Below are 111,471 nucleotides of genomic sequence, written 5' to 3' on the forward strand. Positions count from 1 at the left end.
GAGCAGGAGAGCGCGCCTCACACTCATTTCTCGGGCAGTTGCGGCAGCGGCATGTCGCGCAGCTTCACCTGCTGCTCGTCGCTGCCCGGCCGCAGCCAGGCCAGGCCCTTGCGGCCGGCCTTGGGCTCGGCGGTGCCCAGCTGGGCGATGCCGTTGCGGACCTTCTTCAGGCCCTCGTTGAGCAGGGCATGCAGGTCCTTGCTGTAGGGCAGCTGGTAGGCGCGCGGCTGGGCGGCGGGCTTGCCGTCTTCCACGGCATTGACCCAGACATAGAGCGCCCCGTCGCGCTTGCCAGCGGGCTCCTCGATGACGGCGGCCAGCAGCACGAAGCGCTCGGGCAGCGGGTCGCCGCTGGGCCAGCCCCACAGCGTGTGGATGGCACCCTCGGCGTAGAAGTAGAAAGCACTCACGCCAACCACCAGCAGGCCGCGCAGCCACACCGGCCAGCGCGACTGCAGCAGGGAAAGCAGACACAGCAGCAGCAGCGCGGCAAAGCTGAGGATGATGGGCAGAGTCATGGTCTTTGCATCAGACTTTTTGGAAGCGTGTTGACGTTGACGACGCTGCCATCGGGCTGCAGCGTGAAGCGCACGGCGGTGGCTTCGTCGCCCTTGCGGGCCAGCTTGACCGTGCCGTAGAAGACGACGTCGGCGCGCGGGTTGACCTTGATGACCGTCACGGTCACCGGCACCGGCTGGCCGTCGTTGGACTGGTAGTACTGGACGTTGACGACATGCTCGCCGGGAACGAGGCCGCGCAGCGTCACCACCTCCTGGCGGAACGGGCTCTGGATGCGCTGGCCGTTGACGATGGTGGCGGCGTTGGCGTCACCGCGGTCGTCGCGGTCCAGGTACATCAGCCCGGCCTCGCGCTGGCGGAACCACACCAGGTTGCCGCCCGGGTCCTGCACCCAGGTGTCGATGTCGTTGGGGCTGTTGTCGGGCCAGGCCACGTTGATCAGGTACTCGGCCTTGGACGGCACGTCGCCGGCCTTGGTGGCACGCGGGTTCATGGCCAGCAGCGCCACGATGAAGCAGAAGACGAAGCCGATCAGCAGGTTGAACAGCATGTCGTAGAAGGGGTCAACCTCGGCCTCCCTTGAACCCCGGCGCAGGCGGCGCATCACGCACCGTCCTTTCGGAGCCCGGCACGCTGGATATCAGCCACCAATGCATCAGCGAAACGGTCCAACCGGGTCAGTTGCAAACCCAGCAGGATGTTGCCCACCAGGCCCACCATGGTCGTCAGCAGCGCCACGCCCAGGCCCGCCGTCAGGCTGCGCAGCAGCTCCTGCGACTGCGCCGGGTCGAAGCTCTGCAGCTTGCCGATGGTCAGCGCCAGCATCGAGAAGCCGATGACCTTGCCCAGCAACCCGAGCTTGAGCTGGATGCCGTTGACCCACCAGGCCGTGCCATGCGGGCCGTGGCTGTGCTCCAGCAGCAGCTCGGTCGCGATGTCGCCAGGCGCGCCCAGGTATTCGGCCGCCCAGCAGGCCTCTCCGGCGCGGGCGAGCCGCGGATCAGCCAGCAAGTCACGCTGGCGCTGCAGTTCGCGCGAGCGCTGGCCGCACCACAGCGTGGAGCACAGGAAGACGGCCATGATGACCAGCGTCAGCCCCGTGGGGTCGGCGCCCAGCAGCAGCGCCCAGACGCCGCGCACACCCAGCAGCCAGGTGCAAAAGGCCAGGCCGCCGACGAGGGTCAGCCATTCCAGCCACAGCGGCTCGGCCGGGTGCGCGGGCCGGGGGGCGGCGGTCGCTGTGCTCACAGTTCGATCTCCATGCCGTCATGCGCCACCTCGATGCCATGCGCCAGCAGCTCACGGCGCTGGGCGCCGCCGCGGTCGAGGATGGGGTTGCTGTGGTGGATGTGGGTGAGCACCTTGCGCGGCGCGCCGCTGGCCTGCAGCGCGTCGATCATCCCGGGCCGTTCGCCGTGGCGGCTCTGCGGCAGATGGCCTTTGTCGCTGGCGCTGACCGCCCCGACGCCGGCCTCCTGCAGGCCGTGCTCGGTCCAGAAGCTGCCGTCGACGACGACGCAGTCGGCCCGGCGCATCCAGGCCAGCTCGGCCTCGCCGACCTCGGCCAGCGCCGGCGACAGGAAGACGCGCCGGCCCGTGCGCAGGTCCTGCACCTCCAGCGCGATGCACTCGCCCGCCGCTTCGCTGCGCAGCCGCGCATGCCGCGGCGCCCGCGCCGGCACGGCCACGGCGGCAAAGCTCAGCGCCGGGAAGCCCGGGATCTCGAAGCTCGCGCTGCGCACGTCGCCGGCAATGGGCAGCATGCGCCAGCGCACGCGGCAGTAGCTCTCCAGCACGTGCAGCAGCGGCAGCTCGGCCGTCAGGTCCTCGAACACCAGCGGCGTGGCATAGACCTCCAGCTCACGGCTCTCGCGCAAGGAGAGCAGCCCGGCCACGTGATGCAGCCGCGAGTCAAGCAGCACGACGGCGCGGATGGGCACATCACCCGCGTGGGCAGGCTGCAGCGCGGGCGTGGCGCGGATCTGCTGCGGCAGGTCGGGGCTGGCGTTGATGAGCAGCCAGCCTTCGCCGGGCCGGCCGTCCTGCGAGATGGCGATGGCGCTTTGCGTGCGCGCGCTGGCGTCGAGCTCACCGCGGCGCCAGCTGCTGCACAGTCGGCAGTGGCAGTTCCACAGCGGGAAACCACCGCCCGCGCCGGAGCCGAGGACGAGGAGCTTCATGGGAAGCCGCGCAGAAGAAGACGGGACATGGGAGCAGGCAGTCAGCAGGTCGACGCACCCAGGGGTGCAAGACCCGTGCCTTGCCACAACGCCGTTGCAGCCGGCGTCAATGAGGGGTTTTGCTCCAGTTCGGCACAGCGCGGTGCAGCACTTCCCCCGGGAAAGTCCCGGGCCTGCATTGAGGCCCGGGAACAACGGTTAGGGCCTGTTAACGCTACGGCAGCAGGCCGCGTTGTAGCCAGAAAGCCCGCGAGCAAGGCGCGAAACGAAGCTTGGGTAGGCCCCAAGCGAGGCTTCGCAACGCCGCGCGCGGGCTTTCTGGCTACAACCCGAAGGGAAGGTCAGCCGCCAGGGGCCACTCAGCGTTGCACCGCTTGCCCGCATATCAATGCGGGCGGCGCACTGCGCCTTGATTGGCCCCTGGCGGCTGACCTTCGCGACCTACTGCCGTAGCGTTAACAGGCCCTGGGCGTGTTCCAGCGCAGCCGGCGGTAGATCGTGTTGCGGCTGATGCCCAGCTGCTTGGAGGCCAGCGAGATGTTGCCGCCCGCTGCGTCCAGCGTGGCGCGGATCATGTCGATCTCGGCCTGCTCCAGCGTGCGCGCGCTCGCGGGCTCCACGGCGGCTGCCGCAACTACAGCGGGTGCAGGGGCCGGCAGCGCGGCATGCGGCTCGAAGGGCGGCCAGGCCGGCGCCAGCGCGGGCGGCGGGGCCGGTGTCATGCCGCCCACAGCGCGCTGCATGTCTTCGAGGAAGTCATCCGACAGGTGATTCGTCGTCACCAGCCGCTCGCCCGCCGACATCACCGCCGCCGTGCGCAGCACATTGGCCAGCTGGCGGATGTTGCCCGGCCATTGGTAGCGGCGGAACATGCCCAGCACCTGGGGGCTGAGCTCGGGCGTGTCCTGCGGGCGCTCGGCCTGCAGGATGCGCCGCACGATGGCTTCCACGTCGGTACGTTCGCGCAGCGCCGGCAGGCGCAGGGCCAGGCCGTTGAGGCGGTAGTAGAGATCCTCGCGGAAGGTCTGCGCGGCGATCATCTCGCGMAGGTTGCGGTGGGTGGCACCGATGACGGCGATGTCCACCGCGATGGACTTGGTGCTGCCCAGCGGCGTCACGCTGCGCTCCTGCAGTGCGCGCAAGAGGCGCGCCTGCAGCGGCAGCGGCATGTCGCCGATCTCGTCCAGGAACAGCGTGCCGCCGTTGGCCTGCACCAGCCGCCCCGGCGCACCCTTGCGCCGCGCGCCGGTGAAAGCGCCTTCCTCGTAGCCGAACAGCTCGGCCTCGATGAGGCTCTCGGGGATGGACGCGCAGTTCACGGCCACGAAGGCCTGGCGGGCGCGCACCGAGTCGTGGTGCACCGCGCGGGCCAGCAATTCCTTGCCGGTGCCGGTCTCGCCCAGGATGAGCAGCGGGATGCCGCGGTCCAGCACGCGTTTGACCTTCTGGATGACGGTCTCCAGCTGCGGGTCGCCGGTGCGCAGGTATTGCAGGCCGGAGAAGCGCTGGGCGCCGTTGGCCGTGGCCGCCGTCGCCACCATGTCCGCCGGCTGGGCCGGCGCGTCCGGGCTGGGCACACCGCCAGTCCATTCGCCTTCGCGCAGCGAGCTGGTGCCCTGCGAGGGCTCGCGCGCATCGATGACGTCGGCCATCTCCGCATTGCGCATCCCCCCCACCACCGGGCGCGAGGGCCAGTCGAAGCGAGCGCTGACGAAGAAGCTCTGGCCCGTTGGCAGGCACAGCTGCATCGGCGGCGACATCGGCATGCGGAAATGGTCGTAGATTGCCGCCGGCGTCGTGCCCAGCAGGCTGCTCAGGCTGCGCATGCGCAGCTCCGCGCCGCTGACGCCGAGCTGGTCCAGCGCGGCGCGGTTGGCGCCCAGCAGCCGGCCTTCCGGCGACACGACCAGGATGCCTTCGAGCAGCGTGCCGATGAACTCGGGCCGGCTGTGGAAGTGCAGGCGCAGGCGGTTGTTGTAGTCGTCCGAGAGCCAGTGGTTCTCGATCATGCGGGCCGACATGCGCACCAGGCCCATGGTGTGCTGGTGGTAGCCGCGGTGGTCGCCCGTCACGTCCAGCACGCCGAGCATGTTGCCGCGCGGGTCGAAGATGGGTGAGGCCGAGCAGGTCAGGAAATTGTTGGCGTGGATGAAGTGCTCGCCGCCATGCACGAGCGTGGGCACCTCCTCGAACAGCGCCGTGCCGATGGCATTGGTGCCCTTGGCATGCTCGGCCCAGTTCTCACCCGGCGCCAGCGCCACGCGGTGGGCGCGGGCCAGGAAGCTGTCGTCGCCCACCGCGTGCAGGATGGTGCCCTGCGCGTCGGTCAGCACGATCATGCTTTCGGTGTTGACGATCTGCTCGTAGAGCAGCTGCATCACCGGCGCGGCGTGGGTGTACAGACGTTGGTTGCGTTCCCGCGCGAGGTTGAGGTCGCTGCGGATCATCGGGTCCAGCCCGCTTTTCTCGTGGCGCTTCAGGCCCAGCGCTTCGCTGCGCTGGTGGCTGCGCTCGATGAAGGCCTGTCGTGGGGGCCCCGGCGGCGCCGGGCTGGCCGGCGCTTCGGTCTCGATGGTGGGCATAGAGGCTCTCATGCGCCTGCCTGTTGCAGGCTTGTCTCGGCGGCGGCGCGGTCGGTGCCACGCCTGTCTGTGTCTGGCGGCCATCGTGTCCCAAAGCGGTTCGACTGTCCATGACACAGGTCAAGCGCCGACACGGTCGTTGTTCCAGGTTGGAACAGTTCCGTCCTGGCATGTCGCTTGCAGCGCAGGGACAGAGCCCGAACGGGCCTGCAAACCCAGACAACGACCGGAGACAACCCATGAAATTCCATCCCCGCTTCATCGCCGGCAGCCTGTGCGTCGCGGCCGTCGTGGCCTGGGCCCACGGCGACGTCACCCCCCAGGCCGTGGACACCAGCAGCCTGCCCCAGCTGGGCGAAGGCTGGCGACCCGAGAACCCCTTTCGCGGCGATGAGGCCGCCATCAAGATCGGCAGCTCGGCCTTCAACCAGAACTGCGCGCGCTGCCACGGCCTGGAGGCCATCTCGGGCGGCATCGCGCCCGACCTGCGCCGGCTGGACAACGACTGCAGCACGCTGAAGGACGCCGCCAAAAAGGCCGCCTGCGTGAAGGAGAACGACGACTACTTCCTGAACACCGTGCGCCACGGCCGCAGCCGCAACGGCGCCGTCTACATGCCGCCTTTCGAGGGCGTGTTCACGCAGGAAGCGATGTGGGCGATCAAGTCCTACCTGGAAGTGCGCCGGGAGAAGCCGCTGTGAACCGGCGCCACATCCTCGCCTGGGCCGCCGCCAGCGCCCTCACCGGCACGGGGGCGGGCGCCGCCACCCTCGCCCAGGTGCGCGAGCGCGGCCGGCTCATCGTCGGCCTGTACGAGGACATGCCGCCCTTCCACGTGAAGGGCAAGGGCATCGACATGGAGCTGGGCCAGGCGCTGGCCGAGGCCCTGGGCGTGAAGTTCGCGCCGCTGGCCTTCAATGCCGACGAGAACATGAACGACGACCTGCGCAACATGGTCTGGAAGGGCCACTACCTCGGCCACGGCCCGGCCGACGTGCTGATGCACGTGCCGGTGGACCGCCCGCTGATCGAGGCCACGCCGCAGGCCCGCATCTTCGGCCCCTACTACCGTGAGCGCGTCATGCTGGCGCGGCGTGTGGATGAGCTGCCACGGCTGGAGACGCTGTCCCAGCTCGGCACACGCCGCGTGGCCGTGCCCGGCCAGACGCTGGCCGGCTGGCTGATGATCGGTGCGGACGGAGGCGCCTACCGGGAGCAGCTGCTGACGCAGTTCAAGGACGGCTGCGAGGCCGCCCGCGCACTGCAGCGCGGCGAAGTGGCCGCCGCCGCCGGCCTGGCGTCGGAGCTGGAGACGGTGCTGGCTGGCGACGCGGCCTACCGCATCGAGCCGCTGCCGTCGCCGCGTGCGCCGCGCGACGGCTGGGCCGCAGGCATGGCCGTGAAGCGCGACGCCACCGACCTCGCCCAGGCCCTGCAGGACGCGTTGAACCAACTGGTCAGCCAAGGCCGCGTCGCCGAGATCTTCACCAAGTACAAAGTGGCCTGGCGTCCGGTCTGAAGAGGGTGAAAGGAAATCCCGCATGCCCGCTTTGACTCCCCAAAACACCCCGCTCGTCGTTGCAAATGCTCGCCGTAGCCTGAGCTACGGCTGTGCTTTGCGCCTAAATCGGGGCGCTTTGGGAAGCCCTCTCGGCCACGCCGGATTCCCTCTCACCCTCTGAGCTTCGAGCCGGCCCGACCGCATCTGGAGATACCCATGAAAAAGAGATTTGCGCCCGCGGCGCGAAGGACGGCACTCGCACTGGCAGCCGCCAGCGCGGCCGCCCACGCCGCACCCGCACCCGCACCGACCGTCCTCGAACCCGTCGTCATCACCGCCACGCGCACTGAAGCCACGCCTTTCGACGTGCCCGCTTCCATCAACCGCATCGACGGCGACGCGCTGCGCGCCGGCCGAGCCCAGGTCAACATCTCCGAGGGCCTAGGGCAAGTGCCGGGCCTGCTGGCCCGCGACCGCCAGAACTACGCCCAGGACGTGCAGATCTCGGTGCGCGGCTTTGGCGCGCGGGCCAGCTTCGGCATCCGCGGCGTGCGCGTCTACGTGGACGACATCCCCGCCACCCTGCCCGACGGCCAGGGCCAGATCACCAACGTCGAGATTGGCACCGTGGGCCGCGTCGAGGTGCTGCGCGGGCCGTTCTCGGCGCTGTACGGCAACTCCTCGGGCGGTGTCATCAGCATCTATTCCGAGAACCCCGCCGGCCCGCCGCGCCTGGACGCCGGCGTCAGCTTTGGCAGCGACGGCCTGCGTCGCGTGGCCGCGTCTGCCAGCGGCACCGCAGGCGCCATCGGCTACACGCTGGGCGCCAGCCGTTTCACAACCGACGGCTACCGCCAGCACAGCGCCACCGAGCGGCGCCTGGGCAACGCGCGGCTGAACTTCAAGCTCGGTGCCGACACCCAGCTCACGCTGATCGCCAACAGCGTCGAGTTGCCCGAGGCGCAGGACCCGCTGGGCCTGACCCGCGCGCAATGGCAGACCGACCCGCGCGGCGTTGATGCCGGCGCACTGAGCTTCAACACCCGCAAGACCATGAAGCAGCAGCAGGGCGGCCTGGTGCTGGAGCACGGCATCGACAGTGCCAACACCCTGCGCGTGATGGTCTACCAGGGCCACCGCACGACGATGCAGTTCCAGTCCATCCCGGTGGCCACGCAGGCCAATGCGCTGCATCCGGGTGGCGTCATCGATCTGGCGCGCGACTACCAGGGTGCCGATGTGCGCTGGCGCTGGAAAAGTGCCACCGCCAGCGTCATCGCCGGCGTGGCCGCCGACGAGCTGAGCGAGCACCGCGTCGGCACGCAGAACTTCATCGGCACGACGCTGGGCGTGCAAGGTGCCCTGCGCCGCGACGAGCGCAACCACGTCAGCAACGCCGACCCCTATCTGCAGGCCGAATGGCGGCCCACGCCGGCCTGGCTGCTCAACGCCGGCGTGCGCCGCGCCAAGGTCAGCTTCCGCTCGACCGACGCCTACATCACCAAGACCAACCCCGACGACAGCGGCGCCGCCAGCTACTCGGCCACGCTGCCGGTGCTGGGCGCAAGCTTCGCGGTCAGCGAGCGCCTGCGCGTCTACGCCACCGCCGGCCGCGGCTTCGAGACGCCCACGCTCAACGAGCTGGCCTACCGCCCCAGCGGCGCCACGGGCCTGAACTTCGGCCTGCAGGCGTCGCTGAGCCGCAGCATCGAGGCCGGCATCAAGGCCCGGCCGTGGGATGGCGCCGAGTTAGCGCTGGCGCTGTTCCAGACCGGCACGGAGCACGAGATCGTCACGCAGACCAACCTGGGCGGCCGCGCCACCTACCAGAACGCCGGCGCCACGCGCCGCCGCGGCCTGGAGGCGTCGGGCTCGTTCCAGCTCGCGAGCACGCTGCAGGCGCAAGTCGCCGCCACCTGGCTGGACGCGCGCTACCGCGACGGCTTCCTGACCTGCACCGCCACGCCCTGCGCCGCCGCCAACCAACAGGTCAACGCCGACAACCGCATCCCCGGCATTGCCCGCACCGCGGTCTATGGCGCGCTGACCTGGCAGCCCGCCAGCGGCTGGCGCTTCGGCGCCGAGGCGCGCGCGCTGAGCAAGGTCTACGTCAATGACCTCAACAACGACGCCGCCCCCGGCTACGCGACGCTGGCCGCACACGCGGGCTACCAGCTCAGCCTCGGGCCCTGGGATCTGGGCGGCCTGCTGCGCGTGGACAACCTCGCGGGCCGCCGCTACGCCGGCTCCGTCATCGTCAACGATGGCAACGGCCGCTTCTTCGAGCCCGCGCCAGGCCGCACCTTCCTCGCCAGCGCCAACGCGAGCTATCGCTTCTGAACCGGAGACCTTCATGGCCCGCCTGTTGCCCACCCTGACCCTGCTTGCCGCGGCAGTCACCCAGGCCCACGCCGGGCCGCTGGCCTATGTGTCCAACGAGGGCTCGGGCACGCTGAGCGTCATCGACACCGCCACCGACGCCGTGCTCTACGAACTGCCCGCCGGCGCCAAGCCGCGCGGCGCCGTCATCAGCCCCGACGGCCGCCGCGCCTACGTCAGCGATCAGCCTGGCAACCGCCTCGTCGTCATCGACCTGGCCGCGCGGCGCCAGGCCGGCGAGATCCCGCTCGGCGAGTCACCCGAAGGCCTGGGCCAGTCGCCCGACGGCCGCTGGGTGGTGGCCGCCGTCGAGGAGGCCAACGAGATCGTCTTCGTCGACACGCGCGCCATGGCCCGCAGCTTCGCCGTCAAGGTGAAGGGCAGGAACCCCGAGCACGCTGTCTTCAGCCCCGACGGGCGCTGGGTGCTGGTCAGCGCCGAGGAGGGCAGCGCGGTGGACGTCATCGACGTGGACAAGCGCGCCCAGGTCGCGCAGATCCCGGTCGGCACGCGGCCGCGCGGCATCGGCTTCTCGCCCGACGGGCGGCGGGCCTTTGTAGCGGCCGAGATGTCCAGCGAGATCTACGTCATCAACATGCAGACCTTCTCGGTGCAGGACAAGCTCATGGCCGGGCCCAAGAGCAATGGCATCAGCGTGCACCCCGACGGCAAGCGCGTTTTCATCTCCAACGGCGGCGATGCGACCGTCTCGGTGCTGGACGTGGAGCGCATGGCCCTGGTCGCCACCATCCCGGTCGGCCAGCGGCCGTGGAACATGGCGCTGACGCCCGACGGCCGCAAGCTCTATGTGGCCTGCGGGCGCTCAGGCGCGGTGTCGGTCATCGACACCGAGACGCTGCAGCGCGTGGCCGAGGTGGCGGTGGGCAAGCTGCCCTGGGGCGTGGTGATCCGTTGAGAGAGCGCCATCTCGGCGGCTGACATGAACAAAGCCACAGAGGCACAGAGACACAGAGAGTCCGGTGGCCTTCGAGCACCTCGACACCTCTGTGTCTCTGTGCCTCTGTGGCTGGTTTGCATCGTCACTGCGGCCCATGCCCAGGTGCAGCTCGAACGCGTCGAAGTCGTTGGCCTGTCGCCGGTGGCCGGTGTGAACATCCCGCGCGATTGGATCCCCGCCGCCGTGCAGACCGCCCGCGCCGCCGACATCGAGCGCAGCCAGGCCCTGGACCTCGCCAGCTTCATGAACCGGCGCCTGGGCAGCGTCCACCTCAACGAGATGCAGGGCAACCCGCTGCAGGCCGACGTCAACTTCCGCGGCTACACGGCATCGCCGCTGCTGGGCTCGCAGCAGGGGTTGTCGGTCTACCTCGACGGCGTGCGGTTGAACCAGCCGTTTGGCGACGTGGTGAGCTGGGACCTGATCCCCAAGGCGGCCATCGCTTCCATCGCGCTCAACCCGGGCTCCAACCCGCTGTTCGGCCTCAACACCCTGGGCGGTGCGCTGAGCGTGCAGACCAAGGACGGGTTGAAGCAACCGGGCACGTCGCTGCAGCTGACGGCCGGCTCACACGGCCGCCGCGCCGCCGAGTTCGAGGTGGGCGGCGGCAGCGCCGGCGGCACGCACTGGTACGTCACCGGCCACAAGTTCCGCGAGCGCGGCTGGCGGGTCGATTCAAAGTCCGACGTGAACCAGCTCTTCGCCAAGCTCGGCCACCGCAACGCTGACACCGACATTGCACTGACCGCGTCGCTCGCCGACACCGACCTCAACGGCAACGGCCTGCAGGAGCAACGCCTTCTCGAACGTGACCGCGCCAGCGTCTACACGCGCCCGGACAACACCCGCAACCGCGCGGCACTGCTCAACCTCGCGCTTTCTCATTCGCTCGGCGAGCAGTGGACGCTGGCCGGCAACGCCTACGTCCGCAGCATCCGCACGCGCACCTACAACGGCGACCTGAACGACGACGCGCTCGACCAGTCGCTCTACCAGCCCAGTGCCGCCGATCGCGCGGCGCTGGCGGCGGCCGGCTACACCGGCTTTCCCACCGCGGGCGAGAGCGCGGCCAACACGCCCTTCCCGAAGTGGCGCTGCATCGCCCAGGCGCTACTGAAGGACGAGCCTGGCGAGAAGTGCAACGGCGTCATCAACCAGACCCGCACGAACCAGCACAACGCCGGCTTCAACGCGCAGCTCGGCTACGACGGTCGGCTGCTTGGCTTGCCCAGTCAGTCCCTGATCGGCGCGGCAGCCGACTTCAGCCGCAGCCGTTTCGTGCAGGGCTCGGAGCTGGGCTACCTGAATGCCGACCGCAGCATCACCGGCGTCGGCGCCTTCGGTGATGGCGTGGGCGGCGGCAACGTGGACGGCGCGCCCTACGACACCCGCGTGGACCTGGCGGGCCGCACACGCACGCTCAGCCTGTTCGCCAGCACCGTGCTCACGGTGGCGAGTGGCACGCACCTGACCGTGTCCGCCCGCTACAACCACAGCACGGCGCGCAACCGCGATGCCATCACGCCAGGCGCCGGCCCGGGCTCACTGGACGGCGACCACGCTTTCAGCCGCCTCAACCCCGCGCTGGGCCTGACCTTCACGCCGGTGGCCGGCGTCAACGCCTGGGCCGGCGTGAGCCAGGGCAGCCGCGACCCGTCCTCCATCGAGCTGGGCTGCGCCGACCCGGCCAACCCCTGCAAGCTGCCCAACGCCATGGCCGGCGACCCGCCACTCAGGCAGGTCGTCACGACGACGGTGGAGGCCGGCATTCGCGGCGCCGCCGGCGGGCCACTGGCCTGGAGCGTCGGCGTGTTCCGCTCCGACAACCGCGACGACCTGCTCTTCGTCGCCGATGACGCGGCTGGCTTTGGCTACTTCAAGAACTTTGGCAAGACCCGCCGCCAGGGTCTGGAGCTGGGCCTGAGCGGGCAGCCCGCCAAGGGCCTGGCGGCGGGCATCAACCTCACGCTGCTGGACGCCACCTACCGCACGGCCGAGCGCGTCAACGGCGCGTCCAACAGCAGCAACGATGCGGCGCAGGCGGGCTTGCCCGGCGTGAACGGCAATATCGCCATCCGCCCCGGTGACCGCATGCCACTGGTGCCGCGGCGCCTGCTCAAGCTCTATGCCGATCTCGACCTCGGCGATGCGTGGTCGCTCGGCGCCGACGCCATCGCGATGAGCGGCGCAGCAGCGCGCGGCAACGAGAACGGCCTGCACCGGCCCGATGACACGTACTACCTCGGCGCGGGCCGCAGCGCCGGCTACGCGGTTGTCAACGTCAACGCGGCCTGGAAGCCGATGAAGGGGCTCAAGCTCTTCGCCCAGGTCAACAACCTGTTCGACCGCGCGTACGCCACGGCCGCGCAGCTCGGCCCCACGGGTTTCGACAGCGCGGGCAATTTTCAGAGCCGGCCCTTTGCGGCCAACGCGAACGGCGACCGGCCGTTGCGCCATGCGACGTTCTACGCGCCAGGCGCGCCGCGCAGCGTGGTGGTGAGCGTGAAGTACAGCTTCTAGCGAGAAGCCCTCGGGCACTGCTGCGCGCCGCCACACCCACGCTGCACGGCGGCACGGCGCGCGCCCGCGCCACGCAACAGCCCGCGTCGGGGCACACCCGCAGCAGCGTGCCAGCGCGGCACGCGTCATGGCTCCCACTGCGCCGCGCGGCAACGCCCGCGCGGGCACTTCGCTCCAGCCCGGTACTGGCACAGCGCTTGCGCAAAGCACGCTGCCCAAAACCACAACTGGAGACAACATGAACATCCACCACACCCGCACCTTCATCGCCGCCGCGCTCACCGCCGCGGGCACAGCCCACGCCGCCGACTTCAAGGCCGGCGAATGGGACCTGAGCCTGGGCGGCATCATCAACGCCTACTACACCCACACCAGCTGTTCCGGCTCGCAGGCCGTCGGCGGCGTGGCGCTGGCGACCAAGGGCCTGGGCTGCGGCGGCACCGATGGCCGCACCGTCATCGGCAACGGCCTGCTGCCCAATGCCCTCACCACCACGGCCAAGACGCGCCAGGACGGCTATGACATCCAAGCCACGCTGATGATCGGCGCGGCCGTCGCCTCGGGCGACGCCATCTCCAACAACAGCAACGTCGACGTGCGCCAGGGCTTCGTCACCTTCGGCAATGCCGACATGGGCAGCGTCAAGCTCGGCCGCGACTACGGCCTGTTCGGCCAGTCCGCCATCCTTGGCGACATGACCCTGCTCGGCGCCGGCGCGCCCGTCAGCGCCACCCAGCGCAACCGCGTCACGCTGGGCCACATCGGCTCCGGCTATACCTACCTCGGCACCTACGGCCAGATCGCCTACAGCCTGCCCAGCAGCGGCGGCTTCTCGGCCACCATCGCGCTGATGAGCCCCGTCGATGCCGGCGCCGCCATCGGCCGCAACGAGCCGCAGCTGCAAGCCCTGGCCACCGCCAAGTTCAATGGCGGCAAGGCCTGGGTGGGCGTCAAGCACCAGAAATTCGAAGGCACGGGCGGCGGCGCCAGCTTCACGATGAACGGCGCCGAGGTCGGCGCCAGCGTCAGCGCCGGCCCGCTGGGCTTTGCGGCCAATCTGCAATCGGGCAAGGGCCTGGGCGTGCTGTCCGACGGCGACAGCGGCAACCGCAAGCAGACCAACGTGCTGCTGCAAGCCACCTGGCAGGMCACGGCCAAGACCAAGTTCGGCCTGAACTGGGGCGAGAGCAAGCTGAAGGATGGAGTGGCCGCCGATCTGAGCAGCAACACCAATGTGACGGCGGGCCTGTACTACGGGCTGACCAAGAGCGTGACGCTGGTGGGGGAGGTGAGCCGGACGACGTCGAAGCCGGTGACCGGCAGCGACGCCAAGATGAGCGGCGTAGCACTGGGGGGGATCGTGTTCTTCTGACCTATCGCACGGCCCTCGCGGCGACGCGGCGAGGGCGTTAATCCTGGCAAATATCTGATTCGCGTTGCGCGGCTGCAAAAGCAGTCCGCGCCGCCGCCATGCGGGTCGCGCGGCGCAGACTCCTGGCAGGCCTGCCAGCGCCGAGGCAAACTGAGGCCCGATTGACCCGGAGCTGACTTGCAATCCAGGCGCCGCTCTTTTCATGCCGCGATGGCGGCACTCATCCAGGCGGCTTGCTGTGCCGGCGCCTGGTCGCAGCCCGTAGCCATGGCACCGGTCACTGCGGCCGGCACCGAAGGCAACAAGTTGGAGGCCGTGAGAGTTGAAGCGGCCAGGCAGCCCTATCGCAGCCTCTTCGTCACCGGTGCGATGAAGACCGACACGCCGATCCGCGACCTGGCGCAGAGCGTGCGCGTGCTGTCGGCCGACATGCTGGCGGACGCGGGTGTGACCCAGTTGGCCGACGCGCTGGAGCTCGGCAGTGGCATCGCCAGGCAGAGCAATTTCGGCGGGCTGTGGGACAGCTACGCGATGCGCGGCTTCACGGGCGACCCGAATTTCGGTTCCGACTACATGGTCAATGGCTTCAACTACAGCCGCGGCTACAACGGGCTGCGCGATACCGCCGCCACCGCCATGATCGAGCTGCTGAAGGGGCCGGCCTCGGCGCTCTACGGGCGCGGCGAGCCGGGCGGCACGGTCAACATCGTGACCAAGAAGCCGCTGTTCCAGCCCGGCCATGCGCTGGAGGTCTCGGGCGGCAGCTTTGGCCGCCTGCGCAGCACGGCTGACCTGACCGGCCCGGTCAGCGAGCGCCTGGCCTACCGGCTCAACGCCGCCAGCGAGAAGGGCGACAGCTACCGCGACCATGTGCGCTCCGAGCGCCATATGGTGGCGGCGTCCCTGCTGTGGCGGGCCAGCGATGCCACCACCGTGTCCTACGAGTTGGAGCACGCCAGGCAGCGCGCCAACTTCGACCGCGGCATCGTCGCGATCCACGGTGAACTGGGCCGCCTGCCCCGCTCGCGCTTCCTGGGCGAGCCCGCTGACGGCCCGCACGCCACCGAGACGACCGGCCACCAGATCTTCATCCAGCACGACTTCAACGACGACTGGGCGATCCAGACCGGCTTCAGCCACCGCGACAGCTCGATCAACGGGATCTCGACCGAGGCGCGCTTCCTGCTGGCCGACGACCGCAGCCTGGTGCGCCAACGCCGCAGCCGCGACTACTCGGCGCTGGACATGTCGGGCCGCTTCGAACTACTGGGCAGGCTGCGTGCCGGCGGCCTGGTGCACCAGTTGCTGGTCGGCGCAGATGCGTACAGGTTCATCGACCATCGCAAGCAGTACCGCGTTGCCGAAGCCTCCGTGATCGACATCTACGAGCCGGTCTATGGCCAGGTGGCGCCGCCCATGCCCCTGACCACCTGGACCCGCGAGGCACAGCGCTCAAGGTCGATCTACGGCCAGGATCAGATCGACCTGTCGCCGCAGTGGAAGATGCTGCTGGGCGTGCGCCACGACAGTTACGACCAATCGCTCTTGAACCGCCGCAACGGCATCACGACCGCCCAGTCCCTCAGCGCCACCACGCCGCGCGTCGGCCTGGTCTACCAGCCGAGCAAGACGCTGTCGCTGTACGCCTCGGCGTCGAGGAGCTTTCGCCCCAACAGCGGCGTCAGCCGCGCGTTCCAGTCCTTCCCCGCTGAAGCGGGCAGGGCCGGCGAGCTGGGGATCAAGTTCGACACCGCGGACGGCAAGGCCAGCAGCACGCTGGCGATCTACAGGATCGCGAAGAACAATGTGCTGACCCCCGACCCGCTGGACCCGAACAACTTCTCGGTGGCTGCCGGCGAGGTACGCAGCCGGGGCCTGGAGTTCGACATCTCGGGCGAAGTCCTGCCCGGGCTGCGTCTGTCGGCTGCCTACGCCTGGACCGATGCCCAGGTGACCCGCGACAGCAATGCCTTCCTGGTCGGCCGGCGCCTGGCCAACGTACCGCGCCAGAGCGCCAATCTGATGCTGGTGCAGGCCTTCCTGCTGGGAGCCAACAGCGCGACGTTGGGCGCGGGCATCAACCATGTGGGCGAACGCGAGGGGGCCGTGGCGCCGCTGGTGGCAGCCGACAACTTCAAGCTGCCGGGCTACACCACGCTCAAGCTGATCGGCTCGCTGCAACTGGGCAAGCAGTGGCGCGCGTCCCTCGATATCGACAACCTGCTCGACCGGCTGTACTACAGCAGTTCATATATGCAGGCCTGGGTCTTGCCCGGCGCGGGGCGAAGTTACATGCTCTCGGCGAGATATAAATTCTGAACACTCAACAAAGCCGGTTACTCACTATATTTTTTGAGTATGGCTTGAAAGGCGCCTGAAGCCTTCAGCTTATCGAGTGCCGCCTGCCAGCGAGCGATTTCCGCATCGGAAATGTCCTTGCTGCAGGCAATGTATATGGGAGAGGTGATCAGTTTGACGGGCGTTTGAACGACCGCATCCAACGAATAGTTCATTTGCTTCAATAGATGGATGACACCCAACGGTGAATCGCTGACGGCCAAATCGCATCTGCCGAATATCAACATCCTGTAAATGGCTTTGCCGTCGGATGCGCCTGCCTCGAGGTTGGTGAAGCCTGCTGCCTGCATCCTGGAAGTCGTCAGGCCACCGCGCCGGGAGCAGATCGAGCGAACCTTCTTGGTGTCCTCGAGTGTCGAGACTTCAAGAGGATTGCCTTTGCGCTTGTAGAAATAAATGGAACTGTCGCCCAGCGGGCCAATCCATTTGTATTTGGTCTCACGTTCCGGGGTTCGCAACATCGTGATCAGCATTGTTCTTTGATTGCCTTCCAGCGATGCTTTGGCGCGCATGCTGGGCATCAGCTGAATATCGATATCTGCGTTGAGCGCCTGGGCAATCGCCCGGACGACTTCTACTGAAAACCCTGTCAGTGCGCCATCTTCACTGTAGTTATACGGGGCCCACTCCTCCGTGACGATGCTCAGCTTGCGATCCGCCGCCCAGCAAGAACCGGCCAGAGCGCAGGAAACGGCGAACGCGATCATGCACCCAGCCTTTCCGGCGTTCGAAGCACAGTTCACAGCCATATTCGAGCCCTTGTATTCCTTGACGGTTGGCGGCTCAAGTCCCAACTGCAACACTTGGCGATCAATGAGGCAGTGTGGGCAGGGACTGTTGCAAGGCTTGCATGATCACCCGAAAGCGCCAGTTCCAGCGAGCCCGCGGCTGAACGCGCTGCTCGGGCCGCAGATGGTGCTGCACACCCAGCTCTGACGGCCCGCGTCGCGAGCCGACGGAAGAAGCGAGCGCTTTCAGGCGTGCGCGCGGTCGCGAGCGGCATTGCCGCCTACAAGGCCCGAGCTGACAGCAACCTAGATTGGCGCGTAGCCACTTTGAAGACCATCCATGCGCGCCCTTTTCGTCACCACCAGTGCCACACAACTCTCGCCTGAGCATCAGACCGGCCTGTGGCTGGAGGAGTTCGCCGTGCCCTACCTGGCTGCCATCGAGGCCGGCATCGCCGTCACGGTCGCATCGCCCCGGGGCGGCCCCGTGCCGCTGGACCCCAAGACGGAACCGAGCGACAAGCAGCGCAAGGAATGGGCCATGCCGCTGGAAGCGCTGGGGCACAGCGTCACGCTGGCGTCCGTGCAGGGCGAGACGTTCGACGCCGTGTTCATCCCCGGTGGCCACGGCCCGATGATGGACCTGGCCAAGGACGCCACCTTGCACACGCTGGTAGCGCGGCACGACGCGGCCGGCAAGGTGATTGCGGCCGTCTGCCACGGCCCGGCCGCGCTGGTGCACGCAAGGCGCGCCGACGGCCAGCCTTTCTTCCAGGGCCGCCGCGCCACCGGCTTCACCAACGCCGAAGAATTCCTGGCGCGGTTGAAGGCCGTCGTCCCCTTCCTGCTGGAAGACGAGATGAAGGCCAGCGGTGCCGATTTCCATTCCGCGCTGCTGCCCCTGCTGAGCCACGTGGAGCAGGACGGCAATCTGATCACCGGCCAGAACCCGAATTCGAGCGAAGCCGTGGCGAAGGCCTTGGTCGCGGCGCTCTCGGGCCGCTGACCTTTGCATCGACGCCTTGAACGGCGGCGTTGCCGCCTCCATGACCCGGCAACGCGGCTTGCGGCCGAGCCAGCGGCTCAGCGCTTGCTCTGCCAGGGCAGCATGGCTGCCAGCACACCGTCGCGGCGCAGGAAGTGGTGATACAGCGCGGCCAGCGCATGCAGGCCGGCCAGCCACATCAGCACGTCGCCGAGCAGGCCGTGCACGTCGCCCCAGTCCGCCGCCTCGCCCAGGCGCGAGCCGGCAATCCAGGGGAACTCGTCCACCCGCACGCCGCCCAGCAGCGTCAGCGGATGGTGCTCGCTGCCCAGGGCCAGCAAGGCCGTGGCCGGCAAGGCCAGCATCAGGGCCCACAGCACGCCGTGCACCAGCTTTGAGAGCCCATGCATCCACGCCGCCATCTCGAAGCGCGGCTTGCCCGGCCGCAGCGCCACCCACAGCAGGCGCAGCAGCGTCAGCGCCAGCACCAGCAGGCCCAGGGACTCATGCCAGACGATGTCCAGCCGCGTGGCCGGGTCGATGCCCTTGCGCATCATCCGCCCGAAGCCGCCCGGCCCCAGGATGAAGGCCACGGTCACGGCGATGGCCGTCAGCCAGTGCAGGGCGCGGCTGAGGGGGTCGTAGCGGGGGGTGGGCATGGGGATGGTGCGGCCAGAACTGTTGTAGTGATTGTGGTGGGCTCGGATTGACGGGGAGTTGACATAGGGCAAGGTGTTGACCGGCGGCGACTCGTGCCTCGTGGCTTCGCTGTTGACCTGGCGCCCGGGTTCGACCGATGTTGATTGCAAGGTCGCTGTGCTACCGTCACTTTCAGCGCGCGGTGTCCTTGTAAGGACGCGTCGAAAGCCCACTTACTTTGACTTGTTGGCCGTGTAGCGCGCTTCTGCCTAGCCTTCCGCGCCGCATTGCTTAGCGCGGCTATTTTCGTATGGAATACGTCGGCGGCATGCCGTCCAGTTCTCTCAAATGAAGCCTGTACCTGCAGAAACCACGCTTGTAATCGTTGGCGCATGGAACCCTGCGATCCTTACGCCACCGTGGGTACTAAGGTATGGACTTCAGACGGAGGAAGGGCAAGCACAAATTGTCCACGCCCTCATTCCAGCCGGTTTGAATGGTGCATTTGAATTCCCTAGGTTCAATCTTCCTGGATTTCAATTCACAGCGCGACCTGAGGCGCTTGTCCTGATGCCCGATCATGCAAATGAGACCGGCCTTGCACTGATCGAAGATGTCGCGTCTCGTGTGCTGCAGCAACTAACGCATACACCTATTGGAGGCATCGGTCACAACTTTGAATTCGTCGACGAGAACCCCGACGCCAAATGGATTGATGTTTTTTCACAATCGCAAATTGACTTGGTTGATGCAATACCAGCAGGTCTGGAATCACAGCGGACCGTCTTGGCTACAACGTTTTTGCGCGGGAATGCGCAAGTAAATATTCAAAGATATTTTGACGGCAGCAATGTCGGCGTGAAGTTCAACTTCCACCATCCTGTCACTACTTCTGCTGAGGCGTTGAAAGTTCTGTCAGGGGATGGCTATGCAAGATTCTCAGAAAATTATAGCGTTGCCAAAGAATTACTCGAGAAATTATATAAAGGGACAGAGGATGGTCAATAAAACTTATCTCACATCTGCGACATCAACCGCTAGCGCACGGCATGGCGAACCGCTGAAGGAAGCCGTTTTTCCGAAGGTTTCAATTCCGCAAGCGACTACCGTTGTGCACAATGTTGGCGTCTATGTACAAGGCAGATTCGTTCAATCTGGAACAACGGAGCTTTCAGGTGTCCATGTTGCACTTGACCCTGCAGCGATCGAACGGAAGGTAGCGGTGCAGCGCTTTAACTCCGAGTTGAACGGCGCGCTCACCACGACAACGAATAAGCGCTTTCGGTAACTAGCTGGGAGCTTAAGTGGCGGATGCTTCGGAGCTTGTATCGGAAGAAGAGCAAACCCATTTCACCTATGCTCCTTCTAATGAGTTAACGAAGCTCGAATTAATGCAGGGCGATGTGCTCAAGCGCACTGTCGACCTTGACGCAGTTCTTGCCGAGGTACACCCTCACTACCATCGACATACAAAAAACCTGTTTTTTATGGTCGTAACGCAAAGTTGCGACCTTGTAGTTCGATCCGACGGAGCCAAGGCTCCGTATATAAATATTGTTCCGGTTCGATCACTTGATGAAGTGATTTCTCGACAGGTCGCCAACTTAACATCAGCCAATGTAAAGACGCCGCTTCCACTCCTGACGGATAAATCAAAGAGTCGGCTTAGTGAATTCTTACGAAGACTACTCAATAACAATGAGCCAAGTTTTTTCTACCTAGAATCTGACGATACTGAATTAGGTCAAGATTGCTGCGCCTTCCTTCGACTGAGCATTCCAATCAAGACAGATCTACATTACAAAAAATGCCTTGATGCGAAAATTCTTCAGCTCAATGAAAATTTCCAGTCAAAGCTCGGATCGCTCGTTGGTCAAATGTTCTCCCGAGTTGCCACGAAAGACTGGGATTCCCGTGCAGTTGATCTCAAGCTGAAGCGCCTGATAGAATACGCAGCGATTTTTGTCCCTGACTCGAAACTTAAGGTGGTAGAGGCCGCATACAAAACGAAGGCGGAGCAAGAGCAAGGTTGCGTATTGACCGAGCCTGAAATTGCCGCCGCATTGAAGGGCATACCAACAAAAAAACAGTTGGTATTGGATCGGACTATTGCGATAGCGAGTCAATTGAACATTGATGCGACGCTGTTGGTGCGATTTCAGAAGCGCCTAGCCAACGATTCTCAGCTCACTTCACTGCTCAAAGAAAATTGAAGAATGGAGCCTCGCGTTGCAAGCCATTCCCAAATCAGCACGTTTGGCACGCCTCGCACGGTAGCGCGCAGGTTCGCAGGTTCGGGGTCACCCATTAGCCGCCCCGTCAAGTGGCAAAAAAGCGCTCGCAGGTTCGGCAGGTTCGCAGGTTCGGCAGGTTCGGGGTCACGCAGGTTCGGGGTCCAGGTTCGGGGTCAGGTCTTAAATCTAAAGTCCGGCATGGCAAGTGACCCGACCACCACGCTGCAACGCGCAGCTGGCGACATCCCCCTGCTGACCAACGCCCTTCGTCAGCACGTCGCCCGCCCCCAAGACACCCACGTCTACACCTCCCCCGCAGCCTTCGAAGCCTTCATCCGCGGCGGCGGCAATGTGCCGCTGTATGAGCGCGTCAGCGCGGAGCTGGCGAGCCACTACACGCCCGATGTGCACTCGCTGCTGGACATCGGCTGCGGCGACGGCCACGCCCTCTTTCCGGCGCTGGCCGCCGCTGCACACCCGCACGCGCTGGAGCGCTTGACGCTGGTGGAGCCCGCGAGCGCACTGTTGGCCAGCGCCGTGGCGCGAGCCCATGCCGAGCAGCCCACGCTGCCCGTGCAAGCGCTGAACGAGGGCCTGGGCGCTTTCGTCCACAAACTCGGGCCTGACAACCGCTGGGATCTCGCCCAAGCCACCTTCGCGCTACAAGCCATTCCCGAACCCGAACGCTGGGCCGGCCTCGCGCGGCTGCGCTCTCACGTAGAGCGGCTGGTGATCGTGGAGTTCGACATTCCCGACCTGCAGCGCGGCTCGGACGCCTACGTGGCCTCGCTCGCGCAGCGCTACGAGCGCGCCCTGGGCGAGTACGAGGGCGCCACGCGCGACCTCGTGGCCCAAGGCTTTCTGATCCCGATGTTCCTCGGCCAGCTTGACGCGCAGACGGCCGCGACGAACTGGGAGCACCCGATGCCCGTGTGGCGCGAGAAGCTCGAAGCCCTGGGCTGGCGCGTGACGCGCCTGGCGCACATCAGCGACTACTTCTGGGCCCCGGCCTTCGTGCTGGTGGCCGAGGCCTGAACCTGATGCTGAATCTCTTCCTGGCCATCGCCGCCGTCACGGCACTTCACCTCCTGACCATGGCCGCCATGGGCCATGCCGTCGGCGCGCAGCTTCTACGGATTTCCTACGGCTTCGGGCCGGCGCTGTTCACGACTGGCCTCTTTGAAATTCGGGCCCTGCCCATCGGAGGTTCGGTGCGCTTCCTGCATTCCGTCGAGGACCGGCTGTCTGAAGAGGAATGGCCCAGGGCGCTCGACCGCCTTTCGGTGCCTGCGCAATTGCTCGTTGTGCTGTCCGGCTGCGCGCTGTTGCTGGGGCTGGCCGTCGCGCTTCAGGGACGCGCGGGTATCGACGCCTTCCTGGCCTTGCCGGCCCAATGGCTTACCGGTGTGACTTCGCCGCTGGGCGACGCGCAAGCACTGCTGCAACGGATCGCTGCCTTCGCTGAATCGGCGCCGTTCGCGGTCATCCTCGCGTTATTGGCGGCCAAGGTCGCAGCGTTGAACCTGCTGCCTCTGCCGTACTTGAATGGCGGCGCGGCATTGGCCGTGCTGGGGCGGCGCCTGGGCTTGGCCCGCTGGTGGCCGGCCGCCGCTACGCGCGCGGCGGTGTTCGCGTGGATGGCGGTGCTTGTCTTGTGGCTGGTTGCGCTGGGCGGCTTCATCCTCGGCGCTTGACGATCAAGCTCGCCGCCCTTCCACCCCCCCGGGCATCCTGAAGATGAAGGACGCTTCGCGCCCCCCATCGCCGCCCGCCCACCGCAAACGGGCCTGCAGGCGCACAGTGCGCCGGCGCACCACCGCGCGAACGCAGTCACCGGCGTCGACAGGTGAGGAGGCATCCAAATGAACTTCGCAAAGCACATGCTGACGGGGCTGTTGGCGGCAGGTTTGATGATGGTTGGCACTGCGGCATCCGCCCAGGACTCCAGCTACAAGCCGGGCACGGTGTGGAACTTCTCCCATATCAAGGTCGAGCCCGGGCAGTTCGAGAACTACATGGACTTCCTGGCCAAGACCTGGAAGAAGTCCAACGAGTTCGGCAAGAAGGAGGGCTACATCGTGTCGTACCACGTGTTCTCGGTGAACAACGCTCGCGAGGGCGAGCCCGACCTGATCCTGGCCATCGAGTCCAAGGACTACCTGACGACCGCGCAGCAGCTGGAAGTGCAGAAGAAGTACGAGGCCTTCATGGCCATGGACCAGCACAAGATGGACGCGGCCTCCGGCGAGCGCAAGGTGATGCGCAAGCTGGCGGGCGGCATGGAGCTGCAGGAGCTGGTGCTGAAGTAAGGCAGCCCGCCCATTCAGCTGTGCCAGCATGCCCTCCGGCACGGCTTGGATGGAAAAAATACCAATGCTCACGAGCACTTAGCAAACTCTTAAGGTTCGGCTAGCAAGCATTTAGCGGCGCGCCGCCGCCCCGATTCCTACAGTGACTGCACGGTTCGATGCCAGGCGCAGCGAGCCATTCGACACACCACCCAGGGAATCCGAGATGCACACCTCACTGCAAGAAATCCTCGCCGTTCGCGGCACGGCCACGGCGCCGCGCTTTGACATCTACGCCAGCATCCACAAGGGCCTTCGGCTGATGCTCGCCGACCTGGTCGCCAGCGCCGGCCGCGTCGACCCGGGCGACCCGGCGTCGCTGCAGCAGCTGGCCAGCAAGGTCGAGGCGGCGGCGGATTTCTGCGCGTCGCACCTGAAGCACGAGAACGCCTTCGTGCACCCCGCGCTGGAACGCGCCCAGCCGGGCACCAGCCAGCGCATCGCGACCGAGCATGTGGCGCATGAGCGCGACATCGAGGCGCTGCGCACCCATGCCCGCGCGCTGGCCGGTTGCCCGCCGCAGGACTGCGCCGCCGCCTGCCGGGCGCTGTACTACGCAGTGAGCCTGTTCGCGGCCGACAACCTGGCGCACATGCACCTGGAGGAGACCGAGCACAACGCGGTGTTGTGGGCGCATCTGGACGATGCCGGCATCATGGCCATCCACGGCCAGATCCTGGCCGCGCTGTCGCCCGCCGAGATGATGGCGTCGCTGCGCTGGATGCTGCCGGCCCTGGCGCCGGCGGAGCGCTTGGGAATGTTGGCCGGCATGCGGGCCAACGCGCCGGCGCCGGTCTTCGGCGCGGTGCTGGCGCTGGCGCGCGAGCGCCTCAACGACGACGACTGGGCTGCGCTGGCGCGCGGCCTGGGCCTGCCGGTTGCACCTGGCCTGGCGGCCTGACGGAAGCCCATGATGAACAACAACAAACGCTATGGCGCCTGGTGGCTTCGCATGGCTGCGCTCTACCTCGTGGTGGGCGTGTCACTGGGCAATTACATGGGCGCGACGCACGACTTCGGGTTGCGCTCGGTGCATGCCCACGTCAACCTGCTGGGCTGGGCGAGCATGCTGGGCTTCGGCCTGGTGGTGCAGCAGTTGGCCGACACGCTGAGCCCGCGGCTGGTGGCGCTGCAGTTCTGGCTGCACCAGCTGGCGCTGCCGGTGATGCTGTCGGCGCTGGCGGCGCTGATGCGCGGCGTGACGGCGGCCGAGCCGCTGGTGGGGCTGGGCTCGGTGGTGGTGGGGGTGGCGGCGCTGGCCTTTGCCGCCAACGTCTGGCGCGGCACCGGCGCCAAGCTCAGGGCTGCCTGAGTTCCAGCTCGCCACAGACCTGCAGTTTCAGCCGCCCGCGCCCGCACTTGTGCTGAGCGGCGGCCCACCGTGTTCCAGCACAGGTTGGGCACCGCCAGCGCGCTGCTGGAGAACAAGACCCCGTCGCAACGCTCGTTGAGTGTGGCCAGGAGTGCGCCGCCGAGCGGCTTTCAGTGCGCGTGCGAAGCCGCGCCGGCGGGCACCTCGGCCCGGGCCTGGCAGTGCTTGTCCATCATGCTGCCAGGCGCGCTGGCGGCGCGGCCGGGTTCTGCGGCGTGGCGCTTGCACATCTCGTCCATCATGCCGCCGCCCTTGCCGCCACCCTTGCCATCTTCTTTGCGTGCGCCGTCGGCCGCAGCGGCGTGGGCGCCATGGCCCGGCGGCACGGGAGCGGCGCAGCCCGCCAGGGCAAGCACCAGGGCGAGGGCGGGGGTGAATGGCTTCATGCGGCGACTCCAACGGGTTGGCGCCAGCTTGCGCCGCCGCGACTGCGCCGCGTTTGATGCGGGTCAAACGCGGTGCTCGTGCTTTTTCAACCCCCTCAAACCTTGGGTCGGAACCGTCATGCCACGCTGGCATGCTTGGCTCATCGCTCAGCAGTACGAGACGACCCTCATGTTGCACACCGCCCCCACCCCCGACCGCGACCAGACCCTCGGTGAAGAGATCGCCAATGCCATCAGCCACGGCCTGGGCGTGGTGCTGGCCATCGCGGCCCTGCCCATCCTGGTGATCCGCGCGATGAACCATGGCGGCACAGCCGACGTGGTGGCCGCGGCGATCTTCGCGGCCACGATGATCCTGCTGTACGGCATCTCGACGCTGTATCACGCCCTGCCGAACAGCCTGTGGCAGGGCCGCGCCAAGGCGGTGCTGCTGCGGCTGGACCACGCGGCCATCTACGTCTTCATCGCCGGCAGCTACACGCCCTTCACGCTGGGCGTGCTGCACACCGGGCCGGGCGTGACGCTGCTGATCGCCGTCTGGGCGGCGGCAGCGTTCGGCGTGGCGATCAAGCTGCTGAACCGGCTCAAGCACCGCTTCGTGTCCACGGGGCTGTACCTGGCCATGGGCTGGGTGGTGGTGTTCGCGGCCGGGCCGCTGGTGAACAGCCTGCCGGCCGCGGGCCTCACGCTGCTGATCGCCGGCGGCCTGAGCTACACGCTGGGGGCGTTCGTCTTCCTGCTGGACAACCGGGTGCGCTACTCGCACTTCGTCTGGCACCTGTTCGTGCTGGGCGGCAGCGCCTGCCACTTCTTCGCGGCGCTGTTCTACGCCTACACCTAGACTGCGCGCGAGCCATCGGGCGCGATCAGGCACGACAAACTGAAGTGCCCGCCGGAGGCGGACTCAGGGAGATAACAAGCATGTCGATTCCAGACCCGTGTCCGGCGCCACCGGCGCGCTTGGCCGGCCGTTGGCGCCTGGGCATGGGCGCCACTGCCATGGCGGCCGCCTTGTCCGCCTGCGGCGGGGGCGGAGGTTCTGCACCCGCGCCTGCGCCCACACCTGCGCCTGCGCCCACACCCGCGCCCGCGCCCGCGCCCGCGCCTGCACCGGCACCGGCACCGGCACCGGCACCGGCACCGGCACCGGCACCGGCACCTGCGCCCGCCCCAGCTCCAACGCCGGCACCGGCACCGGCACCAGCGCCCGCCCCAGCGCCTGCCCCGGCACCCGCCCCGGCTCCAGCACCCGCGGCCTTCGAGCCMGTGCCCGCGACATCGGCGGCCAGCTACATCTGGCAGCGCAACTTCGGCGGCAACCCGCTGGCGTCGGCCAGCGGCACGACGATGAACATGTTCGACGCGACCGAGCCGGTGCTGACGCAGTACACGTGGATGAACCAGTTCGCCACGGGTGGTGGCATCTTCTGGATCGGCCCGCAGCCGCAGAGCGGGCTCTTCCTCGGCACGACTGCGCCGGCGCTGAAGCTGCAGGTTGGGCTGGTGCCGCACGCCATCTGGCCGATGGCGTCCAGCTCCGTGGGCACGCTGGACTCGCCCAACTGCCGCCCCAGCAATGGCGCCTACGTGGTGCACGACGTGGCCTATGCGGCCGATGGCAGCCTGAGCAGTCTGGCCGCGGATTTCACGGCCGGATGCTCGCTGGGCTATGCCGCCTACGTGAGCGGCGCCATCCGCTACCGGTCGGCCGTGGCCGCGGCGCTGGACCGCAGCTTCGCCGTGGCCGGCGCGGACCGCACGCTGAACGAGGGCGAATCCCTGCGCCTGGACGGCTCGCTCTCCTGGAACCCTGCCAGCAGGTTGCGCTCCATCGAATGGACCCAGCTGTCGGGGCCGAGCTTCGACCTGTCCAACTGCCGGCTGGGCATCTGCGACACCTACACGCCGCTGGTGGCAAAGGGCGGCGCTCAGGCGAAGTTCAGGTTGACGGCGGTCTCGGAGTCCGGCAAGTCGGCGACGGCCGATCTGATCATCAGCGTGCGCAGCTGGCAGGACACGCAGTCGCGGGCCGACATCTGGGGCAGCGGCCACGTCTCGAGCGGTAGCGACTTGCGCATGTCGGAATCGGATGGCGTGTTCGATGTCCCGGTCAAGGGCGGGACCGAGGCCATCTTTGCCGACCAGACGGCGGAGCGCATTCGCTGGGTGTTCAACCCCAACGGCAATGCTGCCTATGACAGCATGGAGCTGGTGCTGTCGAACACGGCCGGACTTGCGCTCACGCCGGGCAGCTATGCCGGCAACCTGCGGGCCGGCTTCGAGCCGGGGGCCGGCCCGGCAGCCAGCGCCAGCTATGCCGGCCACATGTGCAACTCCTCCGAATGGGAAGCCCTGGTGGCCGAGATGGACCGCGACCCCACCCAGCTGACGACGGTGAACCGTGGCGCCGTCACGCTGCACATTGGCTGCACCGAGGGCGGTGGCGAGCTGCAAGGCAGCTATCTGCGGCTGTGGCTCCGCTACACGCCAATGTCGCCGCCGGTGGTCAGGGTCACTGCGCCCACCACGGCCACGGCCGGCCAGGCCGTGATGATCCAGGACGCGGGCAGCACCACCGCGAACGGTGGCGAATGGCTGCGGACATGCAAGCAGATCTATGGGCAGGCCAGCGCCAGCATCGAATTCCTCGCCAACGGTGCCTGCAAGGTCACGCCATCGGCCAGCACGCCCAACAACAGCAAGGTCGTCGTGGCCTACGAAGTGCTGGACGGCAAGGGCCAGTCGGGCATGGCCCTCGCCGAACTCTTGGTAACCGGCGGCCCCGCGGCGGCGGCGCAGCTTGGGGGCAAGCCCGCGTTCCAGGCGGCGACGCAACCCRCCCGGCGGACGGCGCGATGACGCGTCACACTGGGGCCTGACCCGAACTTCAGCTGGAGTGCCCCCCCATGCCCAAGGCTTACTGGATCGCCCGCGTCGACGTCAACGACCCCGAGCAATACAAGCTCTACGTGCAGCGCAACGACGCGGTGTTCGCCAAGTTCGGCGGCCGCTTTCTCGTGCGCGCCGGCCAGTTCGACAACCCCGAGGGCACCTGCCGCGGCCGCAATGTGGTGATCGAGTTCCCGAGCTACGAGGTGGCATTGGCCTGCTACAACTCGCCGGAGTACGCGCCCCAGATCACGCTGCGCCAGGCCGCGGCCGAGGCGGACATCGTCATCGTCGAGGGCTATGACGGGCCGCAGCCGGGTGAACCGGTGAGCGATTAAAGGCTGCAACCGTGACCTAACGACGCCGCACGCAGGTTGCTGCGCCGCTGTCCTACAAGGGTTTTGGGGCGGCGTGGTACATTCGCCGCATAGATTCGCACAAGACCGTTTCCTCAAGGTCTTATCTGCAGCCCCGCTGGCCACCCCCTGGCCCTTCTTGCGAGCGGCTCGCTTCAGCAACTCCCCGGTGAGTGTTCTTGAGTGTTTCTGTCTCCGCACGGCATGACGCCGACGGAGTATTTTTTCCATCTATACATTCCAAAAAGGAACACCATGACTACAGAAACCGGCACCGTGAAATGGTTCGACGACGGCAAGGGCTTCGGCTTCATCACGCCTGACAACGGCGGCAAGGACCTCTTCGCCCACCACAGCGAAATCAAGAACGCTGGCGGCTTCCGCTCGCTGGCCGAAGGTGCCAAGGTGTCGTTTGAATCGACCCAAGGTGCCAAGGGCCCGCAAGCCTCGAACATCCGCACGCTGTAATTTGTGCAAGGGCGCCTTGGGCGCCCAACCGCCGCCGGCAAAGACCGGCGCGGGAGCCCCACAAAAAGAAGAACAACATGAACAATAACAATATCGAGGTGGGACGCTTTTTGGTTTCACCCATGACCCAAGCCCGCGAGGGCGGCGGTTTCGACGCCCTGGTGTCGATCCGCTCCGGTCGCGGCATGGCCAGCGTGGATCGCATCATGCGTTTCACGCCACAGTTCATCAGCCCGCAGGCAGCATTGCACTACGCGCGGAATGAAGGCCTTGCCTGGGCGCGCTGCCATTGAGGAGCGCGCGGCGGTCACCGGCCGCATCAGACGCCGGCACGGCCACGTGCTCGGCCTCCCGTCTAACTTTCGCAACGGAGCCCCACACTTGGCCAAAGAAGAACTGATCGAAATGCAAGGCGTCGTGGATGAAATCCTGCCCGACTCGCGCTTTCGCGTGACGCTGTCGAATGGCCACAAGGTCATCGCCTACACGGGCGGCAAGATGCGCAAGCATCACATCCGCATCCTGGCCGGCGACAACGTGTCGCTGGAGATGTCGCCCTATGACCTGAGCAAGGGCCGCATCACCTTCCGCCACCTGGAGCGTCGCGGCCCGCCGCCGTCCGGTGGTGGCAGCCAGCAGCGCCGCTGAGCCCTCGCGGCTCAAACCCCGCTCAAACCCCGAATCGGCCGCCATGGCATGCCTGGCGGCCGTTTCCATTGGTGCGCTTGCAACATCCAAGCTCGCGCCCACCGCGTAGGCTCTGCGTTCCCATGTTGAAAGCCGCCCTCTTCCTGCTCGGCGCCCTGCTGTTGGCGGGGGTGCTGGTGGCCTACGCGCCGGTGAAGGCGCTGAACGTGCTTGCGCCCGTCCACACGCACACACGCACGGCCGGCCTGGCCTACGGGCCGGGGCCGCGCCAGCAGCTGGACGTGTACCAGCCGGCCCGCGCGGCGCCGCGTGAGGGCTGGCCGGTGGTGGTGTTCTTCTACGGCGGCGCCTGGAACCGCGGCAAGCGCGGCGACTACGCCTTCGTCGGCGAGGCGCTGGCCTCGCGCGGCATCCTGACGCTGGTGGCCGACTACCGCCTCTACCCGGAGGTGCGCTACCCCGACTTCCTGCGCGACAGCGCCGCAGCGCTGGCCTGGAGCCTGAGCCACGCCGCGGGCCTGGGCGGCAACCCGCGGCGGGTCTTCGTCATGGGCCACAGCGCCGGCGCCTACAACGCCGCCATGCTGGCGCTGGACCCGCGCTGGCTCAAGCAGGCCGGCCACACGCCACGCGAGCTGGCCGGCTTCATCGGCCTGGCCGGGCCCTACGACTTCCTGCCCATCGAGAACCCCGACGCGAAGCCGGTGTTCTTCCACCCCGACTACCCGCCCGGCACCCAACCGCTGGAACACGCCAGCAAGGCCGCGCCGCGCAGCTTCCTGGGTGCGGCAAGAGACGACTCACTGGTCAACCCGCAACGCAGCACCCAGGGCCTGGCGACGCGGCTGAAAACCTTCGGCGTGCCGGTGACGGTGAAGTTCTACGACCGCGTCGGCCACACGACGCTGATTGCCGCCTTCGGTGCGCCGCTGCGCTGGCTGGCGCCGGTGCTGGAAGACGTGACTGCCTTCGTCAACGGGCCGCCTGAGCGCTGAGCACTGCCCGCCGCAACGTTTCCATCGCCTCGCCGTCGCGCCAGCCCTCGGCCGCATCGCCGATGACGACCTCCACCATCGCGCCACCCGCCAGCACATGCGAGGCCACCGTCCGTGCGCCCAGCCAGAAGCCGTCGCGCCGGGCCACCTCCAGCAGGCCTTCGCGCAACGCTTCGGGTGCCACTGGCAGGTGCAGCTGGAAGGCATTGACCTGCGGCTTCTCGGGCGCCACGCGCCAGTCAGGTTCGGCCGCCAGCAAGGCGGCCAGCGCCTGCGCGCGCTCGCGGTAGGCGGGCATGCGCGGCAACTGCGTGCGCAGGCCCTGCAGCGCGCTCAGCACGTAGGGGTGAACAGTGAACAGGTTGCCCGCCAGGCGGGTCTGCCAGGGCGCGATCTGGGCGATGAAATCCTCGCTGCCGGCCAGCACGCAGCCGGCCAGGCCACCCAGGCCCTTGTAGAAGGAGACGTAGACCGAATCCGCCAGCGCGGCAATCTCGGCCAGCGGCCGGCCGTAGTGGGCCGAGGCCTCCCAGAGCCGCGCGCCGTCGAAATGCAGCGGCACACCCGCCGCGCGGCACCAGGCGCTGATGGCCATGAGTTCGTCCCACTCGGGCAGGCGGTAGCCGGCCCGGCGCAGCGGCAGTTCGACCACAACGACCGCCGGCTGGCCGGGCAGCGAAGCCAGTTGCGCGGTGCCGAAGGGCTCGTCCGTCATGCCGATGCGCAGGCCGCGCAAGCCCAGCAGCTTCTCGAAGGCCTCGGCCTCGTCGATGGCGATATGGCTTTGCGGGTGCAGCGCGACCGGGCCATCGCCCTCACCGCAGTGCACGCGCAGCGCCGCGAGCTGGGCGGCCACACCCTTGTGCATGAAGCGCGCGGCCGGCTTGCCGAGCAGGGCGGCCACCTCGGCCTCCAGCGCCTGGATGGCCTGGCCCTGGCCGTAAACGTCCAGCGGCAACTCGGCTTCGGGCAGTTCGGCCAGCGCCAGCAGGGACTCGCGCATGGACAGCGGCGGGCGGTGGCCATTGAGCCAGCGGGTGCAGCGCTTGCGCAGTTCGGTGTCGGCGTTGAGGGTGGTGTTGGAGTAGCTGGCGGCGAGCATGGTCGGGAGTGTCGCCCGCCTCTCGAAGCCGACGCTGGCGACAGCGCCGCGCCGGGCGGGAATGCCCTTTTGATCGGGGTTCACTAAACTCTCGCCCTTTTTCCTCGCGCGCGCCGTACAGGCGCGCCAGCCCCATGCAAGCCCTCTCACCGCAGCCCCTCGCACCCGAGCCCCTGGCCCGGCTGCTGCTGCAATGGGGCGTCGCGCCGGTGGCGGCAGCACCCGTGGCCGAGCGCCTGGGCGGCTGGCTGGGCTGGGCGGAGGCCATCGGCCTGTCCCAGTTGCTGGCCACGGCGCCTGCAGCCGGCGCCAACGTCGCCGCCCGCCACGAAGCGGTGGACTGGGCCGACGCCGCACTGGCCCGCCTGCAGGAAGAGCTGACCGCCGCCTTCGATGACGCTCTGCTGGCGCGCGAATCCGCCGAATCCGCGCCAGAAGGCGTGCCGCTGGCCGACCTGCTGGCGCCCTACCGCCTGCACCACGCCCAGCAGCAGCGCAGCATGGCCGCCCGCATCGCCACGCTGCGCGAACGGCTGCGCCCGCGCCTGGCCGAAGCCTCGGGGGCGCTGGCCCGGCTGGCGCAGCTGGATGCGGTGTTCGAACGCGCCATCGTCGCGCAGGAGCGCCCGCTGCTGGCCGGCCTGCCCGCGCTGCTGACGAAACGCGCGACAGATCATCACGCCACCGACCCGCGCCGCTGGCGCACCCGCTTCTGGGCCGACCTGCAGCGCGCGCTGCGCGCCGAGCTGGACCTGAGATTGCAACCGGTGCAGGGGCTCATTGAAGCCCTGCATCAAGCTGATTCCTGATGAACCGCTTCCTGAACGTCCTCTATTCCCTCGCCCTGGCCGCCGGCCTCGCGGGCATTGCCGGCGCCGCGCTGGCCGCCGCCCGCCACCACCCGGTGGCGCTGGCAATGACGCTGCTGATCGCGGCCTTCTTTGCCATCGGCATCTGGGAGCTGACTGCCTTTCGCCGCAGCAGCCGCGAGCTGGATGCCGCGCTGGACGCCGAGCCGAAAGAGGGTTGGGTCGCGGCATTGCCCGCCGCCCTGCGTGCCAGCGTGCAGCAGCGCCTGGAAGGCCTGCGCGTGGCCCTGCCCGGCCTGGCACTCGCGCCGGCACTGGCCGGCCTGCTGGTGCTGCTGGGCATGCTGGGCACCTTCATCGGCCTGGTCATCACATTGAGCAGCACGGCCAGTGCCCTGGGCCAGACGGCCGACCTGGCCGCACTGCGCACCGCACTGGGCGCGCCGGTGCAGGGCCTGGGCCTGGCCTTCAGCGCCAGCGTGGCCGGCGTGACGGGCTCGGCCATGCTGGGCCTGATGGTGGCGCTGGCAAGGCGCGAACGCGCGGCCGTATCGGGCCAGCTCGACACCGCCCTGCTCGGCAAGCTGCGCCCGCTGACCGCCGCGCACCGCCGCGCACTGGAGCAGCAGGCCGCCGAAGCTGCCGCGGCTGAAGCAGCGCAGCAGCGTCAGCTTGAACTCGTCGCCCAGTTGCAGCGGTACGCCCAGCAGATGGCCGACCAGCTCGCCGCGCAGAACGACCGCTTCCATGGCGAGACGAGTAAGGCCTACACCGCCCTGGCCGCCAGCGTGGACACGACGCTGCGCAGCAGCCTGGCCGAGAGCGCCCGCCTGGCCGGCGCCGCCATCCAGCCCGCCGCCGAGGCCGCAATGGCCGGCATCGCCCGCGAGGCCGCCGCCCTGCATGAGCGCGTGGGCACGCAGGTGGCCGGCCAGCTCGGCGCGCTGAGCAGTCGCTTCGAAGCCGGCGTAGCGCAGATCGCCCAGCAGGGCGAGGCCACGGCCAAGGCACAGGCGGAGGGCCTCGCCCAGCAGCGCGAGGCCGCGATGAAGCTGCTGGCCGACACGGGCGCCGCCACGCAGCAGGCGGTGGATCGCCTGGGTGAACGCTGGGCCGCGCAGGCGCAAGACCTGTTGGCCGCACAGGCGCAAGCCGACACTGCCCGCGCCGCCGCGTTGGGCCGTCAGATTGAGGCGCTGGCCGAGCAACGCGCCGCTGCCCAACAGGCCATCGCCGACACCGCCGAGCGCTTTGCCGCACAGACGCAGACGCTGCTGGACCGCGTGGCCGAGGCGCAGGCCCGGCAGCAGGCCCTGCAAGCCGAGCTGGACACGCAGCGCCGCGCCGAGTCCCAGGCCGACGCCGAGGCGCTCGCACAGCAGCGCGCCGCCAACGAGCAGTTGCTGGCCGCCCAGCGCGAGGCCGCGCAACAGCTGCTGGCCGACAGCGGCGAGCGCGCCCAGAACGCGCTGACCGCGCTGACCACTGGCTTCGCCGCGCAGACCAAGGACCTGCTGGACCGCATCGCCGACACGCAGACCCGCCACACGGCGCTGCAGGCCGAACTGGACAGCCAACGCCGCGCCGAGGCCCGCGTCGACGCCGAGGCCCTGGCCCGGCAACGCACTGCCAACGAACAGCTGCTGGTCGCCCAGCGCGAAGCCGCGCAGCAACTGCTGGCCGCCAGCGGCGAACGTGCCCAGAGCGCCTTGACCGAGCTGACCGCCGGCTTTGCTGCGCAGACACAGGCCGCTGTCACCACGCTGGCCGAGGCACACACGCAGCTGCAATCGGCCCATGCCGCGCACGATGCCGAGCGCCTGGCCGCATGGCGCACCGAACTGCAGTCGGCCGGCGCCACGCAGTTGGCCCAGCAGCAGCAACTGGCCGATGGCCTGCTGCGGCACACCCGCCAACTGGTCGCGCAGACCGAGGCCCAGGCCAAGACCACGCTGAGCGAAGCCGGCGCGTTGCTGCAGGCCGCCGGCGAAGCCCCCCGCGCAGCCGTCGAAGTGGTTGCCGCGCTGCGCGAGCAGTTGGCACAGAGCCAGGCCCAGGACCGCGCAGCCCTGGCCGAACGCGCCGAACTGATGCAGACGGTCTCGACGCTGCTGGCCTCGCTGCAGCAGGCCGCTGGTGAACAGCGCGCTGCCATCGATGCCTTGGTGGGCAGCTCCGCCACCCAGCTCGAAGCCCTGGGCCAGCGCTTCACCGCGCAGGCCGACGCCACCGGCGAAAAGCTGGCCGAAGCCGCGACGACCCTGGCCGCCAGCGCCGCCGAAATGGGCAGCCTGGGCGAAGGCTTTGGCGCGGCGGTGGAGCAGTTCCAGGGCGCCAATGCCCAGTTGGTGCAGCACCTGGCCGCGCTGGAAGAGCGCCTCTCCAGCGCGATGACGCGCAGCGACGACCAACTGAGCTATTACGTGGCCCAGGCGCGCGAGGTCATCGACCTGTGCCTCGGCTCACAGAAGCAGGTGCTGGACGCGCTGCAGGGAGCTGCCGCGAATGGATGAGCCGCTGGAGATCGAGCAGGAAGGTGTCGGCACGCCCGCCTGGGCGGCGTTTGGCGACCTGATGGCCGGCGTGCTGGGTGCCTTCGTGCTGGTGCTGGCGGCGGCGCTGGTGGGCCAGCTGGATCTCGCCAACCAGCTCAAGGCCGAGGTGGAGCAGCGCCAGGCCGAGCAGGCGCGCCGCGAAGCGCTCGAGCGTGCGCTGGCCGGCCCGCTGGCCGACGGCCGCATCACCCTGGTCGAGGGCCGCATCGGCATCAGCGGCGCGGTGCTGTTCGCCATCGGCTCGGACCAGTTGCACGCCGACGGCCGCGCGCTGATCAAGAGCCTGGCCGTGCCGCTGCGCACCTATCTTGCCCAGCGCGACGAGATCCTGATGGTCAGCGGCTTCACCGATGACCGCGGCATGCTGACCGGCAAGGGCGCGCCGAAGTTCAGTGACAACTGGGAGCTGTCGGCCCAGCGCGCATTGACCGTGACGCGCACGCTGATGGCCGAGGGGCTGCCGCCGGACGCGGTGTTTGCCGCTGCCTTCGGGCCCCAGCAGCCGGTGGCGTCCAACGACGACGCGTCGGGCCGCGCGCTGAACCGACGCGTCGAGATCGCACCCACGCCGCGGCCCAAGCGGGCGGCGGCATCGGCCCCGTGATGGACGACCCCGTCGCCTGGGTGCAAGCCCGGGCCGAAGCCGATCCGGTGCGCCGGCGCGTGCTGGAAGCGCTGGCGCGGCGAGCCTCTGCGCTGGCGCCRGGCGCGCTGCGCGAACGGCTGGTTGCGCGGCTGGTGCAGCGCGCCGAGGCTGAGCCGGTCGTGCTGCCGACTCGGCGGACTGCGAACGCCGCAAACCCACTGACCGAGCTTGTCGCCCAGTTGCAGGCCGGCCCCGAGCTGCGCAATGTGCAGGCCCACCGCCGCACCTGGAGCGCGCTGCGCCTGACGCGCCGCATGGCCGAGGTCAGCGCACCGGTGCCCGAACACCTGGGGCCGCTGAACAGCCAGGTGCTGGTCTCCCGTGCGCTGCAGCAGTTGCAGGCCCTGTCGCCCGACTACCTGCAGCGCCTGCTGACCCAGATCGATGCACTGGCCGCACTCGCGCCGCTGCAGGTTGCCGCCGAAAGCGATGCCAGGCCGGCCCGCAAGCCCGCCGCTCGGCGGCGTTGACGCGCACAGCAGTTCGCTGCTGACAGGATCTGACAGGGCTCGGGCGCGAAGATGACAACGCTGCCAACCCTCCAGCCTGCCGCATGACGCCCATCCTCTACTTCTCCCGCAACCCCAACCCACGCCTGGCCGTCGCGGCGGCGAAGTATTTGGCCGCGCCGGTCACCTACGAGTTCGCCGCGCCGTTGGCCCCCGGCCAGGCAGACAACTACCGCCACTTCAACCCCTCGCTGCGCCTGCCCATCCTTGTCGAGGCGGACGGCAGCTCGTTGTTCGAGGCGGATGCCATCGCCTGCCGGCTGTCGCAGCTGGTGGGCTCGGAGTTTTGGCGCACCGGCGCGGAGCTGCCGGACATGATCCGCTGGGTCAGCTGGAGCCGCGACAACTTCATGCATGCCTGCGACATGGTGCACTTCGAGCGCGGCACCAAGCAGCGCTACAAGCTGGGCGCGCTGGACGAAGACTTGGTGGCGCGGGGCACCGAGCGCTTCCACGCGACGGCGTCCATCCTGGAGGCGCACTTGAGCAAGCAGGACTGGCTGCTGGCCAGCGGCCTGTCCTACGCCGACTTCCGCATGGGCGTCTTCCTGCCCTACAACGACGTGGCTCGGCTGCCGCTGAGCGACTACCCGGCGGTGGCGGCCTGGCATGCAAGACTGATGGCGCTGCCGGCCTGGGCCGATCCGTTCGAGGGCTTGAGCGCGCCCGAGTTGCCACCCGTGGCTTAGGCTCGATGCGGTTCAGCTAAGGCAGTTGCCGACCCTGAGGCGACATTCGCAGCTCTGAATTGATCGCTCCAAAGCAGTCGCTCGCGCCCCTGCTTGTCAATCAGCTACGGCAACTGCATGGTCGAAGGACCGCGAGCTCACTCGGCGCTCGCAGCATCGAACGCCAGTCAATACACGCCCATGTAGTCACGCTTGCCGATGGCGATCCCGTTGTGGCGCAGGATGGCATAAGCAGTGGTGACATGAAAGAAGAACTGCGGCAGGCCGTAGTTGGCCAGATAGGTTTGACCGATCAGCCGCTTCTCCTTTGGTGTGCCGGGACGCAAGATGATCTCTCTGCTTTCGCTGCCTTCGAACTGCGCTGCGCTCAGGCCATCCAGAAAACTCACCGTCTGGGCTAATAGGACGTCAAGATCAGCAAAGCTCTTCTCTTGTCCCTCCTGGGTGGGGGCCTCGACACCCGCCAGGCGTGCCGATACTCCACGCGCAAAGTCGGCTGCGATCTGCACCTGCTTGGCCAACGCAAACATGTCCGGATACAGGCGCGCCTGCAGCAAGGCGTCGGACTCAATCGAGTGGGCCGAGGCGTGCGTACTCGCCTGCGCCAGTACGGCTTTCAGCGCCACCAGCATTTGCTTGAAGACGGGAACGGCGAAGGTATACATCGGACTGGTCATGGTCGTTCCTTGGTAGAAGTGAAGCTAGACGGCGGCGGCATTCGAGGGGCGCCTCACCGGGTTGGAAGCCCAGTTGCTGCGCCAACGGCAAAGGCCGGACGACGCAATTCAGTGTAAGGACGCGCTAAGGGGCTCGTCAGTGCGAACGCGCGGTAGGCGGCGGCTGACCGAGATCCACCGCGGACGTCGGACTTCTGGCAGTCCGTCTCGTCCGGCAAATCTACGGGATAGAGATCGGGTTCGCGTGAACCCGCTGGCGACGGCGGCTTCTGACCGATCACCGACGCCTACTTGCGCCGCTTGCCTTCGGCGGCGAACTGACGAGGCAAGCCCTCGCAACTTGTCTGCTCGCAGTCGTGCCAGGAGCACTCATCGAACCTGCAGTTTGCATCGAGGTTGTCCTTCGCAAACTTGCAGTTCACAAAGCGGCACTTGACGAAGAGGCACCCAGCGAAGGCTGATCCTCGAAAGACGCAGTTGGTGAATTCCACTTCAACGAACTTGGTAGTGTTGAAAAGCCCCCAATACCAGGACGAGTTGTTGACTCTGCAGCTGCTCAGAACGCCTTCGAATGCCGCACCCTCGACGTTGAGATTGGAGAAGGTGCAGTACAGGAAGACATCGTTCTCCCAACCTCTTGGAAGGTCGGACCTGCCGGCGAAATCTGTGCTTTCGTGAAGCGAAGCCATGGCTCAATGGTAGTGACGTAGGTTGCTTGAAAGCAGTCCATCACCGTGCCCGCTCCTGGCCGACAACTGCTCTGACTGAACCGTAGTGCGCTAAGCCCAAGGGCCGTTGATCAGCGCTCGCGTCTCCTCGACGGCAATGCACCACATCTGCAGCACTTCGGCGTCCGGCCTCTCGTAGGCACCGCCGAAGTTGCCGTCGCCCGCCAGCTCGCGCGCCGCATTGGGCGGCAGCACGGCGTAGCGCTGGTAGTCCACCGGCGGCTTGCGTCCCTCGGGCTGAGTGACACCGGCCAAGCGCGTCCACGGCAGGTTCTCCATCCACGACGCGTGGGCGGACTGCGGGTCGATGCCTTTCACATAGGCCAGCGTCTTCGGTGAATTCCACCAGTTGTGGAAGCGCACCCGCGTGCGCGGGTGTGCGGCCATCCACTCAGCCACCGCGGCTGCCACGGGCTGGTTGCCCCCGTGGCCGTTGACGATGAGGATACGCCGAAAGCCTTGGTGGTCGAGGCTGTCGAGCAGGTCGTGGACGACGCGCACCATCGTCTCGACCTTCAACGTGACGGTGCCGGGATAGCTCATGAAGCTCGGCGTGATGCCGAAGGGCAGCACCGGGAAGACCGGCACGCCCAGCGGCTCGGCCGCTTCCACGGCGACACGCTCGGCCAGGATGGCGTCGACCGCGAGGCTGAGATAGGCATGCTGCTCGGTGCAGCCGATGGGCAGCAGGCAGCGGTCGTCGGCCTTGAGGTAGGCCTCGACCTGCATCCAGTTCATGTCCGAAATTTTCATTTCACGTCCACAGCCGAATAGTTGTTGAGGCCGAAGGGGCTGACCTTCATATTCACGACGCGTTTGCTCGTCGCAACGGCCGTCGTCGGGTAGGTCAGCGGCACCCAGGGCGCGTCATCGCGGTAGAGGGCTTGCGCGCGCCGATAGAGCGCGTCGCGCTTGCCCTGATCGGCCGTCTCGCGCGCTTCGGCCAGCAGCGCGTCGAAGTCCTTGCGGCACCAGCGCGCCACATTGCTACCGCCGGCCACGGCCGCGCAGGCGAAGTTGGGCGTCAGGAAGTTGTCGGGGTCGCCGTTGTCCGAGGCCCAGGCCAGCAGGGTCGCGTCATGCTCGCCGGCGCGGGTGCGCTTGAGCAGCTCGCCAAACTCCAGCGTGACGATCTCCACCTTGACACCGATGCGCGCCCAGTCGGCCTGCAGCAGCTCGGCCGTCGCCTTGGGGTTGGGGTTGGGATTGGTGGCGCCGGCGCCGGCACGTATCCACAGCTTCAGCGCAAAGCCGTTGGCCAGGCCGGCGCGTTGAAGCAGTTCGCGGGCCTTGGCGAGGTCCTGGGGCGCCGGCCCGGCCTTGTCGTCATAGCTCCACTGCGAGGGCGGATAGGGATTGCCGGCCGGGCTGGCCGCACCGCCATAGACGGCGCGGGCGATCGATGCGCGGTCGGTCGCCAGCCCCAGGGCCTGGCGCACGCGGCGGTCGTCCAGTGGCTTGTGCTCCACATTCAGCCCGACAAAGGTCGTGACGAGGCCGGGGCCGGTCAGCAGCTGCAGCTTGCCGTCACTGCGGATCTCGTCCCAGGCCTGCGGCATGGGGTAGAGGCCGATATCGCATTCGCCGGCCTTGAGGCGCTGCAGCCGCGTGGCGGCGTCGGGCGAGATGGAGAAGATCAGCTTGTCCAGGGCCACCTTGCCGCGGAAGTAGCCTGGGTGGGCGTCGTAGCGCACCACGGCGTCCTTCACATGGCTGCGAAAGACGAAAGGGCCCGTGCCAACTGGCTTGAGATTCATGTCCTCCATGCGGCCGGCGGCCTGCAGCTGCTGTGCATACTCGGCCGACAGCACGCTGAGAAAACCCATGGCGACGTCGGCCAGGAAGGGCGCTTCGGGGCGGGTCAGCTCGATGCGCACCGTGCGCGCGTCCACGGCGCTGACGCTCTTCACCAGCTGGCCAAACTGCATGGCCGTGGCGTAGTACCAGCCCTGGCGCGGCTGGCCATGCCAGGGGTGTTTGGCGTCGATCTGGCGCGTGAAGCTGTAGACCACATCGTCGGCCGCCAGCGGCCGCGTCGGTTTGAACCAGGGCGTGGTGTGGAAGGCCACGCCGGCGCGCAGGTGAAAGGTGTAGGTCTTGCCGTCGGCGCTGAGCTCCCAGCGCTCTGCCAGGGCGGGCACCAGCTTGGTCGTGCCGGGCTCGAACTCGACGAGGCGGTTGTAGAGGGCCTCGGACGACGCATCGGCCGTGGAGTTGGCGTGGAACAGTGAGTAGTCGAAGCCGTCGGGGCTGGCCTCGGTGCAGACGGTGAGGGTCCTGGCAGAGGCCGAAGCGGCCACCAGTGCGAGTGCCGCGAGCAACAGCCTCATGCGGGGCGCTTCCAGGCCATGCCCAGCGTGCGCGGCGCCGTGTGCACAAAGCCGAACTGGGCATAAAGGGCGTCGGCCGGCACGTCGGCCAAGAGGCTGACATAGCCGGTCTCGGGCACGTGCTCGCGCAGCCAGGCGGCGATCTCGGCCATGATGAGCTTGCCCAGGCCCTTGCCCTGGTGCTCGGGCAGCACGGCGATGTCGACGACCTGGAAGGCCGTGCCGCCGTCGCCAATGACGCGGCCCATGCCGACGGGCTCGCCATCGTGCAGGATCTGCACGCCGAACAAGGTGCCGGGCAAGCCACGCGCGGCCGCCTCGGCCGACTTGGGGCTGAGGCCGCAGGCGACGCGCAGATGGCGGTAGGTGTCGGCCGAGGGCGTGGCGTGCAGCGTCGTGTAACTCATGTCACCCATTCAACCATCACCTGCACTCATACCTGCAGCGCCCTCCGACATGGCCCCTGCGGGCTGGCCCCGGGGCCACCGTGTCGGGTGCGCTGCAACAATCCAGGTCTGGCCACGCCCTCCCACGCATGAAGTCCACCTCCCTTGTTGCCGCCGTCCTGGCCCTGCTGCTCAGCGCCTGCGCCAGCGTGCCCTCGCCGGTCCCCACGCCCGCCCCTGTCATGGCCGCAGGCCCTGCCGCCGCAGTGCGCGCGCCCAACATCGACCGCAGCTACACCTCACAGAACCAGGACAGCCGCGCCCTCTACATCGTGCTGCACTACACCGTGCTGGACTGGGAGAAGTCGCTGAAGGTGCTGACGACCGGCGGCCAGGTGTCGGCCCACTACCTGGTGCGCGACAACCCGGTGGCCAGCTACGCCCTGGTGGACGAAAACCGCCGCTCCTGGCATGCCGGCGCGAGCTTCTGGGCCGGCAACACCAACCTGAACTCGGCCTCCATCGGCATCGAGATCGTCAACGCCGGCTATGTGGACGGCCCCGGCGGCCGCGTCTACGCGCCCTTCCCGCAGGCCCAGGTGGACGAAGTCATCGCCCTGGTGCGCGACATCCAGAAGCGCCATAACGTCAAGCCCGAGCGCATCATCGGCCATGCCGACATCGCGCCCGGCCGCAAGCAGGACCCCGGCCCGCAGTTCCCCTGGAAGCAGCTGGCCGACGCCGGGCTGATCCCTTGGCCCGATGGCCCGCTGGTGATGGTGAAGACGCTGGAGCATGAGGTTGCGCCGCGCGACGTGGCCTGGCTGCAGGAGCGGCTGGCGCGCATCGGCTACAACGTGTCGCGCTCGGGCCAGCTGGACGTGATGACCAAGGAGGTCGTCGCCACCTTCCAGATGAAGTACCGGCCACGCGACATCTCCGGCACGCTGGATGCCGAGACGGCCGCGTTGATCGAGGTCGCCTCCACGCCCAGCGCCATGCGCGTGGCGGGTGCGACCGACACCGAGACGCGCCCCTACACGTCGCGTTGGTAATGCTCGCCTTCCTGCTCAAACGCCTGGCCACGCTGGTGCCGACGCTGATCGGCATCACGATCGTCGCCTTCGGCCTGATCCGCCTGGTGCCCGGCGACCCCATCGAGGTCATGATGGGCGAGCGCCGCCTGGACCCGGAGACGCACGCGGCCCTGGTCAAGCGCATGGGCCTGGACCAGCCGCTGCCGGTGCAGTACGCGGACTATGTCGGCAAGCTGCTGCACGGCGACCTGGGCCAGAGCCTGGTCAGCCGCGAGCCGGTCAGCAAGGAGTTCGCAGCGCTGTTCCCGGCGACCGTCGAGCTGGCCACGGCGGCGCTGATCTTTGCCGTGGGCTTCGGGCTGCTGCTGGGCGTCAGCGCGGGGCTCAAGCGGGGCTCGCTGCTGGACCAGGGCGTCATGGGCACGGCCACCATCGGCTATTCGATGCCAGTGTTCTGGTGGGGGCTGATCCTCATCATGTTCTTCTCGGTCAACCTCGGCTGGACGCCGGTGTCGGGCCGCATCGGCATCGAGTTCGACCCGGAGCGTGTGACCGGCTTCATGCTGATCGATTCGTGGCTGAGCAGCGAAGAGGGTGCCTTCAAATCCGCGCTGATGCACCTGCTCCTGCCGGCCCTGGTGCTGGGCACCAGCACGCTGGCCGTCGTGGCGCGCATGACGCGCTCGTCCATGCTGGAAGTGCTGCGCGAGGACTATGTGCGCACGGCGCGCGCCAAGGGCCTGTCGCCCACCCGCGTCGTCGTCGTGCATGCGCTGCGCAATGCGCTGATCCCGGTGCTGACGGTGGTGGGCCTGCAGACCGGCAGCCTGCTGGCGGGCGCGGTGCTCACCGAGACCATCTTCTCGTGGCCGGGCATCGGCAAATGGCTGATCGACTCCATCGGCCGGCGCGACTATCCCGTCGTGCAGGCCGGCATCCTGATCTCGGCCCTGACCTTCATCGGCGTGAACCTGATCGTGGATGTGCTGTACGGGGTGGTGAATCCGCGGATCCGGGGAGGCGGTCACTGATGAGCGCCGTCCTTGAGAAAGCCATCGATCCGCCCGGCCCCCTGCGCGAGTTCTGGCTGGGCTTTGCCGCCAACCGCGGCGCCCTGGTCGCGTTGATCGTGTTCGCGGTCATCGCGCTCGCCTCGCTGTTCGCGCCGCTGATCGCCCCCCACGACCCCATAGAGCAATACCGCGACTTCATGCTGACGCCGCCCATCTGGGCCGAAGGCGGCAACACGCGCTTCCTGCTCGGCACCGACGAGCTGGGCCGTGACATGCTGAGCCGGCTGCTGCATGGCGGCCGGGTGTCGCTGGGCATCGGTCTGGCAGCCGTCGTCATGTCACTCATGCCGGGCGTGCTGCTGGGGTTGCTGGCGGCCTTCTTCCAGCGCTGGCTGTCTCCCGCCATCATGCGCGTGATGGACATCGTGCTGGCTCTGCCGGCCCTGCTGCTGGCCATCTGCGTCATCACCATCCTCGGCCCGGGCCTGGTCAACACCGTCATCGCCATCGCCATCGGCGCACTGCCCGGCTATGTGCGGCTGACGCGCGCCGCGGCCCTTGGCGAGATCGGCCGCGACTATGTGACGGCCAGCCGCGTGGCCGGCGCCCATGTGTGGCGGCTGATGTTCATCACCGTGCTGCCCAACTGCATGGCGCCGCTGATCGTCAATGCGACGCTGAGCTTCTCGTCGGCCATCCTGGAGACGGCCGGCCTGGGCTTCCTGGGGCTGGGCGTGCAGGCGCCAACGCCGGAGTGGGGCACGATGCTGTCGTCCGCGCGGGACTACATCACCCGCGCGCCTTGGGTCGTCACGCTGCCGGGGCTGACGATTTTGGTGAGCGTGTTGGCGATCAACCTGATGGGCGACGGGTTGCGCGATGCGCTGGATCCGAAGTTGAAGAAGGTGGCGTGATGGGCTGGCGGGGAAACGATGTGTTGATGCCTACGCCCAGCCGGGATTTCGCCCCGGCGGGCGACCTACTTTTTGCGCCGCCAAAAAGTAGGCAAAAAGCTCTCCCCTGCAAAACCGCCCCTGTCGGGGTGCCCTGCGATGCTCGAAGCCCGGGGCCGCGCCCAACTCACTTCGCTACGCTCCGTTCAGACAAAGGGGCGCGAAGTCAGAGCTTGAGGCTCGCTGCGCTCGCGCCCCGGGCTTCTGCGCTTCTCGGCGGTTTAGAAGGGGAGGCTCCAGGAACAGCCGRACAGCCAACAGCCAAGCCCCAAAGCCGTTCGCAACGAGGTATTCCTCTTCCCCCCTCTGAGCCTGCCGAGGAACGGAAGGCCTTGAGGCCGTGCGCGCAGCGCACTTCGTGGACTGACTCCGCGCAACTGTTTGACCGTAGCGTAGCGAAGGGAGTTTTGCGCGGGGCCTCAAGGCCTGAGTACCGCAGGGAACCCGAAGCGCAGCGCAGGGCGGGCGGATCGGGGGCGGTTTCTTTGGTTACTTTCTTGGGCGCCCAAGAAAGTGACTCGCCCGCGGGGGCGAAATCCCCGCTGGGCCTGGCCATCAACCCAAACCACCGATGAGCCTCCTCCAAATCAAGAACCTCCGCGTCCAGTTCGGCAACTTCCCCGCCGTCGACGGCGTGGACCTGACGCTGGACGCGGGCGAACTGCTGGGCATCGTCGGCGAATCGGGCTCGGGCAAGTCGGTCACGATGCTCGCGCTGATGGGGCTCATCGACGCACCGGGCAAAGTCACGGCAGACGCGCTGGAATTCCAGGGCCGCGACCTGCTGAAGCTCAACGCCTCGGAGCGCCGCGCGCTGATCGGCCGCGACGTCGCCATGGTGTTCCAGGACGCGCTGAGCAGCCTCAACCCGAGCTACACGGTCGGCGCGCAGATCGCCGAGGTGCTGAAGGCGCATCTGGGCCTGCGCGGCGCGGCCGCGAAGCAGCGCGTCGTTGAGCTGCTGGAGCTGGTCGAGATCCCCGACGCGGCCAGCCGCGCCAGCGCCTACCCGCACCAGCTCTCCGGCGGCATGAACCAGCGCGTGATGATTGCAATGGCGATCGCCTGCGGCCCCAAGCTCTTGATCGCCGACGAGCCGACCACCGCGCTGGACGTGACCATCCAGGCCCAGATCATGGCCCTGCTGTTGAAGCTGCAGCGCGAGCAGGGCATGGGCCTGATCATGATCACGCACGACCTCGCCATCGTGGCCGAGATGGCCCAGCGGATTGCCGTCATGTATGCCGGCCAGATCGTCGAGACCGGCCCCGTGCCCGCGCTCTTCGACGCGCCACGCCACCCGTACACCAATGCGCTACTGGCCGCGATCCCTGAGCACAACAAGGGCGCGACGCGCCTGTCCGCCCTGCCCGGCATCGTGCCCGGCGCGCTGGACCGGCCCAAGGGCTGCCTGCTGTCGCCGCGCTGCCCGCGTGTGCAGCCTCGCTGCGTGGCTGAGCGGCCGGCCCTGGAGAACGGCGTGCGCTGCTTCTTCCCCGTCGAGACGTTGGCCCATGTCTGAACTCCTTCTCGAAGCCAACGACCTGGCCAAGCACTACACCGTCAGCCGCGGCCTCTTTAGCCCCAAGGCCACGGTGAAGGCGCTCAACGGTGTCAGCTTCACGCTCGCGCCCAAGAAGACGCTGGCCGTCGTCGGCGAATCGGGCTGCGGCAAGAGCACGCTGGCGCGCCAGCTGACGCTGATCGAGCACCCGACGCGCGGCGCCTTGAAGATCAGCGGCACCGATGCCGCGACGGCCGACAAGGCCACGCTGAAGTCGTTGCGCCGCCAGGTGCAGATGGTGTTCCAGAACCCGTTCGCCTCGCTGAACCCGCGCAAGACCGTCGAGACCACGCTGGCCGAACCGCTGCTGATCAACACGCCGATGACGGCACTGGAGCGGCGCGAGCGCGTGGCGGCGCTGGCGGCCAAGGTGGGCCTGCGGCCCGAGCACCTGCGCCGCTACCCACACATGTTCTCGGGCGGCCAGCGCCAGCGCATCGCGATTGCGCGGGCCATGATCCTGAATCCCGGCATCGTCGTCGCCGACGAGCCGGTCAGCGCGCTGGACGTGTCCATCCAGGCCCAGATCCTGAACCTCTTCATGGACCTGCAGGACGAGTTCGGCACGGGCTATGTGTTCATCTCGCACAACCTCAGCGTCGTCGAGCATGTGGCCGACGAGGTCATGGTGATGTACCTCGGCACGGCCGTGGAGATTGGCGAGAAGAAGCGCCTGTTCGCGTCGCCGCTGCACCCCTACACGCGGGCGCTGATGAGCGCGACACCGGCGCTGCGCAAGGCGGACCGGCGCGAGCGCATCGTCATCCATGGCGAGCTGCCCAGCCCGCTGAATCCGCCGAGCGGCTGCAGCTTCCACAAGCGCTGCCCGCTGGCCGTGCCGCGCTGCAGCGAAGAGGTGCCGCTGCTGCGCGAGGTGGACGGCCGGCGCGTCGCCTGCCACGTCGTTTGACGTGACTCGCAGGTGAGGCGCGGCGGGCATAACCGCCGTACATGCCCCGCCGTCATTCCGTGATGCGCGGAGTGTTGCTCCGGTGCCGACTTCGCGGGCTTGGCCCCTGATGGGGTGTGACTTGCGTCGCAAGAATCTTTGCATTCGGCAACGCAAGGACAACACCATGAGATTCCAGCCCACTCCCATCACCTGTGGCTTCGCCGCCCTGCTGATGAGCCTGCAGGGCGCAGCCCTGGCCCAGCAGGCCAACGCCCCGGACAGCGCCAAAGCCAAGGCCGACGCCCAGGCGCTGGAGAAGGTCGTCATCACCGGCATCCGCGCCTCCACCGAAGCCTCGCTGAACGCCAAGCGTGATGCCGCGGCCAACGTCGAGGTCATCACGGCGGTCGACGTGGGCAAGATGCCCGACAAGAACCTCGCCGATTCACTGCAGCGCCTGCCCGGTGTGGCAGTGCGCACCGACTACGACGAGGCCGAGAAGGTGGCCATGCGCGGCACCAACCCCGACATGACGCTGATCCTGTTCAACGGCCACACGGTCAGCGGCGGCGACTGGTACATCTCCGACCAGACTTCCAGCAGCCGCTCCACGTCGCTGAGCCTGATGCCCAGCTCGGTGCTGAATGCGGCCACGGTCTACAAGACCTCGCAGGCCAACCTGCTCGACGGTGGCTTGGCCGGCACCGTCAACGTGACGACGCGCAAGCCACTGGACGAGAAGCAGCGTTTCGGCGGCGTGGTCAGCGTGGGCGGCGTGCATGCCACGCTGCCCAACAAGACCAGCCCGCAGCTCAATGCCAGCCTGAACTGGAAAAGCGACGACGACCGCATCGGCGTCATCGGTCAGGTCTTCGCTGAAAAGCGCTACGTGCGACGCGACTCGGCCTCGCGTTTCGCCTACGGCGCCAGCAGCGGCTGGGACGTCATCAACACGGCGACGATGAAGGGCATCACGGATGCATCATTGGCAGGCAGCGGCTACACCGCCGCCGACCTGAACGGCGTGCGCCTGCCGGGCAGCATGTCCACCGAATTCGTCGAGGGCGTGCGTGACCGCAAGGGCGGCATGGTGACGGCGCAATGGCGGCCGACCAGCAACCTCGACCTCGGCATCACGGCCTTCCAGTCCAAGATGAATTCGGACAACTTCGGCCGGCTCACCGCGGGGGCGCCGTACTCCATGCTGGTGGGCAAGGCCGAGCCCTTCGGCGCCGTGACAGCGGCAGCGCTGAACACCAATTCCAACGGCCAGCAGGTGTTCGCGTCGCTCAAGAACCCCGTCATCGCCGAGGAGACGACGATCTATGGCGACAAGATCAAGGTGCTGCGCGGCGGCACCGTCGCCTTCGCGCCGGGCACGACGCCGCAGTACATCGGCAACTCCGAAGGGTTCTTCCGCAGCGGCGCCAGTGCCAGCAGCGGCTTCCTGGACCTGGACGCCAAACTCAAGCTCAGCAACGAGCTGACGGTGAAGGGCCTGTTCAGCACGACGCGCGGTGTGGGTGAGACCGACCAGGACCGCGGCATCACCTTCGCCCGCTACGGCACCGGCATCACCTTCGCGTTGCGGGGCGTCAACGAGGCGCCGACCTGGGCCTACCAGGGAGCCGGCGACGGCAGCAAACCGGTGCGCAATGCCGACGGCAGCGGCTACAGCCTGATCGCGCGCGCCACGCCGACCCACTACAAGACCGTGGACCGCGAGAACAGCCTGGCGCTGGACGCCGAGTACCTGCAGAACAGCGGCGTGTTCCAGAGCATGGAGTTCGGCGCCCGCCACGCCGACCACCACCGCGACCACCGCCGCTGGCAGCCCGCGATGAAGTCCTCCGCCGTGGCCGCGCCGGACCCGTCACTGGCCGCGTCCTACCCTGGCGACTTCGGTTCCGACCTCGGCAGCGGCTTCGAGAACACCGGCTTCTACTACCCGCGTGAGGTGCTGCGTTCGTTCTATGACGGCCAGATCAAGGCGACGACGCCGGAGTTCGAGCGCCGCGTGGCCGCCGAGATCGAGATGCGCGAGCGCCAGAGCGCGATCTTTATGCAGCAGAACCTGGAAACGGCCGACGGCAAATGGAGCGGCAACGTCGGCCTGCGCTATGCGCGCACCGTCGTCGACGCGCAGATCGCCACGCCGGTGGCTACCGGCTTGTGCCAGCGCATCGAGCCGGGCAAGGCGGTGGTGCCCTGCGCCGCCTTCCCGACGGCCATCGTGACGGCCGGCGACGGCGCCACCTACTACGACGGCGCCGCCTGGAACCCGAACACCGGCACCATCTACTACAAGGTGCCGACGCACAAGGTCTTCGACCACATCCTGCCCAGCCTCAATCTGCGCTGGCAGTTCACGCCGGAATGGATCGCACGGCTGGGCCTGTCCAAGACCCTGGGCCGGCAGAACTACAACATCTATGGTGCCGGCTTCACGGGCCAGACCTGCACGGCGCAGGGCTGCCAGGTGAACGGCCCCAACGCGCAGCTGGAACCGATGACGGCGGCCAACACCGACCTGTCGCTGGGCTGGTACTACGCCAAGCGCTCGGCGGTCGTGCTGAGCCTGTTCGACTCGATGCTGCGCAACTACGCCAAGACTGGCGCGGTGCGACAAGACGGCGTGACGGTGGACCTGCTGGACAACCAGAACGTCGTCCACACCTATGCCATCAACACAACGACCAACCAGCGCGCCCGTATCCAGGGTGCTGAACTGAGCTGGGAGCAGCCCATCTGGGGCGGCTTCGGCCTGCAGTCCAACCTGAGCTATGCCGACACCAAGGTTGAGGACGGCCGGCCGCTGCCCGGGGCCTCGCGCAAGAGCGCCAACCTGGTGGGGTATTTCGAGACCGACACCTTCAGCATCCGCCTGGCCTGGAACTACCGCAGCGAGTACGTCAACAGCACGACGGCGCCGGCGCCCACGGCGAACAGCCAGGGCCTGTCGGTGGTGCAAGGCATCACGATGCCGACCGCACCGACCATCCAGGCCCCCGTCACCAATGTCGCGCTGAGCGTCAACTACACGGTGATGCCGGGGCTGGAGGTGTCGTTCAGTGGCACCAACTTGACGAACCCGGCGCGCGGCCAGTACCGCTACAGCGAACTGGAACCGCAGAAGGTGGACTCGTCAGGCCGCCAGTACTACCTGGAGGCGCGCTACAAGTTCTGAGACTTGCCTCGGCGCATCCAGAAAGGCCGGCTCGCGCCGGCCTTCTTCATGCCTTAGCGGTTTCTCTTCTTCGACACTTCATTGCCGACGACGCCGCCGGCCGCAGCGCCGATGGCGGCACCGGTGGTTGTGCCGGTCACCGCGCCGCCGACGACAGCGCCAGCCGTGGCGCCGACGATGGTGCTGGTCTCACGGGATGACATGCCCGCACAGGCCGTCAGGGCCAGCGTCGCGGCTGCGGCGAGGGACAGGACCGTCACGCGCCAATAGGCGCCATTCGGGCTGGAAAACGTTGCAAAGCTGTTCATGGTCTGCTCCTTGAGGGAGGTGATCAGGTGAGTCAACTTTCGTCGCCAGCCGCCGGCGCCGGAACCAGCCCAGGGGCCGATGAGGCGTGGGACTTGTCCTAGCGTACAAAGCAAAGAGCCACCCGAAGGTGGCTCTCGTCCTACAGGGCTTGTCAGCCAGTCACTTGGGCGCCGAGGCGGCGTCGGCCATGCACTTCTTGATGTGGCTCTTGGCTGCGGCGCCATGCAGCTTCTTGTCGGCGGCAGACTTGTCGCAGGCGGCGCTGGAAGGAGCAGCTGCGGGCGCAGATGCTGCAGCGGCGCCACCGGACAGGCATTCCTTCATGAAGGCCTTGCGCTCGTCACCCTTCTTGCCGCCGGTCTTGGCCTCGGCATTGCAGGCCTTCATCTTGTCCTGCTGCGGCGTGGCCTGGGCCCCAAAGGCAACGGCGATGCATGCGAGCAGGATGGCAATTCGTTTCATCGGGAACTCCTTCTTCGGGAGGTGGATAGGCGAGTCAATTCAAGCATGCGCCCATGACACTGCCAAGCCGTGTTTCATCGGCGTCACAGAATTCTTCGCGGATGGTGCAGAGCCTCGTGGGCCGCGTGAAGGCGGCGCACCAGCACGCGGATGAAGCCGCGGTCGAAGCGGTGCTGGCATTCGGGGCTCAATTGACCCACGGACTCGGGCGTGAAGCAGATCGTCGTGCACTCCTGGCTGACACGGATGTCGGCGCTGTGCCGGCGCAGGTCGGGGTTGGGCGCCAGATAGGCCATCTCGCCCACCGAGGTGCCCTGGCCCAGCGAGGCCACCAGCCGGCCGTCGCGGAAGACCTGGACCTCGCCCTGGGCAATGATGTGAAAGCTGTTGCCCTCCTGGCCGCGCCTGAAGAGGGCATGGCCGACGGGGTAGCGCTTCCAGCGCGCGCGCCTCACCACTTCCCACAGCTGCACGTCGCCGAAGTCGGCAAAGAACTCCAGCGAACGCAACAGGTTGAAACGTTCGGAGTCACGCACCTCGCCGAGGCGGTTCAGCGGCACCTGCTGGCTGGCCACCAGCGCCGACAGCGCCTGGGCAAAGCTCTCCCAGTCGGCGAAGCGCTCGTGCGGGTTCTTGGCCAGCGCGCGCAGCACGACGGCATCCAGCCCCTCGGTGACGCCCTGGCGCTGGCCCATCAGCGGCAGCGGCGGCTGGTGGTAGATCTGGTGCATCAGCGCCATCTGGTGCGGCGCATCGAAGGGCGGGCGGCCGCTGATCAGGTGGTAGAGCACGGCGCCCAGGGCGTAGATGTCGGCACGGCAGTCGACATCGCCGCCCTCGATCTGCTCGGGCGGCATATAGGCCAGCGAGCCGACGCGGTGGATCTGGGTGGAATCGGCCAGCAGGTTGAGAGCCGAGCCGAAGTCGCTGACCTTGACGTCGACGACCTGGCCGCCTTGGTCCAGCACGGCCAGCAGATTGGCCGGCTTCACGTCGCGGTGGATGACGCCCTGGCGGTAGACATAGCTCAGGGCCATCGCGCACTTGAAACCCAGTTCGACGATCTGGTCCAGCGGCAGCAGGCGGTCGCTGCGGCAGAAGTGCTTCAGCGTGACGCCGGGCACGTACTCCATGACGAGATAAGGCGCGGCCTCCTCGGACACGGCATCGACGATGGCGACGACATTGGGGTGGTGCAGCCGCCCGGCCAGGGCCGCCTCGGCGCTGAAGAAGCGGTTGCTGAAATCGCTGGCCGGCGCATCGGGCGGCGGCGCCCAGGCGCGCATGCGCTTGATGGCCACCTCCTTGTCCTGGAAGGGATCGCGGGCCAGGAAGACATCACTGGTCGCCCCCTCGCCCAGGCGCTTGAGCACCTGGTAGCGGCCGATATGGGCGGGCAGATCGTCGGCAGAGGCGCTCATCGCGAGGCATGATACGGGCCGCTCCTGGAGGTGCCGGCCCTTGTTCTCCCACGTATTTCTCGGTACTCGTGACTTCGAGCGCGCCTTGGCGTTCTACCGTCCGTTGATGGCACTGCTGGGCGTGGCCGAGCGCTTCTGCGAACCCGAAAAACCTTGGGCCGGATGGCAAAGCAGCCCCGGGCCACGGCCATTGTTTCTGCTCGGCAAACCTTTCGACGGCGAGGAGCACGTGCCCGGCAATGGCCAGATGGTGGCGCTGCTGGCTGCCGATCGCGCGCAGGTGGACCAGGCCCATGCGCTGGCCCTGGCCCACGGCGGCCGCTGCGAGGGCGCCCCGGGGCTGAGGCCCCAGTACCACGCGAACTACTACGGCGCCTATTTCCGCGACCCGGACGGCAACAAACTCTGCGTCGCCTGTCACGAGTCGACGGCCGGCTGAGTCGGCGCCGCCGGCGGCTCATGCGTTCAGGGGCTGCCTCCTAGAATCCCGCCCATGATCCAAGCCAAGCAGGCGCTGCTCGCCGCACTCGCCGACTCCCTCCAGGAAATTGCCCCCGGATCGAACGCCGCCGCGGCCTTCGAATCCCCCAAGCAGGCCGCCCATGGCGACTTCGCCTGCACGGCCGCCATGCAGCTGGCCAAGCCGCTCAAGGCCAACCCGCGCGAACTGGCCACCCGACTGATCGCCGCCCTCGAAGCCAAGCCCGCCTTCCAGACCTGGGTGCAGGCGCTGGAGATTGCCGGCCCGGGCTTCATCAACATCCGCCTCAAGCCCGAAGCCAAGCAGGCTGTCGTCGGTGAGGTGCTGGCCGCCGGAGCGAAGTTCGGCCACCGCGCGCCCACGGGCAAGCACGTCATGATCGAGTTCGTGTCGGCCAACCCGACCGGCCCGCTGCACGTGGGCCATGCCCGCCAGGCGGCGCTGGGTGATTCGCTGTGCTCGGTGTTCCAGAGCCAGGGCCACGACGTGACCCGCGAGTTCTAYTACAACGACGCCGGCGTGCAGATCGCCACGCTGGCCAACTCCACGCAGATGCGCCTGAAGGGCTTCAAGCCCGGTGACGCCGAATGGCCCGAGGCGGCCTACAACGGCGACTACATCCAGGACATCGCCGACGCCTTCCTCGCCAAGGAAACGGTCAAGGCCGACGACCGCGAGTTCACCGCCTCGGGCGACGTGAACGACCTGGACAGCATCCGCCAGTTCGCCGTCGCCTACCTGCGCCACGAGCAGGACCTGGACCTGCAGGCTTTCGGCCTGAAGTTCGACAGCTATTTCCTGGAGACCAGCGTCTACGCCGGCGGCCAGTTGGAGAAGACGGTCGAGCGCATCGTCGCCAATGGCAAGACGTATGAAGAAGGCGGCGCGCTGTGGTTCCGCTCGACCGACTACGGTGACGACAAGGACCGCGTGATGCGCAAGTCCGAGGGTGGATTCACCTATTTCGTGCCGGACATCGCGTACCACATCAACAAGTTCGAGCGCGGCTACACGCAGTGCATCAACATCCAGGGCACCGACCACCACGGCACCATCGCCCGCGTGCGCGGCGGCCTGCAGGCGGTCGACATGGGCATCCCCCAGGGCTTCCCGGACTACGTGCTGCACAAGATGGTCACGGTSATGAAGGGCGGCGAGGAGGTCAAGATCTCCAARCGCGCCGGCAGCTAYGTSACSYTGCGCGACCTGATCGACTGGACCAGCMRSGAYGCGGTGCGCTTCTTCCTGMTCAGCCGCAAGGCCGACASCGAGTTCGTCTTCGACATCGACCTGGCGCTGAAGGCCAACGACGAGAACCCGGTGTTCTACGTGCAGTACGCCCATGCGCGCATCTGCTCGGTGATCCGCAAATGGGGCGGCGACGTGTCCACCATCGCCGACGCCGACATGAGCCTGCTGACCGCGCCGACCGAGGAGGCGCTGATGCTCAAGCTCGCCGCCTACCCTGACATGTTGGCGGGTGCCGCCGCCGGCATCGCGCCGCATGACGTGGCTTTCTATGCCCGCGACCTGGCCGGCGCCTACCACTCCTACTACGGCGCCGAACGGGTGCTGGACCAGGCACCCGAGCTGAGCCGCGCCCGCGTCGCGCTGCTGGCCGCGACGCGCCAGGTGCTGGCCAATGCGCTGGGCATGCTGGGCGTCAGCGCGCCCGAGCAGATGAACCGCGATATTCCTGAATCTGCCGAATCCCTCACGGAGAACGAATGACTGCTGTCTCGAAACCCGCCGGCCAAAAGAACCAGAAAGGCGGCTTCGTCCTCGGGCTGATCGTCGGCCTGCTGGTGGGCCTGGCCGTTGCGCTGGGCGTGGCCCTGTACATCACCAAGGTGCCCATCCCCTTCGTGAACAAGGTGCCCCAGCGCACGGCCGAGCAGGACGCCGCCGAAACCGAGCGCAACCGCAACTGGGATCCGAACGCGCCGCTGGCCGGCAAGGCCGCCCGCAGCGCCAGCGGTGTCGTCAACGCGCCGGTGGCGACTGCGCCGCCGCCGCCGCCCAGCACGAACGCCAGTGCGGCCGCCGCGACGGCCAGCGCCGCCGCCACGGCAGCCCTGCCCCCGCCTGCCAAGCCAGCCGCCAAGGCCGAAGCGCCCGCCTCCGCGCCCACCGCGACAGCTGCCGCCGGTGCCGACGCCTATGTCTACTTCGTGCAAGCCGGCGCTTTCACCCGCCCCGAAGAGGCAGAGTCCCAGAAGGCCAAGCTGGCCATCCAGGGCTTCACCGCCAAGGTCATGGAGCGCGAGCAGAACGGCCGCACCGTCTTCCGCGTGCGCCTCGGTCCTTCGGACACGCGCGAGGCCGCCGAAGACCTGCAGCGCAAGATTGAAGGGGCTGGCTTCGAGGCCAATCTCGTTCGTGTACAACGCTGACCCAACCACCGCCTGAAGGATGACTGCCGCCATGAAGCGCCGCGATTTCTCCGCCCTGCTCGCCAGCGCCCCTGTTCTGGGTGCCACCGCGAACCCCGCCTTCGCCCAGGGCGGCCCCATTGAAGGCCGCCAGTACCTGGTGCTGAACCCGCCACTGCCCACGACGCCGGGCAAGATCGAGGTGATCGAGTTCTTCTGGTATGGCTGCCCGCACTGCAAAGTGTTCGAGCCGGCCATCGAGGCCTGGGCCAAGCAGTTGCCGGCCGACGTGGCCTTCCGCAAGGTGCACGTGGCCTTCCGCGCCAACGTCAAGATCCACCAGCGCATGTTCTTTGCGCTGGAGTCCATGGGCAAGGAAGCCGCCGCGCGCCCGGCCATCTTCAATGCCATTCACCAGCAGGGCCTGGCCCTGGACGACGCCAAGAGCCAGGCCAAGTTCCTGGCCCCCCTGGGCATCGACCCGGCCAAGTACCAGGACGCCTACAACTCCTTCGGCGTCGTCACTAAATGCGCCCAGGCGGAGAAGCTGTCCGAGGCCTATCACATCGACGGCGTGCCCAGCATCGGTGTCGGCGGCCGCTTCCTGACGTCGCCCAGCCAGGCCGCCGCCGGCCAGCGCCTGCCCGAGGATGAGCTCGGCCAGAAAGCGCTGCAGATCACCGAATTTCTGATCCAGCGCGTGAGGAACAAGGCATGAGCGCCGCGCCGGGCCGCCCCAAGCAAGCTCGCTCCCGCTCAGGTGGTCAGGCCGCAGGCCGAAGGGTGCCAACATGAAGCGCCGGGAAGCCGCCGCGGTCCTGATCGCAGGCGGCTTCGCGCCAGCCGTATTCGCCCAGGGTGGCCCGGTCGAGGGCAAGCACTACGCGCGCCTGGGCCAGACCCTGCCGGGCACGCCCGGCAAGATCGACGTCATCGAGTTCTTCTTCTACAAGTGCCCGCACTGCAATACCTTTGACCCGCTGCTGGAGGCCTGGGTGCACCAGCTGCCGGCCGACGTGAGCTTCCGCCGCGTGCCGGTGGGCGCGCAGCTCGTGCTCAAGCTGCACCAGCGCATGTACTACGCCCTCGAGGCCATGGGCGCGCTGACGCCGGCCGTGCACGGCGGCATCTTCAGCGCCTTCCACCGCGGCGGCGTCCAAGCCAATGACGAGGCTGCCGTCGTCGCCCTGGTCGGCCGGTTGGGCGTGGACACGGCCAAGTTCAAGCAGGCCTTCAGCTCCTTCGGTGTGCAGGCCAAGGTGCAGCAAGGCATGAAGCTGGCCGAACTGAGCGGCGCCGACAGCACGCCGACGCTCGTCATCGGCGGACGCTGGCGCACCGACCCGGGCATGGCGGGTACGCCCGGCCAGAGCGAGGTGGCCCAGGGCCAACAAGCGCTGGCCGTGGCGGACTTCCTCGTCAAGATGGCACGCGCTGGCAAGGTTTCCTGACGGACTTGCCGCCTGGGAAAGGCTGGGGACGGCAACCGGCCCCTAGAATGGCCTGCAACTTCCGTGCCGCCATGCCTCGCCAACTGATCCCGCTCGCCGCTGCGCTCACTCTGGCGCTCGCTTTCTCCGCCGCCCAGGCGGAGAAGGCCGATCGGCTCAAGCCCATGGTTTTCACGGCCGACAAGGAAGGCCGGATCGACAGCGTCAACCAGCGCACCGAGCTGTTCGGCAACGTCATCATCACCAAGGGCACGCTGATGCTGCGCGCCGAGAAGGTGGACGTGCGCGAGACCCGGGACGGCTACCACCAGGCTTATGCCAGCGGTGCAACCGGCCAGCCGGTCAGCTTCCGCCAGGCGCGCGACACGCCCGGCGAAGCCATCGAAGGCCATGCCGATCAGCTCGAATACGACACCAAGTCCGAGACCGTGCGCTTCATCGGCAATGCCAATGTGCGCCGCATGAACGGTGCGACGGTGGCCCAGGAGGTCACGGGCGCCGTCATCATCTACGACAGCCGCACCGAGGTCTTCGCGCTGGAAGGCGGCAGCGCCTCGCCCAACCCGAATGGCCGCGTGCGCATGGTGCTGATGCCGCGCGCCCAGCCCGACGCGCCCGCCTCGGCGCCCCCGGCAGGGCTGCCGCTGCAGCCATCCACGACGATCACACCGCCGAAATCTCCATGACCACGGCCGAGCCCGTCACCAGCCGCCCCGCGGCGGAATGCGGCAGCCGCCTTGAGGCCGAGGCGCTGGCCAAGACCTATGGCGTGCGCAAGGTCGTCAAGAATGTCCATGTGCGCGTGGACTGCGGCGAGGTCGTCGGCCTGCTCGGCCCCAATGGCGCGGGCAAGACGACCAGTTTCTACATGATCGTCGGGCTGGTGCGTTCGGACGCCGGCGTCATCCGCATCGACGGCGCCGAGGTGCAGCGCCTGCCCATCCATGCCCGCGCGCGCCTGGGCCTGAGCTACTTGCCGCAGGAAGCGTCGATCTTCCGCAAGCTGACCGTCGAGCAGAACATCCGTGCGGTGCTGGAGCTGCAGCAGGACGAACGCGGCAAGGCCCTGTCCAAGGCACGCATCGACGAGCTGCTGAACAGCCTGCTGCACGACCTCTCCATCGAAGGCCTGCGCGATAGCCCGGCGCCGGCGCTGTCGGGCGGTGAGCGCCGTCGCGTCGAGATCGCCCGGGCGCTGGCAACACAGCCGCGCTTCATCCTGCTGGACGAGCCCTTCGCCGGTGTCGATCCGATCGCCGTGCTGGAGATCCAGCGCATCATCGGCTTCCTGAAGGCGCGCGGAATCGGCGTGCTGATCACGGACCACAACGTCCGCGAGACGCTGGGCATCTGCGACCGCGCCTACATCATCAGCGAGGGCGCCGTGCTCGCCGAAGGCACGCCCGACGAGATCGTGGCCAACGCCGACGTGCGCAAGGTCTATCTCGGCGAAAACTTCAGGATGTAGAGATGATGAGCCCCCCGTCCAGTCTTGCCGCGCTGAACGCGGGCCAGCCTAGCCGGTCTTGCAGACCGCGCTGCGGCTTGCGCCGCATCCCTTCGGCAGGCACATCGCGCCCACTGGGCGCAATGTGTCCGGCCTCAGCCCCCGAGGGGGCGGCGATGCTTGCGGCATCGAGCCGCAAGCACATCGCCATGGCGGGCCGGCTCGGGAGCGGCCCAGCGCTCGGCCCGGAATACAGCGGTCTTTCAGGATGAAGCAGACCCTCCAGGTCAGGCTCAGTCAGCATCTCGCGCTGACGCCCCAGCTGCAGCAATCCATCCGGCTGTTGCAGCTGTCCACGCTGGAGCTGCATCAGGAAGTCGAGCAGATGCTGGCCAGCAACCCGCTGCTGGAGACCGAAGAGGAATTCACCGTCAGCACGCCCGAGCTGGCCAGCAATGCGCCGGCCGAAACGTCGGCCGCGGAAACCAGCAGTGACACCGGCGCCGAAGCAGAGACCGCAGAAGCTCCCGAGCTGAGCGGCGAGGACTTCGGCGGCACCGAGCGCGAGGACTGGGAGAACGGCACCGAGAAGGACGACTTCGACGGCATCCGCGAGCTGCCCTCCAGCAGTGGCAGTGGCAGCGGCGACGACGACGGCGAACGCGAGAGCCAGGAGTACGCCGAACTGACGCTGGCCGAGCACCTGGCCGAGCAGCTCGCCGGCCACCACCTGTCGCCGGAAGACCGCGCTGCCCTGCAGGTGCTGATCGAATCGCTGAACGAGGACGGCTACCTCGAGGACCCGCTCGAGGAGATCGCCGCGGCCCTCATCGAAGACGAAGAGGCCCGCGAGGACCTGCTGGACCGCCTGCGCATCGCGCTGCGCCTGCTGCAGAGCCTGGAGCCCGCGGGCATTGCCGCGCGCGACCTGTCCGAATGCCTGGTGCTGCAGTTGCGCGCCTGCCCGAAGTGCCCTGCCCAGGTCATCGCCATCCTGATCTGCAAGGGTCATCTGGAATTGCTGGCGCGCCGCGATATGCGCCGCCTGATGGCCGAGACTGGTGCCGACGAAACCATGCTGCGCGAAGCCCAGGGGCTGATCACCCAGCTTGAGCCCAAGCCCGGCCGGCGCTTCACCCAGGGCGCCGCGGCGGCCATCGTGCCGGACGTCATCGTGCGCAAGAGCGGCCGCGAATTCCGCGTCATGCTCAACCCCGAGGTCGCGCCCAAGCTGCGCATCAACGACCTCTATGCCAACGCATTGCGCGCCACGCGCGGCGGCATCAGCAACTCGCCGCTCGGCGGCCAATTGCAGGAGGCGCGCTGGTTCATCAAGAACATCCAGCAGCGCTTCGACACCATCCTGCGTGTCAGCCAGGCCATCGTCGAGCGCCAGCGCGGCTTCTTCACGCATGGTGCGCTGGCCATGAAGCCGCTGGTGCTGCGCGAGATCGCCGACGAGCTCGGCCTGCACGAGTCCACCATCTCGCGCGTGACGACGGCCAAGTACATGGCCACCAGCTGGGGCACTTTCGAGCTGAAGTATTTCTTCGGCTCAGGGCTCAGCACCGAGGCCGGCGGCGAGGCGTCCAGCACCGCGGTGCGCGCACTGATCAAGCAGTTCGTCGCGGCCGAGGACATCAAGAAGCCGCTGTCCGACAGCGCGCTGGCAGCGATGCTGGAAGAGCAGGGCATCCAGTGCGCGCGGCGCACGGTGGCCAAGTACCGCGAAGCGATGAAGATCGCGCCGGCGAATTTGCGCAAGGCGCTTTAGGCGCCGCTTCGCCTTCAGCCCTGCGGCAACGCCCCCTTTCGCCACTCCCTCGGCGACTGCCCCGTGTGCGCGCGGAAGGCGCGTGACAGCGCCGCCTCGCCGCCGTAGCCCACGTCCGCTGCGATGTGCTTGAGAGCCCGCCCCTCGCGCAGCCCCTTCTGCGCCAGGCCGATGCGCCAGCGCTGCAGGTAGACGCCCGGCGTGCAGCCCACCACGTCGCGGAAGGTGTTGGCGAATACCGTTCGCGACATGCCGGCCCGCGTGGCCAGCTCTTCCAGCGACCACTCAAGCTGGGGTGAGTCATGCAGGGCCACCAGCGCCCCGCGCAGCCGGGGGTGTGACAGGCCGGCCAGCATGCCCGACTCCACCTGGCCCTGCGACATCAGCTCGCGCAGCACCCAGATCATCAGCACCTCGAACAGCCGGTTCAGCATCAGCTGCCGGCCGCAGTGAGTGGCTTCGGCCTCGGCGAACAGCTGGCCCAGCACCGGCGCGCAGCTGGGCACTGCCGCCAGCGGCAAGCAGACCCAGGGCGGCAGCGCCGCGGCGATGGGGTGGCTGGCGCCGCCTTCGAAGGCCATGTGGGCACAGACGAACTGGGCGCCGCAACTCGGGTCCGTCACGAAGCGATGCGCCAGCGGGCGCGGGTAGAGCAGCAGGCTGGGTTCGTCGATGCGCAGCAGCTCCGGTGCGCCGTGGTGGACCTCCACGCCGCCCTCGCGGATCAGGTGCAGCTGGCCGCGCCCGGCCTGGGGCTCCAGGCTGTTGACGCCGCACAGCGGGCCGGTCTGGAAGGTCTCGGCCCGCACGGCGAAGTGCGTGAAGAGGGCGGCAAGTCGGTCGGCCATGGTCAGTACGAATTGCAAACTAAGACGTACCAAATGGTATTTCAAGTACGAGCTTCATCGGCAAAGTTCGTTCTGTCGCAAGACAAACAACCCCACCCCAAGACACCGACTTCCAGGAGCCCGCCATGACCCGCCAACCCAGCTTCAACCGCGCCGTTTTCCAGCTGCTGTTCGCCAGCGTCGCCCTCGTCGGCGCTTCGGCCAACGCCCAGTCCTATGTGACGGACCCCGAGTCGGGCACCAGCGTCAGCGTGGCGTCCACCGTCTCGCGGGCCGAGGTGCTGGCCGACCTGAAGGTCTACCAGGAGTCGGGCCTCGCCGCTGCCGAGCGCGCCGCGGCTGAGACCGGCCAGGACACGCCCGCCCTGCTGGCCGCACGCCAACGCTACGCCGCCCTGCGCCAGAGCGACCGCTATGCCGCCCTGGTGGCCGAGTACGCCGTGCGCCGCGGCGAAGCCCGCCGCCCCGCCTGATCGCCACGCCCCAACCCCATCACTTTCGAAAGCCCCCCATGAACGCCTTCACCCGCATCGCCCTCGCCGCCACCCTCGCCATCGGCGGTTTTGCAGCCCAGACCCAGGCCCTGGCCGCCCCGGCCAAGGCGGCCATCGCCAGCCCCTACGTGGCCGCCAACGACGGCACGCCCCTCTACGTCAAGGACTGGGGCCCGAAGACCGGCCCGGTCGTCGTCTTCAGCCATGGCTGGCCGCTGAACGCGGACAGCTGGGAGTCGCAGATGCAGTTCCTGGCCGAGAAGGGCTACCGCGTCATCGCCCATGACCGGCGCGGCCACGGTCGCTCGGGCCAGCCCTGGGCGGGCAACAACATGGACCAGTACGCCGACGACCTCGACGCCGTGCTGCGCGCGCTGGACGTCAAGCGCGCCACGCTGGTGGGCTTCTCCACCGGCGGCGGCGAAGTGGCCCGCTACATCGGCCGCCATGGCACTGCACGCGTCGCCAAGGCCGTGCTGGTGAGCGCCGTCACGCCCATCATGGGCCAGTCGCCCAGCCACCCCGAAGGCGTGCCCACCGCTGTGTTCGACAGCCTGCGCAAGGCCTCGCTCGACAACCGGGCCCAGCTCTACAAGGACATCGCCGGCGGCCCCTTCTTCGGCTTCAACCGCCCCGGTGCCAAGCCTTCAGCCGGCCTGGTCGACAGCTTCTACGTGCAGGGCATGCAGGCCGGAGCCAAGGCCACCTACGACAGCATCGAGGCCTTCTTCCATTCCGACTTCCGCGCCGACCTGAAGAAGTTCGACATCCCGACGCTGGTCATCCACGGTGCCGACGACCAGATCGTGCCCATCGAGACCACCGGCCGCGCCACGGCCAAGCTGGTCAAGGGTGCCCGCCTGATCGAGTACGCCGACGGCCCGCACGGCATCACCGACACGCACAAGGACCGCCTCAACCAGGACCTGCTGGCCTTCATCCGCCAGTAAGCCTCAGGGAGCCGGGCAGTGCCCGGCTCGTCCTAGTCTTTGGACGGCCCGGTCTCCGGCGCCAGCGGCTCGAACACAAAGCGCATGCCGCGCGTGTAGCTCTCGGCCTTGGTGCCGGCATGGCGCTCACCGTCGATGGTGCGGTTCTGGAACACCAGGCCCGGGTGCTTCAGCTCCGGCAGCAGCGCCTGGTAGCGCTTGATGCCGGCCAGGAAGCCGGGCCACTCGTACTCTGCACCGGTCACGTAGAGCCGCGCCTTGATGGCCTTGCCCGTCGCGGCATAGGCCTTGGCCTGGCCGATGATCCAGTCGTTGCCCATGACGACGGCCGGACTGGCGGCGATATAGCCCTTGAAGAGATCGGGCTTGGCATACATCGCGTGCAGCGTGAACAGGCCGCCGAGCGAGCTGCCCGCCAGGTAGCGCTGGGCCGGGTCGGCGCGGTAGTCGCGCTCCATCAGCGGGAAGATGTCCTTTTCCAGTGCCGCGATGAACTTGTCGGCATTGCCGGTGCTGGAAGACAGCGGGTTCATGCGCACGGGCGACAGCTCCCAGCCGCGCAGCTCGCCGTAGTCGAGGTTGTCGCCGGCATAGCCCAGGCCCACCGTGATGAACTCCGGCACGACCTTGTCGTAGTTCAGGTTGTTGTACGAGGCGACGACGGTGGCGAAGTCCCAGTAGCCGTCGGTCACGTAGAGCACCGGATAACGGCGCTTCGGGTCCTTCGTAAACGACCCAGGCAGGTGGATGTGCAGCTGGTAGGTGCGGCCATCCGCGTTCTTGGGCAGGGCGCGCAGTTGCGTGTTGCCGACGGTGTGCGGCGGATAGGCAGGCGCCTGGGCGCATGCCTGAAACGCGGTGAACAGGAAGGCGAGGGTCAGGACGATTCGCTTCATGGCAGGGGTGCACACGGATGATGGCAACGTTGTCAGTTTAGAGGGCGGCGACAATGCAGCCCGTGAGCCTGCCCAACAAACTTTCCCTGTTCGTGTCCTGTGCCGGCGGCGTCGAGCCGCTGCTGGAGGAGGAGCTCAAGCGCTTCCTGCCGCCCGGTGTGCGCAGCAAGGTGGAGCCGCTGCGCGGCGGCTGCGGCGTGGTCGGCAGCCTCGAAGACGCGATGCGCATCAACCTGGAGAGCCGGCTCGCCCAGCGCGTGCTGATCGAGCTGATCGAGGGCCCCTACCGCCACGAGGAAGATCTCTATGCGCTGGCGCGCCGCGTCGACTGGCGCGACTGGATCACGCCGCGCGAGACCATCCGCGTCGACACCATCGCGCAGCGCTCGCCGCTGAAGAGCCTGAATTTCACGACGCTGCGCATCAAGGACGCGATCTGCGACCAGCTGCGCGAGCACACCGGCGAGCGACCCAGCGTGGACACGCACTCGCCCGACCTGCCGGTGCTGCTGCATGTCGGCCCCGAGCGCGCGGCGATCTATGTCGACACCTCGGGCGAGCCGCTGTTCAAGCGCGGCTGGCGTGTCGACAAGGGCGATGCACCGCTGAAGGAGACCCTCGCCGCCGCGATGCTGGCCGCTGCCGGCTGGCGCGGTGAGAGCGCCCTGCACGACCCCTGCTGCGGCTCCGGCACCATCCCCATCGAGGCCGCGCTGATCGCCTGTGATTCAGCCCCCGGCCTGCTGCGCCGCTTTGCTTTCGAACGCCAGATCCCGTTCTCCACGCCCGCGCTGAAGGCCGCCTGGGGCGAGATGGCCCAGGCCGCCCGTGCCCGTGTCCATGCCCCCGCCGTGCCCATCTACGCCAGCGACGTGGCCTTCCGCATGGTCGACTTCGCGCGCCGCAATGCCGAGCGCGCCGGCGTGGCCCAGTACATCCAGTTCAACGGCGGCGACGCGCTGGAGCGGCCCGCGCCCCAGTTGCCCGAAGGCATGGCCGGCAGCATCATGATGAACCCGCCCTACGGCGAGCGCATCGAGGTGCGCGGCAAGGCGGCGATGACGCGTGACGCCGGTGGCAGCGAGGAGCGCGATGCCGGCGACGATTTCTTCCCGCGCCTGGCTGCGCATTGGAAGCGCCAGTACACCGAAAACCCCGCCGGCTGGACGGCCTGGATGCTGAGCCCCGACATGAAGCTGCCGAGCAAGATGCGGCTCAAGGAGTCTCGCCGCGTGCCGATGTGGAACGGCCCCATCGAATGCCGGCTGTTCCGCTTCGACTTGGTCAAGGGCTCGGCACGCAAGGTCACCGAAGGCGATGCGCCCGCGTGAGCTGATCGCTGCCGTGGCGCTGGCGCTGGCTGCGGCCGCCGCCCAGGCCGAGCCCTGCACCCTGGTGTTCGGCCAGGGGCGCAACCCGCCGTTGAAGGACGGGCCGGACTGGGATGATCTGAACCAGCGCTTCAACGCCGCCGTCACCAATACCCTGGACGTCGAGGGCCGGCGCGTCATCCCGATGACGGCGTCCGCCGTGCAGGCCGATCCCGCGGCCGCCGGTGTCGCGCTGCTCGAACAGGCCGACAACCTTCACTGCAACACGCTGATCGAAACCGCCCTCTTTGTGGATCAGAACGACACGCTGGTGCTGCGCTTGCGCGTCTACCCGCTGCTGCCTACGCTGGGCGACGGCGGCGTCATCAACGGCCTGCGCATTGGCGCGCCGCTGTTCGTGACCCAGCGCGACCTCGCCTTGGCAGCGCTGGTGCGCCTCAAGCCCGATCTCGTCGGCCAGCAGATGGCGGCCGAATACCTTCAGCACGACCGCCGCTGATGAACCGCCTGCACGGCCAGCGCCAAGGCGCATAACGCGATCGGCACCAGGCTGGCCCAGTTCATCCACTGCCAGCCGCCCGTCGTGACGAGGGCGCCAGAGGAGAACGAGGTCAGCGTCATCGTCGCGTAGACGCCGGTGTCCAGCAGCCCTTGCGCGCGCGTCTTCTCTTCGGGGCGGTAAGCCTGCGTGAACAGCGTCGTGCCGCCGATGTAGAGGAAGTTCCAGCCGATGCCGAGCAGCAGCAATGCGCCGAGGAAGTGGTCGCGGTCCTGGCCCGACAGCGCGAAGGCAACGCAGCCCAGGTTGAGCAGCACGCCCACCGACATGACGGGCAGCACCCCCACGCGCTTGATCAGGGGGCCGGTGAAGAAGCTCGGCACGAACATGCCCAGCACATGCCATTGCAGCACCATGCCGGCGTCAGCGAAGGGCAGGCCGCACTGGCCCATGGCGATGGGCGTGGCGGCCATCAGCAGGTTCATGACGCCGTAACCGAGCGCACTCGCGGCCAGCGCCACCATGAAGACCGGCTGGCGCAGCAACTCGGCGCTGCTGCGGCCGCCGGCACCGGGCGCGGGCTGGACGAGCGCGGGGAATTCGATCAGCGAGATCAGCACCAGCCCCGCCAGCGCAACGCCCATCAACAGCAGGTAGGCGCCGGCAAAGGGCGCCACCAGCAGATCCTTGCTCGCAGTGGCCAGCCAGGGCCCGAGGATGGCGCCCAGGCAGCCACCGCCCAACACCCAGGAGATCGCGGCCTCGCGCTTGGCCGGTGCGACGAGTTCGGTCGCCGCAAAGCGGTAGAGCGCCGCGTTGGCCGTGTAGTAGCCAGCGATCAGCGTCGCAATGACGACGCCCCAGAAGCTCTGGTGCAGCACGCTCCACAGCGACATCGCGCAACTGGCGAGGGCGACGAGCAGGCCGATCTGGAAACCGCGTCGGCGCCCGAAGCGCAGCTGGTGGCGCCCCACCATGCGCGCCATCAACGCGCCGCCGGTCACATAGGCGCAGATCGGCAGCGTCGCCATCCATGGCCGCGGCGCCAGCGCCAGCCCCACGAGGCCGTTGATGGCCATGAAGCAGATGTTGTTGGTGAGGAAGAGGCCCTGGGCGAGGACCAGCAGCGCCAGTTTCCTGTTCACGTCAAGGCGAGCCAGGACAGCACCGCCAGCGGGGCGGTGTCCGCGCGCAACACGCGCGGGCCCAGCGTGACGGCCGCAAAGCCACGGGCGCGAGCGGCGTCCTCTTCGGCGTCGCTCAAGCCGCCCTCGGGGCCGCTGAGGAAAAGGGCCCGCTTCTGCGGGAAGGCCGCGACCGGCTCGGCTGCGCGCGGGCTCAGCAAGCCTCGCCATTCGTCGTCGCGATCCGGCAGAGCCGCGAGCCAGGTGGCCAGCGTCTGCACGGGCTCGATGCGAGTCGGCACCGTGCGCCCGCTCTGCTCGGCGGCCGCAACGGCCACGCCCTGCCAGTGGGCGCGTTTCTTGTCGGCCCGCTCGCCATTCAGGCGCAGCACCGAACGCTCGCTCATCAACGGCTGGATGGCCGCGGCGCCGAGCTCGGTGGCTTTCTCGACCAGGAAGTCCATGCGGTCATTGGCCGGCATGACGACGGCCAGCGTCACGGCACGGGCCAGCTCGCGCTGCGGCCGCTCGGCCGTGAGGAGGCGAACCCGTACCTCGCTGCGGCCCATGGCGGTCACTTCGGCCTGCCATTCAGGGCCGCTGCCGTCGAAGAGGGTCAACGCGTCACCGGGTTGCAGGCGCAGCACCTGCACATGGCGGGCGGCACCGGGAGGCAGGGCGATGTCGCCGTCGGTCACGGCAAGCGGGGTATCGACGAAGAAGCGGGGCAAGGCGGATGGCGGGGCGTGACGAGCCCGCCAGTATCAGCGCAGGCCGAGGGCGTCGCGCACGGCCGCCGCGGCGGCCTCGCCCTTGGCCTTCTGCACGCGCTCGACGAGCTGCAGGGCGAGGGCTTGCAGCGCAGACAGGCTGTCGGCACGCTCGACCTCGAGCGCGAAGGCATAGCCCTTGAAGGGGCCGAGCAGCTTGGTCGCCTCACCGCTCAGATAGGTGTACAGGGCCGCGCGGTCGAGCAGCGGCGAGCCGCCGGCCGGCATCGAGGGCGCAGGGGCGGCCGCAGATGCAGCGGGTGCGGGGCTGGCCGCCACTGGCGCCGCTGGTGTCGGGGCGGCAGCGCGTGGCTGGCCGCCTGCACCTTGGGGTGCAATCAAGCCATGCTGGCTCAGCATCTCGAGGTCGGCCTCGCTCGCGCCAGCGACGAGGCGCAGCCAATCACTGGCCGCTTTGCTCGCGTCCAGTACGAGCAGCAGGTTGCGCGCGGTGCGCGACAGCGGCAAAGTCCGCGCGCGGATCTCGGCACGGCCAGCATCGGTTTTGGAATACAACAGGTCGAGCACGTTATCGGGCCTCGCCCACGATCGGCGTCACCGCTCGCAAGCCATGGGAAAGCATCAGCTCTTGTCCCGCAATTCCCTGCGCAGGATCTTGCCCACGGGCGTCTTGGGCAGTTCGGTGCGGAACTCAACAATCTTCGGGCGTTTGTAGCCGGTCAGGTTGGCTTCGCAATACGCACGAACGTCAGCTTCGGTGACATTCGGGTCTTTCTTCACGATGACGACCTTCACCGCCTCGCCGGCCTTGGCGTCCGGCACGCCGACAGCGGCGCATTCAAGCACGCCGGGCATCTGCGTGATGACGTCYTCSACYTCGTTCGGRTACACRTTGAAGCCGSWSACCAGRATCATGTCCTTCTTGCGGTCCACGATCTTGAAATAACCCCGTTCATCGACGGTGCCGATGTCGCCGGTGCGGAAATAGCCGTCGGCCGTCATGACCTTGGCGGTTTCATCCGGGCGCTGCCAGTAGCCGGCCATGACCTGCGGGCCGCGGATGGCGATCTCGCCGGGCTGGCCCATCGGCACCTCGTTGCCGTCGTCGTCCAGCAGTTGCAGCTCGGTCAGCGGCATTGGCAGGCCGATGGTGCCGCTGTAGGCGGTGCTGTCGGTCGGGTTGCAGGTGGCCGACGGCGAGGTTTCGGACAGGCCATAGCCCTCGACGATGGGGCAGCCGGTCTTCTCCAGCCACAGCTTGGCCGTGGCCTGCTGCACGGCCATGCCGCCGCCCACCGAGATGACGAGACGGCTCCAGTCCACCGTGCTGAACTCGGGGTGGTTGGCCATGGCCATGAAGAGGGTGTTGACGGCCGGGAAGCTGTGGAAGCGGTGTTGGGACAGCTCCTTGAACACGGCCGGCAAGTCACGCGGATTCGGGATCAACACGTTGGCGCCGCCCATGTGCATGGACAGCATCATGTTCGTGTTGAAACCGAAGATGTGATAAATCGGCAACGCGCAGATGGTGACGACCTGCTCGCCCTTGGGCACCTTCTTCAGCGCCGGCTGGTACCAGGCTTCGCTTTGCAGGATGTTGGCGACCAGGTTGCGGTGCAGCAGCACGGCGCCCTTGGACACGCCGGTGGTGCCGCCGGTGTACTGCAGCACGGCGATGTCGTCCGCGCCCAGCTTGGGCGCCTTGTAGGTCAGGCTGCGGCCCTTGGCGACGGCGTCGTTGAAGCGCACGGCACCGGGCAGGTCGAAGGCCGGCACCATCTTCTTCACCTTGCGCACGACGTAGTTGACGATCATGCCCTTGGCAAAGCCCAGCATGTCGCCCATGGCCGCCAGGATGACGTGCTTGGTCGGCACGTTCTTGATGACCTGCTGCAGCACCGAGGCGAAGTTCTCGATGATGACGATGGCCTTGGCGCCCGAGTCCTTGAGCTGGTGCTCCAGCTCGCGCGGCGTGTACAGCGGGTTGACGTTGACGACCACATAACCCGCCCGTAGCACGGCAGCCACGGCCACCGGGTACTGGAACAGGTTGGGCATCATCAGCGCGACGCGGTCGCCTTTCTCCAGGCCCAGGCTCTGCAGATAGGCGGCCAGCGCGCGCGAGGCCTCGTCCACCTGCGCGAAGCTCAGGCTCTTGCCCATCATCAGATAGGCGGGCTGGCCGGCATTCTTCTTGAACGAGGTGTCCAGCAGGTCGACCAGGCTGGGATAGAGCGACACATTGACGTCGCGCGGCACGGCGGCCGGGTATTGCTTCAGCCAGATCGGCTCCATGCCTTGTCTCCTTCTTTTGTTGCGGCGATTCTGACCGATAGCTGACAGCGGACGGCTCAGGGGATTCGATAGCGCTCTTTGGGGGCGCCTTCTGCTCGGGCTATTCGACGGCCTTGAGCATGTCCTCGACCACCTTCTTCGCGTCGCCGAAGACCATCATGGTCTTGTCCATGTAGAAGAGCTCGTTGTCCAGGCCCGCATAGCCCGCCGCCATTGAGCGCTTGTTGACGATGATGGTCTTGGCCTTGTAGGCCTCCAGGATGGGCATGCCGTAGATGGCGCTGCCCTTCACATGGGCGGCGGGGTTCACGACGTCGTTGGCGCCCAGGATGATGGCCACGTCGACCTGGCCGAACTCGCCGTTGATGTCTTCCATTTCGAAGACCTGGTCGTAGGGCACCTCCGCCTCGGCCAGCAGCACGTTCATATGGCCCGGCATGCGGCCCGCCACCGGGTGGATGGCGTACTTGACGGTGATGCCTTTCTCGGTGAGCTTGGCGGCCAACTCCTTCACGGCATGCTGGGCGCGCGCCACCGCCAGGCCGTAGCCCGGCACGATGACGACGCTCTCGGCATTGCCGAGCACGAAGGCCGCGTCGTCGGCGCTGCCGCTCTTGACCGGGCGTGCCTTGCCATCACCCACCGCGGCCGTGCCGGCCTCGCCGCCGAAGCCGCCCAGGATCACGTTGAAGAACGAGCGGTTCATCGCCTTGCACATGATGTAGCTCAGGATCGCGCCCGAACTGCCCACCAGCGAACCGGCAATGATCAGCATCGCGTTGTTCAGGCTGAAGCCGATGCCCGCCGCCGCCCAACCGGAGTAGCTGTTCAGCATGGACACGACGACCGGCATGTCCGCCCCGCCGATCGGGATGATCAGCAGCACGCCCAGCAGGAAGCCCAGCGCCACGATCAGACCGAAGTCGATGGGCGACTGCGAATGCCAGAAGCCAAACACGAAGAAGACCGACGCCAGGCCCAGCACCGCGTTCAACGYATGCTGGCCCTTGAACGTGACCGGCGCGCCCTGGAACAGGCGGAACTTTGAGCCGCCCGACAGCTTGCCCCAGGCGATGACGGAGCCCGTGAAGGTGATGGCGCCGATGAAGGCGCCCAGGGCCAGTTCGATGCGATTGCCGCCCGGGATGGGCGCCAGCGTGCGCGGGGCCACGCCATCCTCCGGCGGGATGGCGGCCAGGGCCGCATCCATGGCCGGCGTGATGCCGAAGGCCGCGGGCTCAGCGACCGCCGCCACCGCGATGGCCACGGCCGCCAGGCCGATCATGCTGTGGAAAAAGGCGACCAACTCGGGCATCTTGGTCATCTCGACCGTCTTGGCCCGCCAGGCACCGTAGCCGCCGCCGACGACCAGGCCCAGCAGCACCCACGCCAGGCCCAGACCAGAGCCGGCCAGCTTGACGATGAGGGCCGCTGTCGTGAGCACGGCGATGGCCATGCCGATCATGCCGAAGAGATTGCCGCGGATGGACGTCGTCGGGTGCGACAGGCCCTTGAGCGCCTGGATGAAGCAGACGCTGGCGATCAGGTAGAGCAACGTGACGAGATTGAGGCTCATTGCTTGGCCTCCACGTTGGTCTTCTTTTCCTTCTTCTTGAACATCTCCAGCATCCTGCGCGTGACGAGGAAGCCGCCAAAGATGTTGACCGCGGCCAGCGCCACGGCCAGCACGCCCATGCCCTTGGCAAACGGCGTCTCGGTCAGCGCCGCGGCCATCATGGCGCCGACGATGACGATGGCCGAGATCGCGTTGGTGACGGCCATCAGCGGCGTGTGCAGCGCGGGCGTCACCGTCCAGACGACGTGGTAGCCCACGTAGATGGCCAGCACGAAGATGATCAGGTTGATGATGGTGTGGTCAACGATTTCCATGGTCATGCCCTCGTGACTTGGCCGTCTTGCGTGACGCGGCAGGCCGCGACGATGTCGTCATCCAAAGGCACGTTGAAGGTGCCTTCCTTGGTGATGACGAGCTTCAGGAAGTCCAGCACGTTGCGCGCGTACAGCGCCGACGCGTCGGCCGCCACAAGGGCCGGCAGATTGGTCTCGCCGACGATGACGACGCCGTACTTGGTGACCGTCTTGCCAGCTTCCGTCAGCGGGCAGTTGCCGCCCGCGGGTGCGGCGATGTCAACGATGACCGAGCCGGGCTTCATGGCCTTGACCATGTCCTCGGTGACCAGCACCGGCGCCGCGCGGCCGGGGATCAGCGCCGTCGTGACGACGATGTCGGCCGCTGCGACGCGCTTGGCGACCTCGGCCTTTTGCCGGTCCAGCCAGCTCTGCGGCATGGGCCGTGCGTAGCCGCCCACACCCTCGGCCGCTTCCTTCTCTTCGGCCGTCTCGTAGGGCACGTCGATGAATTTGCCGCCGAGGGACTCGACCTGCTCCTTCACCGAGGGACGCACATCGCTGGCCTCGATGACGGCGCCCAGGCGCTTGGCCGTCGCGATGGCCTGCAGGCCCGCGACACCGACGCCGAGGATGACGACGCGCGCCGCCTTCACGGTGCCGGCTGCCGTCATCAGCATCGGGAAGAAGCGCTGGTAGCGGTCCGCCGCGATCATGACGGCCTTGTAGCCGGCGATGTTGGCCTGGGACGAGAGCACGTCCATGCTCTGAGCGCGCGTCGTGCGCGGTGCGGCTTCCAGCGCAAAGCTGGTCAGGCCCGCACCGGCCATGGCCGTGAGGCCGTCGCGGTCGAAGGGGTTGAGCATGCCGACCAGGGCCGTGCCGGGTTTCATCAGCGGCAGCTCGTCGGCGCCGGGAGCGCGCACCTTCAGCACCAGTTCGCTGCCAAGGGCCGCGGCCTGGTCGACGATCTCGCAGCCCACGGCTTCGTAGGCTGCATCTGTGACGCTGGCCGCGACGCCAGCGCCTGATTCGATGCGCAGTGTGTGGCCGGCGGCCTTCAGCTTCTTGGCCGTCTCTGGCGTGACGGCCACACGGGTCTCTCCGGCCGCGCGTTCGCGCGGTACGCCGATCTGCATGGGTTCTCCTCCGGGGAACGGGGTCGCGGCAGCTTACACAATGCTTGCGCCACCCCAGTGCGGGATTTCGATTGGAGGTTTCATGACTGCCACAGACCGGTTTCGTCCCAGCGTCACTGTCGCCGCGGTGATTGCCCGCGCCGGGCGCTATCTGCTGGTTGAGGAAGAGACGCCCGAGGGTTTGATGCTGAACAACCCGGCAGGCCATCTGGAGCTGGGCGAAAGCGCCATCGAGGCCGTCGTGCGCGAGGCGCTGGAGGAAACGATGCGCGCCTTCGTGCCCGAGTCATTTCTGGGCGTCTACATGGCCCGATTCGTGCGGCCGGCGCGATTAGAGGATGTCACCTATGTGCGGCTGGCCTTCAGCGGCTCGGTCGGCGAGGAGATCGCCGGGCGCGCGCTGGACGAGGGCATATGCCGCACGCTGTGGATGAGCGAGGCCGAGCTGGCCGCCTGCGAGGACCGGCACCGCAGCCCGCTGGTGCTGCAGTGCGTGCGCGACCATGCGGCCGGGCGGCGGCTGCCGCTGGAGACGGTGTTCAACCATGTGTCGCTGCAAGCGCCGCTGCTGAAGGGCTGAGAATCCCGCGCCATGACGACCCCTGACTTCATCGAGCTCTACGACCAGGCGCTCAGTCCCGACGCCTGCCGCGCGCTCGTCGAGCGCTTCAAGGCCAGCACCCGCGTCCAGCGGGGCGAGACCGGCAGCGGCGTCGATGTCAGCATGAAGGACAGCTGGGACATCGCCATCAGCCGCCACCCCGAGTGGGCCGATGCCTGCGCCCAGCTCAACGACGCCGTCATCCAGGGCTTCAAGCACTATCTGCGCCGCTATGCCCATCTGGCGCTGGCACCGTTGAAGCTGCAGATGCAACGGCCCGATGGCAGCCAAGCCATGCTGGATGCCGACGGCGCCGCTGCGCTGAGCGACGAGCTGCTGATGGGCCTGATCGCCAAGGTCTTCCGCCCCGGCGCCATCAATCTGCAGCGCTACCAGGCCGACCAGGGCGGCTACCCCTACTGGCACTGCGAGCAATACCCCAGGCTTGACCAGGGCGAGGCGCTGCACCGCGCGGTGCTGTGGACGATCTACCTGAACGACGACTTCGCCGAGGGCGAGACGGAATTCCTCTACCAGGGCCGCAAGATCGTGCCGCGCACCGGCAGCCTGCTGATCGCGCCGGGCGGCTTCACGCACACCCATCGTGGCAACCGGCCCAAGGGCGGGGACAAGTACATCGCCACAAGCTGGGTGCTCTACCAGCGCGCTGAAAGCCTGTTTGCCCAAGGCTGAAGGAGCCTTTGGGACAATCGCCCCATGAGTTCCGCAGAAAAGAAACACCGAGCTAAACATCGAGTGGTGGTCGGCCTGTCCGGCGGCGTGGACTCGGCCGTGACCGCCCACCTGCTGAAACAGCAAGGCCATGAGGTCATCGGCATCTTCATGAAGAACTGGGAAGACGATGACGATGACGAGTACTGCTCGACACGCCAGGACTTCCTGGACGCCGCCTCGGTGGCCGATGTGCTGGGCATCGAGATCGAGCACGTCAACTTCGCCGCCGAGTACAAGGACCGCGTTTTCGAGAGCTTTCTGCGCGAGTACCAGGCCGGCCGCACGCCCAACCCCGATGTACTGTGCAATGCCGAGATCAAGTTCAAGGCGTTTCTGGACCACGCGATGCGGCTTGGTGCCGAAAAGATCGCGACCGGGCATTACGCCCGCGTTCGAGAAGTGGATGGCGAGTTCCAGCTCCTCAAGGGCCTGGACCCGCTGAAGGACCAGAGCTATTTCCTGCATCGCCTGTCGCAGGCGCAGCTCAGCAAGACGATGTTCCCGGTCGGCGACCTGCCCAAGACCGAGGTGCGGCGCATTGCCGCCGAGATCGCGTTGCCCAATGCGAAGAAGAAGGACTCGACCGGCATCTGCTTCATCGGCGAGCGGCMCTTCCGCGAGTTCCTGAACAAATACCTGTCGCACCAGCCGGGGCCCATCAAGGACGAGCGGGGCCGCAAGCTCGGCGAACACGTCGGCCTGAGCTTCTACACGCTGGGCCAGCGCCAGGGCCTGGGCATCGGCGGCGTGAAGGAAAAAGGGACGCCGCGCGGCGGTGGCGAGCACGAGCCCTGGTTCGTGGCGGCCAAGGACATTCCCAGCAACACGCTCATCGTCGTGCAAGGCCACGGCCACCCGCTGCTGCAAAGCCCGGCCCTGGTCGCTGATGACCTGAGCTGGGTCGCAGGGCGCGCGCCGTCCACCGGCGAAGCGGCGGCCAAGACGCGTTATCGCCAGGCCGATGCACCCTGCAGCGTGGGCTTCGACGCGGGTGGCCACCTGACGCTGCGCTTCCCCGACCCGCAATGGGCCGTCACGCCCGGGCAGAGCGCCGTGGTTTACGACGGCGACGTGTGCCTGGGCGGCGGCGTCATCTCGGCCGCCCTCCCGGAATGACGAAGTTCGACCGCCTGCTCGCCCGCCTGGCCGAGCCGGGCGTCGTGCTGCGCCTGGCGGCGCTGGTGGTCTGCGCGATGGAGCTGGTCAGTGCCGGCTCGGCGCTGCTGGGTGCGCGCACCGAGCCCTACGACGGCCTGGTCGCCTGGCTCTGGCGCCAGCTCGGTGGTGATGTCAACGACCGCAGCCTCGTCGTCATCTGCGTGCTGCTGCTGGTGGCCTTCGTCGCCCTGATCTTCCGGCTGGCTCGCCAGGGCCAAACGGCGCTGCCGGTGAACCAGCGCCTGGCTTGGCTGCTGCTTGTCGACCTGCTGGCCTTCGGCGTGACGCCGGGCCTGCCCTTCCTCGTCACGGCGCTGGGCGCCGTCGTGCTGCCGGCACGGCTGGCCCTGGGTTTTGCGACCGCCCAGGTGTTGCTGAACACCGGCATCTACGTGTACGCGTCGACGACGGCCTGGCTGGACCAATTCGGCATGCTGTTCGCCATGCTGGCCCTGCACGGCCTGGCCTTTGGTCTCGGGCGCATGGCCGCGGCCGAGGGCGAGAAGCGCCGTTGGTTGCAGGCCGTGCTGGCAGAGCAGATGTCGGGCGAGCACCTGCTGGCCGAACAGATGCGCTACAACGAGCGCATGCAGATCGCCCGCGAGCTGCACGACCTGATGGGCCACCACCTGACGGCACTCAACCTGCAGTTGCAGCTCGGTGGCGCCCTGCTGGCGCGCGAAGACACCTCGGGCGCGGGCCAGGCGATGGGGCGCGCCGAGGGCGTGGCCGCGCAGTTGCTGGCGGACGTGCGCGAGGCCGTGTCGCAGCAGCGCAGCTCGCAGCGCATCGACCTGTCCGCCGCGCTGCAGGCCCTGGCCGAGGGCATTGCCAGCATGCGCATCGAGCTGACGCTGGACGACGCCGCCCGCGATCTCGGTCCGCGGGCAGCCCACGCGCTGCTGCGCTGCGTACAGGAAGGCGTGACCAACAGCGTGCGCCACGCCGGCGCGCGTCGCGTGCAGGTGGAGCTGCGCGGGCTAGGGGAAGGACGGGATGAGGTCACCGTCAGCATCGACGATGATGGGCGAGGCGCGCCGAACTGGCAGACCGGCCGTGCCGAGGGCTTTGGCAATGGCCTCTCGGGCATGGCCGAGCGCATGACCGAGCTGGGTGGGCAGATGTGCGTGACGCGCACCAGCCCGGGATTTCGAATCGAGTTGAGATGTCCACGATGGGTGTGATCAAGATCCTGCTGGTCGAGGACCAGCAACTGGTGCGTGAAGGCCTCAAGGGGTTGCTCGCGCTGCACGACGAGCTCAAGGTCGTCGGCGAGGCCAGCGACGGCGCCGAAGCGCTCGAATGGCTGTCCGCCGCCCCCGCCGACGACATGCCCGATGTCATCCTGTCCGACATGCGCATGCCGCGCCTGGACGGCATCGGCCTGATCCGCGCGCTGGCCGCGCGGGCCCTGCGGCTGCCGACCGTCCTGCTGACCACCTTCGACGACACGGCCGCCTTCGACGAAGCCGTGCGCGCCGGCGCCCGCGGCTTCCTGCTCAAGGCCATCAGCCCCGAGACGCTGGCCCAGGCCCTGCGCGACGTGCACGGCGGCGGCACCGCGCTGCGGCCGTCTCTCACCACACGCATGGAAGCCAAGGGTGGCGAGCGCGCCTTCACCGCGGCCGATCATCCCGATCCGCTTTCACCGAAGGAGCTGCAGGTGCTGCGCCTGGTGGCCAGCGGCCGCAGCAACACGGAGATCGCCGGCCTGCTTGGTAACAGCGAAGGCGTCATCAAGAACCACTGCTCGGCCATCTTCTCCAAGATGGGCGTGAGGGACCGCACACAGGCGGTGCTGCGCGCTATCGATCTGGGCTGGATTTAGGTCGCGTGGCGGGTGCTGCGAGATGCAGCACCCAGTAGCGCTGCAGCCGCCCCGGCCCTGTCACGCAGGCCAGGCCGAACTCCTGGAAGTCAACCGCCATCAGGTTCTCGCAATGCGCCGGGCTGGCCAGCCATTGCGCCATGGCCTCGTCCAGGGTTTCCGGCCCGCCAGCCAGGTTCTCGCCGGCCGAGCGCATCAGATAGCCCGCCTCGCGCAGCCGCGTGCGCAGTGAGGTGCCTGCGGCGCCGACATGGTCGATGCGGTCGCGGGCGGCCAGTTCCTTGGCGTAGCGGCGGGCTGATTCCGCCAGCACGGGGCTGGCGCGCAGGGCTGCCACGGCGGGCCAGAGGCGCTCGCCGCAGGCCTGAGGCTGGGCGCGCAAGGCGTTCAGCACGGCCTGGACTGCAGCGGCGTCGGGCTGGCAGCTCTCCTGGGCTGCGGCAGGCGCCAGGCCAGCCAGGCCGAGCAACAGAGGCAACAAGGCTCGCATGGCGGCATCCTAGTTGTTGCCAAGCGTCCACGCGAAGCCCACCATGGGGGCATGAAACCCCACCGACTGCTCGCCCCCCTGCTCGCCTGGGCCACTCTCGCCAGCTGCGCCCAGACGCCCCCTGCGGCCCCGGCTGCCTCCGCCGCAGCCGCCCCCGCTGAAGCCGAATCGGTCCGCCTCGGTCGCGAACTACGGGCGCTGATCGGCCCAGCAGCCTGTACGGCGAATTCGCAATGCCGTACGGTGGCCGTCGGCGCCAAGGCCTGCGGCGGGCCGGCCGGCTATCTGGCCTGGTCCACCGTGGGCACCGACGCCGAACGCCTGGCCGCCCTGGCCGCGCGCCAGGCCCAGGCGCACAAACGCGAAATCGAGGCCAGCGGCATGCACTCGAACTGCGCCATGGTGGCCGACCCGGGCGCGGCCTGCGTGGCAACGCGCTGCGAGCTGGCGACGCCCCAAAGTGCCCGCTGACCCAATAAAAAAGCCGCAGACCTGACCGGTCTGCGGCTTTGCATCGTCCGGCCGCCAGGGCGGCCGGGAGGCGACGTGCTTACTGAGCGGCGGYGCTTTCGACCAGCTTGGCCGGCACGGTGGTGGGCTCGTTGAGCACCGGCACGCTGCCGTCGGTCGAGACACGCACAGTCGTCGTGGTTTGAGCCACGCCAGCCAGATCCAGCAACTGGAAGGCACCCAGGTAGCGCTTGCCCGTGGCCAGACCCGACCAGGTCAGGGCGACGCTGGCGGTGCTGCCGGCATAGACCTGCGAGGGCACGGCGACCTTCAAGCCAGCACCTTCGCCCGGGCTGACGATCCAGCTGGACAGCGAGTGCGTCATGGCAGCGGCGCCGCCGTAGGCGACCACGCAGACCTTGTAGGTACCCGCGACCGGATTCGTCACCTGCACCGTCTCGTTGGAGCCGTCGTTGCCCGAGTACACCGAGGTGGTGTTGTTCGGATAGAGCAGCATCAGGTCGTTGTCGTCGCCGGCAGTACCGACGTCGGCATCACGCAGGCCGAAGCGAGCCACCATGGCACCGGCAGGCACGCTGAAGCTGTAGACCTTGACATTGGCCGTGTCGACACCGGCCTGGCAGATGGCCTTCAGCGCCGCACTGCCCGTCGCCTGGGGCGCCAGCGTGGCCGGGCTGCCCATCGTCACTTCCTTCATGCCGCCCTGCTTCAGGCCCATGCGGCCACTGAAGCCGGTCTTGGCCGTCATCAGGCGGGTGCCGGAAACGGTGGTGCCGGTGATGTCCGACAGGGTCGAGATGGGCTTGCCCACCTTGGCCTGGATCGGGGCGCGCACGCTGTGGCCGCCGGCGCCGTCACTCCAGACCAGCTGGCCATAGTTCCAGACACCTTCGGCAGCCGTCGTCGCGGTCAGCTTGACCGTGAAGGAAGCGGAAGCACCCGGAGCCAGCGTGAGGGAGGAAGGCGTCACGACGGTCGTGAAGCCCGGCACGCTGGCAGCAGCGGTGTAGGTGGCACTCGCCGTACCGACGTTGGTGACGTTGCGCGGGAAGGTGACACTGCCGATGACGGTGCCTGCTGTCAGGGACGGCAGGTTCAGATCGGAGGTCTCGGCGAGCGTGCCAATCGTCGTGCAGTCGGTGGCCGGCAGCACGGCCGGCTTGTTCACCTTGCACTGGTACTTGACCCAGTCGTTCTTGCCGGCGTTGTAGACCAGGCCGGGGTCGGTCGCCTTGTTCGGGTTGATGTGGCCCGAGCCCTGCGACCAGGGCAACAGGCCGTTGGACAGACCGGCAAGGCCGTCGTTCAGCGTCGAGTAGGTGGTGGTCATCAGCGCCGACTTGATGGCGCCGGGGCCCCAGGTCGGGTGCGCCTGCTTGAGCAGCAGCGCGACACCCGCCACGTGCGGGCTGGACATGGACGTGCCTTGGTAGGACGCCCATGCCGGTCCGGGCACCAGCGTGCCAGCGGCGACGGCGTCGCGATCGGCCTGGTTCAGGCCCGGTGTCACCTGGGCAATGACGTCCACGCCAGGTGCCGTCAGGTCGGGCTTGAGGACGTTGCTGTCACCCGCGTTCGGGCCACGCGACGAGAAGTTGGCCATGATCGGCGCCGGAGCGGTGCCGATATAGAACTTGCTGAGGCTGGCGGTGGCGCCGGCCGTCTGGGCATAGGTCTTGATCGCGGCGCCGTCGGCGGTCGTGACGTGCACGGTCGGCACCGAATGGGCCTCGGCCACCAAGCCAGCGCCGTTGTCCTGCATGATCATGCCGACGCCACCGGCGTTCAGCACGGCCAGGCTCTTGTCGACGCGGGCGTTGTTGCCGCGCGTGCAGACCACGATCTTGCCGGCCACCTTGGCGGGGTCCAGCTCGAGCGGGTTGCTGAAGCACAGGTTCAGGTTGGCGCTGGCACCAGCGATGCCTGCGTCCTCGGCGCGGATGAGGGGCTGGCCGTTCACTTCGGCCAGGCTGTTCAGCGAGGCGCCGGTGTACTTGGCGGCATTGCCCAGCGTGGCGTCGCCCGAGAAGGCGCGGTCATGCGTGGAGGCGGCCACCGTCGTCAGCCAGGGGCTGAGGTGGGCGACGGCCTGGCCGGGGCCGCTGTTGCCGGCCGAAGCGGCGACGAAGACGCCAGCGATCGAGGCGCGGTAGAAGGCTTGCTCGACGGGGTCGTTGACCGTGGTCTGCGAGCCGCTGATCGAGTAGTTGATGACGTTGACGCCATCCGCCACGGCCTTGTCGATGGCGCCCACCAAGTCGGCAGTAAAGCAGCTGTTGCTGCTGCCGGTGCCGTCGGTGGCGGCCACGTCCACATAGGTGTAGCAGACCTTGTAGGCCGCCACGCGAGCGCGTGGCGCCATGCCGGAGGCCTGACCCAGGGCAAGGCCGTTGACGATGGCCGTGACGTTGGCGTTGCCTGCCGCCGTGGAGGCGGTGTGGTCACCGTGGCCGCCGTGGCCGGTCGCGCCGCCCAGGTCATCGCGGCCGGAGGCGAACGACGTCCAGTGCGGAGTCCGGCCGGTGGCGATGAAGCCCGCGTTGAAGTGCTGGATACCAATCAGCTTGTTGTTGCAATGCTTGGCGGGGTCGATGCCTTCGCCAGCCACGCAGCCACCGATATAGGTTGCAGGCTTGGGACCGTAGACCAGGGTGTCGGCCGGGTTGTTGCTCGGCACGCCGTTGGCATCGACACGGTCGAAGAAGGCGGGGTTCTCGGGCCAGATGCCCAGGTCGACGACGCCGATCACCAGGTTCTCGCCCTTGATCGCGGAGCCGCCGGCGGTCTGCGACCACAGGCCACCCGGGGCGGTCAGGCCCAGGAACTGGCTGGTGGAAATGGTGTCGAGCTTGCGGGCTTCGTCCTGCCACAGGCCGACGACCTGGCTGTTGGTGCTCAGCGAGCGGGCTTCGTCATCCGTCAGGCTGGCGGCAAAGCCGTTGAACACGGTCTTGTAGCTCGTCAGGACAGGCGCGTTGCCGACCGAGGCGATCACGTTGCTCTGCTGCTGGCCCAGGTAGCTGATGTAGGCCTGCACGGCAGCGCTGCCGTACTTGAAGGTTTCACCGGCTGCCGGTTGGGTGGCGGCCAGGCCTGACACCGTGCCCTGGTAAGAGGCAGCGGGTTCGTCCTTGAGCTGGACGATGTAGGTCTTGCGATCCTGCGCAAAGGAGCTTGTGGCCAAACCTGAGAGCAGAACCAGCGTCGCCAGTGCGGCGGGCTTGAGTTTCATCTTCATCAAAGAGTCCTTTCGATGCAAACGGCGGATCAGACAGCGCGACGGCGGCTGGCCCGGAAGGCGGCAAGGCCGGCGACGCTCAGCAGAGCGAGGCTGGCGGGCTCGGGCACGTGCTCGATGGTGATGTTGTCGAGGCCGAACTGGGCGCGGTCAGTGCTGAAGGCTGAGCAGGTCGTGCCGCCGCCGGGAGGCGGGCAGGCGAAGCCGTAGGCATAGACGTAGTCGAACTCGATATTGCCGAAGGCGCCGGTATTGATGCTCGAGAAGTTCAGCTGGTTGGCGGCATTCAGGCCGGTCAGCGCGAAGGTGGCCGTCGTCGAGACACCGTTGCGCACGCCCTGCAGGCGCACGAAGCCGGGGGTGGACTGCAGCGCCTCGCCATTGCCGATCCAGCTGGCGTCGAAGCTCTTCACGGAGAAACGGTAGCCGTCCGTCGAGCCGAACACGAGGGCAGCATCGGCCAGCATGGCCAGGTACTGCGTCGAATTGTTCGCCGGGCACTGCACGTTCAGGCAGGTGTTGGGATCGCTGCCGTCGGCGAGGATGCCGACGAGATCGCCAATCTGGGCGGTGGCGGAGTTGGAGAAGGGGTCGAAGAACATCGTCCGGCCACCCAGGCCGTCCTGATAGAACTCGTCACCGTTGAGCAGCAGCGGCGCGAAGGGCGCAAACGGCGACGGATCGACGGTATTGAAATCGATGGTGGTGCGGAGCACATTCGCCTGGGCACCCACCGACGCGGCCAGCGCCAGCGCAGCGAGCGCGACTGAGGTCAAAGCCTTCTTCATTGGACTACTCACTTTCTTTGAACGTTGATTCAATCGGCGCAGGCGAGCGACGCTTTTGGCGACACGACACCCCCAGCTCAGCGTTGCTGTTTGCTTGGATGCCCTGCGTATGGGTCAACAACTGACCCAGCTAGGCGGCCGATTCTGTGCGAGCAGGATTTCACGGCCATCCCCACTTGCCCGGCATCCAAGCAAGGGGGGAACGGGTATTCACCGAGTCAGCAGACTTGACTAACCCGTATGAAATTTCATAGGACAAATCACCTTGACGCGCCACTGGCCGCTGAGGCAGCCGAAGCGGGGTCTGCGGGCAGTTGCAGGTTGGCCACGGTGCGTGGCGAGAAGAGCAGGTCGCGCGCAATCCGGACCGGCAAGCCGTCCGGGCCAACCTCGCGCAGCAACGCATGCTCAGAGCGGCTGCGCACGGCACTGAACGCGCCGGGCTGGCCGGGTTCGGCCACCAGCTCCCAGTCCGCCTTGCCGGTGAAGGGGTCCTCATAGGCGCGGCGCAGATGGCGCCGCGGCTTCGGTACGCGGTTGTCGATGAGCAGGTCGTCCAGGCTGCGCGGGTATTGCTGCGGCGGGTTGGGCGTGGCCGCCGCATAGGCCACGATGGCGCGCGCGATCTCGCCGCCGCGGAACAGCAACTCCCGCTCGCGCTCGCGCTGGGCCGCCGTGCTCCAGGCCTGGCCCAGGGCCGCCAGGCCCGCCGCGGTCAACGCGACGAGGAAGAGCACCGCGAGGTAGGAATAGCCCCGCGCGCGGCTGCTACCAGTCCGCATAGAGCCTGCCGTCCGCCGAGCGCCCGGCGGCGCCGCTGCGCACATCCCAGACCCGGCCGCTGGCCTGCATCTCAGTCGGTGGCGGCAGCTCGACCCAGGTCTCGCGGCTGGCGGTCAGCGGGTCCTCGGGAATGCCGCGGATATAGCGCGCCGCGGCCAGCTCCTGCAGGGACTCGGGATACCGGCCCTTGTCGGCGGCGTACTGGTCGATGGCATCGCGCATCGTCGTCAACGACTGCAGCAGGGCCGTCTCCTTGCTCTTGTGCAGCGACGTGAAGTAGCGCGGCGCGGCAATGGACGCCAGCAGTGCCACGATGGCCATGACGACGATCAGCTCGATGAGGGTGAAGCCGCGTTGCCTGGCCATTACCAGTCCTTCAGCTTGCTGCCATCGAGCGCCTTGCGCTCCGAGCGCGAATAGACGTCGAACACGTCCTTGCCCGCACGCGGGTCGTCGGGCGGGCTGTCGTAAGCGCGCAGGCCCCAGGTCTCGGCCGCGCTCAGCTCTGCAGGCGCGAAGGGGTCGCGCGGCAGGCGGCGCAGGAAATAGATCTTGCGGCCGTTGGGCGACTTGGCATCGGCCACGCCGTCGACCAGCAGTTGCAGCTTCTGCGGGTAGCCGCTGTCCTCGGGGCTTTGCACGATGCTGCCGGTCTCGGTGGCGCGCTTGTAGGCGTCAAGCGCCTCGCGCAGCGTGCGCAGCGACTGGCGCAGCTCGTGCTCGCGGCTGCGCTGCACCGACATCTCGAGCAAGGGCCGCGCGGCAGACGCGAGCACGCCCAGCATGGCCAGYACGACCAGCATCTCGATCAGCGTAAAGCCACGAACAAAACCCGCGTGACGCCCGCGGGCCGAGCGCCGGGCCGCTCCCAAGCCGGCCCGTTCTGGCGATGCTGGCCGGTCAAGCCGGCAAGCATCGCCGTCCCCTCGGGGGACCGACCGGATTCGCCCGCGTTCAGCGGCGCGAAGCAGGGCGAGGGGCAGTTTCACCTTACCGCCTCGACGGTCAGCAGGCCCGAGCCTTCAAGTCGCACCGATGCCGATTCGCCATTCAGTCCGCTGGCCGACAGCGAACTGACACCGATGTTGAGCACCTGGCCTGCCGCCGGCGGCAGGGCGCGGAAAGCGACTACGCGCTCGCCGCGTGGCGCCAGCTCGACGGGATAGCGCCCGGGCGTGACGCCCTGCAGGGGCTGGGCCGGCGTGAGTTTGGCCGCGTCGTACTCCAGCTCGCCCTTGATCTGCAGGCCGCTGTCGTTCTTCAACGCGACCGAGACGGTACCGCCGGCCGGGATCTGCGGCGTCACGTCCAGCTTCAGCAGGGCCTCGGCAGAGGCCGCGCTGGGCTGCGCTTGCGCGGCCGGCGCGGCGGCGCCGCCACTGCTGGGCGCCACACCGACCCGGGCATCGCGCCGCAGCAGGCTGCTGAAGGCGCCGGGGCTGGCATCGGTGCCGCTGGCCAGGCGCGTGAGGGACGCGTCGGGCACGGCCAGGTTGCGCACCACGCGCGGCGTGATCAGCAACACCACCTCGGTCTTGTTGCGCGTGTCGGTCTGGGTGCCGAACAGGCGGCCCAGCACGGGGATGCGCGACAGGCCCGGGATGCCGGTGCCGCTCTTGCGGTCCTCGTCGTTGATGAGGCCGGCCAGCACCTGCGTCTCGCCGTCAGCCAGGCGCAGCACGGTGGAGGTGTTGCGGGTGCCGATTTCGTAGGCCGTCGTGCCGCCGGGGCCGGTGACCTGGCGGATCAGGTTGCTGACTTCCAGGCCGATCTTGATGACGACGTCGTTGTCGAGCTGGATAGTGGGCTCGACATCAAGCTTCAAGCCGACGTCCAGGTAGCTGACCGAGGCCGCGACGGACGTAGAGCCGGTGAAGTTGGTCGTCGTCGTGAACACCGGCAGCTTCTGGCCGATGTGGACCTTGGCCTTGTCGCGGTTGCGCACGCGGATCTTGGGATTGGCCAGGATGTTGGAGTTGCCGGCCGTGCCACGCAGCGTGGCGATCACGGTCGGGTTGGCGATGCTGGCGCGGAAGTTGATGGGGTTCCTGCCGCCGATGAAGACGCGCGACGGGATCGCACCCGTCGCGTCGCTGATGCCCACCTGCAATTCCTCCGGCCACTGCAGGCCCAGCGAGTCGACCTGGTCGGTGGCCAGTTCCATGACCTCGACCTCGAGCATGACTTCGGGCTCGGGCAGGTCGACCGAGGCGATGAGCTTTTCCACCAGGCGCAGCACCTCGGGCGTGTCGCGCACGATGAGCAGGTTCAGGCGCTCGTCGATGTGGATGTCGCGCACCTTGGCGATGGTGCGCACCATGGCCTGCACCTGCTTCACGTCGGCGTTGGTCAGGTAGAGGGTGCGGGTGATCAGCTCCTGGTGCTCGCGCTGCTTGGCGGCCGTGTTGGGGAAGATCAGCACCGAGGTTTCGTTGAGCAGCTTGCGATCCAGCTGCTGGGTGCCGAGGATGACGCGCATGGCCTCGTCCATCGTCACGTTGCGCAGGAAGACGGTCACGCGGGCATCGGCGCGCACGTCCTTGTCGAAGACGAAGTTGACGCCGCTGGAGCGGGACAGCGCCTCGAAGACCTGGCGCAGCGGCGCCTCGCGGAACTCCAGCGTGACGGGCTTCTGGAAGGCCGGGCCCAGCTCGCCGACCGCCGCTTCCAGCGGCCGCGCCTGGGCGACTTGGCTGGCCAGCAGGCGGGCGCCGGGATGCTGGGGCGACTCGGCCAGGATCTCGCGGGCCACGCCTTCAGCGCGCTCCAGGCGGCCTTCCTTCAGCGCCGCGCGGCCGGTGGCCAGCTGGGCATCCTGGCGGCGGCTGCGTTCCACCTCGGTGGTCAAGGCGACCAGGCGCGGGTGCTTGGCGTCGGCCAGTGCCAGCTGGCTCAGCAGGGCTGAGGCCTCGTCCCAGCGGCCGGCGCCGCGCAGGGCCTCGATCTGCAGGATGAGGCGGGCCGTCGCCTGTTCGCGGGCGCGCACCTGGGCGGCGCGCAATTGAGGGTCGTTCGGGTCCTTGGCGCGGGCATCGTCCAGCACGCGCAGGGCGGCCGGCCACTGGTTGCTGCGGCCGAGGTCTTCGGCCTGGCGCAACGCCGGGTTGGCGCAGGCCGCGAGCAGCACAGTCACAAATGCCCCAAGGACGACGTGGAACGTCGTCCGCCCCCCGAGGGGAGCGAGAAAACTTGGGGCGGCCCGGCGTTTTCCCGGGAAGAGAAGGAGGAGCTGCTTCATGGGATGGGCCTGAAGACGATGTTCTGGGGGAGCTGGCCGGGCAGCCAGGTCAGGCGCACGCCGCTGTCGGATACCTGCTCGACGCGCCACTGGCCGTCGATGACGTCGCCGCGCTTGGCACTCAGCGCCTTGTTTGGGCCGGTCAGCAAGGCAACCTCGACCGCCTTGGCGCCCTCGCCTTCAATGACGCGGCCGATCATCTGGTAGGGCGCTGGCGGCGCGACTGGGGGCGGCGGTGGTGCAGCAGCGACCGGGGCTGGCGCCGGTGGAGGCGGCGGTGGCGGCGGGGGTTGCCAGGCAGCCAGTTGGGACGCGGGGGCCTCGGCCCAGGGTTGGCGGGCGCCGTCCACCGGCGCAGGCGCGGCAGAGGTTGGCGAAGCGGTGGCAACCGGGCGACGGGCTGGCGCTGCGACCGGCGTCACGGCCTCGTCATCGGGGCGCGTCGCCACCCAGGCCGTCGCGGCCAGCGTCGCGACGAGCGCGCCGCCGAGGGCAAGCTGACGGGGCGACGTCGGCTTCATGGCGCAGCCCTTCCGTGCAGCGACCACTGCAGTTCGGCATCGACATCGGCCGCCATCGGGCTGACACGGCGCAGCTTGACCGAGTCCAGGCTCAGCGCCGGATCATGTTCGAGTGCCGCGGCAATGAAGCGCCGCACCTGGCCGTAGCTGCCGGTGACCGGCATGGTCACGCGCAGCCGCTCCAGGCCCTCCGACGTGGACAGCCGGTGCTCGGTGCGCGCGCCAACGAGGTCCAGGCGGATGCTGAGCTCCAGCAGGTCGGCAAGGCGCTGCTGGCGGCTGCTCGATGGTGGCAGCGTGGCCTGCCATTGCTGCACGCTGACCGGCGCGGACGCTGCCGCCACGGCGGGACGGGCCTTGGCACGCAGCTCGCGGGCCTCGGTCTGCAACTTGACGGCCTGAGCGTCCCAACGCTGGCTGAGCACGACGGCGACCACGGCAAGAACCAATGCCGCCAGGCCGGCCAGACCGGGCCAGCCGAGCGCTTTGACCGGAGCCTTGATGAAGGCGGGCCGCTTCACGAGCCGCCTCCGGTCGCCACGCGGGCATTGATCTCGAAGCGCTGGCCAACCAGGCCCGTCTCGGCGGCCGAGAAGCGCGACAGCACGACCTGGCGCCAGCCCGGCGTCGTGCCAAGCTGCTCGGCCAGCTGCAGGGCCAATAACTTGTCGGGCGTCAGGCCTTCCAGGCGCAACTCGCCGCGGCCGGCGCTGGCGTCCATGCCCAGCCAAGCGATGGTCTTGGCCTCAGCGCCCGCGGTCTCGACACGGGTCAGCAGTGGCTCCCAGGGCATGGCCAGCAAGGCGCGGGCTTCATTGGCCGAGCGGTTCTCGGCCGGTTCGGCGCGGCCGCGCGCGGCGGGCTTGGGTACCGATGCCGGGCGCAGCGTGGCGACGCGGTCGCGCGCGGCCTGGGCGACGTCGAGGCCGCGATGGCTGTCGACGGCACTCCATGCGGCCGTGGCCAGCACCAGAGCGCCGGTTGCGGCCAGCGGCCAGGCCAAGGGCGAGCGGCCACTGCGCGGCAGGAAATCAGGCTGCGGCGTGACGGGGCCGGGCTGGGGAATGAGTTCGTCGGCGGGCGTGCCGACGGCGAGAGGCGCGTCGCCACCGAGATCGGCGATCTGCTGTACGCGGCGCGACTGCAGGCCGGTGACATGGCCGCGGTCGAGCTGGATGACGACCGAAACATCGCCCTCATGCCAGACCGCACGGCCCGAGCCGGCGCGCGTCGCGGCCGGCAGCGAGGCCAGCCAAGCAGCCCAGGCCGGCCGCACGGCGGCGAGGCGCACGTTCGCAGTCTCGGCCTGGGTGCGCAGTGCGGCCAGGTCCAGCCCATGCAGAGCGGACGCGCCAGCCGTCTCGCCCAGCTTCCAAGGCGCAATCGCAAAGCGTTGCGCAGCGCTGCCGAAGTAATGGGCGAACTGCTGCTGGGCATAGGCCTGCACGGCGTCCAGATCGGCCAGCGGCAAGCCCGGCTCGGTGACCAGCTCGTGCAGGGCACGCGCGCTGACGACCACCTCCACGGCCGTGCCCGGCAGATCGCGGCACCAGGCCGCGAACTCGTCCCCGCCGGGCGTGACGAAGAGTCGCCGCGGCTTGGCCAGGCGTGCGGCGATTTGCCGGCGCAGGCGCTCACTCATCGAGGGTGACACGTTCCAGCTCCTCGAAAGTGGTGTCGCCGCGGCAGACCGCCGCCAGCGCCATCTCGCGCAGCGACTTCATGCCGCGGGCCTTGGCGGCCGCCTTGATCTCGGACATCGGCGCGCGCGCGGCAATCAGGTCGCGCAGGCCGTCGTCGAGCTTGAGCAACTCAGCCACCGCGCGCCGGCCTTTGTAGCCGGTGCCGCGGCAGTGGCCGCAGCCCTCGCCCTTCAGGAAGTTGCCGTTGATGACGCCATGTCTTGTCAGGGTCGCGGCATCGGGCGTGAACGGCCGGGCGCAGTGCTTGCACGTCAGGCGTACGAGCCGCTGGGCCAGCACGGCGTTCAGCGCCGAGACCACGTTGTAGAGATCCAGCCCCATGTGCATGAAGCGGCCGATGACATCAAACGCGTTGTTCGCATGCACGGTGCTGAAGACCAGGTGACCGGTCAGCGCGGCCTGCACGGCGATCTGCGCGGTCTCGGCATCGCGGATCTCGCCGACCATGACGCGATCCGGATCGTGGCGCAGGATGGAGCGCAGGCCGCGCGAGAAGGTCAAGCCCTTCTTCTCGTTGACGGGAATCTGCACGACGCCGCTGAGCTGGTACTCGACCGGGTCTTCAATCGTGATGATCTTGTCGGCGCCGGTGTGGATCTCGGCCAGCGTCGCGTATAGCGTCGTCGTCTTGCCGGAGCCCGTGGGGCCGGTGACCAGCAGCATGCCGTGGGGCTGGCGCGCCTGGTGCCGGATGGCAGCGCGCTCGTCGTCGCCAAAGCCCAGCGAATCCAGCGTCAGCGAGCCGGCGCGGGCGATGGCTGCGCGGTCCAGGATGCGGATGACGGCGTCCTCGCCGAACACGCTGGGCATGATGCTCAGGCGGAAGTCGATCTCGCGGCCCTGCACGCGCAATTTGAAGCGACCGTCCTGCGGCAGGCGGCGCTCGCCGATGTCGAGTTCGGCCATGACCTTGAGGCGCGACACCAGCTGCTCGGCCACCTGCGGGCCCTCGACCTGGCGCACCACGGCCATGACGCCATCGACACGGAAGCGGATCATGGCGCCGCGGGCCGTGCATTCGATGTGGATGTCCGACGCCGTGTCCTGCAGCGCGTCGTAGATGGTGGCGTTGAGCAGGCGCACGACGGGGCTGGCCTGCTCGCTCAGCGCCAGCGCCGACAGCTCCTCGGTGTGGTCTTCCACAGCGGTCAGCGCATCCTCGACGTCAGACAGCGCGCGGAAGTCGGCCTCGCCGGCGCCCAGGAAATGCGTCACCGCCTCGCTTGAGGCACGCTGCCAACCCACAGGCGCATTCAGCCGCGACTCGACGCTCTGCAGCAGCATCGCGTCCTCATCGCGCTCGGCGAGCAGCACGCGCCTGTCGTCGGCGCCCACGGCCAGCACGGCACGCCAGCGCTGGGCCTGGGCCTGCGGCCACTGCTCGAAGTCCAGGTGCCAGGGGCCCTGCTCGGCCGGCAGCCAATCCGCCAGGGAGGTCGTCATTGGACTTGCTCCACGAGCTGGAAGATCGGCAAGTACATCAGCACGATGATCCCGCCGATCAGCACGCCCATGATCAGCATCAGCGCCGGGTTCACCAGGCGCGACAGCAGGTCGGTCAGCCGCGCTGCCTCTTCGTCGTGGAAGGCGGCAGCGCGCTCCAGCATGGCCGCCACCTCGCCGCTGCGCTCACCCACGCGCAGCATGCGACGGGCGACCGGCGTGGCCAGGTCCTGCGAGTCAAAGGCGGCCGACAGGCGCTCGCCGCGCTCGATCTGCGCAGCTGCGGCCTGCACTGCGGCGCGCCACGGTGCGGCGACCACGTCGACGACGATGCGCAGCGCGGCCAAAGCCGGCACGCCCGAGGCCAGCAGCATGGCGAGAGACCGGTAAAGCCGCGCCAGCGCCAGCACGCGCAACCGCGGGCCCAGGCCGGGCAGCGTCCACAGCGCCGCCTGGGCGCGCTGGCGCACGATGGGCTGGCGCAGCAGCGTGAAGATCGCAAAGCCCACGGCTGCGATCCCGCCGATGACGAGACCGGGATGCGCGCCGGCCGTCTGGCCGAACTCGATCAGCACACGCGAAGCCCACGGCAGGTCGGCGCTGGTCTGCTCCAGGATGCCGGCAAAGCGCGGCAGCACGTAGAGCAGCAGGAAAAGAATGACGAGCGAGCCCACGCCGAGCAGCATCAGCGGATAGACCAGGGCCGCGACGAGGCGCGAGCGCAGCGCATCGACCCAGGCCAGGTAGCGTGCATGCTGGGCCAGCGCGGTCGACAGCTGGCCGGTCTTCTCGTTGGCCGCGACGATGGCGCAGATCAGCTCATCAAAGGCCTGCGGCTGCTGGCGCAGCGCGACCGACAGCGGCTGGCCCTGCTCGATCTGGGTGGTGACGGCGTCGAGCGCCGCGCGCACGCCGGGCTGGCCTTCCTTCTCGCGCAGCGTGCTCAGCGCTTCCAGCAGGGCGATGCCGGCGTCCAGCAGCACGGCCAGTTCCTGGCTGAAGAGCTGCAGGGGGAATTTGGCGTTACGGCGCCAGGGCTTCGCAACTTCGCTGGCGGCGGCCACCTCGCGCACCTCCAGCACATGCTGGGGCGATACGCCGAGCACAGCGGCCACGGCGGCGCGGTCGGGAGCCTCCACGCGCTCGGTGCTGACGGCACCGGCGCGCAGCACGCGGGTTTGGAATTGGGGCATCACCAGGACGTCAGATCGGCGTCCTCACCCTCGCCGCCGGGGCGGCCGTCCTTGCCGAAGCTCAGCAGGTCGTATTCGCCATGCTCGCCGGGGCTGCGGTATTGGTATTCGTTGCCCCAGGGGTCCTTGGGCACGGCCTTGGACAGGTAGGGGCCGGCCCACTTGGGCTCGTCGGCCGGCTTGGTCACCAGCACGGCCAGGCCCTGATCGGTGCTGGGGTAGCGGCCGACGTCCAGGCGGTACTGGTCCAGCGACTTGGTCAGCGCGTCGATCTGGGCGCGGGTCGCCTTGACCTCGCTCTTGCCGATCTGGCCGAAGAACTTCGGGCCGACATAACCGGCCAGCAGGCCGATGATGACCATGACAACCAGCAGTTCAAGCAGGGTGAAGCCGCGCGGGCGGGCAGAAAAGGGGCGGGACATGGTCGGGCAGGGTACAGCGGGAGGGCGACTGTTCAACGGCGGGCGCCGCAGGGCAATCGGGATTTGACCGACCCGCATTCTCAGGGGCCGCTCACGAGGACTGGGCCAGCGTACAGGTATTGCCGGCGTTGTCCGTGCAGGGGCCTTGCCAGCGGATGCGTGTCGCCGCGGTCGGCGGCAGCGGTGCGCGGCCGTCCAGGGTCTGGCCCCGTACGCCGGTGAAGCTGGCCAGCGTCGTCCAGGTTGAGCCCTGCAGGTATTGCAGGCTGTAGCGACTGCCCGGCCGCAGGCTTCGTGTCTTGATCTGGTATTCGCCGGCGACGATGGCAAAGCTGGGCGTATCGCGGAAGGGCTGGGCCAGCGGCTCGCCGACAAACAGCCCCTGCCCCGGCCACTGCACCGCCTTCCAGTAGGCCTCAATGGCCGTCGCGCCGCGCCAGTACTGGTCGATGAGGACCGAGGCGCGCGAGAACTTCTGCTGCAGGTTGCAGGGCTCCTCCACCGTGCCGTAGCTGGCGGTTGCACCCGCGTCCAGCCAGGCCGTGATGGGCATCTGGCCGCCGCCCGAGGGCAGCACGCCACCCGTTGAGGTCAGCGTGTCGGCCAGGGCACCGGCGCGGAATTGCAGCGACGACAGATTGGCGACGCTGCTCAACCCCGTCAGGTAGAACAGCATGCCGCTCTTGCCGGACAGCGCATTGGCGCTGGCCGGGCCGGCGCTGTTGTCGACATAGTTCAGCGCCAGGGCGCCGCTCCAGGCCGCCGGCAGGCCGGCGAAATCGTTCCAGCGCGCGCTGCGGTCGTCGTCCGTCGTGCGCACCAGCCAGCCCTCGCCGGCTGGCCGGCTGCCATCGGCCGCAACGCCGCGGTTGATCAGCGCCTGGGCGGCCGCCAGCGTGCGTGCACCCAGCAGCATGGAGGGGCGCATCTGCAATTCGGCTTGCGGCCGGCGCGCCTCGCTGTCGTAGAGCGGCGAGGCGGCCGTGTTCGCGCAGGCCTCGGTCAATGGGCTGGGGTTGCAGTAGCGCGTGTCAAAACCGAAAGCCATCGCGCTGGTGATGCCCATGCTGCAGGCGCCAGTGACCCGGCTGGGGGCAGCCCAGGTCAGCAGCGTGGCCTGGATACCGGCCGGCAATCTGGCGTCGATGTCGGATTTCAGCAACGCAAAGTCGGCCGCGGAAATCGCGTCCTGGGCTGTATTAACCCTTACGCGGATCAGATTCGCCGCCGGCACACCACGCGCTGCCAGATAGGCGGCGCCGACGGCCTCGCTGAGGACATCACCCTCGGCCACGATGACAGCCAGGTCGGCCGGCGTCAGGCCGTTGGCGGGCAGGGCCAGCGTCAAGGTCTGCCCCATGCCACCACCCCCGCCGCCGTCCCCTCCCGTGCCGCCGCCTCCGCCGCCGCAGGCACTCAGCAAGGTCATCAACAACGGCGGCAGCAAGCGGTTCAAAGGGCTCATGGGGGCCATTCTTGCAGCGCAGGTCGACCGTTAGTTGCGCACAATTTTGGTGCCGGCCCGCACCTTTCGCGGCCAGAGAACCCGGGCTTACCCCAGTGTCGTGCACCGTGGCGGGGCAATACATTTTCAGCACTCGACGCGGTTCCGGGCTCTGGTTCAGGACCGCCGGGCGGGTTGTGAGGAGACAAGACAAGCGCCAAGCGCACATGGTTGCTTCGTAACCCCGAAGACAATCCAACGGCCACCAAGGCACCCCTTGGTGGCCGTTTTCTTTGTGGGGCCGAAGGCCCCGAGGGGATGGCGATTGACCGGGCATCAAGCCCGGTCAACATCGCCCGACGGGCCGGCTCGGGAGCGGCCCAGCGCTCGGCCCGATCAAGACACGACGACCACGTTGCGCTCAGTGATAGAACCGAAGACATGCTGGAACTTCTGACCGTCGCCCTCGCCTCCCTGCTCGCAGGCTTCATTGACGCAGTAGCCGGCGGCGGCGGCCTGGTGCTGGTACCGGCGCTGTTCAGCACCTTCCCCAATGCCGCACCAGCCACGCTGCTGGGCACGAACAAGGGCGCGTCCGTGTGGGGCACCGGCTGGGCGACGCTGCAATATGTGAAGCGGGTCGACCTGCCCTGGAAGCGCCTGATGCCGGCGGCGGTGCTTGCCGGCGTGGGCAGCTTCGCCGGCGCCTGGGTCCTGACCCTCGTCAGCGCCGACGGCCTGCGCAAGGCCCTGCCGCTGGTGCTGGCGGCGGTGCTGATCTACACCCTGGCCAAGAAGGACCTCGGCCGCGAGCACACACCGCGTTTCACGGGCCGTGCCGAGGTGCTGGTGGCCGGCGGTATCGCGCTGGCCGTGGGCTTCTACGACGGTTTCTTCGGGCCCGGCACGGGCAGCTTCTTCGTCTTCCTGTTCGTGCGGCTGCTGGGTTACGACTTCCTGCACGCCTCGGCGACGGCCAAGCTGATGAACCTGCTGACGAATGCGTTCGCGATCGCCCTGTTCGTCAGCAAGGGCCACATCTGGTGGCAGGTCGCGGCGGTGATGGCGGTAACCAACGTGGCGGGCAGCCTGCTCGGCACCCGGCTGGCCCTGAAACATGGCGCCGGCTTCGTGCGCGGCGTCTTTGTCATCGTCGTCGGCGCTCTCATCCTCAAAACAGCCTGGGACGCCTTCTTCCGCTGATCTACCATCAAGCATTCCCTAGCGCCCTTATTCACCATGCCCGTCGATCCTCAACTGCGCAATCTGGACATCGAGATCCCGACCCAGCCCGAGGTCCTGGTCAAGCTCTCGCTGCTGATGGCAGCCGAGGACATCGACCTGCAGGCCATGTCCTCCCTGGTCGAGACCGACATGGCCCTGGCGGCCGCCGTCATGAAGGCGGTCAACTCCTCGCTGTACGGCCTGCGCGGCCGCGTGCAGACCGTGCACCAGGCGCTGACCTACCTGGGTATGCGCGAGGTCGCGGCCATCACCTTCGAGATGGGTCTGCGCGCCGCCTTCCCAGCCGCAGCCGAGCTGGAGCAAGTCTGGTCGCGCGCCTCGCAGCGTGGCCTTCTGATGGGCCGCATGGGCCAGATGCTGGGCGTCGACCCCTGGGCCGCCCACTCGGCCGGCCTGTTCGAGGAATGCGGCAAGGCGGTGCTCTATCGTCATGCGCCGACGCACTACCCGGCCATGCTGCGCGCCGCCCCCCGCGATGCCGAACTGGTGGAGCTGGAGAGGACGGCTTTTGGCGTCAGCCATGACGCCCTGGGTGCGGCCCTTTGCGAGAGCTGGGGCCTGGCCCCGGCGGCTGTGGCCAGCGTGCGCTATCACGTCGAGATCCAGGCCTCGCTGACCATGCCGGAAAGCCTGGCCCGGCGCAGCGTCGCCGCCATCTCGACGGTCGCCTGGGCCCTGCTCGGCCATCCGGACCAGCTCGATGAGATTGCCAGTCAGATCGCACCCCAGGCGCAGCTGGACGAGACCCTCGTGTTGCGCGCGGCCCGCCGCGTCAACGAGCAACTGCTGGCTGCTCAAGAACACGGTCGCTGAAGCGTCCGGGCCGAGCGCCGGGCCGCTCCCAAGCCGGCCCGTTTGGCGATGTGCTTGCGGCTCGAAGCCGCAAGCATCGCCGCCCCCTCGGGGGCTGAGGCCGGACACATTACGCCCAGTGGGCGTGATGTGCCTGCCGAAGAGCTGCGGCACTGCCGCAGCGCGGTCTGCAAGACCGACCAGGTTGGCGCGCGTTCAGCGCCGCCAGACTGGGCGAGGGGCCAGTGGTTTCAGGCCGCGAGGCTGAGCCGGTCTCGCCCGGCGTGCTTGGCGATATAGAGCGCCTCGTCAGCCGCCTGCAGCAGCGCTTGTGCGCTCAGATACGGATGGGCCGGGCTGGCCGCCGCCAGGCCGACGCTCAGCGTCAAACTGCCCTGGCCATCCGGCAGGCGCAGCGCCCGCAGTTCATCCCGCAATGACTCCAGCACGCCCTGGGCCTCGGCCATGCCGAAGCCGGGCAGCAGAGCGACGAACTCCTCGCCGCCCAGGCGGGCGACGACATCGGTGTCGCGCTTGAAGCGCTCGCTCAGCAGGCTCGCGACGCGCTGCAAGGCCGTATCGCCGACGGCCGTGCCATGGATGAGGTTGAACTGCTTGAACTGGTCCAGGTCCAGCACCGCCAGCGCCAACAGGCCTCGCAGCCGCTGGGCCCGCTTGAATTCACGGCGCAGGGCCTCGTCGAAGGCGCGTTGGTTGGCGATGCCGGTCAGCGCATCGATGCGTGCGAGGCTGGCGAGCTCGCGTTGGTTGGCCTCCAGGGCGCTGTGGGCCTCCTGCAGCAGATGACGCTGCTGGGCCAGCTCGCGCCGGAGCTCGCGGGCGGCCTGGTCCTGCTGCCACAGCGAGCCGCGGGCGCGCAGCATGGCGTGGCCGATACGGTCCAGCTCGGCGGCGAGGCCGGGCGTTGGCACAGCGGCTTCGGGCGTCAGCGGCACCGGGGCAGATTCCATCGCCTCRCAGCCGGCCGCCAACCGGCGCAACGGCCGCAGCAACAGGGCCTCGATGAGGATGAGCTGGGCGGCGCTGAGCAGCAGCACCAGCCAGGCCGTGCGGGCCAGCCCCTCGGCCGGAGACTCGTAATTCCCCAGGCTCCACTCGAAGACAGCGACGATGGCAGCGGTCAGCAGGGGCACCGCGAGCGTCAACCGCAGCCGCAGCGAACCCAGCCGGCGCGTGCTGACGTGGTTCAGGGGTTCGGCGAGGGAATCGGTGCTCATCGGTGAGGCGGACTGCGGAACAAATTGTCACGGCCGCAGCGCGCCCTGTGCGGGCTGTTGTCTCGGGGTTTGTCAGGGGTCGCGACGCCTCGAGAAACCCAGGTGGCTTCGCTCCCTCAGTAGGGCACCTGATCCGACGGGTACTTCCAGAAGTCCTTGAGCAGGTAATTCATCGGCAGGTTCAGCGCCTTGTTCTTGGGCGGAATCGGCTTCATGAACCAGCGCTCGTAGATGGCGTGCGCCTCATGGCTGGTGATGAGGCGCTTCATCTCGTCGTCAACGATGGCCTTGAGCTCCGGGTCGTTCTTGGGCAGCACGATGGCCAGAGGCTCGATGGTCAGGAACTTGCCGACGACGCTGAACTTGGCCGCATCGGGCCGCGCCGAGACGATGCCGTAGAGCAGCACGTCGTCCATGACGAAGCCATCCGCCTGGCCGGCGGCCAGCATCTCCATGGCCTTGGCGTGATCGGGGGCTTCGATGATGTTGATGTGCAGGGCGCGCTCGTTGTTGGCCTGGGTGATGGACTTCAGCGGCGTCGTGCCTTTGGTGGAGACCAGCGTCTTGCCGTCGAACTGGGCCAGCTCGGCAATGCCACTGTCAGCCCTGACGAGGTAGCGCGCACCGGTGATGTAGTGCGGCACCGTGAAGGCGACCTTCTCGCGGCGCTCGGCGTTGTTGGTCGTCGAGCCGCATTCCATGTCGGCCTTGCCCTCGGCCACCATCTGGATGCGGTTGGCCGGCGTCACCAGCAGGAACTGCGGGTTCAGCGTGCTCATCTTCAGCTTCTTGCGCACGCCTTCGGCAAGCTTGAGGCAGAGATCCACCGCATAGCCGACCGGCCGACCATCGGGCAGCAGGTAGCTGAAAGGCACGGACGACTCGCGATGCGCCAGCACGATGCGGCCGCTGGCCTGGATGCGCTCCAGCGCCGGGCCGGCTTCGGCCGTGGCAGCAGCGCCGAGGCCGGCGACGAAGGCGAGGAGGAGCGGCGACAGGGTTTTCATGGCCGAGCCATTGTGATCCAGACCCCTGGAATTGAGCCATGCGAAGTTGGTGTCGGTTGATGCTTGCGGCCCCCGGCCCAACAAGCCGCAGCGGCATCGTTCACGATGCGGCGGCAGTGGCGGCGCCAATATCCTCTGTCACCGTGCGGTTGCGCCCTGCCCGCTTCGCTTCGTAGAGCGCCCTGTCCGCCGCGGCCAGCAGGTCAGTGAAGCTTGTGGCGCTGGCCGGCAGCATGGCCAGGCCGACCGACAGCGTCGCGCTGACGGTGCCACCATCGGGCGTCACGAAAGGCGCCTCCTGCACCATCAGGCGGATGCGCTCCGCCACCTCGCAGGCACCCGTCAGGTCGGTGCGCGGCAGCAACACGATGAACTCCTCGCCGCCGTAGCGCGCCGCCAGATCGCCGGTGCGCAGCGAACGCAGGATCAGCCCGCCAACCTGGCGCAGCACCTCATCGCCGACCGGATGGCCGTGGCCGTCGTTGATGGCCTTGAAGTGGTCGATGTCCAGGAACAGGCAGGCCAGCGGGTATCGATGGCGCACGGCCTGGCTGAACTCGATGAGGCTGCGGTGGTCGAAGTAGCGGCGGTTGTGCACGCCGGTGAGGCCGTCCGTCATGCCGGCGCGGCGCAGGCGCTCGCGGTTGAGCATGCTCTCGATGGCTATTGCCGCGATGGCCGACAGGCGGTCGAGGAACTTGGTGCCCGAGGCGGCGTCGTAGCGTTCGGGGTCGCGCGAGCCCAGGTGCAGGCTGCCGATCAAGAGGCCCTGGCGGATCAGCGGCAGCAGGGCCGCGGAACGCACGCCGGTTTGCATGTCGAAGGCCTTGGCGAGCAGCGCCTCGTCCGGGCCCGGGCCGATGAGGCGGGCCGTGCGCGCGGCGCCGAACAGGTCCTTCAGCGGGCCATGGCTGTCCAGCAGCCGCGGCGCCTTGATCATGGGCAGGGCCGGCAGTGCGCGGCGCAGCTCTTCCTCGGGGTCCAGCAGCCAAAGCTCGGCGGCGTCCAGGCCGAAATCGTCGCGGCAGTCGACCAGCAGCAGGTTGACCAACTCCTCCATCGAACTCACCGCGATGAGGCGGCGCTCCAGCGCGTCGAAGCGGTCCAGCTTGCGCTCATTGGCCTTGGCGGCGTCAAGCAGGGACTGCAGCTGGCGGCGCAGTTCCTGGACCTGGGCTTGGGGATTGGGCGGCGCGTTCATTCCGGCGCGATTGTGAGGGCCGCGCGTTCGAAGCTCCGCGGCTGGCCTGTAACGGGGTCCATGAATGCAATCGCCCGCGCCACCAGCTGCAGCGGCGCGTCAAAGCGCGGCGGGTTCTCGTGAGGCTGCAGCACGGGGTAGATGCGATCGCCGACGAGCGGCAGACCCAGGGCATTCATCTGCACGCGCAGCTGGTGACGCAGCCCCGTGTGGGGACGCAGCTCGTAACGCGCCAACCCATCGGGCAAGAGCTCGACGAGATCGACCCAGGTCTCGGCGTTGGGTTCGCCGTTGACGACCTGCATCTGCATGAAGTTGTCGCCCGTCGGCTCCTCCAGGCGGTGCCGCACCACGCGCGGCCAGGGGCCGGCACCCAGCGGCGCGATGGCGTCGTAGACCTTGGTGACGGCACGCTCGCGGAACAGGCGGTGGTAGGCGTCGCGCTCGTCACGGCGGAGGTTGAAGACGACGAGGCCCGCCGTTTCGCGGTCCAGCCGGTGCACGGGATTGAGGTCCGCCAGGCCGGTGGCGTGGCGCAGACGTGCCATCAGCGTCTGCCGAGCGTAGATGCCGCTGGGCGTCACCGGCAGGAAATGCGGCTTGTCGGCGACAAGGAGGTGCTCGTCCTGGAAGACGATGCGCTCGCCGGCCGGAATGTCGGGCTCGACGTCCAGGTGGCGCCAGTAGTAGACGCGCCGACCGCCACGGTAGGGCGAGTCGACGACCGCGTGGCCGGCGTCGTCCACCACGTCGCCGCGCGCGAGGCGTTCCGGCCAGTCGACCACGCGCGGCAGGCGCTCGGCGAGGAAGGCGGCCATGGAGCCCCAGGGCCCGGCGGGACAGAACACGGCACTTGCCGCGACGCCTTCGCGCAGCGGCAGGACCGGCTTGGGCGGTCTCGCCACGGCCTATTCGATGCGCGGCCCGCCGCGGGCGCGTTCGTCCATGTAGGCGTTCAGCCGCTTCATGTCCTGGGGCTCGGCACGGTTGCCGCGCCATTGACGCACCCAGGCCTCGCGGTTGGGCTCCCGGGCGAGCTTGCGCACCGCGGCGTCGATGGCCTCGATATGCCGCCTGCCCTGCGGCGTGCGGCTGCAGGAGACCGTGGCCAGCAACGTGCTCAGGCCCTCGGCCACCGGCAGCGCCACCAGGGCGCCGGGGTCGCCGACGCGGGCCAGGTATTCCTTGACGACGCTGGGGTACTCCAGCGTGTAGTCCATGCGGCCGGCGCGCAGCATGTCCAGCAGCTGGGTGCTGAGCTGGGCGCCGACAGCCAGCCGTGGCACGACCTGGTGTGACAGCAGGCTGTCGATCTGCGCGCCGAAGGCGCGGTCCCGTGCCAGCAGCAGGCGCAGGTCCTGGCGCTTGAGCAGGTCGGCCAGCACGAGGCGGTCGTCCCCGGGCCGGGCCCGAGACAGCTCGGCCAGCCGCTGGCGCGGCACGATGACATGGATCTCGCGCGAGATCAGCGGCGGGTAGAGGTGCGAGAAATAGAGCCACTGCAGGCGCTCGGGCGTGCGCACATGCAGGGTCGAGCACAGGGTCTCGCCGCGGCGGCTCTCGGCCTCATAGCGGGCGGTGCTGGCCTCGACGAACTCATGCCGGAACTCGGGCATGCGCGCCAGCAGCACGCGCATGAAGCCGTCCACCTCGCCGTGGCCCAGCTCGGCCACGCTGCGCGGCGGCTGGCCCTGCACGAAGCTGAAGTGCGGCGGCACGTCCTGCGCCACCCAGCGGATGGTGTCGGCGGGCGACGCAACAGAGGACGCTGCCGCGGCCGTGAAAACCAGTGCGGCTACCGCCAACGCCCCACGCACTTCAGCGACCCCGTTTTTCGGGCCGAGCGCTGGGCCGCTCCCGAGCCGGCCCGCCATGGCGATGTGCTTGCGGCTCAATGCCGCAAGCATCGCCGTCCCCCAGGGGGCTGAGGCTGGACACATGGCGCCCAGTGGGCGGCATGTGCCTGCCGAAGGGCTGCGGGCTTGCCCGCTGCGCGGTCGGCAAGCCCGACCGGGCGCGCCCGCGTACAGCGCGGCGCGACTGGGCGAGGGGCTCCATTTCAATCTCCCTCGACCCACTCCATGCGCGCCCCGAGTTCGCCAATGTGCTCGACGAAATTGGGGTGGGCGCGGCGGATCGGCGTCGCGTTCTTGATCACGCTCTTGCCGGGAATGCTGGCCGCCACCATCAGCAGCGCGATGGCGACGCGGATGATGTAGGGGCTCTCGACCTCGGCCGGGCTCAGCGGCTTGCCGCCGAAGGTGATCATGCGGTGCGGATCGCTCAGGAAGGCATGGGCGCCGAACTTGGCCAGCTCGCTGGTCCAGCCCATGGCGCCGTCATAGACCTTGTTCCAGAACATCACGCTGCCTTCGGCCTTGACGCCCAGGGCCACGAAGATGGGCAGCAGGTCCACCGGCACATAGGGCCAGGGCGCGGCTTCCACCTTCTGCAGGATGTTGCGGGTGAAGGGCTCCTTCACCTTCAGCGGGCCATTGGTCACGCAGCGGCTCCAGCCGTCCTCGTGGACGATCTGCACGCCGAACTTGGCGAAGGTGCGGTCCAGCAGCGGGAACATCTCCGGCGCGCCGTTCTTGACCTGCACGTTGCCGCCGGTGATGGCGCCCAGGGCCAGGAAGGTGACGATCTCGTGGAAGTCTTCGGTGAAGGTGTAGTCGGCGCCGCCCAGCTCCTGCACGCCGGTGATCTTCAGCTTGGACGTGCCATGGCCCTCGATCTTTGCGCCCAGCAGCGACATGAAGTTGCAGAACTCCTGCACATGCGGCTCGCTGGCGGCGTTGGTCAGCGTGGAGACGCCGTCGGCCAGCGCCGCGCACAGCACGAAGTTCTCGGTCGTCGTGACGGAGGCGTAGTCGGTCCAGTGATGGTTGGCCGTCAGCGGGCGGTGCACGCGCAGCACCAGGCCGTCGGGCAGGCGCTGGACCTGGGCGCCGAAGCGCTCGAACACCTCGACGTGCGGGTCGATCTCGCGTGCACCCAGCGTGCAGCCCTTGACGTCGTCCTCGATACGGGCGGCGCCGAACCGGGCCATCAGGCCCGGCACCAGCATGATCGAGGAGCGCATCTCCTCGGGCAGGCGGTCGGTGGCCGGGTCGAAATGGGTGTCGCGGTGGTGGACGTCGAGGATGCCGGTCTTGAAGTCCAGTTCGACCTGCGAGCCGAGCTTGCGGAAGACCTCGACGATCTTCTTGACGTCGGTGATCTCGGGCACACCGCGCAGGCGCACCGGCTGCCTGGTCAACAGCGTGGCGCAGAGGATGGGCAGGACGGCGTTTTTGTTCGCCGAGGGAATGATGCGGCCCGAGAGGGGCGTGCCGCCGTGGACGATCAGATGAGACATCGAATGAGGGGATTTCGGTGCGCGCAAGCGGCGCGCGGTGGCATTGTCGGCGTTTGCGGCACGACGCACCCGCCGCCGCCCGGAAGCTTTGTTCCGAACTGGGGGAATCAATCTTCCGCCGCGGGGTCCGGCCGCGGGTCTATCCAGCGGCGCCGGCGACGCCGCATCCAGCGGACAGCGTTGTTATGCTGGCGCGACCAGTCCGGGTCATTTCAGACCTCCGACGACAGGGAGGTGATCCGTGCGCCAGCCAACTGACGAGGACAAGCCTCGCCCCACCCGCCGCCGAGCCGGCGGCAGCGCCGTGCTGCTGGCGCTGCTGGCGCTGCTGGCCTCCCCCGCAACGGCGCAGGACCTGAGCGATCTGTCGCTGGAGCAGCTGTCCAACATCGAAATCAGCTCGGTGTCGCGGCGTATCGAGAAGCTGGCGCAGGTGCCGGCTTCGCTGTACGTGATCAGCGCCGAGGCGATACGCCGCTCAGGCGCGCGCAGCCTGCCCGAGGCGCTGCTGCTGGCGCCCAACCTGCAGGTCGCGCGGCTCAACGCCAACCAGTACGCCATCAGCGCCCGGGGCTTCAACGACTCGGTGGGCAACAAGCTGCTGGTGCTGATCGACGGCCGCACGGTCTACGCGCCCTATTTCTCGGGTGTGCAATGGGACCAGCAGGACGTGCTGCTGGACGACGTCGCCCGCATCGAGGTCATCAGCGGCCCGGGCGGCAGCGTCTGGGGCACGAACGCGGTCAATGGGGTGATCAACATCATCCGCCGGCCGGCCGCGGACACGGGGCTGCTGCTGCGCGCCGACGCCGGCACCGACGAGCGCTCGGCCGCGCTGCGCCTCGGCGGCAAGCTGCCGCTGCAAGGCGACTGGCGCGCCTACGCCAAGCTGCTGCAGCGCGATGCCACCGAGACCGAAGCCGGCGTGGCCGTGACGGACAAGTCGCGACGCTGGCAACTGGGCTGGCGCGCCGACTGGCTGAGCGGCGAGGACGGGCTGACCGTGCAGGGCGACGTCTACCGCGGCGATACGGCAGACCGCCTGAGTGGCACACGCAACCTCGGCGGCGTCAGCACGTCGGGGCAGAACCTGCTGGCGCGCTGGACTGGCCGGCTGGACGGCGGCTCGCGGCTGCGCCTGCAGGCCTACTACGACCATGTGCGGCGCGAGGACACGATCCTGTACAGCCCGCGCTTCACGGTGCTGGACCTGGAGGCGCAGCACAGCCTGGCCTGGGGCGCGCACCAGATCGACTGGGGCGGCGGCTGGCGGAGCTCGCGCGACCACATCGCGCCGGGGCTGGTGTTCGGCTTCGTGCCCGAAAGCGCGCGGCAGCAATGGCACAACCTGTTCGTGCAGGACGAGCTGACCCTGGCGGACGGCTGGCGGCTGACGGCGGGCACGAAGTTCGAGCACAACGACTACACCGGCTGGGAGACGCTGCCGTCGCTGCGCCTGGCCTGGTCGCCGTCGGCGCGCTGGCAGTGGTGGGCCTCGCTGTCGCGCGCGGTGCGCGCGCCGGCCCGGCTGGACCGCGACCTGCGCCTGCCGCCCAAGCCGCCCTTCATCATCGCGGGCGGGGCCGACTTCGTGTCGGAGGTCGCGCGCGTGGTCGAGCTGGGCCACCGCGGCCAGCCGAGCAGCACGCTGAGCTATGCGCTGGCGCTGTACCAGCATGACTGGCAGAAGCTGCGCAGCGGCCAGCCGCCGCCCAACGCCGTGGTGCAGAACATGATCGCCGGCAACAGCTGGGGCCTGGAAGCCTGGGCGCACTGGCAGCCGCTGCCCTGGCTGCGCTGGAGTGCCGGCTTCAATGCCCTGCAACAAGATCTGGCCGTGCAGCCGGGCAGCCGCGACCCGGTGGGGCCGTCCGCGCTGGGCAACGACCCGCCGCGGCAATGGCAGCTGCGCGCCACGCTGCAGCCGGCGGATCGCCATGAGCTGGACGTGGCGCTGCGCCATGTCGCCGCGCTGCCGAAGCCGGCCGTGCCCGCCTACACGGTGCTGGACTTCAACTACGGCTGGCGCGCCACCCCCACGCTGGCGCTGACGCTGGGCGGCCGCAACCTGCTGCATGGCCGCCATGCCGAGGCCAATGCTGCGCCGGGCCGCAGCGTCTTCGGGCCCGAGGCCTACGCGCAACTGCGGTGGACCCCGTGACACCGGCGCGGCGCAGGCCGCTGCTGGCCTTCGCGCTGGGCTTGCTGACGGCCGGCATGAGCCATGCACAGACCGACGATGCCGGCGGCGAGGTGCGCATCAAGGCCGAGTTCCTCTACAAGTTCACGGCCTATGTGGATTGGCCCGACGGCGCGCTGGGTGCTATCGATGCGCCCTTTGTCATCGGCGTGCAGGGCTCGGAAGCCATGCTCGGCGAGCTGAGCCAGACCCTGCAGGGGCGCACGGTGCAGGCGCGGCCGGTGCAGGTGCGGCGCGTGCGCGCGGCCGATGCCGACCCGGCCGTGCACCTGCTATTCCTGGCTCAGGGCGAGACGGCCAGCGCACGGCGCGGGCTGCTGCTGGTCAGCGAGGGCGCTTCCGGCGAGGCCTCGCCGCGCGCCGGCGCCATTCAGTTTCTGGTCGTTGGCGGGCGCGTGCGTTTCGATGTGCTGCTTGACGGCGCGGAACGCGCTGGCCTTCGCATGAGCTCACGGTTGCTGTCCGTCGCTCACAAGGTGCATGCGGCGGCGCGCTGAAGCTGCGGACGTCAGTCCTCGGGATCCAGCCGCCGCGCCCGCGCCAGCCGCCAGGCGTCGGCCGGGTCGCTGAAGACTTGCTCGGCCGTCGTGCCCGTCTCGCGGCCGGCGGCATCGATGGCGATGCGCTTGTCGAAGACGTAGCACTCGCCCTGCCAATCGGCTGCGGCGTCGGGAAAGGCTTCGAGGAAGCCCAGGATGCCGCCGTCGAGCTGCGCGACCTTCAGGCCCTGGGCCTGCATCCACGCTGCTGTCTTCTCGCAGCGGATGCCACCGGTGCAGTACATCGCGACCGTCTTGCCCTGCCATTCGTCGMGGTGTGCCTCGACATAGGCCGGGAAGTCGCGGAAGTGGGCCACGCCGGGGTCGATGGCGCCGCGGAAGCGCCCCAGCTTGAACTCGAAGGTGTTGCGGTTGTCGAGGACGACGGTGGCGGGGTCGGCCAGCAGTTCGCGAAAGCGCTGCGGGCTGACATGGGTGCCGGTGTCTTCGCCGCTGACGCCAGGGATGCCGAAGGCGACGACCTCGCGCTTGACGGAGACCTTGAGGCGGCTGAAAGGCAAGCGCTCGCAGGCGTTGTGTTTGACGTGCAGGTCGGCAAAGCCCGGCCGGGCCTGAAGTTCCCCCTCGAAGGCCTGGACGGCATCAACCGTGCCCGCGACAGCCGCGCTCAGGCCTTCACTCGCCACCAGGATGACGCCACCCAAGCCATGAGCGACCTCACGAAGCCAAGCCGCCAGCGCCGAGGGATCTTCTATGGGCGTGAAACGGTAGAAAGAGCTATGAGCAAAGGCGAGGGACACCCGGGGATTTTATCGACGCTCCCGGGCCCGCGAGATGCGGGCACTCATGCCGACGGCAATCAGGCCCGCTGCCAACAGACCCCAGGAGGCAGGTTCCGGAGCAGGTGAATAGATGATCGTCAACGCGCTCGACGCCGGCAACGGATCCTGACGGCACACAGAGCCGGAAACCCAATAGGAGCAGGTGTTCCCGATCTCAGCCACGATCGTCGGCGAGATGGCGACGCCGGGATTCGGTAAACCGGGCCCGTAAGGTGCGCCGGGAACGAAAGAGAACCGCAGGGCCTCGAAGGTCACCGATTGGCCGGGTGCGATGGGGCTCTGCACACCCAGAATCGCCGGCGTCAGCACGTTGCCGTTCGGGTCCATGACGAGACCGAGGAAAAAGCCAAACGAGTTCGCGTCAACAAAGGCCCACCCGATGTTCTCATCGGACGTCGAGTGGTTGGTGAGGGTCACGAAGACCGACGGACTGTCAGCCAAGTTGAGGACCGGCTTCGAGAAAGACCAGCTCCAATCCACTGTGGCGTGCGCCGCGGTCGCGCTCAGCAGCGCGGCGCACGCCAGGGTCAATGATGTCAAAAGTCTGCGCATGGACAACTCCCTGTCGTCGTATTGCTCGCTTTGGAGCGAGCATGTTTTCAAGCGGCGCCAGAATAACTCGGGTCGACGCTGCCAGCGTCCCGTACTCTGGCGCTCACCCTAGGATGGCGCTGGCAAGCCCTGCCCGCTGGACGGCCCGTTCAGCCGGGCGCCGAGGCCGCTTCGCTGGCGACCGGCGCCGCTCGTGGCGGCGCTGGGACTGCGGCGGGGCAGCCCGCCTCAGCTTCCGGTGGGTTGGACAGCGGCACCGACTTCAATTCGCCGGTCAGCGTCCTGAGCAGGGCCCGCCCGCAGCGCTGCTGCAGTACCTGGGCGCGCTCCATGCGCTCCCGACGACCTTCGAGGTAGCGAACCGTGCGGTGGCGCCCTTCATCCGCCGCATTGGGCGGCAGATCGCCGGCCAGCGCCTCTGCCGCCATCGCCAGCAGCTGGGCCGTGCGCCGGACCAGCAGTTCGCCTTCCTTGCTGGACCAGGCCTCCACCGCGTTTTCCTCCAGCAAGGGGTCGGACACGACGGTGACCGCTGCACGGCGCTGCGGGTTCGGCACCGATGCGTCGCGCCAGCCGGCCTCCGCCTGCACGATCAGTGCACGGCTGTCCTGCGTCATCCAGAACGCCGGCACCAGCTCGAGCCGCCAGCGCGCCTCGGCCATGGGCGTGGCGGCGCCGGACAGGAAGCCGCGCGCCTGCGTCATCAGGCCCTCCGGCGTCATCAGGGCCACGATGCCCTGATAAGGCGCCACCACCAGGTCGGCCCGCTGCTGCAGCTTGTTGGCCTGCGCCCGTTGCACGCCCTCGTTGACGGCGGCATGGGTCAGTATGGCCACGAGCAGGCCGGCGGCGTTCGGCGCCGGGTACATCATCTGCCCCGTGTTGACGCCGGCGCCATCCCGGTCCAGCACACCACGGAATTCGACGCCGGGCCGCGCCAGGCTGTCCCAGCCCAGCGCCCAGCTGTCACCGCGCGCCTGCGCCCCCACCCCGCAGGGCAGCAGCATCGCCGCGAGGATCAGTGCCCGGCGCAGATGCCGGCCACCCTCATTGCAGCGGCTTGAGGACGGCATCCTTGCCAAGCTCCAGGGCCTCGAAATAGGCATTGGTCAGGCCCGGGAACTTGGGCGGCTGGTCCCAGGCAGTTGCCGCAGCGGCCTTGTTGATGTCGATGGGCTTGTACCAATCCAGCGCGTTGGTGCGCAGATCCACCATGTAGGCCACGCCCTTGAAGACGGCCTTGGGCTCGGCCGTCGGCACATAGGCCGAATAGTTGCGCCACACGCCCAGGGCGTTGATCTGGATGACCAGCAGGCGATCGACACCGTGCTTGTCGCGCAGGCCGCGGAAGTCCTGGCGCGCGAATTTCACGGCGTCACCACTGAACTTGGGCAGGTCATCGAGCTTCAGATCGGTGGCCAGGGCCGTCGCACTGCCGCCGCTCTTGACGATGAAGGACGCGGCCTGGTCCTTCAGCGTGGCCAGGTCTTCCAGCGGCAGGGTGCGGACATAGCCTGTCAGCGTGCTGTGGGCAGCGTTCGCCACGCCCAGGCAAAGCAGGCAACCGGCGCCCGGAAACTCGGTGTCCACCTTGGGCAGTGCCGTCATCACGACGCCCACCTTGCCCGAACCGCCACCGATGGCGGCCTTGTTGAGCGGCACCGGGTTTTGCGGCTTGGACGCGCAGCCCGTCAAAACGACCAGCCATGCGGCGGCCAATCCCATCATCCATTTGCGCATGAAATCTCCCTGAATCTGTTCGAGGTCTGCGTCCGCCATGCGATGGCGTCGCGCCGGCGCGGATGATGTCGCAAAGTCACCATGCCGCAAGCCACCCGGGGCCCCAGACTTTCCCTCAGCCGGGGGCTTCCTAGAATCCAAGGCCTGCCCGCTCAAGCCCGCTCATGTCCGACCGCCTCAAAGTCCTGCCCCAATACCTGATGCCCAAGCAGGCGATGACACGCCTGGCCGGGCATTACGCGTCCAAGCCGCTGGGTGGCGTGACGACCTCGGTCATCCGCCGCTTTGTCGGGCGCTACGGCGTCAACATGGCCGAGGCGGCCGAGCCCGACATCACGGCCTACAAGACCTTCAACGACTTCTTCACCCGGGCGCTGAAACCCGGTGCCCGGCCGCTGGCCGATGCTCCGCTGATCTGCCCGGTGGACGGCTCGATCAGCCAGGTGGGCCGCATCCAGGGCGACCAGATCTTCCAGGCCAAGGGACAGGCCTTCACGACGACGGCCCTGGTCGGCGGCGACGCGCAGCTCGCGGCGCGGTTCAAGGACGGCCTGTTCGCCAACCTCTACCTCAGCCCCAAGGACTACCACCGCATCCACATGCCGGCCGCCGGGCGGCTGGTGCGCATGGTGCATGTGCCGGGCGAGCTGTTCTCGGTGAACCCGACGACGGCGCGCGGCGTGCCGGGGCTGTTTGCGCGCAACGAGCGCGTCGTCTGCGTGTTCGATGACGACACCTTGGGTCGCTGGGTGCTGGTGCTGGTCGGCGCCACCATCGTCGGCAGCATGGCCACGGTCTGGCATGGCGTCATCAACCGCGCCGGCCCGGTACGCGAGTGGGACTACACACCTGGACAAGCGACGCTGGCCCAGGGCGACGAGATGGGCCGTTTCCTGCTCGGCTCCACGGTCGTCATGCTGTTCGAGAACAGCGGCCTGCAGTTCAACCCGGCGTGGCAACCGGGAGGCTCGGTCCGGATGGGTGAGCTGATGGCGAGCTGAGAAGCGCCGCAGCTGCAGCGGGCGCCAGGGGCTTGGCCAACAGCCAGCCCTGCAGATGTGTGCAGCCCAAGGCCTCGACCTCGGTGGCCTGCGCCTCGGTCTCGACGCCTTCCGCCACGATGGCCAGGCCCAGCGCCTGGGCCAGCACGCAGGCCGCGCGCACGACGGCGCCGGCGGACGGCTCGGGCAGTGGGTCGATCATGCTGCGATCAAGTTTGAGTGTGGTGATGGGCAGGCGGCGCAGCAGGGTCAGCGAGCTCTGACCGGTGCCGAAGTCGTCGAACGCCACGCCCACGCCGGCGTCGCGCAGCCGGGCAAGCTGGGGCAGCACACGGTCCATGTGCGTCATCGCGGCGGTCTCGGTGATCTCGACCTCGATCAGCGTCGGCGCCAAGCCATGCGCGCGCACCAGGTCCAGCACCCAATCGGCAAAGCCGGTGTCCTCGAACTGCAGCGGCGACACATTCACGGCCACCGGCATCACGGCCAGGCCCTGCTGCTGCCAGGCACGCAGTTGCTGGGCCGCCTGGCGCAGGATCAGCGCGCCGAGCGGCACGATCTGGCCGGTGCGCTCGGCGGCGGGAATGAAGTCCGCCGGGCTGACGCGGCCGCGCCCGGGGCGCTGCCAGCGCACCAGGGCCTCGAAGCCCGCCAGACGGCGCGTGCCGGCCTCGAATTTCGGCTGGTAGTCGAGCTGGAACTCCTCACGCTCGATGGCCGCGGCCAGGGCCTGTTCGATCTCCAGCAGGCCGCCCGCCGCTGCCGACATGCCGGGCCGAAAGGCAACGACGGCCGCGCCGGCCTGCTGCTTGGCCTGGTGCATGGCCACATCAGCCGCACGCAGCAGGGCCGCGCCATCCCGGCCATGGGCAGGGAAAAGCGCGATGCCGACCGACAGGTGCACATACAGGGCCCGGTGGGCAACGGCAAAGGGCGCGTTCATCAGCGCCAGCAGGCGCTGGCCAACCAGCAGGGCGCCCGCGTCGTCATCGACGCCGGGCTGCAGCAGCAGGAACTGGTCTTCGCCCAGTCGTGCCAGCAGGGCCTCGGGCGGCAGGGCCTCGCGCAGGCGTGTCGCGATGGCCTGCAGCAGCGCGTCGCCGGTCTCGTGGCCCAGGCTTTCGTTGACGAGCTGGAAGCGGTCCAGGTCGGCCGACAGCAGCGCGAATCCCGGGCTGCCGGGCACCGTCAGCTCGGCCAGGCGGGCCAGGGCGGCGTGGCGGTTGGGCAGGTCGGTCAGCTCGTCATGCAGGGCCTGGCGGCGCAGCGCCTCGATGGCGCGCTGGCGCGCGGTGTCGTCCAGCATCAGCACCAGCAGGGCCGGCCCACCCTCCCATTCGATATAGCTGGAGCTGCCACGCAGATAGACGGCCTGGCCATCGCTGCGGTAGCGCTCGCCCTCCCAGGCGATCTGGCCGCTGCGCTCCTGCAGCAGGCGTTGGTAGCGGGCGCGCGCGGCCTCGATGTCGGAAGTGGCGATCAGCGGGCCGATGGGGCCGATGTCCTCCACGCGGTCGAAACCGAACATGGCCAGCGCCGCCGGGTTGGCATAGACGGCCCGCGACTCGCGCACGACAAGCAGACCCTGCATGGACTGCTCGTAGAGCTGGCGCAGCTGCGAATTGACTCGCTGCGTCTCGTGATGGGCGCGGCGCACCGACAGCAGGATCAGCGCCATGGCCAGCACGGCCTGCACATAGGTACCGAGGATGTGGGTGATGGGAGAGCGGGCCAGCGGGTCCAGCAGCGGGCCGCTGAGGTGCACCAGGCCGGAGGCCGCAAAGCAGCCGGCGACGAAGCGCTCGCCGGTCGCCCCATCCCGCCACAGCCAGGCGGCGGCCAGCCAGGCGCCGGCGGTCAGGATCAGGGCAGCGGCAACGACGGCATGGCGCTGCTGCACCAGTGCCAGCGCCAGGATGAAGCCGAGCAGGGACGCGAACAGCGGCGCGTTGCGCCGCCAGCGCCAGAGCCGGCCGCGGTAGCGCGCCGCGCCAGCCAGTTGCAGAGACAGCGAGGCGATGACGGCGGCCGTCGCCACGGTGGCCTGGAGCTTGTAGTGCACGGACTCCGGGTCCGGCGGCACGAGGGCGATGCCCAGCGTGAGGCCCACGGCGAGCAGGACATGGCTCCAGCCCCAGTCGCTGATGTGGGGATGACCAGGCTCCAGCCGCGCCAGCACCAGCAGCGCCACGCCAAGCAGGGCGATCAAGCTGGTGCTGATCAGCAGGGATCCCGTCATCGGCCCATCCTAGCCAGGATGGGCCGCGCCACGTGACATCAGTCACGCGCCGAGTCGTTAGAACTCAGGACGGATGTCACGCGCGGCCAGCGCCCAGCGGTCACCAGGTGAAGGTCACGACGCCGCTGGCCGGCAGCTCGTAGCTGAAGCGCCGGCCCGGCGCCTGCACCGTGAAGCGGCGGGGCGCGCCGGCGGAGTTGCTGACGATCAGCGCCGTGCTGCCATCCGGGTTCGTGAACGCGACGTGGTCCAGGCCAGTCTTCTTGCCCTCGCCGCCTTCCGAGTCGATGCGCCGTGCGCCCTGCTGCACGAAACGGCTGGCGTGGCCGAAGGCGTAGTACTCGATGTTGCGCGTGACCTTGCCGGTCTTGGGGTCGATGGTGACGACGCCACGGCAGTCCTTGCAACCGCCCAGGTGCGGGCCGTATTGCGGGTCCAGCGCCAGGTTCCACATCAGCACGCCACGAGCGCCGTGGCGGGTGCTGCCGATGATGAGGTTGCGCGTGATCCAGGGCAGTGTCTCGGCCCACTGCGGCTTCCATTCGCCGCCGGAACACTCGGTGAACCAGACGTCCAGCTCGGGGAAATGCTGGGCCACCTGGGACTGCGCCGCCACGTCGCCCGCGTAGCAATGCCAGGCCACGCCGGAAACGTATTTGCGCGCCGTCGCATCGGACAGCATGGACAGCGGGCTCCACGGCTCGTCCCAGTTGTGATCCCACTCCAGGATCTGCGTCTTCAGGCCTTGGGCTTTGAGCAACGGGCCGAGGTGCTGGCCGACGACGGTCGCGCGCGTGGCCGGCGTCATGCGCATGCCGGGGTAGTCGGGCGGCTCGAAGTGCGGCTCGTTCTGCAGCGTCAGCGCAAAGATGGGCACGCCCTCGGCCCGCATGCTCTCGACGTAGCGCACCATGTAGCGGGCAAAGGCGCCGTAGAACTCGGGCTTGAGCTGCCCCTGCACGAGGCTGTCGGTCGTCTTCATCCAGCCCGGCGCGCTCCATGGCGAGGCCATCACCTGCAGCTTGGGATTGAGCGCCAGGGCCTGCTTGACGGCGGGGATGACGTCGGCGCGTTCGGTGTTGAGAGAGAAGTTCTTCAGCTCGGGGTCGGTCTGGCCCGGCGGCATGTCGTCGAGGCTGTAGTGGCGGCGCGAGAAGTCCGATGCGCCGATCGTGAGCCGAGTCAACTCGAAGCCCAGGCCCTTACCGTCATTCCCCTCGCGCGTGAACAGCTCGCGCATCAGCGCGTCGCGCTGGGGCTCGCTCATGCCGTGGCGAATCAGCCAGGCCGAGCCCTCGGTGATGGCCGCTCCGAAGCCGGCGATGCGCTGGTGCTGGCGCTTCGGGTCGATGCGGATCACAGCATCGGCCTTGTTGGCGGACTTGCTCACTTCGCTTGGCGCCAGCAACTGCTGCTGGTCGGCGGTCGTCAGAAAAGCCCGCACAGTTTCAGCGTTAGCGACGCTGGCGAGCGCGGCTGTCAGGGCGAGCAGAAGGATCTTCATGGCGGTTTCAGCTCAGGCGTTGTTCACTGGCGGCGTCGAAGACGCAGAGCGCGGTCTCGTCGATGTCGAAGGCCAGCTCGTCGCCGGCCAAGATGCGGCGGCCGTCGTGCACCAGGACCGAGAAGCCCTGCTCGCCCAGCTTCATCCAGACGACCTGGTGGTTGCCCATGGGCTCGACCAATTGCACGGTCGCGCGCCAGCGGCCATCCGACTGCAGGCGCACGTGCTCGGGCCGCACGCCGAGCACGAGGCTCTGGCCGGCCTTCGCACGCCCCTCGGCCAGCCGCAGAGGCAGCGCGCCTTCAAGCGAGCGGCCGTCGGCACCGACCCGGGCCGGCACCATGTTGATGGCGGGCGAACCGAGGAAGCCCGCGACAAAGAGATTGGCCGGGCGCTCGTAGACCTCGCTGGGCGTACCGATCTGCTGGATGACGCCGCTCTTCATGACGACGATGCGCGAGGCCAGCGTCATGGCCTCGACCTGGTCGTGGGTCACGTAGATCATCGTGTTGCCCAACGTCTGGTGCAGCAGCTTCAATTCGCGGCGCAGCTCGGCGCGCAGCTTGGCGTCGAGGTTGGACAGCGGCTCGTCGAACAGGAAGACGC

At 68.3% G+C, this 111,471-nt stretch carries 109 protein-coding genes (1 of these 109 only partly in view); 56 read left to right on the forward strand and 53 right to left on the reverse strand.

The window, feature by feature from the left end:
* Positions 1-23: 23 nt before the first annotated feature.
* The 5 genes from ACXJKJ_RS08310 to ACXJKJ_RS08330 all read right to left on the reverse strand — a co-directional run bounded on the left by ACXJKJ_RS08310 (position 24) and on the right by ACXJKJ_RS08330 (position 5,281).
* Positions 24-518, reverse strand: a complete 495-nt coding sequence (locus ACXJKJ_RS08310; RefSeq protein WP_457389768.1) for a hypothetical protein — start codon at positions 516-518, stop codon at positions 24-26.
* Positions 515-1,123, reverse strand: a complete 609-nt coding sequence (locus ACXJKJ_RS08315; protein WP_457389769.1) for a hypothetical protein — start codon at positions 1,121-1,123, stop codon at positions 515-517. Before ACXJKJ_RS08315 ends, ACXJKJ_RS08310 begins: the two co-directional genes overlap by 4 nt.
* On the reverse strand, positions 1,123-1,767 hold the full coding sequence (locus tag ACXJKJ_RS08320) for a hypothetical protein (RefSeq protein WP_457389770.1): 645 nt from the start codon (positions 1,765-1,767) through the stop codon (positions 1,123-1,125). The genes ACXJKJ_RS08315 and ACXJKJ_RS08320 overlap by 1 nt, the downstream gene beginning before the upstream one ends.
* Positions 1,764-2,699 (reverse strand): pyrroloquinoline quinone biosynthesis protein PqqB, encoded by a 936-nt coding sequence (gene pqqB / locus ACXJKJ_RS08325; RefSeq protein ID WP_457389772.1) that lies wholly within the window; start codon positions 2,697-2,699, stop codon positions 1,764-1,766. The genes ACXJKJ_RS08320 and pqqB overlap by 4 nt, the downstream gene beginning before the upstream one ends.
* Before the next feature lie 455 nt (positions 2,700-3,154).
* A complete protein-coding gene (locus tag ACXJKJ_RS08330; RefSeq protein WP_457389773.1) occupies positions 3,155-5,281 on the reverse strand; it encodes a sigma-54-dependent Fis family transcriptional regulator in 2,127 nt (708 codons plus the stop codon).
* A 239-nt stretch (positions 5,282-5,520) separates the two neighbouring features.
* On the opposite strand from ACXJKJ_RS08330, the gene pedF reads away from it, so the two are divergent.
* The 7 genes from pedF to ACXJKJ_RS08365 all read left to right on the forward strand — a co-directional run bounded on the left by pedF (position 5,521) and on the right by ACXJKJ_RS08365 (position 16,330).
* Positions 5,521-5,982 (forward strand): cytochrome c-550 PedF, encoded by a 462-nt coding sequence (gene pedF, locus ACXJKJ_RS08335; RefSeq protein ID WP_457320508.1) that lies wholly within the window; start codon positions 5,521-5,523, stop codon positions 5,980-5,982.
* A complete protein-coding gene (locus ACXJKJ_RS08340) occupies positions 5,979-6,800 on the forward strand; it encodes a substrate-binding periplasmic protein (RefSeq protein ID WP_457389774.1) in 822 nt (273 codons plus the stop codon). Before pedF ends, ACXJKJ_RS08340 begins: the two co-directional genes overlap by 4 nt.
* Before the next feature lie 198 nt (positions 6,801-6,998).
* Complete coding sequence (locus ACXJKJ_RS08345; protein WP_457389775.1) at positions 6,999-9,122, forward strand: TonB-dependent receptor family protein; 2,124 nt, start codon at positions 6,999-7,001, stop codon at positions 9,120-9,122.
* Positions 9,123-9,135: 13 nt separating this feature from the next.
* A complete protein-coding gene (locus ACXJKJ_RS08350) occupies positions 9,136-10,077 on the forward strand; it encodes a beta-propeller fold lactonase family protein (RefSeq protein WP_457389776.1) in 942 nt (313 codons plus the stop codon).
* 99 nt (positions 10,078-10,176) lie between these two features.
* Entirely contained in the window at positions 10,177-12,639 is a 2,463-nt protein-coding gene (locus ACXJKJ_RS08355; RefSeq protein ID WP_457389777.1) for a TonB-dependent receptor, read from the forward strand.
* 238 nt (positions 12,640-12,877) lie between these two features.
* Complete coding sequence (locus ACXJKJ_RS08360; RefSeq protein WP_457389778.1) at positions 12,878-14,011, forward strand: porin; 1,134 nt, start codon at positions 12,878-12,880, stop codon at positions 14,009-14,011.
* A 210-nt stretch (positions 14,012-14,221) separates the two neighbouring features.
* Positions 14,222-16,330: a TonB-dependent siderophore receptor gene (locus tag ACXJKJ_RS08365; protein ID WP_457389779.1), complete on the forward strand. Its 2,109-nt coding sequence runs from the start codon at positions 14,222-14,224 to the stop codon at positions 16,328-16,330.
* A gap of 17 nt (positions 16,331-16,347) precedes the next feature.
* Here the strand turns inward: ACXJKJ_RS08365 and ACXJKJ_RS08370 are convergent, their stop codons facing one another.
* Positions 16,348-17,076 carry a substrate-binding periplasmic protein gene (locus ACXJKJ_RS08370; protein WP_457389780.1) on the reverse strand — a complete coding sequence of 243 codons (729 nt, stop codon included), beginning with the start codon at positions 17,074-17,076 and terminating at the stop codon, positions 16,348-16,350.
* A gap of 361 nt (positions 17,077-17,437) precedes the next feature.
* Between ACXJKJ_RS08370 and ACXJKJ_RS08375 the strand changes: the two genes are divergently transcribed.
* On the forward strand, positions 17,438-18,103 hold the full coding sequence (locus ACXJKJ_RS08375) for a type 1 glutamine amidotransferase domain-containing protein (RefSeq protein ID WP_457389781.1): 666 nt from the start codon (positions 17,438-17,440) through the stop codon (positions 18,101-18,103).
* A 77-nt stretch (positions 18,104-18,180) separates the two neighbouring features.
* Here ACXJKJ_RS08375 and ACXJKJ_RS08380 read toward each other — a convergent pair whose 3' ends face one another.
* Positions 18,181-18,741 (reverse strand): cytochrome b/b6 domain-containing protein, encoded by a 561-nt coding sequence (locus ACXJKJ_RS08380; protein WP_457389782.1) that lies wholly within the window; start codon positions 18,739-18,741, stop codon positions 18,181-18,183.
* Positions 18,742-19,069: 328 nt separating this feature from the next.
* Here ACXJKJ_RS08380 and ACXJKJ_RS08385 point away from each other — a divergent pair, with 328 nt between their 5' ends.
* From ACXJKJ_RS08385 to ACXJKJ_RS08415, 7 genes are all read left to right on the forward strand, one after another.
* The gene (locus ACXJKJ_RS08385; RefSeq protein WP_457389783.1) at positions 19,070-19,729 is read left to right on the forward strand and encodes a hypothetical protein; all 660 of its coding nucleotides are present in this window, start codon (positions 19,070-19,072) and stop codon (positions 19,727-19,729) included.
* Positions 19,730-20,025: 296 nt separating this feature from the next.
* Entirely contained in the window at positions 20,026-20,934 is a 909-nt protein-coding gene (locus ACXJKJ_RS08390) for a hypothetical protein (RefSeq protein ID WP_457389784.1), read from the forward strand.
* 219 nt (positions 20,935-21,153) lie between these two features.
* Positions 21,154-21,990: a hypothetical protein gene (locus tag ACXJKJ_RS08395; RefSeq protein WP_457389785.1), complete on the forward strand. Its 837-nt coding sequence runs from the start codon at positions 21,154-21,156 to the stop codon at positions 21,988-21,990.
* A gap of 5 nt (positions 21,991-21,995) precedes the next feature.
* Positions 21,996-22,649 carry a site-2 protease family protein gene (locus tag ACXJKJ_RS08400; RefSeq protein ID WP_457320968.1) on the forward strand — a complete coding sequence of 218 codons (654 nt, stop codon included), beginning with the start codon at positions 21,996-21,998 and terminating at the stop codon, positions 22,647-22,649.
* Between the two features lie 168 nt (positions 22,650-22,817).
* Entirely contained in the window at positions 22,818-23,264 is a 447-nt protein-coding gene (locus ACXJKJ_RS08405) for a hypothetical protein (RefSeq protein WP_457389786.1), read from the forward strand.
* A gap of 205 nt (positions 23,265-23,469) precedes the next feature.
* Entirely contained in the window at positions 23,470-24,204 is a 735-nt protein-coding gene (locus ACXJKJ_RS08410; protein WP_457389787.1) for a hemerythrin domain-containing protein, read from the forward strand.
* 12 nt (positions 24,205-24,216) lie between these two features.
* Positions 24,217-24,615, forward strand: a complete 399-nt coding sequence (locus tag ACXJKJ_RS08415; protein ID WP_457389788.1) for a hypothetical protein — start codon at positions 24,217-24,219, stop codon at positions 24,613-24,615.
* Positions 24,616-24,785: 170 nt separating this feature from the next.
* Here the strand turns inward: ACXJKJ_RS08415 and ACXJKJ_RS08420 are convergent, their stop codons facing one another.
* Positions 24,786-25,061, reverse strand: a complete 276-nt coding sequence (locus ACXJKJ_RS08420) for a hypothetical protein (RefSeq protein WP_457389789.1) — start codon at positions 25,059-25,061, stop codon at positions 24,786-24,788.
* Positions 25,062-25,230: 169 nt separating this feature from the next.
* Here ACXJKJ_RS08420 and trhA point away from each other — a divergent pair, with 169 nt between their 5' ends.
* The 7 genes from trhA (at position 25,231) to ACXJKJ_RS08455 (ending at position 30,417) form a co-directional block, all read left to right on the forward strand.
* Complete coding sequence (gene trhA / locus ACXJKJ_RS08425; protein ID WP_056201287.1) at positions 25,231-25,902, forward strand: PAQR family membrane homeostasis protein TrhA; 672 nt, start codon at positions 25,231-25,233, stop codon at positions 25,900-25,902.
* Positions 25,903-26,327: 425 nt separating this feature from the next.
* Positions 26,328-27,920 carry a hypothetical protein gene (locus ACXJKJ_RS08430; RefSeq protein WP_457389790.1) on the forward strand — a complete coding sequence of 531 codons (1,593 nt, stop codon included), beginning with the start codon at positions 26,328-26,330 and terminating at the stop codon, positions 27,918-27,920.
* A gap of 47 nt (positions 27,921-27,967) precedes the next feature.
* Entirely contained in the window at positions 27,968-28,288 is a 321-nt protein-coding gene (locus tag ACXJKJ_RS08435; RefSeq protein WP_457389791.1) for a DUF1330 domain-containing protein, read from the forward strand.
* A gap of 273 nt (positions 28,289-28,561) precedes the next feature.
* Positions 28,562-28,774 carry a cold-shock protein gene (locus tag ACXJKJ_RS08440; RefSeq protein WP_056200393.1) on the forward strand — a complete coding sequence of 71 codons (213 nt, stop codon included), beginning with the start codon at positions 28,562-28,564 and terminating at the stop codon, positions 28,772-28,774.
* A gap of 77 nt (positions 28,775-28,851) precedes the next feature.
* Positions 28,852-29,067: a hypothetical protein gene (locus ACXJKJ_RS08445; RefSeq protein WP_082532821.1), complete on the forward strand. Its 216-nt coding sequence runs from the start codon at positions 28,852-28,854 to the stop codon at positions 29,065-29,067.
* Between the two features lie 88 nt (positions 29,068-29,155).
* Entirely contained in the window at positions 29,156-29,422 is a 267-nt protein-coding gene (gene infA, locus ACXJKJ_RS08450; protein ID WP_056200396.1) for a translation initiation factor IF-1, read from the forward strand.
* Positions 29,423-29,544: 122 nt separating this feature from the next.
* Positions 29,545-30,417 carry an alpha/beta hydrolase gene (locus tag ACXJKJ_RS08455; protein ID WP_457389792.1) on the forward strand — a complete coding sequence of 291 codons (873 nt, stop codon included), beginning with the start codon at positions 29,545-29,547 and terminating at the stop codon, positions 30,415-30,417.
* Here ACXJKJ_RS08455 and ACXJKJ_RS08460 read toward each other — a convergent pair.
* Positions 30,395-31,603 (reverse strand): threonine aldolase family protein, encoded by a 1,209-nt coding sequence (locus tag ACXJKJ_RS08460; protein ID WP_457389793.1) that lies wholly within the window; start codon positions 31,601-31,603, stop codon positions 30,395-30,397. The genes ACXJKJ_RS08455 and ACXJKJ_RS08460 overlap by 23 nt on opposite strands.
* 50 nt (positions 31,604-31,653) lie before the next feature.
* On the opposite strand from ACXJKJ_RS08460, the gene ACXJKJ_RS08465 reads away from it, so the two are divergent.
* From ACXJKJ_RS08465 to ACXJKJ_RS08485, 5 genes are all read left to right on the forward strand, one after another.
* On the forward strand, positions 31,654-32,328 hold the full coding sequence (locus ACXJKJ_RS08465; protein ID WP_457389794.1) for a DUF3348 family protein: 675 nt from the start codon (positions 31,654-31,656) through the stop codon (positions 32,326-32,328).
* Entirely contained in the window at positions 32,328-34,841 is a 2,514-nt protein-coding gene (locus tag ACXJKJ_RS08470; RefSeq protein WP_457389795.1) for a hypothetical protein, read from the forward strand. The genes ACXJKJ_RS08465 and ACXJKJ_RS08470 overlap by 1 nt, the downstream gene beginning before the upstream one ends.
* A complete protein-coding gene (locus ACXJKJ_RS08475) occupies positions 34,834-35,487 on the forward strand; it encodes an OmpA family protein (protein ID WP_056200408.1) in 654 nt (217 codons plus the stop codon). The genes ACXJKJ_RS08470 and ACXJKJ_RS08475 overlap by 8 nt, the downstream gene beginning before the upstream one ends.
* On the forward strand, positions 35,487-35,999 hold the full coding sequence (locus tag ACXJKJ_RS08480) for a DUF2894 domain-containing protein (RefSeq protein ID WP_457389796.1): 513 nt from the start codon (positions 35,487-35,489) through the stop codon (positions 35,997-35,999). Before ACXJKJ_RS08475 ends, ACXJKJ_RS08480 begins: the two co-directional genes overlap by 1 nt.
* An 83-nt stretch (positions 36,000-36,082) precedes the next feature.
* Positions 36,083-36,727: a glutathione S-transferase family protein gene (locus ACXJKJ_RS08485; protein WP_457389797.1), complete on the forward strand. Its 645-nt coding sequence runs from the start codon at positions 36,083-36,085 to the stop codon at positions 36,725-36,727.
* Between the two features lie 167 nt (positions 36,728-36,894).
* On the opposite strand, the gene ACXJKJ_RS08490 is transcribed toward ACXJKJ_RS08485, so the two are convergent.
* From ACXJKJ_RS08490 to ACXJKJ_RS08510, 5 genes are all read right to left on the reverse strand, one after another.
* The gene (locus ACXJKJ_RS08490; protein WP_457320991.1) at positions 36,895-37,404 is read right to left on the reverse strand and encodes a DUF1993 domain-containing protein; all 510 of its coding nucleotides are present in this window, start codon (positions 37,402-37,404) and stop codon (positions 36,895-36,897) included.
* 287 nt (positions 37,405-37,691) lie between these two features.
* Positions 37,692-38,093, reverse strand: a complete 402-nt coding sequence (locus ACXJKJ_RS08495; RefSeq protein WP_457389798.1) for a hypothetical protein — start codon at positions 38,091-38,093, stop codon at positions 37,692-37,694.
* Positions 38,094-38,183: 90 nt separating this feature from the next.
* Positions 38,184-38,885 (reverse strand): creatininase family protein, encoded by a 702-nt coding sequence (locus ACXJKJ_RS08500; protein ID WP_457389799.1) that lies wholly within the window; start codon positions 38,883-38,885, stop codon positions 38,184-38,186.
* Positions 38,882-40,462, reverse strand: a complete 1,581-nt coding sequence (locus tag ACXJKJ_RS08505; RefSeq protein WP_457389800.1) for an ABC transporter substrate-binding protein — start codon at positions 40,460-40,462, stop codon at positions 38,882-38,884. The genes ACXJKJ_RS08500 and ACXJKJ_RS08505 overlap by 4 nt, the downstream gene beginning before the upstream one ends.
* Positions 40,459-40,869 carry a GNAT family N-acetyltransferase gene (locus tag ACXJKJ_RS08510; protein WP_457389801.1) on the reverse strand — a complete coding sequence of 137 codons (411 nt, stop codon included), beginning with the start codon at positions 40,867-40,869 and terminating at the stop codon, positions 40,459-40,461. Before ACXJKJ_RS08510 ends, ACXJKJ_RS08505 begins: the two co-directional genes overlap by 4 nt.
* Before the next feature lie 128 nt (positions 40,870-40,997).
* Between ACXJKJ_RS08510 and ACXJKJ_RS08515 the strand changes: the two genes are divergently transcribed.
* The 6 genes from ACXJKJ_RS08515 to ACXJKJ_RS08540 all read left to right on the forward strand — a co-directional run bounded on the left by ACXJKJ_RS08515 (position 40,998) and on the right by ACXJKJ_RS08540 (position 49,494).
* Positions 40,998-41,903, forward strand: coding sequence for an N-acetylmuramoyl-L-alanine amidase (locus ACXJKJ_RS08515; protein WP_457389802.1), 906 nt, complete (start codon positions 40,998-41,000; stop codon positions 41,901-41,903).
* Positions 41,903-42,916 (forward strand): ABC transporter permease, encoded by a 1,014-nt coding sequence (locus ACXJKJ_RS08520; RefSeq protein WP_457389804.1) that lies wholly within the window; start codon positions 41,903-41,905, stop codon positions 42,914-42,916. Before ACXJKJ_RS08515 ends, ACXJKJ_RS08520 begins: the two co-directional genes overlap by 1 nt.
* Positions 42,916-43,812 carry an ABC transporter permease subunit gene (locus ACXJKJ_RS08525; RefSeq protein ID WP_457389805.1) on the forward strand — a complete coding sequence of 299 codons (897 nt, stop codon included), beginning with the start codon at positions 42,916-42,918 and terminating at the stop codon, positions 43,810-43,812. Before ACXJKJ_RS08520 ends, ACXJKJ_RS08525 begins: the two co-directional genes overlap by 1 nt.
* Before the next feature lie 610 nt (positions 43,813-44,422).
* Positions 44,423-45,373, forward strand: coding sequence for an ABC transporter ATP-binding protein (locus tag ACXJKJ_RS08530; RefSeq protein WP_457389806.1), 951 nt, complete (start codon positions 44,423-44,425; stop codon positions 45,371-45,373).
* Positions 45,366-46,325 (forward strand): peptide ABC transporter ATP-binding protein, encoded by a 960-nt coding sequence (locus ACXJKJ_RS08535; RefSeq protein ID WP_457389807.1) that lies wholly within the window; start codon positions 45,366-45,368, stop codon positions 46,323-46,325. The genes ACXJKJ_RS08530 and ACXJKJ_RS08535 overlap by 8 nt, the downstream gene beginning before the upstream one ends.
* Before the next feature lie 166 nt (positions 46,326-46,491).
* A complete protein-coding gene (locus ACXJKJ_RS08540; protein ID WP_457389808.1) occupies positions 46,492-49,494 on the forward strand; it encodes a TonB-dependent receptor in 3,003 nt (1,000 codons plus the stop codon).
* Positions 49,495-49,547: 53 nt separating this feature from the next.
* On the opposite strand, the gene ACXJKJ_RS08545 is transcribed toward ACXJKJ_RS08540, so the two are convergent.
* The 3 genes from ACXJKJ_RS08545 to ACXJKJ_RS08555 form a co-directional block, all read right to left on the reverse strand.
* Positions 49,548-49,802, reverse strand: coding sequence for a YMGG-like glycine zipper-containing protein (locus ACXJKJ_RS08545; RefSeq protein WP_056201292.1), 255 nt, complete (start codon positions 49,800-49,802; stop codon positions 49,548-49,550).
* Between the two features lie 160 nt (positions 49,803-49,962).
* Positions 49,963-50,265: a PsiF family protein gene (locus ACXJKJ_RS08550; RefSeq protein WP_457389809.1), complete on the reverse strand. Its 303-nt coding sequence runs from the start codon at positions 50,263-50,265 to the stop codon at positions 49,963-49,965.
* 83 nt (positions 50,266-50,348) lie between these two features.
* A complete protein-coding gene (locus ACXJKJ_RS08555) occupies positions 50,349-51,686 on the reverse strand; it encodes a serine/threonine-protein kinase (RefSeq protein WP_457389810.1) in 1,338 nt (445 codons plus the stop codon).
* 40 nt (positions 51,687-51,726) lie between these two features.
* On the opposite strand from ACXJKJ_RS08555, the gene ACXJKJ_RS08560 reads away from it, so the two are divergent.
* The 8 genes from ACXJKJ_RS08560 (at position 51,727) to ACXJKJ_RS08595 (ending at position 59,211) form a co-directional block, all read left to right on the forward strand.
* Positions 51,727-52,125 (forward strand): VOC family protein, encoded by a 399-nt coding sequence (locus ACXJKJ_RS08560; RefSeq protein ID WP_056200455.1) that lies wholly within the window; start codon positions 51,727-51,729, stop codon positions 52,123-52,125.
* Between the two features lie 54 nt (positions 52,126-52,179).
* Positions 52,180-53,898, forward strand: a complete 1,719-nt coding sequence (gene argS, locus ACXJKJ_RS08565) for an arginine--tRNA ligase (protein WP_457389811.1) — start codon at positions 52,180-52,182, stop codon at positions 53,896-53,898.
* Complete coding sequence (locus ACXJKJ_RS08570) at positions 53,895-54,560, forward strand: SPOR domain-containing protein (protein ID WP_056200461.1); 666 nt, start codon at positions 53,895-53,897, stop codon at positions 54,558-54,560. The genes argS and ACXJKJ_RS08570 overlap by 4 nt, the downstream gene beginning before the upstream one ends.
* A 31-nt stretch (positions 54,561-54,591) precedes the next feature.
* A complete protein-coding gene (locus ACXJKJ_RS08575) occupies positions 54,592-55,257 on the forward strand; it encodes a thiol:disulfide interchange protein DsbA/DsbL (protein WP_457389812.1) in 666 nt (221 codons plus the stop codon).
* A gap of 73 nt (positions 55,258-55,330) precedes the next feature.
* Positions 55,331-55,990, forward strand: coding sequence for a thiol:disulfide interchange protein DsbA/DsbL (locus ACXJKJ_RS08580; RefSeq protein ID WP_457389813.1), 660 nt, complete (start codon positions 55,331-55,333; stop codon positions 55,988-55,990).
* 71 nt (positions 55,991-56,061) lie between these two features.
* Positions 56,062-56,676 (forward strand): lipopolysaccharide transport periplasmic protein LptA, encoded by a 615-nt coding sequence (gene lptA, locus ACXJKJ_RS08585; protein WP_457389814.1) that lies wholly within the window; start codon positions 56,062-56,064, stop codon positions 56,674-56,676.
* A complete protein-coding gene (lptB, locus tag ACXJKJ_RS08590) occupies positions 56,673-57,458 on the forward strand; it encodes an LPS export ABC transporter ATP-binding protein (protein WP_056200473.1) in 786 nt (261 codons plus the stop codon). Before lptA ends, lptB begins: the two co-directional genes overlap by 4 nt.
* A 247-nt stretch (positions 57,459-57,705) precedes the next feature.
* Positions 57,706-59,211, forward strand: coding sequence for an RNA polymerase factor sigma-54 (locus ACXJKJ_RS08595; protein ID WP_457356335.1), 1,506 nt, complete (start codon positions 57,706-57,708; stop codon positions 59,209-59,211).
* A gap of 14 nt (positions 59,212-59,225) precedes the next feature.
* Here the strand turns inward: ACXJKJ_RS08595 and ACXJKJ_RS08600 are convergent, their stop codons facing one another.
* Positions 59,226-60,059: a cupin domain-containing protein gene (locus tag ACXJKJ_RS08600; RefSeq protein ID WP_457389815.1), complete on the reverse strand. Its 834-nt coding sequence runs from the start codon at positions 60,057-60,059 to the stop codon at positions 59,226-59,228.
* A gap of 125 nt (positions 60,060-60,184) precedes the next feature.
* On the opposite strand from ACXJKJ_RS08600, the gene ACXJKJ_RS08605 reads away from it, so the two are divergent.
* Together ACXJKJ_RS08605 and ACXJKJ_RS08610 are read left to right on the forward strand one after the other, a co-directional pair.
* On the forward strand, positions 60,185-60,532 hold the full coding sequence (locus tag ACXJKJ_RS08605) for a hypothetical protein (protein WP_457389816.1): 348 nt from the start codon (positions 60,185-60,187) through the stop codon (positions 60,530-60,532).
* A gap of 38 nt (positions 60,533-60,570) precedes the next feature.
* The gene (locus ACXJKJ_RS08610) at positions 60,571-61,503 is read left to right on the forward strand and encodes an alpha/beta fold hydrolase (RefSeq protein ID WP_457389817.1); all 933 of its coding nucleotides are present in this window, start codon (positions 60,571-60,573) and stop codon (positions 61,501-61,503) included.
* A gap of 32 nt (positions 61,504-61,535) precedes the next feature.
* Here ACXJKJ_RS08610 and ACXJKJ_RS08615 read toward each other — a convergent pair whose 3' ends face one another.
* Positions 61,536-62,399 (reverse strand): alpha/beta hydrolase, encoded by an 864-nt coding sequence (locus ACXJKJ_RS08615; protein ID WP_457389818.1) that lies wholly within the window; start codon positions 62,397-62,399, stop codon positions 61,536-61,538.
* A 62-nt stretch (positions 62,400-62,461) separates the two neighbouring features.
* On the opposite strand from ACXJKJ_RS08615, the gene ACXJKJ_RS08620 reads away from it, so the two are divergent.
* The gene (locus tag ACXJKJ_RS08620; protein ID WP_457389819.1) at positions 62,462-63,730 is read left to right on the forward strand and encodes a THUMP domain-containing class I SAM-dependent RNA methyltransferase; all 1,269 of its coding nucleotides are present in this window, start codon (positions 62,462-62,464) and stop codon (positions 63,728-63,730) included.
* Positions 63,717-64,229 carry a hypothetical protein gene (locus tag ACXJKJ_RS08625; RefSeq protein WP_056200492.1) on the forward strand — a complete coding sequence of 171 codons (513 nt, stop codon included), beginning with the start codon at positions 63,717-63,719 and terminating at the stop codon, positions 64,227-64,229. The genes ACXJKJ_RS08620 and ACXJKJ_RS08625 overlap by 14 nt, the downstream gene beginning before the upstream one ends.
* On the opposite strand, the gene ACXJKJ_RS08630 is transcribed toward ACXJKJ_RS08625, so the two are convergent.
* The 7 genes from ACXJKJ_RS08630 to ACXJKJ_RS08660 form a co-directional block, all read right to left on the reverse strand.
* The gene (locus ACXJKJ_RS08630; RefSeq protein WP_457389820.1) at positions 64,211-65,374 is read right to left on the reverse strand and encodes an MFS transporter; all 1,164 of its coding nucleotides are present in this window, start codon (positions 65,372-65,374) and stop codon (positions 64,211-64,213) included. The two genes, ACXJKJ_RS08625 and ACXJKJ_RS08630, sit on opposite strands and share 19 nt — an antisense overlap.
* Positions 65,371-66,084, reverse strand: a complete 714-nt coding sequence (locus tag ACXJKJ_RS08635) for a 16S rRNA (uracil(1498)-N(3))-methyltransferase (RefSeq protein ID WP_056200496.1) — start codon at positions 66,082-66,084, stop codon at positions 65,371-65,373. Before ACXJKJ_RS08635 ends, ACXJKJ_RS08630 begins: the two co-directional genes overlap by 4 nt.
* A gap of 33 nt (positions 66,085-66,117) precedes the next feature.
* Positions 66,118-66,651, reverse strand: coding sequence for a hypothetical protein (locus ACXJKJ_RS08640; protein ID WP_056200499.1), 534 nt, complete (start codon positions 66,649-66,651; stop codon positions 66,118-66,120).
* A 54-nt stretch (positions 66,652-66,705) separates the two neighbouring features.
* Complete coding sequence (locus ACXJKJ_RS08645; RefSeq protein WP_457389821.1) at positions 66,706-68,379, reverse strand: long-chain-fatty-acid--CoA ligase; 1,674 nt, start codon at positions 68,377-68,379, stop codon at positions 66,706-66,708.
* A 100-nt stretch (positions 68,380-68,479) separates the two neighbouring features.
* Positions 68,480-69,955 carry an NAD(P)(+) transhydrogenase (Re/Si-specific) subunit beta gene (locus tag ACXJKJ_RS08650; RefSeq protein ID WP_457389822.1) on the reverse strand — a complete coding sequence of 492 codons (1,476 nt, stop codon included), beginning with the start codon at positions 69,953-69,955 and terminating at the stop codon, positions 68,480-68,482.
* Positions 69,952-70,269: an NAD(P) transhydrogenase subunit alpha gene (locus tag ACXJKJ_RS08655; protein ID WP_056200508.1), complete on the reverse strand. Its 318-nt coding sequence runs from the start codon at positions 70,267-70,269 to the stop codon at positions 69,952-69,954. The genes ACXJKJ_RS08650 and ACXJKJ_RS08655 overlap by 4 nt, the downstream gene beginning before the upstream one ends.
* A gap of 2 nt (positions 70,270-70,271) precedes the next feature.
* Complete coding sequence (locus tag ACXJKJ_RS08660) at positions 70,272-71,387, reverse strand: Re/Si-specific NAD(P)(+) transhydrogenase subunit alpha (protein ID WP_457389823.1); 1,116 nt, start codon at positions 71,385-71,387, stop codon at positions 70,272-70,274.
* Between the two features lie 82 nt (positions 71,388-71,469).
* Between ACXJKJ_RS08660 and ACXJKJ_RS08665 the strand changes: the two genes are divergently transcribed.
* From ACXJKJ_RS08665 to ACXJKJ_RS08685, 5 genes are read left to right on the forward strand one after another with little or no spacing between them, the layout of a single operon-like run.
* A complete protein-coding gene (locus tag ACXJKJ_RS08665; RefSeq protein WP_457389824.1) occupies positions 71,470-71,967 on the forward strand; it encodes an NUDIX domain-containing protein in 498 nt (165 codons plus the stop codon).
* Positions 71,968-71,979: 12 nt separating this feature from the next.
* On the forward strand, positions 71,980-72,681 hold the full coding sequence (locus ACXJKJ_RS08670; RefSeq protein WP_457389825.1) for a 2OG-Fe(II) oxygenase: 702 nt from the start codon (positions 71,980-71,982) through the stop codon (positions 72,679-72,681).
* 24 nt (positions 72,682-72,705) lie between these two features.
* Positions 72,706-73,839 carry a tRNA 2-thiouridine(34) synthase MnmA gene (mnmA, locus tag ACXJKJ_RS08675; protein ID WP_457389826.1) on the forward strand — a complete coding sequence of 378 codons (1,134 nt, stop codon included), beginning with the start codon at positions 72,706-72,708 and terminating at the stop codon, positions 73,837-73,839.
* Positions 73,836-75,065, forward strand: a complete 1,230-nt coding sequence (locus ACXJKJ_RS08680; protein WP_056200524.1) for a sensor histidine kinase — start codon at positions 73,836-73,838, stop codon at positions 75,063-75,065. The genes mnmA and ACXJKJ_RS08680 overlap by 4 nt, the downstream gene beginning before the upstream one ends.
* Positions 75,056-75,709: a response regulator gene (locus ACXJKJ_RS08685; RefSeq protein WP_457389827.1), complete on the forward strand. Its 654-nt coding sequence runs from the start codon at positions 75,056-75,058 to the stop codon at positions 75,707-75,709. Before ACXJKJ_RS08680 ends, ACXJKJ_RS08685 begins: the two co-directional genes overlap by 10 nt.
* Here the strand turns inward: ACXJKJ_RS08685 and ACXJKJ_RS08690 are convergent.
* Positions 75,687-76,199, reverse strand: coding sequence for a CAP domain-containing protein (locus ACXJKJ_RS08690; protein WP_457352309.1), 513 nt, complete (start codon positions 76,197-76,199; stop codon positions 75,687-75,689). The two genes, ACXJKJ_RS08685 and ACXJKJ_RS08690, sit on opposite strands and share 23 nt — an antisense overlap.
* A 51-nt stretch (positions 76,200-76,250) precedes the next feature.
* On the opposite strand from ACXJKJ_RS08690, the gene ACXJKJ_RS08695 reads away from it, so the two are divergent.
* On the forward strand, positions 76,251-76,670 hold the full coding sequence (locus ACXJKJ_RS08695; protein WP_457352307.1) for a hypothetical protein: 420 nt from the start codon (positions 76,251-76,253) through the stop codon (positions 76,668-76,670).
* Positions 76,671-76,749: 79 nt separating this feature from the next.
* Here the strand turns inward: ACXJKJ_RS08695 and ACXJKJ_RS08700 are convergent, their stop codons facing one another.
* From ACXJKJ_RS08700 to ACXJKJ_RS08760, 13 genes are all read right to left on the reverse strand, one after another.
* Positions 76,750-79,908 (reverse strand): S8 family serine peptidase, encoded by a 3,159-nt coding sequence (locus ACXJKJ_RS08700; protein ID WP_457389828.1) that lies wholly within the window; start codon positions 79,906-79,908, stop codon positions 76,750-76,752.
* 29 nt (positions 79,909-79,937) lie between these two features.
* Positions 79,938-80,696, reverse strand: a complete 759-nt coding sequence (locus tag ACXJKJ_RS08705; protein ID WP_457352303.1) for an NF038120 family PEP-CTERM protein — start codon at positions 80,694-80,696, stop codon at positions 79,938-79,940.
* A gap of 260 nt (positions 80,697-80,956) precedes the next feature.
* Positions 80,957-81,478 (reverse strand): type II secretion system protein, encoded by a 522-nt coding sequence (locus ACXJKJ_RS08710; RefSeq protein ID WP_157281845.1) that lies wholly within the window; start codon positions 81,476-81,478, stop codon positions 80,957-80,959.
* On the reverse strand, positions 81,465-81,845 hold the full coding sequence (locus ACXJKJ_RS08715; RefSeq protein ID WP_457389829.1) for a type II secretion system protein: 381 nt from the start codon (positions 81,843-81,845) through the stop codon (positions 81,465-81,467). Before ACXJKJ_RS08715 ends, ACXJKJ_RS08710 begins: the two co-directional genes overlap by 14 nt.
* A complete protein-coding gene (locus ACXJKJ_RS08720) occupies positions 81,845-82,351 on the reverse strand; it encodes a type II secretion system protein (RefSeq protein ID WP_268795278.1) in 507 nt (168 codons plus the stop codon). Before ACXJKJ_RS08720 ends, ACXJKJ_RS08715 begins: the two co-directional genes overlap by 1 nt.
* 113 nt (positions 82,352-82,464) lie before the next feature.
* Positions 82,465-84,612: a secretin N-terminal domain-containing protein gene (locus ACXJKJ_RS08725; protein WP_457352299.1), complete on the reverse strand. Its 2,148-nt coding sequence runs from the start codon at positions 84,610-84,612 to the stop codon at positions 82,465-82,467.
* A 101-nt stretch (positions 84,613-84,713) separates the two neighbouring features.
* Complete coding sequence (locus ACXJKJ_RS08730) at positions 84,714-85,238, reverse strand: hypothetical protein (protein ID WP_056200554.1); 525 nt, start codon at positions 85,236-85,238, stop codon at positions 84,714-84,716.
* On the reverse strand, positions 85,235-85,759 hold the full coding sequence (locus ACXJKJ_RS08735; RefSeq protein WP_056200556.1) for a hypothetical protein: 525 nt from the start codon (positions 85,757-85,759) through the stop codon (positions 85,235-85,237). Before ACXJKJ_RS08735 ends, ACXJKJ_RS08730 begins: the two co-directional genes overlap by 4 nt.
* Positions 85,756-86,880 (reverse strand): hypothetical protein, encoded by a 1,125-nt coding sequence (locus ACXJKJ_RS08740; RefSeq protein WP_457389830.1) that lies wholly within the window; start codon positions 86,878-86,880, stop codon positions 85,756-85,758. Before ACXJKJ_RS08740 ends, ACXJKJ_RS08735 begins: the two co-directional genes overlap by 4 nt.
* Positions 86,873-88,384 carry a GspE/PulE family protein gene (locus ACXJKJ_RS08745; RefSeq protein WP_457389831.1) on the reverse strand — a complete coding sequence of 504 codons (1,512 nt, stop codon included), beginning with the start codon at positions 88,382-88,384 and terminating at the stop codon, positions 86,873-86,875. Before ACXJKJ_RS08745 ends, ACXJKJ_RS08740 begins: the two co-directional genes overlap by 8 nt.
* Entirely contained in the window at positions 88,381-89,577 is a 1,197-nt protein-coding gene (locus tag ACXJKJ_RS08750) for a type II secretion system F family protein (RefSeq protein WP_457319884.1), read from the reverse strand. Before ACXJKJ_RS08750 ends, ACXJKJ_RS08745 begins: the two co-directional genes overlap by 4 nt.
* Positions 89,577-89,999 carry a type II secretion system major pseudopilin GspG gene (gene gspG / locus ACXJKJ_RS08755; RefSeq protein ID WP_056200568.1) on the reverse strand — a complete coding sequence of 141 codons (423 nt, stop codon included), beginning with the start codon at positions 89,997-89,999 and terminating at the stop codon, positions 89,577-89,579. The genes ACXJKJ_RS08750 and gspG overlap by 1 nt, the downstream gene beginning before the upstream one ends.
* A 91-nt stretch (positions 90,000-90,090) precedes the next feature.
* The gene (locus ACXJKJ_RS08760) at positions 90,091-91,464 is read right to left on the reverse strand and encodes a TIGR03790 family protein (RefSeq protein ID WP_457389832.1); all 1,374 of its coding nucleotides are present in this window, start codon (positions 91,462-91,464) and stop codon (positions 90,091-90,093) included.
* Between the two features lie 423 nt (positions 91,465-91,887).
* On the opposite strand from ACXJKJ_RS08760, the gene ACXJKJ_RS08765 reads away from it, so the two are divergent.
* Together ACXJKJ_RS08765 and ACXJKJ_RS08770 are read left to right on the forward strand one after the other, a co-directional pair.
* Positions 91,888-92,646 (forward strand): sulfite exporter TauE/SafE family protein, encoded by a 759-nt coding sequence (locus ACXJKJ_RS08765; RefSeq protein ID WP_457389910.1) that lies wholly within the window; start codon positions 91,888-91,890, stop codon positions 92,644-92,646.
* Positions 92,647-92,682: 36 nt separating this feature from the next.
* On the forward strand, positions 92,683-93,501 hold the full coding sequence (locus ACXJKJ_RS08770) for an HDOD domain-containing protein (protein ID WP_056200578.1): 819 nt from the start codon (positions 92,683-92,685) through the stop codon (positions 93,499-93,501).
* A 230-nt stretch (positions 93,502-93,731) separates the two neighbouring features.
* On the opposite strand, the gene ACXJKJ_RS08775 is transcribed toward ACXJKJ_RS08770, so the two are convergent.
* The 6 genes from ACXJKJ_RS08775 to ACXJKJ_RS08800 all read right to left on the reverse strand — a co-directional run bounded on the left by ACXJKJ_RS08775 (position 93,732) and on the right by ACXJKJ_RS08800 (position 100,287).
* A complete protein-coding gene (locus tag ACXJKJ_RS08775; RefSeq protein ID WP_056200581.1) occupies positions 93,732-94,718 on the reverse strand; it encodes a GGDEF domain-containing protein in 987 nt (328 codons plus the stop codon).
* 116 nt (positions 94,719-94,834) lie between these two features.
* Complete coding sequence (locus ACXJKJ_RS08780) at positions 94,835-95,725, reverse strand: amino acid ABC transporter substrate-binding protein (protein WP_457389833.1); 891 nt, start codon at positions 95,723-95,725, stop codon at positions 94,835-94,837.
* A gap of 100 nt (positions 95,726-95,825) precedes the next feature.
* On the reverse strand, positions 95,826-96,926 hold the full coding sequence (locus ACXJKJ_RS08785) for a DUF484 family protein (RefSeq protein WP_457389834.1): 1,101 nt from the start codon (positions 96,924-96,926) through the stop codon (positions 95,826-95,828).
* Positions 96,923-97,831, reverse strand: a complete 909-nt coding sequence (locus tag ACXJKJ_RS08790) for a pseudouridine synthase (RefSeq protein WP_457389835.1) — start codon at positions 97,829-97,831, stop codon at positions 96,923-96,925. The genes ACXJKJ_RS08785 and ACXJKJ_RS08790 overlap by 4 nt, the downstream gene beginning before the upstream one ends.
* A gap of 3 nt (positions 97,832-97,834) precedes the next feature.
* Complete coding sequence (locus ACXJKJ_RS08795) at positions 97,835-98,833, reverse strand: TIGR02285 family protein (protein ID WP_457389836.1); 999 nt, start codon at positions 98,831-98,833, stop codon at positions 97,835-97,837.
* A gap of 152 nt (positions 98,834-98,985) precedes the next feature.
* On the reverse strand, positions 98,986-100,287 hold the full coding sequence (locus tag ACXJKJ_RS08800; RefSeq protein ID WP_457319870.1) for a UDP-N-acetylglucosamine 1-carboxyvinyltransferase: 1,302 nt from the start codon (positions 100,285-100,287) through the stop codon (positions 98,986-98,988).
* Positions 100,288-100,528: 241 nt separating this feature from the next.
* Here ACXJKJ_RS08800 and ACXJKJ_RS08805 point away from each other — a divergent pair, with 241 nt between their 5' ends.
* Both ACXJKJ_RS08805 and ACXJKJ_RS08810 read left to right on the forward strand, forming a co-directional pair.
* Positions 100,529-102,448: a TonB-dependent receptor plug domain-containing protein gene (locus ACXJKJ_RS08805; RefSeq protein WP_457389837.1), complete on the forward strand. Its 1,920-nt coding sequence runs from the start codon at positions 100,529-100,531 to the stop codon at positions 102,446-102,448.
* On the forward strand, positions 102,436-102,984 hold the full coding sequence (locus ACXJKJ_RS08810) for a YfiR family protein (protein WP_056200601.1): 549 nt from the start codon (positions 102,436-102,438) through the stop codon (positions 102,982-102,984). Before ACXJKJ_RS08805 ends, ACXJKJ_RS08810 begins: the two co-directional genes overlap by 13 nt.
* Positions 102,985-102,995: 11 nt before the next feature.
* On the opposite strand, the gene trhO is transcribed toward ACXJKJ_RS08810, so the two are convergent.
* The 4 genes from trhO to ACXJKJ_RS08830 form a co-directional block, all read right to left on the reverse strand.
* On the reverse strand, positions 102,996-103,787 hold the full coding sequence (trhO, locus tag ACXJKJ_RS08815) for an oxygen-dependent tRNA uridine(34) hydroxylase TrhO (protein ID WP_457389838.1): 792 nt from the start codon (positions 103,785-103,787) through the stop codon (positions 102,996-102,998).
* A gap of 9 nt (positions 103,788-103,796) precedes the next feature.
* Positions 103,797-104,381 (reverse strand): PEP-CTERM sorting domain-containing protein, encoded by a 585-nt coding sequence (locus tag ACXJKJ_RS08820; protein WP_457389839.1) that lies wholly within the window; start codon positions 104,379-104,381, stop codon positions 103,797-103,799.
* A gap of 149 nt (positions 104,382-104,530) precedes the next feature.
* Positions 104,531-105,454, reverse strand: a complete 924-nt coding sequence (locus ACXJKJ_RS08825) for a hypothetical protein (protein WP_457389840.1) — start codon at positions 105,452-105,454, stop codon at positions 104,531-104,533.
* Positions 105,429-106,121 carry a hypothetical protein gene (locus tag ACXJKJ_RS08830; RefSeq protein ID WP_457389841.1) on the reverse strand — a complete coding sequence of 231 codons (693 nt, stop codon included), beginning with the start codon at positions 106,119-106,121 and terminating at the stop codon, positions 105,429-105,431. The genes ACXJKJ_RS08825 and ACXJKJ_RS08830 overlap by 26 nt, the downstream gene beginning before the upstream one ends.
* 164 nt (positions 106,122-106,285) lie before the next feature.
* Between ACXJKJ_RS08830 and asd the strand changes: the two genes are divergently transcribed.
* Entirely contained in the window at positions 106,286-107,122 is an 837-nt protein-coding gene (asd, locus tag ACXJKJ_RS08835; RefSeq protein WP_457389842.1) for an archaetidylserine decarboxylase, read from the forward strand.
* Here asd and ACXJKJ_RS08840 read toward each other — a convergent pair.
* The 3 genes from ACXJKJ_RS08840 to ACXJKJ_RS08850 all read right to left on the reverse strand — a co-directional run.
* Positions 107,064-109,361, reverse strand: coding sequence for a putative bifunctional diguanylate cyclase/phosphodiesterase (locus ACXJKJ_RS08840; protein WP_457389843.1), 2,298 nt, complete (start codon positions 109,359-109,361; stop codon positions 107,064-107,066). The two genes, asd and ACXJKJ_RS08840, sit on opposite strands and share 59 nt — an antisense overlap.
* A 100-nt stretch (positions 109,362-109,461) precedes the next feature.
* Positions 109,462-110,865, reverse strand: coding sequence for a glycoside hydrolase family 30 protein (locus ACXJKJ_RS08845; protein ID WP_457389844.1), 1,404 nt, complete (start codon positions 110,863-110,865; stop codon positions 109,462-109,464).
* Between the two features lie 7 nt (positions 110,866-110,872).
* Positions 110,873-111,471: the 3' portion of an ABC transporter ATP-binding protein gene (locus ACXJKJ_RS08850; RefSeq protein WP_457389845.1), read on the reverse strand. The gene runs 457 nt beyond the window's last position; the window shows 599 of its 1,056 coding nt (coding positions 458-1,056); the start codon falls outside the window, past its right edge; its stop codon occupies positions 110,873-110,875.

Source organism: Roseateles sp. P5_E1 (assembly GCF_054049335.1).

Excerpts from the sequence above, each read along its gene's own strand:
- ACXJKJ_RS08665 (WP_457389824.1), top strand. The coding sequence starts at position 71,470 with ATGACTGCCACAGACCGGTTTCGTCCCAGCGTCACTGTCGCCGCGGTG.
- ACXJKJ_RS08465 (WP_457389794.1), top strand. The coding sequence starts at position 31,654 with ATGCAAGCCCTCTCACCGCAGCCCCTCGCACCCGAGCCCCTGGCCCGG.
- ACXJKJ_RS08485 (WP_457389797.1), top strand. The coding sequence starts at position 36,083 with ATGACGCCCATCCTCTACTTCTCCCGCAACCCCAACCCACGCCTGGCC.
- ACXJKJ_RS08385 (WP_457389783.1), top strand. The coding sequence starts at position 19,070 with ATGAAGCCTGTACCTGCAGAAACCACGCTTGTAATCGTTGGCGCATGG.
- ACXJKJ_RS08800 (WP_457319870.1), bottom strand. The coding sequence starts at position 100,287 with ATGTCTCATCTGATCGTCCACGGCGGCACGCCCCTCTCGGGCCGCATC.
- ACXJKJ_RS08705 (WP_457352303.1), bottom strand. The coding sequence starts at position 80,696 with ATGAAGAAGGCTTTGACCTCAGTCGCGCTCGCTGCGCTGGCGCTGGCC.
- ACXJKJ_RS08770 (WP_056200578.1), top strand. The coding sequence starts at position 92,683 with ATGCCCGTCGATCCTCAACTGCGCAATCTGGACATCGAGATCCCGACC.
- ACXJKJ_RS08530 (WP_457389806.1), top strand. The coding sequence starts at position 44,423 with ATGAGCCTCCTCCAAATCAAGAACCTCCGCGTCCAGTTCGGCAACTTC.
- ACXJKJ_RS08435 (WP_457389791.1), top strand. The coding sequence starts at position 27,968 with ATGCCCAAGGCTTACTGGATCGCCCGCGTCGACGTCAACGACCCCGAG.
- ACXJKJ_RS08795 (WP_457389836.1), bottom strand. The coding sequence starts at position 98,833 with ATGCTTGCGGCATTGAGCCGCAAGCACATCGCCATGGCGGGCCGGCTC.
- ACXJKJ_RS08625 (WP_056200492.1), top strand. The coding sequence starts at position 63,717 with ATGCGCCCGCGTGAGCTGATCGCTGCCGTGGCGCTGGCGCTGGCTGCG.
- ACXJKJ_RS08615 (WP_457389818.1), bottom strand. The coding sequence starts at position 62,399 with ATGAAGCGAATCGTCCTGACCCTCGCCTTCCTGTTCACCGCGTTTCAG.
- ACXJKJ_RS08380 (WP_457389782.1), bottom strand. The coding sequence starts at position 18,741 with ATGCCCACCCCCCGCTACGACCCCCTCAGCCGCGCCCTGCACTGGCTG.
- asd (WP_457389842.1), top strand. The coding sequence starts at position 106,286 with ATGTCCGACCGCCTCAAAGTCCTGCCCCAATACCTGATGCCCAAGCAG.
- ACXJKJ_RS08830 (WP_457389841.1), bottom strand. The coding sequence starts at position 106,121 with ATGCGCAAATGGATGATGGGATTGGCCGCCGCATGGCTGGTCGTTTTG.
- ACXJKJ_RS08780 (WP_457389833.1), bottom strand. The coding sequence starts at position 95,725 with ATGAAAACCCTGTCGCCGCTCCTCCTCGCCTTCGTCGCCGGCCTCGGC.
- ACXJKJ_RS08410 (WP_457389787.1), top strand. The coding sequence starts at position 23,470 with ATGCACACCTCACTGCAAGAAATCCTCGCCGTTCGCGGCACGGCCACG.
- ACXJKJ_RS08455 (WP_457389792.1), top strand. The coding sequence starts at position 29,545 with ATGTTGAAAGCCGCCCTCTTCCTGCTCGGCGCCCTGCTGTTGGCGGGG.
- ACXJKJ_RS08405 (WP_457389786.1), top strand. The coding sequence starts at position 22,818 with ATGAACTTCGCAAAGCACATGCTGACGGGGCTGTTGGCGGCAGGTTTG.
- ACXJKJ_RS08730 (WP_056200554.1), bottom strand. The coding sequence starts at position 85,238 with ATGAAGCCGACGTCGCCCCGTCAGCTTGCCCTCGGCGGCGCGCTCGTC.
- ACXJKJ_RS08840 (WP_457389843.1), bottom strand. The coding sequence starts at position 109,361 with ATGACGGGATCCCTGCTGATCAGCACCAGCTTGATCGCCCTGCTTGGC.
- ACXJKJ_RS08690 (WP_457352309.1), bottom strand. The coding sequence starts at position 76,199 with ATGCGAGCCTTGTTGCCTCTGTTGCTCGGCCTGGCTGGCCTGGCGCCT.
- ACXJKJ_RS08695 (WP_457352307.1), top strand. The coding sequence starts at position 76,251 with ATGAAACCCCACCGACTGCTCGCCCCCCTGCTCGCCTGGGCCACTCTC.
- ACXJKJ_RS08655 (WP_056200508.1), bottom strand. The coding sequence starts at position 70,269 with ATGGAAATCGTTGACCACACCATCATCAACCTGATCATCTTCGTGCTG.
- ACXJKJ_RS08445 (WP_082532821.1), top strand. The coding sequence starts at position 28,852 with ATGAACAATAACAATATCGAGGTGGGACGCTTTTTGGTTTCACCCATG.
- pedF (WP_457320508.1), top strand. The coding sequence starts at position 5,521 with ATGAAATTCCATCCCCGCTTCATCGCCGGCAGCCTGTGCGTCGCGGCC.
- ACXJKJ_RS08470 (WP_457389795.1), top strand. The coding sequence starts at position 32,328 with ATGAACCGCTTCCTGAACGTCCTCTATTCCCTCGCCCTGGCCGCCGGC.
- ACXJKJ_RS08825 (WP_457389840.1), bottom strand. The coding sequence starts at position 105,454 with ATGCCGTCCTCAAGCCGCTGCAATGAGGGTGGCCGGCATCTGCGCCGG.
- ACXJKJ_RS08400 (WP_457320968.1), top strand. The coding sequence starts at position 21,996 with ATGCTGAATCTCTTCCTGGCCATCGCCGCCGTCACGGCACTTCACCTC.
- ACXJKJ_RS08420 (WP_457389789.1), bottom strand. The coding sequence starts at position 25,061 with ATGAAGCCATTCACCCCCGCCCTCGCCCTGGTGCTTGCCCTGGCGGGC.
- ACXJKJ_RS08570 (WP_056200461.1), top strand. The coding sequence starts at position 53,895 with ATGACTGCTGTCTCGAAACCCGCCGGCCAAAAGAACCAGAAAGGCGGC.
- ACXJKJ_RS08395 (WP_457389785.1), top strand. The coding sequence starts at position 21,154 with ATGGCAAGTGACCCGACCACCACGCTGCAACGCGCAGCTGGCGACATC.
- ACXJKJ_RS08595 (WP_457356335.1), top strand. The coding sequence starts at position 57,706 with ATGAAGCAGACCCTCCAGGTCAGGCTCAGTCAGCATCTCGCGCTGACG.
- ACXJKJ_RS08685 (WP_457389827.1), top strand. The coding sequence starts at position 75,056 with ATGGGTGTGATCAAGATCCTGCTGGTCGAGGACCAGCAACTGGTGCGT.
- ACXJKJ_RS08680 (WP_056200524.1), top strand. The coding sequence starts at position 73,836 with ATGACGAAGTTCGACCGCCTGCTCGCCCGCCTGGCCGAGCCGGGCGTC.
- ACXJKJ_RS08315 (WP_457389769.1), bottom strand. The coding sequence starts at position 1,123 with ATGCGCCGCCTGCGCCGGGGTTCAAGGGAGGCCGAGGTTGACCCCTTC.
- lptA (WP_457389814.1), top strand. The coding sequence starts at position 56,062 with ATGCCTCGCCAACTGATCCCGCTCGCCGCTGCGCTCACTCTGGCGCTC.
- ACXJKJ_RS08440 (WP_056200393.1), top strand. The coding sequence starts at position 28,562 with ATGACTACAGAAACCGGCACCGTGAAATGGTTCGACGACGGCAAGGGC.
- ACXJKJ_RS08515 (WP_457389802.1), top strand. The coding sequence starts at position 40,998 with ATGAAGTCCACCTCCCTTGTTGCCGCCGTCCTGGCCCTGCTGCTCAGC.
- ACXJKJ_RS08580 (WP_457389813.1), top strand. The coding sequence starts at position 55,331 with ATGAAGCGCCGGGAAGCCGCCGCGGTCCTGATCGCAGGCGGCTTCGCG.
- ACXJKJ_RS08510 (WP_457389801.1), bottom strand. The coding sequence starts at position 40,869 with ATGAGTTACACGACGCTGCACGCCACGCCCTCGGCCGACACCTACCGC.
- ACXJKJ_RS08670 (WP_457389825.1), top strand. The coding sequence starts at position 71,980 with ATGACGACCCCTGACTTCATCGAGCTCTACGACCAGGCGCTCAGTCCC.
- ACXJKJ_RS08745 (WP_457389831.1), bottom strand. The coding sequence starts at position 88,384 with ATGACGACCTCCCTGGCGGATTGGCTGCCGGCCGAGCAGGGCCCCTGG.
- ACXJKJ_RS08310 (WP_457389768.1), bottom strand. The coding sequence starts at position 518 with ATGACTCTGCCCATCATCCTCAGCTTTGCCGCGCTGCTGCTGCTGTGT.
- ACXJKJ_RS08415 (WP_457389788.1), top strand. The coding sequence starts at position 24,217 with ATGAACAACAACAAACGCTATGGCGCCTGGTGGCTTCGCATGGCTGCG.
- ACXJKJ_RS08475 (WP_056200408.1), top strand. The coding sequence starts at position 34,834 with ATGGATGAGCCGCTGGAGATCGAGCAGGAAGGTGTCGGCACGCCCGCC.
- lptB (WP_056200473.1), top strand. The coding sequence starts at position 56,673 with ATGACCACGGCCGAGCCCGTCACCAGCCGCCCCGCGGCGGAATGCGGC.
- ACXJKJ_RS08350 (WP_457389776.1), top strand. The coding sequence starts at position 9,136 with ATGGCCCGCCTGTTGCCCACCCTGACCCTGCTTGCCGCGGCAGTCACC.
- ACXJKJ_RS08345 (WP_457389775.1), top strand. The coding sequence starts at position 6,999 with ATGAAAAAGAGATTTGCGCCCGCGGCGCGAAGGACGGCACTCGCACTG.
- ACXJKJ_RS08600 (WP_457389815.1), bottom strand. The coding sequence starts at position 60,059 with ATGGCCGACCGACTTGCCGCCCTCTTCACGCACTTCGCCGTGCGGGCC.
- ACXJKJ_RS08490 (WP_457320991.1), bottom strand. The coding sequence starts at position 37,404 with ATGACCAGTCCGATGTATACCTTCGCCGTTCCCGTCTTCAAGCAAATG.
- ACXJKJ_RS08375 (WP_457389781.1), top strand. The coding sequence starts at position 17,438 with ATGCGCGCCCTTTTCGTCACCACCAGTGCCACACAACTCTCGCCTGAG.
- ACXJKJ_RS08710 (WP_157281845.1), bottom strand. The coding sequence starts at position 81,478 with ATGCGGACTGGTAGCAGCCGCGCGCGGGGCTATTCCTACCTCGCGGTG.
- ACXJKJ_RS08575 (WP_457389812.1), top strand. The coding sequence starts at position 54,592 with ATGAAGCGCCGCGATTTCTCCGCCCTGCTCGCCAGCGCCCCTGTTCTG.
- pqqB (WP_457389772.1), bottom strand. The coding sequence starts at position 2,699 with ATGAAGCTCCTCGTCCTCGGCTCCGGCGCGGGCGGTGGTTTCCCGCTG.
- ACXJKJ_RS08660 (WP_457389823.1), bottom strand. The coding sequence starts at position 71,387 with ATGCAGATCGGCGTACCGCGCGAACGCGCGGCCGGAGAGACCCGTGTG.
- ACXJKJ_RS08525 (WP_457389805.1), top strand. The coding sequence starts at position 42,916 with ATGAGCGCCGTCCTTGAGAAAGCCATCGATCCGCCCGGCCCCCTGCGC.
- ACXJKJ_RS08785 (WP_457389834.1), bottom strand. The coding sequence starts at position 96,926 with ATGAACGCGCCGCCCAATCCCCAAGCCCAGGTCCAGGAACTGCGCCGC.
- ACXJKJ_RS08535 (WP_457389807.1), top strand. The coding sequence starts at position 45,366 with ATGTCTGAACTCCTTCTCGAAGCCAACGACCTGGCCAAGCACTACACC.
- ACXJKJ_RS08610 (WP_457389817.1), top strand. The coding sequence starts at position 60,571 with ATGAACGCCTTCACCCGCATCGCCCTCGCCGCCACCCTCGCCATCGGC.
- ACXJKJ_RS08550 (WP_457389809.1), bottom strand. The coding sequence starts at position 50,265 with ATGAAACGAATTGCCATCCTGCTCGCATGCATCGCCGTTGCCTTTGGG.
- ACXJKJ_RS08500 (WP_457389799.1), bottom strand. The coding sequence starts at position 38,885 with ATGAAAATTTCGGACATGAACTGGATGCAGGTCGAGGCCTACCTCAAG.
- ACXJKJ_RS08555 (WP_457389810.1), bottom strand. The coding sequence starts at position 51,686 with ATGAGCGCCTCTGCCGACGATCTGCCCGCCCATATCGGCCGCTACCAG.
- ACXJKJ_RS08370 (WP_457389780.1), bottom strand. The coding sequence starts at position 17,076 with ATGATCGCGTTCGCCGTTTCCTGCGCTCTGGCCGGTTCTTGCTGGGCG.
- ACXJKJ_RS08760 (WP_457389832.1), bottom strand. The coding sequence starts at position 91,464 with ATGAGCCCTTTGAACCGCTTGCTGCCGCCGTTGTTGATGACCTTGCTG.
- ACXJKJ_RS08520 (WP_457389804.1), top strand. The coding sequence starts at position 41,903 with ATGCTCGCCTTCCTGCTCAAACGCCTGGCCACGCTGGTGCCGACGCTG.
- ACXJKJ_RS08495 (WP_457389798.1), bottom strand. The coding sequence starts at position 38,093 with ATGGCTTCGCTTCACGAAAGCACAGATTTCGCCGGCAGGTCCGACCTT.
- ACXJKJ_RS08540 (WP_457389808.1), top strand. The coding sequence starts at position 46,492 with ATGAGATTCCAGCCCACTCCCATCACCTGTGGCTTCGCCGCCCTGCTG.
- ACXJKJ_RS08505 (WP_457389800.1), bottom strand. The coding sequence starts at position 40,462 with ATGAGGCTGTTGCTCGCGGCACTCGCACTGGTGGCCGCTTCGGCCTCT.
- ACXJKJ_RS08545 (WP_056201292.1), bottom strand. The coding sequence starts at position 49,802 with ATGAACAGCTTTGCAACGTTTTCCAGCCCGAATGGCGCCTATTGGCGC.
- ACXJKJ_RS08845 (WP_457389844.1), bottom strand. The coding sequence starts at position 110,865 with ATGAAGATCCTTCTGCTCGCCCTGACAGCCGCGCTCGCCAGCGTCGCT.
- ACXJKJ_RS08750 (WP_457319884.1), bottom strand. The coding sequence starts at position 89,577 with ATGCCCCAATTCCAAACCCGCGTGCTGCGCGCCGGTGCCGTCAGCACC.
- ACXJKJ_RS08605 (WP_457389816.1), top strand. The coding sequence starts at position 60,185 with ATGACCCGCCAACCCAGCTTCAACCGCGCCGTTTTCCAGCTGCTGTTC.
- trhA (WP_056201287.1), top strand. The coding sequence starts at position 25,231 with ATGTTGCACACCGCCCCCACCCCCGACCGCGACCAGACCCTCGGTGAA.
- ACXJKJ_RS08740 (WP_457389830.1), bottom strand. The coding sequence starts at position 86,880 with ATGAGTGAGCGCCTGCGCCGGCAAATCGCCGCACGCCTGGCCAAGCCG.
- ACXJKJ_RS08715 (WP_457389829.1), bottom strand. The coding sequence starts at position 81,845 with ATGGCCAGGCAACGCGGCTTCACCCTCATCGAGCTGATCGTCGTCATG.
- ACXJKJ_RS08365 (WP_457389779.1), top strand. The coding sequence starts at position 14,222 with ATGGCGGCACTCATCCAGGCGGCTTGCTGTGCCGGCGCCTGGTCGCAG.
- ACXJKJ_RS08820 (WP_457389839.1), bottom strand. The coding sequence starts at position 104,381 with ATGCGCAGACTTTTGACATCATTGACCCTGGCGTGCGCCGCGCTGCTG.
- gspG (WP_056200568.1), bottom strand. The coding sequence starts at position 89,999 with ATGTCCCGCCCCTTTTCTGCCCGCCCGCGCGGCTTCACCCTGCTTGAA.